We start from the raw sequence: 115,343 nt of genomic DNA on the forward strand, positions 1-115,343 counted from the left end.
GAGCGCATCGGCGAGGCGCATTTCGCCGACGCCCGCGACCTCGACCGGCGCATTGCGATCGAATTTACCGAGCCCGATCACTTCATCGACGAGTTCCGGACAGTTGGTCGGCCACACGCCGAGCGCATCGCCCACTTCGTAATCGAGGCCGGAGTCACCGGTCGCCAGCGACACATACCGCGTGTCCTTGGTCGCGCCGCTCTGGTTCAGCCGCAGATTCTTCACGAGTCGCGACGCCGCCGGATTCGCCTTGGTCGGCAACGTGCCGGGCAGCACCGCCGGAATCATTCCATCGGCCGCGACCACGCGCAGCGCCGCATCGTCGTCCTTGATACGCGCGACGATCCGGTCGAGCCACGCGTTCGCCGCCGGTTGAAACCCGGTATCGCAATCGACGCGATCCAGCATCCGCGTCGCGCCCTGCTCCGCGAGGCGCGCATCGAGCCTGCGACCGTGTCCGCAAAACTGATCGTAGTTGCGGTCGCCGAATCCGAGCACGGCGAAGCGCACGCCGTCGAGTCGCGGCGCGTCGGGCGCGCTCAACGCGTTCCAGAAATCCGCGCCGTTATCGGGCGCGTCGCCGTCGCCGAACGTGCTCGACATCAGCAACACGTATTGCGCGTTCGCCAGCGTGGACAGTTGATAGTCGGCCATGCACGCGGTGCGGATCTCGAAACCCGCTTCCATCAACCGGGTCGCATAGTCTTCCGTCAACGACTCGATATTGCCGGTCTGCGATGCCCACAACAACGTGACTTTGGGCCGTGCTCCGACGATCCGCACAGTCGCCGCGGACTCCGGCGCAGCCGGATCGGACGCACCGCTTTCTGATGTGGACGGCACGCTGTCGGCCCAACCGAACAGACCGTCCAGCGCGCCGCCGAGCCACAGTCTGGCGTTGGCCGACAGCGGTGCGCCCGACGGCACGACCGGCACGCGACCCGGGTTCGCGGCCGCGCCCTGACGCAATCCGCTGACGTAGCCGGATAGATAAAGCCGCTCGCTGTCGCTCAACGAAGGTGGCGCGTCGCTGCTCAGTTTGAGCAACGCGGCGAGTGCATCGATACGGGACATATCCTTATCCTGGTGTTGCGGCGTGGCATGGGAAGGATCGCGCGCGGGCGCGCTCGCGACGCGCGTCAGCGACACCGCGCAAAATTTCAGTTCGGGCTGCTGCGAGATCGCATCGATTGCGTCGCTGGTGACCGCGTTCACGCACAACTCCTCGCCGAATACGTCGTTCCAGTGCATCGGCGCAAAGCAGTTGCCCGCGCGCACGCGATCCGTGACGACCGCAGGCAACACCGCGCGTCCGCGACGCGAGCGGATCTCGACGCTGTCTTTGGCCGCAATACCGAGCGCGCTCGCATCTTCCGGATGAATCTCGACGAACGGACCCGGGTTCAGCTTGTTGAGCATCGGCACCTTGCCGGTCTTGGTCATCGTGTGCCATTGATGTTGCAGACGGCCGGTGTTGAACACGATCGGAAACGTGTTGTCCGGCATTTCGGCGGGCGACGTATGCGGCCGCGCAAAGAAAACCGCCTTGCCGTGCGCGGTCGGAAACACGAGGCGCGGACGATGACCGTCATCGCGTTCGAGCAGCGTCTGGCTCACGCCATCGTTCAGATAGCGGACCGGGTTGCGGTCGTTCGTGCTGCCCGCGGCAACCGGCCATTGCAGCGGCGTATCGCGAAGCCTTGCGTGACTCGCGCCGCGCAGGTCGTAGCCGGTTTTCGGATTCTGGAAGCGCGTGATTTCCGCAAACACGTCCTCCGCCGACGCGTAGTCGAACGCGTCGGCGAATCCCATTTCACAAGCGACGCGCGCGATGATCTGCCAGTCGGGCAACGCTTCGCCGGGCGGATCGATCGCCTTCTGCATCAGCGTCAGGTTGCGCTCGGAGTTGATCATCACGCCTTCGGCTTCGGCCCACAGCGCGCCCGGCAGCAGGATATCGGCGTAGCGGTTGGTTTCGGTGTCGAGAAACGCGTCCTGCGCGATCACCAGTTCCGCGTTCTGCAACGCGGCCACCACCGTCTGACGATTGGCGACGCTCGCCACCGGATTCGTGCAAACGATCCAGCAGGCCTTGATCTCGCCCGCAGCCATCCGCGAGAACATGTCCACCGTGCCCTGCCCGACCGACGTCGTCAACGTACCCTCGGGAACGCCCCAGATCGCCTCTACGAAGGCCCGGTCGCTCTCGACCAATACCGAGCGCTGTCCGGGCAAGCCCGGCCCCATGTAGCCCATTTCACGACCGCCCATCGCATTCGGCTGGCCCGTCAGTGAAAACGGTCCGCTGCCCGGTTTGCAGATTGCGCCGGTCGCGAGATGCAGGTTGCAGATTGCGTTGGTGTTCCACGTGCCGTGCGTGCTCTGGTTCAGGCCCATCGTCCAGCAACTGATCCAGTTCGGCGCATCGCCGATCCACCGCGCGGCCTCGCGGATTTGCGCTTCGGGAATGCCGGTGATCGCCGACACGTTCTCCGGCGTGTAGCCGGCGAGAAACGCGGGCATCGCGTCCCAGCCTTTGGTGAATTCAGCGATGAACGCGGCGTCGGTCTTGCCGTTTTCGTACAGCAGATGCAGCAGTCCGTTCAGCAACGCGAGATCGGTGCCGGGCGCGATCTGCATGAACAGGCCGGCTTTTTCAGCCGTGGTGTTGCGGCGCGGATCGACGACGATCAGTTTCGCGCCCGCCTTCACGCGGTCCATCATCCGCAGATACAGGATCGGATGACAGTCGGCCATGTTCGCGCCGATCACGAAAAACAGATCGGCTTTATCGAAGTCTTCGTACGATCCTGGCGGGCCGTCCGCGCCGAGCGACAGCTTGTAGCCGCTGCCCGCGCTCGCCATGCACAGCCGCGAATTCGACTCGATATTGTTGGTACCGACGAAGCCCTTCGCGAGCTTGTTGATCAGGTACTGCGCCTCGATCGACATCTGGCCCGACACGTAGAACGACACGGCATCCGGACCGTGCGTATCGAGCGTCGCGCGCAGACGGCGGGCGGCATCGGTAATGGCCTGATCGACCGGCACCGGCGACGGGTCCTGATTGCGCGCGCCGCGCACGAACGCGCGCTCCAGCCGACCCGACTTGCGCAGCGCCACATGCGCCGACGAACCTTTGGTGCACAGCCGTCCGAAGTTGGTCGGATGCTCCTTGTCGCCGGCGATCTTCACGACCTGACCGTTTTCGACGTGCAGCGTCATCCCGCAGCCGACGCCGCAATAAGGACAAACCGTGTTGACGCTTTTCCCGGACATAGTCGAATTCGCTTTAACCGGCGCTCAAGCCGCCGCGACCCACACTTCGCCGTTTTCGACGCGCGCCGCGAACGCATTCACCGAATGCTGCGGCTCTTCGAGGCACTCGCCGGTCGTCAGATCGAAGTGATGCTTGTAGATCGGCGATGCGACGACGATCCGGTCGCCGAGATTGCCGACCAGTCCCCGCGACAACACCGCCGCCTGCGAAGTCGGATCGAAGTTGTGGATCGCGAATACCCGTTCGGTGCCGTCGTCGACGTGGAAGATCGCGACCTGCTCACCGTTGACGAGTGCGCACACGCCCGTATTCGGCACGATGTCGTCGAGGCGGCACACCGGCACCCAGATCTGCTGATTGCTGTCGTTGCTCATGGCGCTCTCCTGGTTGATTCGCTGTTTGCTCACACCGCTTCCGCCACGACCGGCACCGGAAACGGCTTGACCTGCTGCCGTTCCTCGGGCGTCGCCGGACGGATCTGACCGCGCTCCTCGACGAAGGTCACGTTGCTGTCGCGCTCGTCGCTGTTCACGAAATGGCGGAAACGGCGGCGCGTCGCCGGATCGTTGACCGCCTTCTTCCATTCGCATTCGTAGGTATCGACCACCAGCTGCATTTCCGATTCGAGCTCGGCCGCGATCTGCAGCGAGTCGTTCACGACGACATCGACCAGATACTCGAGCCCGCCTTCGAGGTTGTCGCGCCACACGCTGGTACGCTGCAGACGGTCTGCCGTGCGGATATAGAACATCAGGAAACGGTCGATATAGCGGATCAGCGTGGCCTTATCGAGGTCCGACGCAATCAGTTCCGCGTGACGCGGCTTCATCCCGCCATTGCCGCAGACGTAGAGATTCCAGCCCTTTTCCGTCGCGATGATGCCGATATCCTTGCCCTGCGCTTCCGCGCATTCGCGGGTGCAGCCCGATACGCCGAACTTGATCTTGTGCGGCGTGCGCAAGCCCTTGTAGCGGTTCTCCACTTCGACCGCGAGACCGACGGAATCGCCGACGCCATAACGGCACCACGTCGAACCGACACACGATTTCACCGTGCGCACCGACTTGCCGTACGCGTGACCCGACTCGAAACCGGCCGCGATCAGTTCTTCCCAGATGGACGGCAACTGTTCGACGCGCGCACCGAACAGATCAACGCGCTGACCGCCGGTGATCTTCGTGTAGAGGCCGTACTTCTTTGCGACCTGGCCGACCGCGATCAATCCTTCCGGCGTGACTTCGCCGCCCGGCATGCGCGGCACGACGGAATACGTGCCGTCGCGCTGGATATTGCCAAGGAAGTAGTCGTTCGAATCCTGCAGGCTCGCGTGTTCTTTTTTCAGCACGAACTCATTCCAGCACGACGCGAGAATGCCGGCGACAGCCGGTTTGCAGATGTCGCAACCCATCCCGTGACCGTGCTTCGCGAGCAGTTCGCCGAAGGTCTTGACGCCTTCGACACGCACGATGTGATACAGCGCCTGACGCGAATAGTGAAAGTGTTCGCACAGGTGATTGTTGACCGCGAGACCTTGCTTCTTCATCTCGGCTTTCATCACCTGCGTGACGAGTGCGACGCAACCGCCGCAGGACGTTCCCGCGCAGGTGGCGCTTTTCACCGCGCCGATGGTCGTCGCGCCCGCGCAGACCGCATTGCAGATCTGCTCTTTCGACACGCTGTTGCACGAACAGATTTGCGCGCTCGCCGGCAATGCCTCGACGCCGAGACCCGGCTTCGACTTGCCGTCCGCCTGCGGCAGAATCAGGAATTCCGGCGACGCCGGCAGTTCGATCCGGTTCAGCATCATTTGCAGCAACGTGCCGTACTCCGCCGCGTCGCCCACCATCACCGCGCCGAGCAGATACTTGCCGCAATCCGACACCACCAGCTTCTTGTAGACCTGTTTGCGCTCGTCGCTGAACTGATAGGTGCGGCTGCCTTCGGCCTTGCCGTGCGCATCGCCGATACTCGCGACATCCACGCCCATCAGCTTCAGCTTGGTGCTCATATCCGCGCCGCCGAATGCCGCTTCGTCGCCGAGCAACTGCTTCGCCGTCACGCGCGCCATGTCGTATCCCGGCGCGACCAGACCGAAAATCTGCCCTTTCCACAGTGCGCATTCGCCGATTGCGTAGATGTCGGGATCGCTGGTGCGGCAGGCATCGTCGATCACGATGCCGCCGCGCGAACCGGTTTCGAGTCCGCACGCGCGCGCGATGTCGTCGCGCGGGCGAATGCCGGCCGAAAACACGATCATGTCGGCGTCAAGATGCGAGCCATCGGCAAATTCCATCCGGTTCACGCTGGTCTCGCCATCGACGATGGCTGTCGTGTTCTTCTGCGTATGCACGGTCACGCCGAGTTCTTCGATCTTCGCGCGCAACACGCGGCCGCCGCCGTCGTCGACCTGCACCGCCATCAGGCGCGGCGCGAACTCGACCACGTGCGTTTCGAGGCCCAGGTCGCGCAACGCTTTCGCGCACTCCAGACCGAGCAGACCGCCGCCGATCACCACGCCCGTCTTCGACTGCGCGCCCGCCGCCTGCATCGCTTCGAGGTCTTCGATGGTCCGGTAGACGAAGCAGTTCTTGCGGTCGTTGCCCGCGATCGGCGGCACGAATGGTGTCGAGCCGGTGGCCAGCACGAGCTTGTCGTAAGACAGCGTTTCGCCGGTCGAAATCGTCACCGTATGCGCCGCGCGATCGATCGACACCGCCTTCGCATTCAGGCGCAGCAGCACGTTGTCGCGATCGAAGAAGCCCGGCGCAACCAGCGAAAGATCGTCCGCGCTCTTGCCCGAAAAGAATTCGGACAGATGCACGCGATCGTAGGCCGGGCGCGGCTCCTCGCACAACACGGTAACGTGCAGCGCATGCGTTTCGCTCGCCGCGAGGGTTTCGAGCAACTTGTGGCCGACCATCCCGTGGCCGATGACGATGACGTTCATGGTGGAGACCTCATCCGTTGCGAGTGTGGAGTGCATCTTTTCCGTCCGGCAAATAAAAAAGCGTCCCGAGAACCCGGCCATAGACCAGGTTCAGGGGACGCCATTGTCCAGAATGCTGTAGGGGAAACCGTTGATGCTGCCATGCGGTGATCTGCACGGCATCCGGACCGTCGTTGGCCCGCTTGATCTATCTAATGCAAGGGCTGTGCCACTCTGCCGGAAAGCACGAAAACACCTATACGTACGGCGTTTCCGCGATTCCGCTCAGCTCGCGCTTGCAGACTTGCGATGCATGGCGAGGCATCGCGGCACAACGGTGGTGCGACGCAGCACTACGTGCGTGCACCAGATGGTTGAATCGTGCGGCGCCTCACGCGCGGCCATCGGCGCGCACGGTTGCGCCTTGCAACGCTTCGCGCGGCATCGACACTTCATTGGGCAGCGCCCATTCGAGCCAACGCGTGCGATGCAGGACCACCAGCACGAATGCCACTGCAGCGATGCCGCCGAAAGTCGCGAAGCCCATCTGGTAACTGCCGGTCGATTCCTTCGCCATGCCCATGATCACCGGCAGATAGAAGCCGCCGATCCCGCCCGCCGCGCCGACGATGCCCGACATCAGCCCGGTCTTGCCCTTCCAGCGTTGCGGCACGAGCTGAAACGTCGCGCCGTTGCCGAGACCGAAGCACAGATACGTAAACACCAGCAGCGCGATCCCGCCGCCGAGCGGCGGCATCCATGCGGCGAACGCGAAGTCGGCGACCGAGATCGCGGCCAGGAGGATCACCAGCGCACGCACGCCGGAGATGCGATCCGCGACCAGACCGCCGATCGGACGCACCAGCGCGCCGATAAACGCGAGCAGCGACATGAACAGACCCGCTTCGAGCTTCGGCATCTGATACAGCGACACCAGCAGCGTCGTCACATACGACGACATGCCGACGAAGCCGCCGAACGTGATGCTGTACACCAGCATGACCACCCATGTGTCGCGCTCCGCCAGCACCGAGCGATAGTGACGCGGCAACACGGCGATCGCGAGCAACGCGCCGAGCAGCGGCAGCAGCAGCACGCCCGTCTTGCCCGCGCCGAACACGCCCGCATGCACGGCGAGCACGAGCGCCAGCAAGCCCACCAGCGTCACGACGAAGCTGCGTAATGCAGCCGGCGCGCTACCGGATTTAGTGCCGAGGTCTTTTGCCCAGAAGAAGATCGCAACGGCCGCGAGTGCGAGCAACGGCAACGCCGCGCCCGCCGCTTTCGCCCAGCCGAACGAATTGGCGAGACCGGGGAACATAAAGCCGTCGAGCACCGCACCGATGTTGCCCGCAGCCGCGAGGCCGAGCACCAGACCTTGCACCTTCGGCGGATAGTTGCTGCCCGCCATCGGCAATGCGACCGCGAAGCTCGCGCCGCCGACACCGAGAAATACGCCGAGCACGAGCAGCATCGTGTACGACGGCGTCGACGGCAACAGCAGCAGCACGATCGACGGCAACGCCGACAGCGCAACGCCCAGCAGCGCCACGCGCCGGCCGTCATACGCCTGATACAGATTGCCGAGCGTCACGCGCAGAATCGCCGCGCCGAGCACCGGAACCGCGACCAGAAAGCCGAGTTCGGCCGGCGACATGTGGATGTCCTTGTTGATGAACGGCGCGAGCGGCCCGAACATCACCCACACCGTGAAGCCGGTATCGAAGTACAGGAAGCACGCGAGTAGCGCGCGCCAGTTACCGCTAGTCAGCGAGTTCAGCAGGTTTTTCATGGGGCACTCTCACAGGTGCGATTGCGATTGAAAACACGTCGGCAAAAAAAAAGCGTCCCGAACATCGTCCGCGCAACCCGCTTGCGCGGATCACGTCGATCGAAGTTCGGGACGCCGTTGTCCCGATGACGCATCCGGCACGCGGACACGTCAAAGTGATGGAATTGCTGCGGCCGTCGTTGGCCGTGGACGAGTCAATGCAATAGCTATGCCATCGTGAATTGACGGTGGAGGATCGAGTTGGAAATCATCGTGCGAAACGATTAGGCGGTGGTCGTTCAGGAACGGCGCGCGCCTTTCCAGACAAGGCGCACGGGGCATCGGAAGATGAGCGCGCCGGACAGTGCGATGCCAGTTTTCAACGGCTTTTTTCAGCGCGGGCGACGCGCGCGATACACGTCCGACGAATCGCGGCTGCGCCCCATTGCGATTCGCGAACGCGATTTTCTGGTGCGTCGCACCACGCCTGTGCCTCGCTGGCGTCGCTGTGCGTTGGCTGTCCGGCGAGACGGATCAGCGCGACCGGCTTCCGGCGACGAGCGCCGCGTCGCTTCGATCGATCGCCGCGATGCAGTCGCGGCCGTTGTCTTTGGCGCGATACAACTGCGTGTCGACGAGGTTGATAAAGCCGACCGGATCTTCCTGCGCGGACGGCACGATGGTGCCGACGCCGAAGCTTGCGGTGACGACTTGCCGGAACGGCGAGCGTTCGTGCGCGATCTCTTCCGACGCGATCAGGTTGCGGCATCGTTCGGCGACGCGCATCGCGGCATCGGCGGTGGTGTTCGGCAACACGAGCACGAATTCCTCGCCGCCGAAGCGTCCGAGAAAATCATCGCGACGCAATGCCGAGCCGAGCACTGTGGCGACGCGTTTCAGACACGTATCGCCCTGAACGTGACCGTAGTAATCGTTATAGGACTTGAAGAAGTCGATGTCGATCATGATCGCCGACAGCGGCCAGCCGCTGTCTTTTCCGGCCTCCCATTCGCGCTGGATCACCGAGTCGACCATCCGGCGATTGCCGACTCCCGTGAGTCCGTCCTTGAACGACAACGCTTCGAGTTCGCGTTGCAGTTGCGCGAGTTTCTCTTCGGTTTTCTTGCGCTCGCTGATGTCGAACATGAAACCGACCAGCGACTCGACGTCGCCGGCTGCATTGCGGACCACGTGCACCACATCGCGCAACCACACGTAGCCGCCGTCGCGGGTCAGCGCGCGATAGTCGGCTTCGTGATCCGTGCCCGCCTTCGATTGCGACACACAGAATTCGACGACCTTGTCGCGATCGTCGGGATGCATTCGCGTCGCCCAGTCTTCGACGGATCGCCACGTAGACGGAGCCCAGCCGAGCAGCGCTTCGATCTGCGGACCGATGTACGTGAACTGCATGGTGGCCCAGTCGATCTTCCACGGGATCGCCTTCGTCGATTCCAGTAGCGTGCGATAGACGTCCGCATCGTGTTCGAGGTAGCGCGCGTCGGTGTCGTCGTGGCGCAGGAATTCCGCGCCGAGCGCGATGGTGTCGTGATCGTCGTGCTTGTTGTGCGTGTCGTGCTTGTCGTGGCTGGTCACTGCGGATCTCCATCCCGTGGTTCACATCACCTCGTCGCGAGAGGAGGTCACACCGTCATTGACGGCCGGGGTGGGGAAAACTTGAGGGAACACGCGAGATTGACATTACATCAACCTTTCATCTATAACACTCGAACATGTTGCGGGCAGCCTTGTCACGCACCATGCCTCAGCCCGCCGGCCGCGCACCGACGGGCTTTTTTTTGCCCAAACTGATTTAAACGCTCCCCTTCAAAAACCTTTCATCGTTAACCCGATCTGGTGAAAACCCCTCGGTCTCTTTCACTTGACTTACTTGATATATCACATATCTTGTAGCCATTGCCGCCGTCGAAAACGCGTCGCGATTCGCGAAGGACACGCGACGAATGCGTCGAACGAAACGGGAAGGCGGCAACCCATCCCTATCAAAACAGCCAACAGCAAAGCCCGTCAAAACGCCAAAGGAGACAGTGATGGAAATGAGTCGTCAAGGAGGCAGGTCGCCTCTCGCATCGCCGTGGGTACAACTCGTGTTCGGTGTCGTCTGCATGGCGATGATCGCGAACATGCAATACGGGTGGACCTTGTTCGTCAACCCGATCGACGACAAGCATCACTGGGGACGTGCGGCGATCCAGGTCGCGTTCACGATCTTCGTCGTGACCGAAACGTGGCTGGTTCCGATCGAAGGTTATCTGGTCGACAAGTACGGTCCGCGTCCGGTGGTGGTGGGCGGCGGCTTGCTCTGCGCGGTCGCGTGGGCACTCAACTCCGTCGCGTCGTCGTTGCCGCTGTTGTACGTGGCGGCGGCCATCGGTGGTGTCGGTGCGGGCGCGGTTTACGGCACCTGCGTCGGCAACGCGCTCAAGTGGTTCCCGAACCGTCGCGGACTCGCGGCCGGGATCACCGCAGCGGGCTTCGGCGCGGGTTCCGCCGCGACCGTCGTGCCGATTGCGCACATGATCAAAAGCAGCGGCTACGAAGCGACGTTCCTGTGGTTCGGGCTCGGCCAGGGCGCGATCGTGTTCCTGCTCGGCATGGCCTTGTACGCACCGCCGACCGAGTTGCTCGCGTCGGTGAAAAACGCGGCGAACAACCTGAAGAACGCCGTCTACAACGCGACGCCGCGCGAGGTCGTCAGCTCGCCGATTTTCTGGGTGATGTACGCGATGTTCGTGATGATGGCCGCCGGCGGCCTGATGGCGACCGCGCAGCTCGGACCGATCGCGAAAGACTTCGGTCTGCACGATTCGCCCGTGTCGCTGCTCGGCCTGACCTTGCCCGCGCTGACCTTCGCGCTGACTATCGACCGCGTGCTCAACGGTCTGACGCGTCCGTTCTTCGGCTGGGTGTCGGACCGGATCGGTCGTGAGAACACGATGTTCATCGCGTTCGGCGTCGAGGCGATCGGCATTCTGCTGCTGTCGAAATACGGTCATACGCCAGTCGCGTTCGTCGTGCTGACGGGCATCGTGTTCTTTGCGTGGGGCGAAATCTACAGCCTGTTTCCCGCGACGTGCGGCGATACGTTCGGCTCGAAATTCGCCGCGACCAACGCCGGTCTGCTGTACACCGCGAAGGGTACGGCGGCGCTACTCGTGCCGTTCAGCAGCGTGATCACCACGATGACCGGAAGCTGGCACGCAGTCTTCATGCTCGCATCGGGAATGGCGGCACTGTCCGCGCTGCTCGCCATCTTCGTGCTGAAACCGATGCGTCAGAAGCATCGTCAGACGCATGCGTCGCCGTCGCCGGTCGAGATACCGTTCGGGCAGATCGTCAAAGAATAAGCCTTTGCTGAAGGCATAAAAAATGCGCCGGTGGCTTGTCGAGCCCACCGGCGCATCGTTTTTTCCGCGTTCCGGATCGCTACCGGAACCCAGAGCGTTGACTGCTCAGTACATTACTGCTGCGCGAGTCGCGCACGTACCTTCGCGACCTGATCGGCCGTCACGGCGACGCCGTGATTGCCCCAGCTGGAACGCACGAACGTCGCGAGTTGCGCCACGTCGTCGTCGCTGTAACGCCATGCGAAACCCGGCATCGCAAGACGCGACGGCGTGCTTTCCGTCGACGGCAAACGTGCGCCGTTCAGGATCACCGCAACCAGCGAATCCGGGTTGTCTTGCGTGACGACCGGATTGTCGACCAGCGAAGGAAACACTCGCGCCGCGCCCTGACCGTTCACACGGTGACACGCCGAACAGCTGTCGAGATACACGCTCGCGCCGCGACCGGTCGCAGTGCCCGCGAGAATCGACGACACGGTCGACGCATCCGCATGGAACGGTGTGCCGGCCGGTGCACCGAGACTCTTCAGATACACCGCGATCGAAGCGAGATCGGCGTCGCTCATGTACTGCGTGCTGTTCTCGACCACTTCGCCCATCGGACCCGACACTGCCGAATGCGGATTGCGACCCGTCTTCAGCGTGGCGACGATGTCGTCGTGCGACCAGTTGACGAGACCCGCGCCCGCTGCCGAACGCAGATCGATCGGCGCCGTGCGATCCAGCGACGAACCCGACAGATACTTGTCGGTCTTGCCGCTCAGATCCACTTCTTCCATCCCGACGCCGCGCGCCGTGTGACACGTACCGCAGTGCGCGAGACCTTGCACCAGATACGCGCCGCGATTCCACTCGACGCTCTTCGACGGATCGTTGACGAAACGCGTGTCGTCATGGAACGCGCGGCTCCAGTACGCCAGCGGCCAGCGAATGCTCAACGGCCACACGATGCCCGATGCATGCTCCGGTTGATCCGAAGCCGGCACCTGCGTCGTGAAATACGCGTACAGGTCGCGCAAATCCGCATCCGATACCTTCGCGTACGACGTGAACGGCATGGCCGGATACAGACGCTTGCCGCCCTTCGCGACGCCTTCGCGCATCGTCAGCACGAACTCCTCGAACGTATATCCGCCGATCCCATGCTCGCGATCCGACGTGATATTGGTCGAATAGACCGTACCGACCGGCGTATTGAACGGCACGCCACCCGCGAACGGCGCACCGCCCTTCGCGGTATGACACGCCACGCAATCGCCGACCTTCGCGAGATACGCGCCATGCACCGCGTCGCCGGCCCGGCTTGCAACCGCCGGATCGATCGACACCGTCGGGCTCACCGAAGCAAACGCCCATGCCGCGCCCACGACCACCACTGCGGCGGCCACTACACCCGTAATGATTTTCCTCATGTCTTATCGCTCGCTCAGACCTGCACCATCGCGGCGCCGGGGTTCTTCAGATACTGCGAGACGACATTCTTCGCCGCCCAGTATGCGAGACCGCCCACGAGACCCGTCGGGTTGTAGCCGATGCCGTGCGTGAACACGTTCGCGCCGAGCACGAACAGGTTCGGCACATCCCAGCTCTGCAGATATTTGTTGACCACGCTGGTTTTCGGATCCGCGCCCATCGCCGTGCCGCCGCTGATGTGCGTGCTCTGATACGCGCGCGTGTCCCAGTGCGTGCCGGGCTTCAGAATCCGGCCGGAAATCGACTTCGGATTCATCTTCTGGCCGATCTCCATCATCTTGCCCGCGACGTATTCCGACGCCCGCAGATCGTTGTCCTGCCAGTCGAGCGTCAGACGCAGCAGCGGCGAACCGTATGCATCCTTGTAGTTCGGATCCAGATCCAGGAAGTTCGCGCGATACGCCATGTTGCTGCACTGCGATTCGATGCGGCCGGTGTGCAGGAAGTTGTCCTTCACCGCCTGCTTCCACTCGGTGCCCCACTTCGGCGTGCCCTTGGGCAACGGAATGCCGCGAACCGGACCATTGCCCGTCTGACGACCCCAGATGATCCCGCCGCCGATAAAGCCGAGCTTGCTGTGATCGAAGTTGTCCGCGTTGAATTCCTCGATGGCCTGACCGCCGCCGCCCGCACCCATGAACTGGTTGATGTACGTGTCCTTGTCCCAGAACATGTTCACGCTGTTCAGCAACTGGTAGCAGAAGTTGCGGCCCACGGTGCCTTCGTTGGTATCCGGGTTGTACGGCGTGCCGATCTTCGACAGCAGCATCAGATGCACGTTGTGCAACTGGAACGCCGCGAGCACGACCATCTCCGCCGGTTGCTCGACCTCGTTGCCTTCCGCGTCGATGTAGGTGACGCCCGTCGCGCGCTTGCCGGTCGAATCCATATTGACCTTGACGACGTGCGAATTCACCCGCAATTCGAAGTTCTTCTTGCGCATCAGCGCCGGAATGACCGCAGTATTCGGCGACGCTTTCGAGTAGTTCAGGCAACCGTAATCGCTGCAGAAACCGCAGAAATTGCACGGGCCCAACTGGCAGCCGTATTCGTTCGTGTACGGACCCGACGCGTTACCCGCGGGCAGCGCGAACGGCTTGTAGCCGAGTTCCGTCGCGGCTTTCGCAAACATCTTGCCGGTCGGATGGTCGGCCAGCGGCGGCAGCGGATACGGGTTCGAGCGACGGCCTTCGAACGGATTGCCGCCTTCGAGCGGCTTGCCGTCGATATTGCCCGCCTTGCCCGACGTGCCGCACACGCGTTCAAAACGATCGAAGCTCGATTCGAGTTCGTCGTAGGTCACGCCCCAGTCCTGAAGATTCATCCCTTCCGGAATGAACTTCGCGCCGTAGCGCTCGGTGATGTGGCTCTGCAGACGCAACTCGTCCGGCATCACGCGCGACTGCACGCCCGACCAGTGCGAACCCGCGCCGCCCACCCCTTCACCCGGTTTGAACGAACCGATCTGACGATACGGCACCGCCGTGTCGTTCTTCGTGTGGCGGTTCGTGACCGTGGTTTTGGCCAGGTTCTGCAACAGCGCCTGCCGTGCCGAGTATTTGATCTCATCGACGATCTGCGGATACGCGAAATCGGGGATCGTGTCGCGCGCGTCGCCGCGTTCGAGCGCGACCACGTTCAGACCTGCGTTGGCCAGTTCGATCGCCATGATCGAGCCGGTCCAGCCGAAGCCGACGATAACCGCGTCGACCGGCTTTTTCTTGATGGTTGCCACGTCTTATCCTCGCTTGCCGTACAGGCTGACCGGTGCATACGGATAAGGCTTGGCCTCACCCACGAACTCCAGATAGTCGGCGCGCACGCCGGGATAGCCGATCATCTTCCACGCGGCCATGTCCTTGTTGCCACCGTAAGACGGGTCGCAAAAGTAGCCTTCGTAGGTGAGTTTCAGCAGAAAGCCGCTGAAGAACGTTTTGAGCTTGAAGCCTTCCACGGTCAGCTTGCCGGACTCGACCTGCTTGAAGAAATCGGTCTGCTGCGCGGTCGTCAGTTCGGCGAAGGTCTTGTTGCCGAAGTGCTCGCGGCAATACGCGTTGATCGTGCGAATACCGATCCGGAACTGCTCTTTCGGCGTCAGCTTCGACTGGTAGCCGAATTCCGCTTCGGCGGGCAGGAACGGGCCCTGCATGTACCAGCGCGTCGCGTCGCCATACGGCGTTTGCATCTGACGGTCGATGTATTGCGGCACGCCGAGTTCGACGGCGCCCGGACCGACGTTGTCTTTCGGAATCAGCACATCGGTTGCGGCGACCACGAACGCCCACTCTTCCGGCGTGAAATAGCCGGGCGTGTATTTGTCGACGGTGGGAATGTCCGGCGGCGGCGAACTGAGCGGCGGCTGCGCGCCGGGTTGCGCACCCGACTGTGCTACTACAGCGCCCGAGATGCCGACCACGGCTATCGGTGCAATCACCAGCGAGCCTTTCAGAAAGCTCCGGCGACCACGATCGTTAGGTAAGGTCATATCTTGCGAGAGGTCGTTGTGGGGAAATCGTTGTTTGCCGGTTTCGTTCGGGGTTCAGGCCAGCTTGAACACTTCGACGAAACTGTGCAGGCTGCTCGATTGCTCGCTCAGCGCCTGTGCCGCTGCGGTTGCCTGTTCGACCAGCGCAGCGTTCTGCTGCGTGATCGAGTCCATCTGGCTGACCGCCGTATCGACCTGTTCGATGCCCGCGCGCTGCTCTTCGGCAGCCGCGGCGATCTCATTCATGATGTCGGTCACCTGACGCACCGCCATCAACACTTCCTGCATCGTCTTGCCCGCATCGGCGACCAGTTCGGTGCCGACCGTCACGGTGTTGACCGAGTCCGCGATCAGATCCTTGATCTCCTTCGCGGCCGTCGACGACCGTTGCGCGAGGCTGCGCACTTCGCTTGCGACCACCGCGAAGCCACGTCCCTGTTCGCCTGCGCGCGCCGCTTCGACGGCTGCATTCAGCGCCAGGATATTGGTCTGGAACGCGATGCCTTCGATGATGCCGGTGATGTCCGCAATCTTGCGCGAGCTGGCGTCGATGCCGCCCATCGTGCCGACCACGCGTTCGACCACGTCGTTGCCGCGCGTCGCGACCAGCGATGCGTTGTCGGCGAGCGAACTCGCGGTGCGCGCGCTCTCGGCGTTCTGCTTCACGGTCGCGGTCAACTGGCTCATGCTGGCCGCCGTCTCTTCGAGCGACGCCGCCTGCTCTTCCGTTCGCGACGACAGATCCATCGTGCCGGACGCGATTTCGCGCGTGGCCGTCGCAATCGATTCGCTGCTGTTACGCACCGAGCGCACCGTTTTCGCGAGACTGTCCTGCATCTTGCCGACACCGCGCAGCAGCGTGCCCATTTCGTCTTCGTTGACCACCACGATGCGGCGATTCAGGTCGCCCGCGGCAATCGCGTCGAAATGTTCGAGTGCCTGGTTCAGCGGATTCATGATCGCGCGACGCAGTGCGAGCCAGCTCAACCCCGCCGCGATCACGCCGATCGAGATCATGCCGATCGACAGCCAGAACGACGTGTTGAAGCTCGATTGCGCCGCGTCGTAGTTGTTCTTCGCGTTGGTGTACAGCGCGGTCTTGACCTTCTCGTTCGCGGCGCTCATATCGTTGTACAGCGCGCTGAGTTGCGTCATCGCGATCTTGTCGACGTCTTCACGATTGTTCGCCTTGATCGCGTCGATGAATGCGGACACCGCGCCGCGCATCGCCTGACGGCGCTGCGTCGCATCGCCGATCAGTTCGGCTTCGTTTTCCTCATGCTGCTGATCGACGAACTGCTTCCACCATTCGTCCGACTTCGCGAAGAAGCCCACCGCGCGATCGATCTGCTCGCCCGACTTCGGATCGTCCGGATGAAGCGCCACGCGATCGAGCACGAGACGGGTGCGCGCAATGTAAATCTCCGCGTTACCGATATTCGTCGCAGCGGTCAGCTTATTTTCGTACGTATCGCGATTGGCGCGGTTCGCGCGGCTCGCGCCAAGCAAACCAAGCACACCGATCGCCACCATCAGCACAGCCAGAAAACCCATCGTCAGCGCAATCCGCGCTTGCAGCGACATCGCTGCCTTACCTGCTCTCATCGTCGATTCTCCCCGGAGACAATTGCTGTGCTCGACACAGTCTCTTGCGTTTACGGCAACTACATAAGAATCTTTAGACAAATAGGAACAATTGCCGATTGACGCGCGCTCTCATGATTTCGCAAACGATTGGCACGTAACAATCGCCGCTAATCACCGACGTTAGGCCTTCAGAGCCGGTCGTCCGGGGATGTTGACGCAATGTAGTCGGAAGCGCGGCGGACCTTTTCTGCTACTACATGAAAGCCGCTGTAAGGCTGCGCCGCACGATTCAGGGCGCCGGTTCCGCCGCGGCAATCGCCAGATCGACACCGGCTTCGCGAATCCCGGCGGCCGCAGCCGACGCGAGACCTTCGTCGGTGACGACCAGATCGAACTGTTCCAGTCCCGCAACCTTGTACAAGCCGAACGTGCCGTATTTCGAGCTCGTCGCGACCAGCACCGTTTGCGATGCGGCGTCCATTGCCGCGCATTTCACTTCGACCTTCGGCGCCGACGGCGTGGTCACGCCGCGTCGCAAGTCCCACGAACTCGCCGACATGAACGCGACGTCGATCGACACATGGCGCAACGTCGCCGCCGCCAGCCCGCCGACGCTCGACAGATTTGCGTGGTCGAGCAGCCCGCCCGTGTGAATCACGTTGACCGGCGATTCCGCCAGCGCCTGGACGATCGCGAAGTCGTTGGTCACGACCGTCATGCCCGACAGCGCGACGATGTGCGGCACCATCGACAGCGTGGTCGTACCGGCGTCGAGATAGGCGGTCATGCCCGGCCGCAGCAACTGCGACGCGCGGCGCGCGATGCCGTGCTTCTGCGGCTGCTCGATGGTCGCTTTCGACTGATGGCTCGGCTCGGTATTCAGTTCGCTCGCGATCCGCACACCGCCCGGCACCGAATACACCAGACCGCCCTGCTCCAGCGCCGCGATATCGCGGCGCACCGTCATATGCGAGCAGTTGAAAATCTCCATCAGCTGATGGACGCTCAGCACCTTGTGGCGGCGCAACTGACGCAACATCGATTCGCGCCGCTGATCCGGGATCATCGGCGCATCGACCGCGGCGGGCGGATCGCTCACGTCGGCGTCGGGCGTGACGCCTGCGGTCTGGATGGCCTGATTGACGCGGTCGGCGGGGTCGGTTCGGGTGGAATTTGGCATGAGTGGGTCCTTGGGATGCGCGCGCGCAATGCGCCGTCATCTTATCGGATCGGTTTCGCGGGTCAGCTTCGGATCACCGCTTCGATCAGCAGCACGCCGGCCAGCCCGACGAACGACTGCAAGCTCAGCATCAGCGTCCACGTCCGCAACGTCTGCGAAACGGTCAACTGGAAATACTCCTTGAACAGCCAGAAACCCGAATCGTTCACATGCGACAGCATCACCGCGCCCGACGCCGTGGCGAGCACCATCAGTTCCGGCGACACGCCGGGATGCGCGAGAATCAGCGGCGCAACGATGCCGCTCGCGGCGACCGTCGCAACCGTCGCCGAGCCGACGCAAATTCGCAGCAACGCGGCGATCGCCCACGCGAGGATCAACGGATTCACCGGCCAGCCCGCCGTGTGATGCACGATGATCGTATCCAGATGGATCGAGCTCAGCATCTGCTTGAAGCCGCCGCCCGCGCCGAGAATCAGCAGGATCACGCCGAGCGGTGCCAGACCTTTGGCGGTCATCTTCTGCATCTGGTCGAGCGAGAAACCATGCCGCACGCCGAGCGCGAAAAACGCAAACAGCACGGCCGCGAGCAGCGACAGGATCGGATCGTTGACGGCCTGAAACACGATGAACGCCGTCGTGCCTTTGACCGTGTTCGCCATGCCGAGCGTGCCGATCAACATCAGTCCCGGCGGAATCAGCACCGAAATCACGGCCGCAACCAGCGAAACCGGCGGACGCGTGGTATCGACCTGAAGCGCGGCCACCGGGCCGCCGTCGAGATTCGGCGAAGGACCGAAACTGCGCTGCATCACACGCGTGAACAACGGACCGCAAATCACCGCCGTGGGAATCGCGATCAGCAAGCCGTAGAACAGCGTCAGGCCGGTATTCGCGTGATACGCGACCACGGCCAGCATCGGCGCCGGATGCGGCGGCAACAAACCGTGCGACACATACAGACCCGCCGCGAGCGGCAAGCCGATAAACAGCAGATGACTGCCGGTGCGTCGTGCGACCGTATAGACCAGCGGCGCCAGCATGATGAAGCTGACATCGAACAGATGCGGCATGCCGATCAGCAACGCCGCCGCGCACACGGTCCACGGCGCGTATTGCACCGGCCGCTTGCCGATGAACGCGTTCGCGATGCGATCGGCGCCGCCGGTGCCGATCAGAATCCCGCCGAGCAATGCGCCGAGCCCGACCACCGGCCCGGTGCGCGCCAGCGCGCCGCCGAAGCCCTTCGCAAAACTGTCGATCGTATGTTCGGGCGTGACGCCCGCGACGATGCCCAAACCGATCGCCGTCAAGGTCAGCGCGAGAAACGGACTCAACCGGAACCGCGCGATCATGACGATCAGAACGACGATCGCACCGACCGCCATCGCAATAGTGACTGCTTCGCCCTGCATGTGTCGTCTCCCCTCTTATATGTCTTTGATGTCTTTGCTAGTCGATCTCGATGTAACTGACGTGGGCCGGACCGTCAGGCCGCGTAGCCGTCGCGCCATGCGGCGAGCAGCTCGGGATCGTGGCCTTGCAGGTCGTCGAGCGTCAGCAGGTCGCCGGCCTTGACGTCGCGCGCGAGCGTCGCATGCGCGGCGAGATAGAGCGGTGCGATATCGCGCGGTGCGGTTTTTCCGGCCACCAGCACCGCTTGTACACCGGTCACATCGTGATGATGACCGCCCATTTTCAGCACCGTGCCGGCCGGCAGATCGACGTTCGCGCGACCGCCGAGGATCGTGCATTGCGTCGGCGTTTCGGCGCCGGAAGGACGGCCGTGCACCACCGCGTCGAGCAGCGTGATCGGCGTTTCGACGCCCATGAAGTGGTACGGCAGATACATGCACGCATAGCGGCCGTTGCGGCTCACCACGTGGCCTTTCTGCTGAAGCAGTGCCCACGTCGGTGCATCGTGCGTACGCACCACGACGAATACGCCGCCCGCGAAACTCGCTTCTTCCGGCAGACGCAGCATATTGAAGACGTCGATCACGCCGCTCGTGTTCAGCACGCCGCCGTCCTCGCGCATCGCGTAGACGTCCGCGAGTTCGGTGGTGCGCGCGACCGGGTAATGCAGCAGTTCGACATCCGGCACGAAGCCGATATTGGTCGCCACCACCGACATCTCGCAGTAATCGGCGGTGGCCGACGTCTTGCGTCCGTTCAGCGCGGCGCGGCGTGCCGCGAGCGTTGCCGGAATGTCGTCGCCGAGTTGCATCAACGACGCAAGACCGGGCGCGGCGAACGATTCGTCGAGTTGCGTGACGTTGCCGGTTTTCGGATCGAACACGAGGTCGTATTCGCTCGACTTGCCGGCCGCGACCACGTCGAGACCGAGCGTGCGCGCCCACGTCACCCAACCGATCAGGTTCGACGGCTGGTCGCCGTCGGCGGTCGTGTACACCACGCGTTGACGCGCGGCGAGTTGCGACAGCGAAATCCCCGCGACCGCATCGACTTCCTTGCTGACCATCGCGACGTGACGCCCTTCGTTCAACGCGCGACGCGCGGCGCGATAGCCGATCGACGGATTGCCGGTCGCTTCGACGAGGATGTCGTAACGCGACGGATCGAGCAGCGCGACATCGGCGATCAGCCCGATCGCGTCGGCGGGCAGCGCGGCGACAGCCGCCGCATCCGCGCACACCACCAGCGATTGCGCGTCGAAGCCAAGCTCCAGGCACAGCGCGCGCAGACCGCCGAGGTCGAGGTCGCACAATAGTGTCGCCGCGAGACGCGGCATCAGGCGCGTTTGCGCGAGCAGCGTGCGGGAGAAACCGCCCTTCGCGCCGGTCAGCGCATAACGGACCGGCTGAACCGGTGCGGACGATGCAGCTGCGTCGGCAGACTGCGTGCGAAACAGCAACTCGAAATTCATGGAGCGTCCCTAAAGGCCTGCGCCGCTCACAGCGCAATGCCAGCAACCTTAACTTTTATTATCACAACCGTCAAATAATTTAACATCGATTCACACCGACACGCGGAACGTCGCTACAATCGTCGTCAAAGGAGGCTCTCATGTCCCAAACCCTTAACGCTTCGGCGCGCGCGAACGCGCGGCCGCTGCTCGGCTGCATCGCCGACGATTTCACCGGCGCGACCGACCTCGCGAACATGCTGGTGCGCGGCGGCATGCGCACGGTTCAAACCATCGGCGTGCCTGCTTCCGCCGATCAGCTGGAAGCCGACGCACTGGTCGTCGCGCTGAAATCGCGCACCATCGGCGCGGCGGATGCGGTCGCGCAATCGCGTGCCGCGCTCGACTGGCTGCGCGCGCAAGGCTGCCGCCAGTTCTTCTTCAAATACTGCTCGACCTTCGACTCCACCGACGCGGGCAATATCGGCCCCGTCGCGGACGCATTGCTCGATGCGCTCGACACGTCGGCGTCGGGCATTTCGAACGCGGATTCACACGGATTCACAATCGCCTGCCCGGCATTTCCCGAGAACGGCCGCACCGTGTATCGCGGCCATCTGTTCGTCGGCGATACCTTGCTGAGCGAATCGGGGATGGAAAACCATCCGTTGACGCCGATGACCGATCCGAATCTGGTGCGCGTGCTGCAACGTCAAACCGCGTCGAAAGTCGGGCTGATCCGTTACGACACGATCGCGCGCGGCGTCGACGCCGTGCGCGACGCGATTGCGGGATTGCGCGCCGACGGCGTGCGGATCGCGATTGCGGACGCGTTGACCGACGCCGATCTGCACACGCTCGGCGCGGCCTGCGCGGACTTGCCGTTGATCACCGGCGGCTCGGGCGTCGCGCTCGGCTTGCCGGACAATTTCCAGCGCGCCGGCCTGATCGACGCGAACGATACGGCGGGCAAGCTCGGTGCAATCGACGGCGCGTCGGTCGTGCTGGCGGGCAGCGCATCGAAAGCGACCAATGCGCAGGTCGCCGAATGGTTGAAGCAGCGTCCCGGCTTCCGGATCGATCCGCTTGCGCTCGCGCGCGGCGAACCGGTCGTCGAACGGGCGCTCGCGTTCTTTGCCGAACACGCGGACACCGCACCCGGCATCGCGCCGCAGACCGTGCTGATCTATGCGACCGCCACGCCCGATGAAGTGAAAGCGGTGCAACGCGAACTCGGCGTGGCCGCCGCGGGACAACTGGTGGAAGACGCGCTGGCGTCGGTCGCGCGGCAGTTGCGCGAACGCGGCGTGCGCCGGTTCGTGGTCGCGGGCGGCGAGACGTCAGGTGCGGTCGTCCAGGCGCTCGACGTGAAAATGCTGCGGATCGGCGCGCAGATCGATCCGGGCGTTCCCGCGACGGCGAGTGTCGGCGACACACCGCTCGCGCTCGCATTGAAATCGGGCAACTTCGGCACCGTCGATTTCTTCGACAAGGCTTTGCGTCATCTAGCTGGAGGCGCGCAATGAGCGGCAACCTGTCTGCGTCGATTCACGGCAGCGCCGAAAGCAGCTTGCGCGAAGAAATCTGCGTGGTCGGCGCGAACCTCTATTCGCGCGGCTACACGGTCGGCAGCGCGGGCAATATCAGCGCGCGTCTCGACGACGGCTGGCTGATCACGCCGACCGACGCGTGTCTGGGCCGGCTCGATCCGGCCGACATCGCGAAAGTCGGTCTGGACGGACAACCGGTATCGGGCGGCAAGCCTTCGAAGACGCTCGAACTGCATCGCGGCATTTACGCGGCGAACAGCGAAGCACGCGGCATCGTCCATACGCATTCCACACATCTGGTCGCGTTGACGCTGGCAGGCGTCTGGAAAGAGGACGACATCCTGCCGCCGATCACGCCTTACTATGTGATGAAAGTGGGACACGTCCCGCTGATTCGCTATCGACGCCCCGGCGATCCGCAAGCGGCCGCGCAGATCGCCGCACTCGCCGCCGACGTGCGCGCGGTGTTGCTCGAACGGCTTGGGCCGGTGACGTGGGAGCGTTCGGTGTCGCACGCGTCGTACGTGCTCGAAGAACTGGAAGAGACCGCGCGGCTATGGTTGATGACGACGCCGCGTCCCGATCCGCTGGATGAAGCCGCGATCGAAGAATTGCGGCAGACGTTTCGCGCGCGCTGGTAGCGTGCGATAGCACGGTCAGCCGCGATCTCGCGCTGACGCCGTGCCCAGCCACACGCCGATGCTTCGTGCTACCTGAGCAGTCGGCGCGAAGCATCGGTTTTTGTTTTTTGCGCTAACGGGTGCCCGTTTTCACACCGGCGCAGGCGGTGATGGCCAGCGGACCGACCACCGTGCCGACCGGCACCGGAATCGTCCAGTGCGTGCGGTTTCGCGTGGTCGTCGCGGTCAATGCGGCGCTGTCGCTGCCGTTCAGCATCAGCAGATACGATGCGTCGCTCGACATCGGCCGCCAGAACGCTTCGTAGCCGCTGCCGAAGCGTTCGAGCGCGAGCGTGCCGAACGTCCGGCCGCCGTGCGCGTCGTATAGCGCAATCGCTTCGCCGTCGTTCAGCGCGAACGCGCCTTCGCGAAAACTTGCCGCGTTGTTCGGCACGGTCGTCGCGCCGTGCCCTTTCAGCATCCCGCAGCCACCGGCCGGCGCGGCCGGAAGCACCGGCGTGATCGTGGCCGCATACGCCGACGATGCAATCGCAAGCGACGCGACGACGCAAGCGGTACGAGCGACACATGCCGCGATTGCGTGCGCTGTCGCGCCTCCTTGGCGGCGGATTGCGGCGTGCCGGCCGCCGCGCGTGATAACTGTCATGCCCTTCGTTCCTTGCTGTTGTTCATCGTGCCGCGATACGTGACGTCGTGGATCGCGGTGTGCTGCGGACAGGCATTTTGTCCGTCTGGACCGGGCTGCGTGAACCCTGCATGTATACTTTTGTCTCTCTATGCTGTCATCAACGAACCGCTCAAGGCGGCTGCACTCGCGAATGAAGGTTATCACCGCTGTATCCGCTCTCCTGCTGATCTGCTGGACCTGCCACCAGGCCTACGCCGATCCCCAGACCGACATGCCCGACGAATACGACTATCTGCGACGCATGCATGTGCCCGACGCAGTCGCGAACTGCGTGGCCGCGTTCGACCGTTGGGTCAGAACCGCATCGCGCTACGACTCGTTCATGGTGCCCGACCGCAGCGCGCTCAATGCGACCACCGTGGCCGGCTCGACACCGGGCACCGCACCCGTGATCGCACTCGCCGACGCCGATACGTCGTCGCCGGTCGACAAGACCGTGGGCTTGCGCGCATTCGCGAAGGTACGCGACAAGTACCGCTGGGTGCCCGTGCGCGCAACCTGCGGAATTGCCGATAGCGAAGTGGTTTCCGTGAGTCTGCAACCGGAAGAGATCGTGCGCTGACGATGCGGCGTGGAACGGAATCCGCATGCAAATGCAAGTCCCACGCCCATTGACCGGAATCGCAACAGCTATTTGCGGATTCCGAAAGAATCCCCGATAAAACTCTAAAAGCGGCGATTTAAACCGCCTATATATTACAAGGCATTCCCGTTGCAATAAATTGGAATGACCTGAAATGCGCGTGCGATTGTCCGGGTGAATGGTGCGTGATACGCTTCGCGCACTTGATGACTCCGAGAAAGGCTTGAAATCAGGTACTTGGGGCGTGCTCGCGAGAGGAGCACGCCCCATTTCGTTTGTGACGACGGCGCATCGCGGCAACAATAATAAATCGAAAGTTAAATGCGTGTGTCGTAGCAAAAATGCAACGTCAAGTCCTATATCAACACAATGCGCGGACTCCTCAGATATTCTCCGCAACTCGTTAGCATTCGCTTTCGTGTACGGAGAGAAATAAATGAAAAAGATCGCACTGTCGAGCCTCTCGCTCGCACTCCTTGGCGCCGCAGGTGTAGCACACGCACAAAGCTCGGTCACGCTGTACGGCCTGATCGACACGGGCCTGACCTACTCGAGCAACTCGACGGGTCATAGCAACTTCCAGCAAGCCAGCGGCATTCTGAACGGTAACCGTTTTGGTCTGCGCGGCTCGGAAGATCTGGGCAACGGTCTGAAGGCAGTCTTCGTGCTGGAAAACGGCTTCAACCTGTCGAACGGCAAGCTGGGTCAAAACAGCCGCATGTTCGGTCGTCAGGCATTTGTCGGTCTGTCGAGCAACCAGTTCGGTACGGTCACGATGGGTCGTCAATACGACTCGCTGGTGGACAATGTGGCACCGCTGTCGCTGAACGGCACGCAAAACGGTGGCACGCTGGCATCGCACCCGTACGACAACGACAACCTGAACAACTCGGTTCGTATCAACAACGCTGTCAAGTTCCAAAGCGTGAACTATGACGGCTTCAAGTTCGGCGCGTTGTACGGCTTCTCGAACGCAGCTGGCAGCTTTGCTGACAGCCGCGCATACAGCCTGGGCGCTTCGTACCAGTTCGGCGGCCTGAAGGTTGCTGCAGGTTACCTGCAACTGAACGGCGCAGGCTCGACGACGAACACGAGCGGCGCAGTGGCGACCAGCTCGGATTCGACGTTCACGGCAGCACGTCAACGTTCGTACGGCGCAGGCATCAACTACGCTTTCGGCGCAGCTAACGTCGGCCTGGTGGTCACGCAAACGCAACTGAACGGCGCATCGTCGATCAACTCGTCGAACGCATCGGTCGGTGGCGCACTGGCAATCAACAGCGGCAGCGCTCGCTTCACGAACTACGAAGTCAACGGCCACTACGCGATGACGCCGGCATGGACGCTGTCGGGCGCTTACACGTTCACGGACGCAAGCCTGAACGGCGCGAGCCCGAAGTACCATCAAGTCACGCTGCAATCGGACTACGCGCTGTCGAAGCGTACCGACGTCTATGCTGAAGCTGCATACCAGCACGTGACGGGCACGGGCAACTCGGGCGTGACGGCTGAGATCGTCGGCGTGAGCGCATCGTCGACCGACTCGCAGATCGTCGGCACGGTTGGTATCCGTCACCGCTTCTAAGCGGCTGGCAGTACCGAGTACCGAGCATGAAGAAAAAAGCCCGCGAAAGCGGGCTTTTTTTGTTGGGGGGGGGTCGGCTCGACGTCGGGTTGCAAGCGTTTGCGTTTCTGCTGCGATCACGTCACGTGCTACGTCACGATTGTTTTCTTGAGGCTGACGTCTCTTCCTCTTCGATGCGGCGCTCGACCCTTTCGACGTCCGCAATATTGTCCAGCACGTACTGCCGGTAAGCCTGAGCGGCTGCATGGATTTGCGTCCATTGATCGATCAATAACATCGTGGGCGTGGCGGATTCGAAGATCGTAAACACAAGGGTTGTATCCTCGTGCATGCCCAATCGCATGAACGGCGAATATCGATCGACGGAATACACCTCTCCAGCCGGCACCCGGTAGACGAACACATACGGATGCGGCACCGTTATATCAATGACATCCTCGAAGTAGAGCGTTTCCATCATTGCTTTCGAAGTCCTGTGAATGCGCCCGTGAACACCCGCCTGTTGAGACTCCAACCGGTTTGCGCAAAGTTCGATTCCACGCCAGATCAAAGATCTATCGCAGTCGAGTCACTGACACAGACCCATGCGGAACGCTGCGCGCTCGTCTCAGCCTTATCGCCCGGCTTGCATTGCTTTCCTGATTTCAATCAGCGCCTCGATCAGTTCATCTAGCGGAACCGTGCGCGCCATCCTTCCGTCGTCCTCCGGTCCGCCAAGTTCGGCGAGCAGATTTTCGACGCCGTTTTCCTGATTCACTCTCACAACCGGAAAGCGGTCCAACAGAATTTCCAACGTCGGCTTTTCGTATTCGTTCATTGCCGATGACCAGGCAATTTCGAGTTTGCTCGTCTTCATGGCTTCGTAACCTAGTTGCTCGGCCGAGGGTTGAGGACACCGCTGAATTGACCGGCTTTGTGATCCCCCTGTTCCGTTCGGCGCCCGAAAGTCTACTCCGCCTCTTCCCGACTCCGTTCTGACCAGGCGCAACGACGTACCATACCGCCCCCTTACATTTACATAAAGGAATCCCCCCAACCTGCCGTTAATGCGCATACGGGAGCACATGTCCCGTTGTCGCCAAAACTCGTGCCCTATCGACCGTGGTGCGAAATCAGGCACTGTGCGTCAGCACCGGCAAGTAACCAAGAGCATTCGAAGTCGAGTCATGGATCAAGCAAACACCAGGCAAACCGCGCCACGCGGCCCAAAGGAAGACCTCGCCCGTATCGCCCGCAACGGCGATCTGGTGATGTATGTGACGCTAGTGGCGGCATTCGCGGCCTGCATTGCGCTAGGTCTGGTCTACGACGATCTCGCGCTCGGACTCCCCTATGCCTGCGCGGTCCTCGTGATCGGCAGCGGCTTCTACTTCATGGGTCGCGGCACCGTCTGGGGTTGGGCAGGACTGGTGAGCTGCAACGTCGCCGCCGTGACCTTGCACATGCAACTCAGCCGTGGACTCACCGAATTGCACTTCGGCGTATTCGTGCTGCTGGGCCTGATGCTGGTCTATCGCGACTGGCGCCCGATCGTGCTGGGCGCAACCCTGTTCGCGGTTCAGCACATCGCCCTCGATCGCATGATGGCGCTGCACTTCGGGGTCTACTGCACCGCCGAAGCAAACTTCCCGAGAATCCTGCTGCACGCGGCGTATGTGATCGTGCAAACCTCGATCGAGGTGTATCTCGCGATCGGACTGCGCTCGTCCTCGATCGAGGCGTCCGAGCTCGCCGGTCTGGTGCGTCACGTGAACCGGCGTTCGGCGATCTGCCTCGATGTGTCGTCGGTCGCGGTGAACTCCGCTCTGGCCTGCTCGCTGAAAGATTCGCTGACCCGGGTGCAGCACGCGATGGCCGAAGTCAGCCAGGCCGCCGACGCCGTGAAGCAGTCGTCCGCCGAGATCGCGTCCGGCACGCTCGATCTGAGCCAACGCACCGAACGTCAGGCGATCAGCCTGCAACAGACCGCCGCATCGATCGAACAGATCAACGGCGGCGTGCGCGAAACCGCCGACACGACCAGCCAGACCGGCACGCTAGCCGTTTCGGCATCGACTGCGGCAAGCAGCGGCAGCGAAGCGATGAACCGCGTGGTCGAGACGATGTCGAGCATCGACGAGTCGTCCACCCGCATCAACGACATCACGTCCGTGATCGATTCGATCGCGTTTCAGACCAACCTTCTCGCGCTCAATGCCGCCGTCGAAGCGGCGCGAGCGGGTGAAGCGGGACGGAGTTTCGCGGTGGTCGCGGGAGAAGTACGCTCGCTCGCGCAACGATCGGCGTCAGCCGCGCGCGAGATCAAGCAGTTGCTTGCGGAAAGCATGTCGCGCGTGAAAATGGGCAACGCGCTGGTCGGCAAGGCGGGAGGCGTCATGACGGGCATCGTCGTTCAGACGTCGCGCGTGAGCCAGTTGATCGGCCAGATGATGAACTCGGCCGAACGGCAGTCGGCCGGTATTGGTCGGGTTTCCGACGCGGTTTCGCAACTCGATTCCGTCACGCAGCAAAATGCGGCGCTGGTCGAAGAAAGCGCGGCGGCCGCCAGCAGTCTCGCGGCACAGGCCGACCGTCTGCATCGCGTGGTGCAGCAGTTCTCGCTGACAGACGACGACGTGCCGGTCCGCATGGCCCGACGCGGCCGCGCACGCTAACGCCGCGACCGACTATGGCGGGAGCCGGATTCGACTCCCGTTACTTTCTTACTGCGCGGCGGTCTTTTCCGCCGCCTCCGACGGCTGCCAGCCGCCACCCAACGCCTTCACCAGCAACACCGCATCCTGAAGCGCCTGGCCGCTGTAATCGAGCGACAGTTTCCGGTCCTGCATCTCCGTCAACTGCGTATCCAGCACGTCCATCCGGCTGGACGTTCCCGCGTCGAAGCCGCGCAACTGGCTCGCCGACAACTCGCCGCTACGCACGGCCACCGCCTGCGCCGCCACCGCCTGTTGCGACGTGATCTGGACTGCGCTCAGATAGTCCTCGACATCCTGGAACGCGCTCAACACCGTCTGACGATACGACGCCACCTGCTGATCGTAATTCGCGCGTGCCTGATCGACTGCGGCACTGGTTGCGCCTGCATCGAAAATCGTCTGCGCGACGTTCAGGCCGAGCGACCAGAAACGCGTCGGTAGCGACACCAGATGCGCGAGCGACGTGCCGCTGTAGCCGCCGTCGGCCGACAGCGTCAGCGTCGGAAAGTAGCCCGCTTTCGCCACGCCGATCTTCGCGTTGTACTCGGCCACCGTGCGCTCCGCCTGCACCACGTCCGGACGACGCTGCAACAGCAGCGACGGCACCGTCGCGGGCAATACCGGCAACTCGAAACGGTAATCGTCCTGCACCGGCAACGAGAACGTCGCGGGCGCTTCGCCGACCAGCACCGCAATCGCATGCTCGTACTGACGACGCGTCAGTTGCGCGGTCGCGATGCTTTCGTCGATCGCCTGCATCGTGTTGTGCGCCGTGCGCACATCGTCGTAAGACGACACGCCGTTCCTGAATTTCGCTTCCGTCAGCGCGAGCAGTTCGGCATCGATCCGGCGTTGCCCGACGAGCAGCGCCAGGTCCGCATCGGCGAGACGCAAGGTGAAATAATCGACCGTCAGCGTCGCGAGGATGCTCAGGCGCTCGCCGGCGAGTTGCGCGTCGGACGCGTCGGCGGCGGCCCGGCTCGATTCGACCGAACGACGCACACTGCCCCACAGGTCCGGCTCCCAGCTCGCTTCGAGCTCACCCGTCACGTTTTTGGTCGTGTAACTACTGACGCTGCCCGACGAACTCGAATACGTGGACGACGACGATGCACCGCCGCCCGAACGCGTGCCCGATCCCGCGAACGATACCGTCGGGAACAGGCTCGCGCGACTCGCCGCCACCTGCGCGCGCGCCGAACGGTACGCGGCTTCGTATTCGGCGATCGTCTGGTTCGCTTTGAGCGCGCGCTCGCACAACGCATTCAGCGTGTCGTCATGGAACAGCGTCCACCAGCGGCTGTCGATCGCGCCGGCCGGGTCCGGCGTCGCCTGCTGCCACAATCCCGAAGCGGTCTGTTCCTTGTACGTCGCCGGAACGGTCATCGCCGGACGCACATAGTCGGGTCCGATCGTGCAGGCGGCGCACAGCGTCGCGAGCGCGATCGTCGATACGCGTCGCACATGGCGGATCGCGCGAGGCACCGGTGTTAACTTCATCGTGCAACTCCATTCTGGCGCTTACGGTTGCGCCCGTTGAACCGGTCGAGCCAGAGATAGATCACCGGCGTCGTGTAGAGCGTAATCATCTGGCTGACCACGAGGCCGCCAAGAATCGCCACGCCGAGCGGGTGGCGGAATTCATGGCCATATCCGGTACTGACGATCAACGGCACTGCGCCGAGCAACGCGGCGAGCGTGGTCATCGTGATCGGACGGAAGCGCGTCAGACACGCCTGATAGATCGACTCTTCCGCGCTCGCATCGTGTTGCCGTTCGTAGGTGATCGCGAAATCGACCATCATGATGGCGTTTTTCTTGACGATGCCGATCAGCAGCACGATCCCGATCAACGCGATGATGGACAGTTCGAAACCGGATACATACAGCGCCAGCAACGCACCGAGTCCCGCCGACGGCAGCGTCGAGAGAATCGTCAACGGATGAATCAGGTTCTCGTACAGGATGCCGAGCGCGATATACACAGCGATCAGCGCGCCGATCACCAGCAGCAATTCGCTGCCGCCGCTCTGCCCCATCTGCGCGCCCGCGCCCGCAAACGAAGGCACGATCGAATTCGGCAGATGTAGCGATGCCACCGCCGCGCTGATGGCCGCATTCGCGTCGCTCATCGCCACGCCGTCCACCAGGTTGTACGACAGCGTAACCGCCGGAAACTGGTTGGCGTGCGCAATCGTCACCGGCGCACGCGTGAGCGCGCGCGTGGCCAATGCGGACAACGGCACGAGTGTCGCGCCCGACGTGCTATCGGTGCTGGACGACGTCGAAGTCGACGTCGTCGTGGACGAAGACGACGTGCCTGCCGTGGCCGGAACGTACAAGGTGTCGAGCGTTTTCGGATCCTGCCAGTACTCGGGCGCGACTTCCATCACGACGTGATACTGGTTCACCGGGCCGTAAATCGTCGCGACCTGACGCTGACTGAACGCATCGTTCAAGGTGTCGTCGATCGATGAAAACGGCACCGACAAACGCGCCGCCGCATCGCGATTCACCTGCAATTTCATCGCGAGACTGGCGCTCTGCACGTCGGTATTCACGTCGCGCAACTGCGGCAACGCACGCAGCTTCGCCTCGATGCGCGGCAACCAGGTATCGAGCGTGGTTTGATCTTCGGCGGTCACCGTGTACTGGAACTGCGCCGCACTTTGCCGCGCACCGAACATCAGATCCTGCGCGGACATCATCAACAGACGCGTGCCCGGAATATCCGCGGTGCGCCGGCTCAGATCGGCAATCACCTGGTCGGCGCTATGTTTGCGTTCACCGAGCGGCTTCAGCGTAATGAACATCATGCTGTCGCTGACGGCATTGCGTCCGCCCACATAGCCGGACACGCTTTCGACTTCGTTGTTTTGCAGGATGCGCCGGTTGATTTCGTCGAACTTCGCCTTCATCGCCTGAAACGAAATGCTTTGCGTGGCCTGGATGCGTCCCATCAACCGGCCGGTGTCTTCGAGCGGGAAAAACGTCTTCGGCATTGCAATGATCAACCCGACGTTCGCGAACAGCAGCAGCACCGTGACGGCGAGCATCGAACGCGGATGGCGCAGCGCCCAGCGCAAGCTGCGCGCGTAACGGCTCACCACTTTTTCTTCGAAGCCGTCTTTCTTGTGCGCGTCGCCTTCGGGGCGGCCTTTCAGCAACAGACGACCGAGCGTCGGCGCGAGCGTGAGCGACACCACCATCGAAATCATGATCGCGATCGCCAGCGACACCGAGAACTCGCGGAATAACCTGCCGACGATCCCGCTCATCAGGATCAGCGGCAAAAACACCACGACCAGCGATGCGCTGATGGTCAGCACCGTGAAGCCGACTTCGCGCGTGCCGTCGAGCGCGGCGGCGAGCGGCGACTTGCCGGAATCGAGATGTCGCATGATGTTTTCGACGACCACGATCGCATCGTCGACGACGAAGCCGGTCGAGATGGTCAGCGCCATCAGCGACAGATTGTTCAGGCTGTAGCCGAGGAAATACATCGCGGCGAACGTGCCCGCCAGCGCGAGCGGCACGGTGATGGCCGGAATCAGCGTGCTGCGCCAGTCGCGGAAAAACGCATACGTGACGATCGTGACGAGCAGCACGGCCGCGAGCAACGACATTTCGACGTCGAACACCGACGCGCGAATCGTCTGCGTACCGTCGAGCACGACGCCGAGATTGACGGTCGAAGGCAAGCTCGCCGACAAACCCGGCAACGCGGCGCGGATCGCATCGACGGTCTTGATCACGTTCGCATTCGGCTCTTTCGATACGATCAGCAACACCGCCGGCTTGCCGTTCGACAACCCGTAATTGCGCAGGTCTTCGGTGGATTGCACGACACGTCCCACATCGGACACGCGCACCACCGTGCCGTTGCTTTGACGGATCACCAGCGGCTCGTAGTCTTTCGGCGTGTGCAACTGATCGTTCGCGCCGACCACATAGTGTTCGCCGCCCGCGCTTACCGCGCCCTTCGGATTGTCGACGGTCGCATCGGCGATGGCCGTGCGCACGGTTTCGAGCGACACGCCGTAGTGGCTCAACTGGTCCGGATTCAGTTCGACGCGCACAGCCGGCAGCGAGCCGCCGCCGACCGATACATCGCCGACGCCCGACACCTGCAACAGCTTTTGCTGCAATACCGACGACGCGTAGTCGTACATCTGCGCGACGCCGACCGTGTCCGATGTCAGACCGAGAATCAGCACGGGCGCGGCAGCCGGATTCATTTTCCGGTACGACGGCGTTTGTGTGAGCGTGGTCGGCAGGTTGCTGCGTGCGGCGTTGATCGCCGCTTGCACGTCACGCGCGGCACCGTCGATGTCGCGATCGAGATCGAACTGCAACACGATCTGCGACGACCCCGACGAGCTTTGCGAGGTCATCTGCGACAAGCCGGAGATCGAGCCGAACGCGCGTTCGAGCGGTGCGGTGACGGTCTTCGCGATCGTGTCGGGGTCGCCGCCCGACAACGTCGCGCTGACCATCACGACCGGAAAATCCACCGACGGCAACGCCGCGACCGGCAACAGCCGGAACGCCATCGCGCCGAAAAGCGCGAGGCCGATTGCCAGCAGTACCGTGCCGATCGGACGGCGGATGAAAATCGCAGACAGGTTCATCCGTTGCCTCAGCCTTGCGCGTTGCCGGACGCACGCGGCCCGAACCGGCGTGACACGCGCGCGGCGAGACCATGCAGCGCGAGATAGATCACCGGCGTGGAGAACAGCGTCAGCAACTGGCTGACCACCAGCCCGCCGATGATCGCGATGCCGAGCGGTTGACGCAATTCATGGCCCATACCGCTGCCCAACGCGAGCGGCAATGCGCCGAACAGCGACGCGCAGGTCGTCATCAGGATCGGGCGGAAGCGCAGTTCGCACGCGCGACGGATCGCGTCGCGGGCAATCAGACGCTGTTCGCGTTCCTGTTCGAGCGCGAAGTCGACCATCATGATCGCGTTCTTCATCACGATGCCGATCAGCAATACGATGCCGATCAAACCGATGATGTCCAGCTGGTCGCCGCACAGCATCAACGCGCCGAGCGCACCGAATGCCGCCGACGGCAGCGTCGACAGAATCGTCAACGGGTGCAGCAGGCTTTCATACAGGATGCCGAGCAGGATATAGACGGCCACCAGCGCGCCGATCAGCAACAACGCTTCATTGCCGAGCGACGAACTGTAGAGTTGCGCGGCACCTTCGAGATTCACCTGGACGTCGGCGGGTAGATCGAGCGACGCTTCGATCTTCTCCAGATGACTGATCGCCGTGCCGAGCGTCACGCCCGACGCCACGTTGAACGACACGTCGGCATACGGGAATTGCGCCTGACGCTGGATCGTCAGCGGCGCGGACGTCAGCGAAGCGGTCGCGATGCTGGAGAACGGCGCGAGCGAGCTCGTCGTGCTGCTCGAACTGCTGCTCGATGTCGAGCTGCTGCTCGTGGTGCTCGACGAACTGCTGCCCGACGTGCTCGATGTGCTCGACGTAGTCGATGTGCTGCTCGTACTGGTGGCCGGTACGAACAGACCGTCGAGCATCGCCAGCGGCGAATCGCCGACCAGTCGCGGATCGGCGCCCAGCGTCACGTGATATTGATTGACGTGGGTGTAGATGGTCGAAATCTGACGGTCGCCGAACGCGTCGTACAACACGTTATCCATGTCGGTCGCGGTAATGCCGAGCCGCGATGCGGTGGCGCGATCGAAATCGAACTTCAGCACGTTGCCCTGCTGCTGCGCCTGACTCTGCACATCGGTGAACAGCGGATCGGCGCGCAATGCAACCAGCAACCGGTTGGTCCACTCGGCGAGTTCCGCGCGATCCATCGCCTGCACGCCGACGCGATACGTGTTCGCGTTGATCTGGTCGTCGAGCGTCAGGTCCTGCACCGGATGCAGATACAACTGCATGCCCGCGTGCCCGTCGGTGGCGTGTTTCAGCCGGTCGATCACGTCGCGGCTCGCGGCCGCGCCGCTCTTCAGCGTGATCAGCATGCGGCCGGTGTTCATCGTCGAATTGTTCTGATCGATCCCGACGAACGACGACACGCTCGCCACCCCCGGATCCTGCGCGACCAGTTTGCCCAAAGCCTGCTGCTGCGTCGCCATCCGTTCGAACGAAATACGCGGCGAGCCTTGCGAGATCCCTTCGATCAGGCCGGTATCCTGCTCGGGAAAGAAGCCTTTCGGCATTGCGGCGAATAGCGCGAAGGTCAGCGCCGACGTCACCGCGACCACGATCAGCACGATCGCGCGATGTTCGAAGGCCCAGTCGAGACCGTCGAGATAACGGCGATTCACGCGGTCGAGAAAGCCGTTTTTCGCGCTTTCGTTCGACGTATCCGCGTGATCCGCGCGCAGCATGCGCGCCGCCATCATCGGTGTCAGCGTCAGCGACACCCACGCGGAAATCACGATGGCAATAGCGAGCGTCAACGCGAATTCGCGGAACAGCCGCCCGATCACATCAGGCATGAAGAACAGCGGAATCAGCACCGCGACCAGCGCGACCGAAATCGACAGGATCGTGAAGCCGATCTGCCGCGCGCCTTTCAACGCGGCGTCGAGCGGCGTCTCGCCGCTTTCGATGTGACGCATCACGTTTTCGAGCATCACGATCGCATCGTCGACGACGAAACCGGTCGCCACCGTCAGCGCCATTAAGGTCAGATTATTGATGCTGAAGCCGAGCGCGTAGATGCCCGCGACCGTGCCGATCAATGCAAACGGCACCGTCACCGCCGGAATCACGGTGAATTCGATGCGCCGCAGAAACACGAAAATCACCATCACGACGAGCGCAATCGCCGCCGCGAGTTCGAGCATCACGTCATGCACCGACGCTCGAATGGTCTGCGTGCGGTCGCTCAGCACCGCGATCTTCACGGTGGCGGGCATCGTCGCGCGCAATTGCGGCAACTGCGCCTCGATGCGATCCACCACGTCGATCACGTTCGCACCCGGCTGACGCTGCACGTTGATGATGATCGCGGGCGATGCGCCGCTCCATGCCGCCTGACGCGGATTTTCAGCCGTCTCCGACAAGGTCGCGACATCGGACAAACGCACCGGCGCGCCGTTCTTGTACGCGAGCACGAGATCCGCATAATCTTGCGGCGACGTGAGCTGATCGTTCGCATCGATGGTGAACGCCTGCTTCGGCCCGTCGATCGTGCCCTTCGCGCTGTTCACGTTGGCATCGCTCACCGCCGTGCGAATATCTTCGAGCGACAGGCCTTTCGCATTCAGCGCGCGCGAATCGGTCTGCACCCGCACCGACGGCCGCGCGCCGCCCGACAGCGTGACGAGACCCACACCCGATACCTGCGACAACTTCTGCGCGAGGCGCGTGTCCGTCAGGTCTTCGACACGCGTGAGCGGCAACGCATCGGACGTGACGGCGAGCGTCAGGATCGCGGTGTCGGCGGGATTGACCTTGCTATAGACAGGCGGATACGGCAACGACGAAGGTAGCGTGCTGTTCGCGCTGTTGATCGCCGCCTGCACTTCCTGCTCGGCTTCGTCGAGCCCGGTCGAGGTCTGGAATTGCAGCGTCACCAGCGACACGCCGAGCGAACTCGTCGAATTCATCCGCTTCAGTCCCGCCATCTGACCGAAGTATTTTTCGAGCGGCGCGGTGACCGACGTGCTGATCACATCGGGCGATGCGCCCGGATACTGCGTGTAGACCTGGATCGTCGGATAGTCCACTTCGGGCAACGCGGAAACCGGCATCAGCCGGTACGCGATCAGCCCGATCAGCAGAAAGGCGAGGGTCATCAACCCCGTCGCGATCGGGCGACGGATAAACGGGCGCGAAATATCCATGCTGAACGTATGCGCCTGTTATGACTTGACGATCTTGACGGCGCTGCCGTCGTCGAGTTTGTCCGCGCCATCGACGATCACCGTGTCGCCCTTGCGCAGATCGCCGCTCTGGATCACGGTGACACTGCCGTAAGCCACGCCCGCCGTCACGTGACGCAGCGTCACTCTGCCCGCGCCCTTTTGCGCGTCGCTGGCGGCGATGGTCAACACGAAATCGCCGTTCGCGCCGTGCTGGATCGCGACGGTCGGTACGGTCAGCGCATCGTGCAAGGTGCCGACGGTCATCCGCACATTGACGAAGCGGTTCGGAAACAGGCGGCCGTCGTGGTTCGGCGCGAGCGCCTTCAGCTTGACGGTGCCGGTGCTGGTATCGGCGAGATTGTCGATTGCCTTCAGCGTGGCGTGATCGAGCAAGGTGGTCTTGTCGCGCGCGAGGATATCGACGGCGAGTGCGCCGCTCGTGCGGAATGCGTCCACGACGTCGCCGATCTTGTCTTCGGGCACGGCATAGACGATATCGGTCGGTGCTTCGGTGGTGATGGTCGCGATCCCGGTGGAGTCGCTGGTGGTCACGTAGTTGCCCGCATCGACCGACAACAGCCCGATCCGGCCGTCCATCGGCGCGACGATGTCGCAATAGCCCACCTGCACCTGCAGATTCGCGACGCTGCCCTGATCGGCCTTCACGGTGCCTGCGTACTGGCGCATCGTCGAGCGCTGCGTGTCGAGCGTCTGACGCGAAATCGAGCCGCCCTCGATCAGGCTTTGGTACCGTTGAAGATCGGCCTGTGCGTTCGCGAGCAGCGCCTGATCGTGTTCGAGCGTGCCTTGCGCTTCGAGCAGTTGCGCGCGCAGCGCCCGCGCATCGATCCGCGCAATCACCTGACCGGCCTTGACCTGCTGGCCTTCGTTGACGAGCACCGCATCGAGCGTGCCGTTGACCTGGGTTTTGACCGTGACGGTGGCGCGCGGCGTGACGGTGCCGAGCGCGTCGAGTTGCAGTGGAATGTCCGCGTTCGAAGCGGTGCCGATCGTGACCGGCGTATCCGGTTGCGGCGGCCGCGGCCGTTTATGCATCGCGGCAAAAGCCTGCCATACGATGACGCCAGCGATCACGATGGCGACGATTATCAGAAGGCGACGGGGCGAACGATTGAGTTTCACGCGCTGAACGGGGCAGGTATCGAAGCAGATGACACAGCGCGGACGCGCTGCAAAAAGAATGGCGGCACGTCATCACAACGTGCCGCCACCGCTTGACCCTAATGTATCAACGCCTGTCGAAGCGTTGGTTTCGTACCGTTATTGCCCGTTTCGAAACATTACAGTGTGAAAACAACGGTGAATCTCAAGCCGCCGGTTTGGTCGTCGCGACCGCGCCGGATGCCGCGTTCGCAGCGGCCGGCGCGTCATACAACGGTGCATCGGCCGGACGCGGCTGGTCGCCGGTATGCTCGACCCAACCGCCGCCGAGATACTGGTACAGATCCACGAGGTTCGTCAGACGCGCCAGCGACGCGGTAATCAGCGACTGCTGCGCCGAGTACAGATCCGTTTGCGCGGTCAGCACCGACAGATAGCTGTCCACGCCGTTCTTGTAACGGAGATTGGACAGATCGTAGCGACGCTGTTGCGAGCCCGTATAGGCCTGCAACGACGAGATCTGGCGATCGTACGTGCCGCGCGCCGCCAGTCCGTCCGCGACTTCGCGGAAGGCCGTCTGGATCGCCTTTTCGTACTGCGCGATCGCGACGTTCTTTTCGAGGTGCGCGAGATCGAGGTTCGCACGGTTTTCACCGCCCGCGAAGATCGGCACCGAGATCGACGGTCCCCAGCTCCATGCCAGTTGACCCGGCTTGAACAGCTGGCCGAGACTCGCGCTCGCATAACCCATGTTGCCGGTCAGTGAGATGCTCGGGAAGAACGCTGCACGCGCCGCGCCGATGTTCGCATTCGCGCCTCTCAGCGTCGCTTCGGCTTCGATGATGTCCGGCCGGCGTGTCAGCAGATCGGACGGCAAACCGGCCGGAACATCGACCAGCAGCCCTTGATCGCCGAGCGGCAAACCGGCCGGCAGATCGTCGGGCAACGGCTCGCCCACCAGCAGCACCAGTGCGTTTTCAGCTTGCGCGCGCGAGCGCTGATAGCTCTCGTAGTTCGCCTGCGCCTGCTGCATCACACCGGCCGCTTCACGCAGATCCAGTTCCGAACCGGTGCCGGTATCGAACTGCAGCTTGGTCAGCTTGTACGAATTGGTCGCGGTATCGAGCGTGTTCTTCGTGACGGCCAGCATCTCGTCGTATGCCACCATCGTCAGATACTGGTCCGCCACTTGCGAGACCAGCGCGATTTCCGCGGCCTTGCGCGCCTGCGCGGTGGACAGATACGTGTCCAACGCCTTCTGCGACAGGCTCTGAACCTTGCCGAAGAAGTCCAGTTCCCACGATGCGCTGCCGGCCACCTGGTAGTCGCTGCCCACGGTCGAGCGACCCACGTACGACAGGTCGGCCGGCGTGCGGGTACGCGTGCCGGTGCCGGTCGCGCTCAGCGTCGGCATCAGTTCGGCGCGTTGCACGCGATACTGCGCGCGCGCTTCCGCGACGTTCAGCACCGACACACGCAAGTCGCGATTGTTGTGCAACGCGAGTTCGATCACGCGCTTCAGACGCGGATCGGCGAAGAACTCGTCCCAGCCGATATCGGTCGCGGCGCGGCCTTTCGCGCTGCGCGCGGCCTCGCCCGACGCCGGTTGCGTCTCGTAGACGCCGCCTTTCGGAAAGCTCGCGGTGACCGGCGCGTCCGGACGCTGGTACTTCGGCGCGAGCGTACAACCGCTCGCGAGTGCCGCAACCGCAAGCACGATCAGTGCATGTTTCTGCATGTCAATGTCCTTCGTGCTGCGCGTCGTCCACCTTCGGCGCATCGTCACGGGTGAATCGGGAACGGATCACGACGTAGAACATCGGGATCAGGAAAATAGCGAAGAACGTCGCGGTCAACATGCCGCCGATCACACCGGTGCCGATTGCGTGCTGGCTGGCCGAACCCGCGCCGTTGCTGATCGCGAGCGGCATCACGCCGAGAATGAACGCGAGCGACGTCATCAGGATCGGACGCAGGCGCAGACGCGCAGCTTCCACCGCCGCTTCCATCGCCGACATGCCCTGATCGCGTTGCAGCTCACGGGCGAACTCGACGATCAGAATCGCGTTCTTCGCGGACAGACCCACCGTGGTCAACAGACCGACCTGGAAGAACACGTCGTTCTCCAGACCGCGCATCGTCACCGCGAGCAGTGCGCCGATCACGCCGAGCGGCACCACCATGATCACCGCGAACGGAATCGACCAGCTTTCGTACAGTGCCGCGAGACACAGGAACACGACGAGGATCGAGATGCCGTACAGAATCGGCGCCTGCGAACCCGACTGGCGCTCCTGGAACGACAGACCGGTCCATTCGTAGCCAATTCCCTTCGGCAGTTTCGCGACCAGCTTCTGCATCGCGTCCATCGCCTGGCCGGTACTCTTGCCCGCTGCCGCCTGACCCTGGATTTCGATTGCCGAAATACCGTTGTAGCGTTCGAGCTTCGGCGAACCGTACGTCCACTCGGTCGATGCGACGGCCGAGAACGGCACCATCGTTCCGCTCGATCCGCGCACATACCATTTCGCGATGTCTTCCGGATTCATCCGGAACTGCGGCTCGGCCTGCACGTACACCTTCTTGATCCGGCCGTCGGTGTCGAGGAAGTTGTTTACGTACGCCGATGCCCACGCAATCGAGAACGTCTGATCGACATCGGCGACGGTCACGCCCAGCGACTCCGCTTTCTCGCGATCGACGACCACCTTGAACTGCGGCGTGTCGCTCAGGCCGTTCGGACGCACGAGTGCGAGCGACGGATCTTTCGCGGCCATGCCGAGCAGCTGGTTACGCGCATTCATCAATGCTTCGTGACCCATCGCCGCGTTGTCGGTCAACTCGAAGTCGAAGCCCGACGCCGTACCCAGTTCCGGAATCGACGGCGGATTCACCGGAATCACCATCGCGTCCTTGTAGCCCGCGTAGTGCCCGAACACACGGCCCACCAGCGCCTGAACCTTCTGGTTCGAATGCTGACGCTGGCTGTAGTCCTTCAGCCGCACGAACACGAGACCCGAGTTCTGACCGCGACCGGCAAAGCTGAAGCCGTTCACCGTGAACACGGAATCGACCACGTCCTTCTCGTCGTTCAGCAGGTAATCCGACACGTTCTTCAGCGTGCGCGCGGTGGTTTCCTGCGTGGAACCCGGCGGCGTCTGAACGATCACGAACATCGTGCCCTGATCTTCATCCGGCAGGAACGACTTCGGCAGCTTCACGAACAGCACGCCCACCGCGACGATCACCGCCAGATAGATCACCAGCCAGCGACCGGCACGCCGGATCACGTGCTGCACGCCGCTGTGATATTTGTCGCGGCTCTTGTCGAAGCTGCGATTGAACCAGCCGAAGAAACCCTTCTTCTCGTCGTGATGACCTTGCGGAATCGGCTTCAGGATGGTCGCGCACAGCGCCGGCGTCAGGACCAGCGCGCACAGCACGGAGAGCACCATGGCTGCGACGATGGTCAGCGAGAACTGACGGTAGATCGCGCCGACCGAGCCGCCCGAGAATGCCACCGGCACGAACACCGCCGACAGCACCAGCGCCACGCCGACCAGCGCGCCGGTAATCTGGTCCATTGCCTTGCGGGTCGCCTCGCGTGGCGACAGGCCTTCTTCGGCCATCACCCGCTCGACGTTTTCAACCACCACGATCGCATCGTCGACCAGCAAGCCGATCGCCAGCACGAGACCGAACATCGACAGCGTATTGATCGAGAAACCCGCCGCCGACATGATCGCGAACGTGCCGAGCAGCACCACCGGCACCGCGATCGTCGGGATCAGCGTGGCACGCAGGTTTTGCAGGAACAGGTACATCACGAGGAACACCAGCACGATGCCTTCGATCAGCGTCTTCACGACTTCTTCGATCGACTGCTTCACGAACGGCGTCGTGTCGTACGGGTAATTCACCTTCAGCCCGTGCGGGAAGTTCTGCGACAGCGAATCGATCTTCGCGCGCACCAGTTGCGCGGTTTGCAGCGCATTCGCGCCGGTCGCCAGCTGGATACCGAAGCCGGCTGTCGGCTGACCGTTGAACTTGGTGTCGAAGTTATAGTTTTCGCCACCGAGTTCGACCCGCGCCACATCGCGGATGCGAACCTGCGAACCATCCTGATTCACCTTCAGCAGCACGTTCTCGAACTGCTCGGGCGTCTGCAGCAAGGTTGCCTGCGTGATGGTCGCCTGCAACGCCTGGCCCGGCACCGACGGCGTGCCGCCGAGCGAACCTGCGGCCACCTGGACGTTCTGGTTGGTCAGCGCGGTCTGCACATCGACCGGCGTCAGGCTGTACTTGTTCAACTTGTTCGCATCGAGCCACACGCGCATCGCGAACTGCGTGCCGAACAGCTGCACCGTGCCCACGCCATCGACCCGGCTGACCGGATCTTCGACATGCGACGCGACGTAGTTGGCGAGGTCGTAGCGGTCCATGCTGCCGTCGGTGGACACGAAGGCCATCACCATCAGGAAGCTGCTGCTCGACTTCGTCACCTTGGTGCCCTGCTGCTGCACCGCTTCCGGCAACAGCGGCGTCGCCAGTTGCAGTTTGTTCTGCACCTGAACCTGCGCGATGTCCGGATTGGTGCCGGCGGCGAACGTCAGCGTAATGGTCGCGCTGCCCGAGTCATCGGACGTGGACGACAGATACAGCAAGTGGTCGAGACCGCTCATCTGCTGTTCGATCACCTGCGTGACGGTGTTTTCCACCGTCTTCGCCGATGCGCCCGGATACGTGGCGCTGATCTGCACGGCCGGCGGCGCGATGGTCGGATACTGCGCGACCGGCAGATTGAAAATGGACGCGACCCCCGCAAGCATCAGGATGATCGCGATCACCCATGCAAAGATCGGGCGGTCGATAAAGAATTTTGCCATCAGGCGCTCCGCTTATTGCGCGCTGGACGCGCTGGCTGCACCCGATGCAGGCGTCGCCGGCAACTGTGCGTCGACCGTCTTCACCGTCATGCCGGGTTGCACTTTGCTGGTGCCCTGAACGATCACGCGGTCGCCTTCCTTCAGGCCGCTTTCGACGATCCAGTTCGCGTCCTGCGTGCCGGACGTCACCAGCGTGCGCAATGCGACCTTGTCGTCGGCACCGACCACGAGCGCCGTCGGGTTGCCCTTCTGGTCATGCGTCACGCCGACCTGCGGCACGACGATCGCCTGTTCGTTGATGCCTTCCTCGATGCGCGCACGCACGAACATGCCCGGCAGCAGCACGCGTTTGTCGTTCTTGAAGGTGGCGCGCACCGTCACCGAGCCGGTCGTCTGATCGACGGTGACATCGGAGAATTCGAGCTTGCCCGGTTCGCTGTACGGCTGGCCGTCTTCGAGAATCAGCGTGACCTTCGCGGCATTCGGGCCGCTCAGTTTCAGACGGCCTTCCTGCGCGTCGCGGCGCAGTTTCAGACCGGCGAGGCTCGATTGCGTCAGATCGACGTAGACCGGATCGAGCTGCTGCACGGTGGCGAGCAAGGTTGCGGCGCTCGACTGCACGTATGCGCCTTCCGTCACCGACGACTTGCCGATCTGGCCGCTGATCGGCGAGGTCACGCTGGTGTAACCGAGGTTGATCTGCGCGGTATCGACCGCCGCCTTGCCGGCTTGCACGTCGGCGGCGTCCTGCCCTTCGGTGGCCACGGCGTTGTCGTAATCCTGCTTCGAGATCGCGTTGGCCGCGACCAGCACCTTGTAGCGCTCTGCTTCCGCATGCGCCGACACCAGCGTCGCCTGCGCCTTCGCGAGCGTCGCCTTCGCGCTGTTCAACGACGCGATGTACGGCGCCGGATCGATCTGATACAGACGCTGGCCGCTTTCACCTGGCTGCCTTCCGTGAACTCGCGCTTCAGGACGATGCCGTCCGCACGCGCACGGACTTCCGCCACCAGAAACGCGTTGACGCGACCCGGCAGTTCAGTCACGACAGGCACGCTGGTCGGTTTAACGGTGACGATTCCGACTTCGGGAATCTGCGGCGCTTGAGACGCCTGTTTTTCGCCGCACGCAGCGACGAACGACAGCGCGGCGAGTGCCGCGATCAGGCGATAAGGAAGCGGATGTGAGGGCCTTGGCATGGACGACCTGAACGAAAATTGGACGGGAGCCTCAGCGCACAAATTAAAATTTATTGCACGCCGACACACTAAGCCGCCGACGATAGTAGAGATCACGCACGCGAGGGTTACCGCCACCAATCAACAGTAAGACTCGTTAAGCAACCGCTTAGATCACCGCTCTAAGATCGGCCCGTTATCAAGTCAGCGGTATCGCGAGAGTCCTCTCGTCGCACGCCGCTGAAGGATGGAAGCAAGGATGAGACGGACACGGCAGCAGGCGCTCGACACACGCGCAAGAATCATCGACGCGGCCGAGCGGGCGTTCTTCTCGCGCGGCGCGACCCGCACGTCGCTCGACGACATTGCCCGGGAAGCGGGCGTCACACGTGGCGCGGTATATGGCCACTTCAAGAACAAAGAGGCGGTGTTTCTGGCGATGTTCGAATGCTCGGACCTGCCGCTCGATCCCTTCGCGATCGCGCCGACGAGCGACGAAAACGACGCAAGCGATCCGCTGCAATGCCTGCGCGCGGATCTGCATCGACGCCTGCGCGAGGCGCTCCACGCGGGCAAGGCGCGGCGTCTGTACAGCATTGCGTTCACCAAATGCGAGAGCGCACCGGAGACCGCCGACTTCTGCGAGCGGATTCACATGGCGGGCATGCGCGCGGAAGCGCAGATCGAAGCCGTGTTGCAACGCGCGGTCGCGCTGGGTCAGTTGCCCGCCGATCTCGACGCGCGGCAGTCCGCGAATTTCATTCACGCGGTACTCACCGGCTTCTTTAGAAAGCGACTGATGATGCCGGCACAAGCGCGCGCCGATCTCGATGCCGATCAGATCGTCTCCACCGCGTTCCGCTGTCTCGCCGAAACGCGGGCTGCCCCGGCAGCGCAAGCCGTAATAAACTGTAAGGGCGCCTAAGACGCCGGAAGCGCTTCCGCCCCGTCTTACGCTACATTTCGTGGAGCCTACGCCGTGCGGCGCAACATCGTCGTGCGGGCTTTCGTGAGCGCTACTTGTCCGCCCCCAACTCCGGCCGCCCAATCATGTCCGACACGCCTATCCAGGTCCTTCTGGTCGACGACGACGAAGCTCTTCGCGATCTGTTGCGAACGTTCTTCCAGCAACGCGGCGTCGAAATCTCCGTCCTGCACGACGCGACGCATCTCGCGCGCCGTCTCGAACGCGAACGCCCTTCGATCATCGTGCTAGACCTGATGATGCCCGGCGTGGACGGCCTGACCGCATTGCGTCAATTGCGCTCGAGCGGCGACACGATTCCCGTGATCATGCTGACCGCGCGTGCGGACGGCGTGGATCGCGTGATCGGTCTCGAACTCGGCGCCGACGATTACCTCGGCAAGCCGTTCATGCCGCAAGAACTGCTCGCGCGGATTCATGCGGTGTTACGCCGTCATGCGGCGTTGCCGGCTGCTGTCCCCGCCGAAAAGCGCGACGCGATCCGTTTCGGCCGCTTCCGCCTCGACTTCGCCACGCGCACGCTGTTCCGCGACGAAGAACCGCTCAAGCTCAAGGGCAGCGAATATGCGCTGCTCGAAGTGCTCGCGACCCATCCGATGGAAACGCTGTCGCGCGCCAAGCTCGTGGATCTGCTGCACGGTCCCGGCGCCGACGTGACCGAGCGCGGCATCGACGTGCCGGTGTGGCGTCTGCGCCGCCTGCTCGAAGACGATCCCGCCAACCCGCGCCGCATCCAGACGATGCGCGGCGTGGGCTACATGTTCGTCCCTGGCGACAGTGACGAAGAAGAACCTGCTTGATGAAAAACCCCCTCAATACGCTGTTTGGCCGTCTTGCCCTGATGATGGTCGGTCTGATCGTCATCGTTCACCTGACCTCGATGTTCGTGGTCGACAACGAGCGCGGCGCGGTCGATGCGAGCCATGTCAGGCGCAACGTCGAAGTCGCAGTCAAGGCGGAGCACGCCGGCGTGCTCGACGCGGAACATATCCGCAAGATCCTCGACGTGACGATCGTGCCGGCCTCGCAGCGCATCGCCGAAGGTTGCCCCGCGCCCTGCATCAACACGACCGGTCCGTTCGACCGCGATCTGCGCAACGCGCTGCCGCCCGGCAGCAATGTCGTGATCGACGGAGAGCACGGGCGGATCTGGATCCGCTACGGCGCCGAATCCACCTGGCTCAGGCTCGATAGCGCGGCGCTCACGCCACGGCGCTTTCTGAGCGCGTCGGCGTTGATGCTTGTGTTCGCGGTGATGATCGCGCTGTTCGGCGCGTGGCAGATTCAACGGCCGATGCACCGGCTTGCAATGGCCGCGCGCGAGTTTCGCGTCGGCCATCGCGCGCCGGTCGTCAGAGCGAGCGGTCCACGCGAGCTGAAAGAACTGATCGTCGACTTCAACCAGATGGTCCACGATCTCGCGCAGGCCGATCAGGAGCGCGCGGTGATGCTTGCCGGTGTCGCACACGATCTGCGCGCGCCGATCACGCGGATGCAGGTCCGCGCCGATCTGCTGCCCGACGAAGCGACCCGTCGCGGCTTTCTGCGCGATTCGGAATCGCTGTCGCGGATCGTCACGCAGTTTCTCGACTTCGCGCGCGAAACCGCCGACGCGTCGCCGCACGCCAGCGTCGATGCGCATTGCAAGCGCAATTACGGCGATACGCTCGATGAAGACCCGCTGGTGGAACTCGATCTGCACGCGGGTGACGGCTTCCGGCTGCCGCTCGTCGATCTCGACCGCATTCTGTCGAACCTGATCGAGAACGCGCTGACCTACGGCGACCCCACCGTCGACATCTCCACCTTCAAGCGCGAAGGCAACTTCGTGCTGGTGGTGCGCGATCACGGCGCGGGTATTCCGCCCGACCAGCTCGATCGTGCATTGCAACCGTTTGTACGACTCGATCAGGCGCGCAGCGGCGACGCGCATTGCGGCCTCGGACTCGCCATCGTGCGTCGTCTGGTGCGCTATAACGGCGGCTCGTTCAAGGCGGAAAACGCGGAAGGCGGTGGCTTCAAGGTGTCGATGACGTTTCCGGCGAGCAACGGCGGCACGCGCAACGGCAACTGAAACACGCGCAACGTGCGCGGACTTTTCGCCGCGCGACCCGGTTCGAGCGGCGGTTTGTCGATACAGAATGTCGAGGCCAGTAAGCGCCTGTAAGCACGGCATTGCGCCAGATGCGGTTCAATGAATCTTTACCCGTTTGGAGAGATTCGATGACCCATAAACGAACTGCTATTGCCGTGCTGATCGCTATGCTCGGCGCGGTGTCGATTCCCACTTTCGCGCAGGAAGGCCCTGGCGGCCCGGACGGTCATGGCGGTCCCGGTGATGAACCGATGCGTCACGCGCAACATGGCCCGGACGACGGCCCGCGCGGCGGCGATCCGATTCCGCATCGCGACTGGCATCGCGGCGACCGTCTGCCGCCCGACTATCGCGGCCGCAACTACGTCGTCGACGACTGGCGCGATCAAGGTCTGCAACCGCCGCCGCGTGGCTATCAATGGGTGGGCGTGAACGGCGACTACGTGCTCGCCGCAGTCGCGACCGGCGTGATCGCGAACATCCTGCTGTCGCCGCATCGTTAAGCTGAATGACGGGCTGAATTGCCCGTTTAGCATGACCTCTGCATGCACGGATGCGCTGGACGCATGCGTGCATGCATGATCTGTTTTCGCATGACGTACACGCATGCGCGCATGCAGCGATAACACGAATGTATTGAAGCGAGTTGGGTAGTGTCGCGCCGGACGGCGCAGATGAACAACGAAGAAAACAACTGAAGACGCGAAACCCGACGAAGCAACGAATGACGAAAATGGCGGCCCTTGAAGCGAATACGGCGACCACTTCCGTCTACGTCGAGTCTGCTTGACTACTACTACTTGTTCGTTGGTAGGCTCGATTGGATTCGAACCAACGACCCCCACCATGTCAAGGTGGTGCTCTAACCAACTGAGCTACGAGCCTACTGAGGACGCGAATTATAGAGACTTCGTAGCGGCCGCACAAGTGCTAATGCACGTTGAATAAAAAGTCGCGTGAGATCGGCCGGAATCGCGATTGCGGCGCTCGCCGCATCGACGCCTTCGGTTCGAATCTCGACCCATGCCCGACACGGCACGACATGCTGTTCGCCTTCGTTCAGCGTGATCGCGACGTACGGCGCGTCACCCGCCAGCCAGTCGAGCGACGCATCGCGATACCGGATCCGCAGTGCGCCTTCCAGCACGACGAGTTGCGTGCCTTGCGCGAAGCTTCGCGCACTCACCTGTCCTGACACATAGCGACGTCTGATCGTATTCATCGTGGATTCCTCACTCGGGTTCGATGCATGCGCTACACGCATGCGACCCATCCAGCGTACGGATCGACGCCGCGAGGCGACAGACTCAGCGCGGTAGAATCTGTTGCGTAACAGCGCACGGTTTCGCGCATCTGTTCCGGCCGGAATTCCGTGCGTCTGTATCTGGCGCGTCGCGCGTCGAACCGGCACCATCCACGCAATGCTTCCTTCTTCCGACACTTCCCGCGCAAGCCTGCCGATGTCCGGCGAACCGCTCTACGAACGCCTCGCCGAACACTATCGGCGCGTGATCGTCGCCGGTACGCTCGCGCCGGGCGACCGCATGCCGTCGGTGCGCGCGTTCATGTCCCGGCATCAGGTGAGCCTGTCCACCGCGCTCCAGACGTTCCGGCATCTCGAAGACGCGGGCTGGTTGCTTGCGAAGCCGCGCTCCGGCTATTTCGTGCGCCGTCCTCCGGTCGCCAGGCTCGCGACCGTGCACGAACCCGAGATCGCATCGCGGCCGAACGAAGCGCAGTACGTCGGTCTGCATGAGCGCATCTCGCGCGTGCTCGAACGTGCGCACGCGTATCCCGATGTGTTGAATCTGGGCGGTGCGACCGCCGCTGCCGCGCTCTATCCGACCACGCGCCTGCAGACGCTCGGCGTCAGGTTGCTGCGTCATCGGCCGACGCTGTTGACCGAGGTGGGTACCGAAGGCGGATCGCCCGAATTCCGGCAAGCAGTGGCGCGTCGTGCGCTGTCGAGCGGCGTCACGCTGTCGATCGACGACGTGATGGTGACGAGCGGCGGCGTCGATGCAGTGAACCTCGCGCTGCGCGCCGTCGCGCAGCCGGGCGACACCATCGCGATCGAATCGCCGGCGTTTTTCGGGCTGCTGCAAATCCTCGAAAGTCTCGGCTTGCGCGCGCTCGAAATTCCCGCAAGCCCAACCACGGGTCTGTCGCTCGAAGCGCTCGATATCGCGCTGGACGCATACGACAACGTAAAGGCGCTGGTGGTCGTGCCGAACCTGCAAAATCCGCTCGGCTGCATCATGCCCGACGACCGCAAGGCCGAACTCGTCGCGATGTGCGCGCGGCGCGGCGTCGCCATCATCGAAGACGATCCCTATCGCGAACTGATCGCCGGCGACGTGTGTGCGCGTCCGCTGAAGGCCTGGGATCGCGACGGCGGCGTGATCTATTGTCCGTCGCTGAACAAGGTGCTGGCGCCCGGCATGCGGCTTGGCTGGATGTCCGCGGGTCGATGGCATGCACGGGTGCGCATGCTGAAGTTCGCGCAAAGCCGGCTCAACGAATCGTTGCCGCAAGTGATCGCCGCCGAGTTTATCGGCTCCGGCGCGTTCGACCGCCATCTGCATCAACTGAGGGAACGCCTCGCGATTCAACGCGACGCAATGTCCGACGCGATTGCGCGTTACTTCCCGAGCGGCACGCGTCTGAGTCCGCCGCCAGGCGGGATGCTGCTGTGGATCGCACTGCCCGACGGCTGCGACGCCGAGAAGCTGTTCGAGGCCGCGTTACCGCACGGCATCCGTATCGCGCCGGGGTCGATCTTTTCGAATTCGAGCCGCTTCAGCGGGTTCATCCGGCTGAGTTGTCCGAAGCCGTACGATCAGGAGATGGAACACGCACTGCGTCAGTTAGGGCAGCTCGCAAGCGGGCTCGCAATCTGACCAGCGCCCGGCCGATGCCGCGTTATCATTGAACGCACAATCGAACGCCTGACAACCGCGACGACCGCCATGTCCCTTCAAAACTACTGGCTGTTTCTTCCCGCATGCTTCGCCATCAATATGGCGTTCGGGCCGAACAACGTGCTGTCGCTGTCGAACGGCGCGAAGAATGGTGCGCGCTATTCGATTCTCGCGGCGCTTGGACGCATCGTCGCGTTCGCGATCATGATCGCGATTGCCGGGTTCGGACTCGGCGCATTGCTGCTCGCCTCCAGGACCTTGTTTACTGCACTGAAATTCGCGGGAGCCGCGTATCTGGTGTGGATCGGCATCAAGCTGTTTCGCGCCGGACCGGTCGCGTTGTCGCGCGACGCAGGCAGTCCGCCGTCGCTCGACCCGCGCGCGAAACTGTCGCGGCTGATGCGCCAGGAGTTTCTCGTCGCAGCAGGCAATCCGAAGGCAATCCTCGTTTTCACCGCGTTTTTCCCGCAATTCGTCGACCGCGCGCATTACGCGGCGAGCTTCACGCTGCTGGGCGGCACCTTCCTGCTGCTGGAACTGGTGGCTGTCGTGATTTACGCGGCGATCGGCACGCGCCTCGGCTCGATGACCGCGAATGCTCGCGGCTTCCAGTGGTTCAATCGTGTCAGCGGCACGCTAATGGTGGCGTTTGGCTTGCTGCTCGCCTTCGTGCGACGTCCGGCGACCTGAAATCGACCGGGCGTCGGTCCACGCATGCAAGAAACGCATGCATGCGCTACACGCATGCGAAGCCGTATTTGGGTCAGGTCGTGAGGTTGCCGTCGGCGCCGATGGCGGCACCCGCGTCGCCATCCAGCAGACGCTTTACCGCCGCAATCAGCATCGCGGGCGAAAGCGGCTTGTCGAGCACGGCCGCGAACAGATCCGTGTGACGACGCGCAATCGAGCCTTGCGCGGCACTCGCCAGAATGATTGGGATCGATTTGAGTTCGTCGTGCGTCTTCAGCGCCTGCGCGAGTTCGAGGCCGGACATCGTCGGCATCATGAAATCGGTAATCACCAGCGCAGGTCCGACGGAAGCGATCACGTCGAGCGCTTTCCTGCCGTTTTGCGCGGTGAAGACGGTATAGCCTTCCTGCTCGAGCAGGAACGACAGCACGTCGGTCGTGAGCGCCTCATCGTCGACCACTACGATGGTAGTCATGCCGCGCCACCCACCTAGGCCGGTGCGTCGCCGGCGAGGCTATCGCCGGCCGGAACTGCGGTTGCACCCGCCGAACGCAAGATGCCGACAACCGTCATGCCCTCACCCGGCACGATCCGCACCTCGTGAACCGACGATTTGAAATCGCTGTCGCGCACCTTGATCACCGACAGCGCACGGCGCAGCTCGCCGTCGATCTCGACCTGACGCAACACCGCCAGGTTGTCCATCAGACTCAGAATGACCGGCGACAGATCGGTAGGCGGCAAACCGCCCGCATCGCGGGTTTCCCAGGTGGCCACGGTGGTGACGCCGGTCGCGCGCAACTCGTTGGTCAACGCCGCAAAAAATGCCGTGATGCGCGACCGATCCAGCGACGACCGCTCGAAGCCCGCCAGCCCGTCGAGAAACAGACGCCGCACGCGCAGCTCGCGAACGGCATGCAGCAACTGATGCGCAAGACCATCGACGAGGTTTTCGGTAGGCGGATTCCAGAGAATATGCAGCGCGCCCGACTCGACCAGCGCCGCGATGTCGATGCCGAGCGTGCGCGCCTTCAACGCGAGGCGCGCGGGCGTTTCGAAGAAACCGAAATGCAGCGCGGGCGCCTCCGGAGTGGCGAGCCGCAGATAGTTCAGGCCGAAGGTGGTCTTGCCGCTGCCCGCCGGCCCGGCGAGCACGGTGATCGACGCCTCCGGCAAACCGCCGTGCACGACTTCGTCGAATGCGCGCACGCCCGACGGAAAACGTCGGCTATCGAGGCTTTCGGGCTCCGACGGCCGGTTGAACTCAGCTTCCAGGCGCGGATAGATGACGATACCGTCATCGCCGATTTCGTACTGATGCGTGCCGCCGAGCGCGCTGCTGCCACGCGATTTCGCGACCCGCATATTGCGCACCGTGCGCACGCCCATCAACTCTTCCTGCAGCTCGATCACGCCATCGACCATCGTATGTTCGGGACTCGAGTCGTCGATCCGCGCGCTGGTCAGAAACAGCACGGTGCAGCCGGTAAACGCCGCATGCGCCTGCAATTCCGCAACGAACGCCTTCACATCCAGATTGGTCGAGCCGCTTTCGCGCGCGTTCAGCAGTCCGTCCAGCACCAGCAACGACGACCCCTGACGCAGCAGTTCCTGACGCAGCGTTCTCACCAATGCGGACAGCCCTTCCTCGCGCAATGTGCGAAACAGGCTCAGATACGTGAGTTCGTGCCCGAGCCGCGACGCGTCGTAGTAACTGAGCGTGGACAGCGATTGAAACAGACGGTCGTGCGATTCCGCGAGCAGCGTGATGTACAGGACACGGCGACCCTGACGCGCATGCGCGAACGCGATCTGATTGGCGAGGATGGTCTTCCCGGCACCGGGACGGCCCTGGATGATGTACGACGATCCATCGACGAGGCCGCCGCCCAGGATGGTATCGAGGCCGGGAACCTCGCTTCGCAAACGCGCCAACTTCATGGTCATTGGATGAGGAGCAGGGAAAAGGACAAAAGACGATACGGACGGATGCGCGGCACCGCCGACAACCGGAAAAAAAACGCAGGGCCGTCGCAACGCAATTCGACCGGCACAGGATACTACCGGAAAGCGCGCGCGGTCGAGCACGGGTCATACGCCGGTGCGGTATCCTTTCCGGCTTCGTCACGTCAACAGCACACACCATGCCTTCTTCCCAGTTCCCCTTCGACGCCGTGATCTTCGATTGCGACGGCGTGCTGGTCGATTCCGAACCCATCACGAACCGGCTGCTTGCGACAATGCTCGGTGAACTCGGCTGGCCGATCAGCATCGAGGAGACGATGCGCGTGTTCGTCGGCAAGGCCGTCAAGGACGAAGCCGCGTTGATCGAAGCGAAGACCGGCTTCGCCATCACGGACGACTGGCTGATGCAGTTTCGCGCGCGTCGCAACGAAGCGCTTGATCGCGAACTGGTCGAAATCGCCGGAGCGCCGGATGCAGTACGCGAATTGCACGCGCTGCTCGACGGGCGGATCGCGGTGGCGTCGGGTGCGGACCGGCGCAAGGTGGAGTTGCAGCTGGAGAAAGTCGGTTTGCTCGACTGCTTCGAAGGACGCATTTTCAGCGGCCATGAAATGCCGCGCAGCAAGCCGTATCCGGATGTGTATCTGGCCGCGATGAACGCGCTCGGCGTCGAGCCGCGACAATGCGCCGTGGTCGAAGATACGGTAACGGGCGCGACCGCGGGTGTCGCTGCGGGCGCGACGGTGTTCGGCTACAGCCCGGCGGAAGCGGGGCACAGCGGCCCGCAGGCACTGCGCGCGGTGGGCGTTGCGCAGGTGTTCCAGAGCATGGGCGACCTGCCCGCGCTGCTCGCGCGCTGGAAGCTCGACGCGGCCTGATCCTCTGCCGGCGCTCCAGCCGGATCAGGCATCGCGACCAGACCAGTCAACCCTTCGTCGCGCCGAACGTCAGACCCGCGATGAAGTGTTTCTGCATCGCGAAGAACATCGCCACCGACGGCAGCGCCGCCAGAATCGACCCCGCCGACACGAGATTCCATGCGGTCGTCCACTGCCCTTTCAACGCCGCGACACCCACTGTGATCGGCGCGGCGTCGTCGCCTTGCGTCAGGCATAAGGCCCAGAAATAATCGTTCCAGACGAAGGTGAACACCAGAATGCCGAGCGCGGCCAGTGCCGGACGGATCAGCGGCAACACGATCCTGAAGAACACCGTCCACTCGTTCGCGCCTTCGATGCGCGCCGCCTCGACCAGTTCGAACGGCAACTGTTTGATGAAGTTGCGCAGGAACAGCGCGCAAAAACCGGTCTGAAATGCCACATGAAACAGGATCAGCGCGCTGACGGTATTGAACAGACCGAGTTGCAACGACAGATCGCGCACCGGAATCATTAGCACCTGCACCGGCACGAAATTGCCGGCTACGAACGTCGCGAATAACGACGTGTTGCCGCGAAAACGGTAGACCGCCAGCGCGAAACCCGCCATCGCCGCGAGCGCGATCGAGCCGACTACCGCAGGCACGGTAATCAGCACGCTGTTCCAGAAGTAATGCAGCATCGGCGAGGTGGTCAGCGCGTCGCGATAGTTGTCGAACATCGCGAAGTGCTTCGGCCATCCCCAGTAGTTGCCCTCGCTCAATTCGTCTGACGAGCGCACCGACGTGACCAGCACGGCGATTATCGGCAGCAGCCAGATCAGCAGCGCGACCGGCAGCGTCATCTTGTACAGACGGCGCGACACCGGCTTCCATTTGTCGATCGGCATCGGATACATGGCGGCTCCTTTATTGCTCTGCGCGCAGCATGCGGCGCAGGTGATAGACGATGTAGACCAGCATGATCGCGAACAGCACCACCGCCACCGACGCGGAATACCCGATCCGGTAGTACTTGATCGCCTGGTCGTACATGTAATACGCGAGCACGGTCGAGCTTTCGAACGGACCGCCGCCCGTCATCACCGAGATCAGGTCGAAGCTGCGCAATGCGCCGATTACCGTAACGACGATCGCCATGAAGGTCGTGGGCCGCAGTTGCGGCAACACCACGTGCCACAGCATCGACCAGCCGTGCGCGCCTTCCATCCGCGCGGCTTCGATCTGCTCCGAGTTCAGCGACGTCAACCCGGTCAGATACAGAATCATGCAATACGCGGTCTGCGGCCAGAGCGCGGCGAACACGATGCCGAAGGTCGCGTAGTGCGGGTCGCCGAGCACCGGCACGCCGTGTCCGACAATCAGTTTCAGCAGGCCGAAGGTCGGGTCGTAGAACCACGAAAAGATCAGGCCGACCACCACGCCCGACAGCACGAAAGGCGCGAAAAACAGCGATTTCACGAGACGGATGCCGGTCACCGCCTGGTTCAGGTACAGCGCGACCGCGAGACCCATCGGCGGGGCGAGCAGGAACATGAACAGCCAGATCAGGTTGTTCTTCAGCGCGGTATAGAACGCCGCCGTATGGAACAGTTCGACGTAGTTGGCGAGACCCACGAAGCTCGGGTCGGTCATGCCGTCCCAGTTGAAAAAGCTCAGCCGGATCGTCGACAGGATCGGCCAGATCACGTAGATCGCCACCATCACGCAGGCAGGCGCGAGAAACAGGAACGCGGCGCGCTGCTGACGGCGCGAGGCCGGCGACGAGCGCCGCCGCTTGCCGGGATGACGTGCCGCGCCCGGCGTTGCATTCGAGCGCGATGCGCCGTCCGCTGCACCCGGCCCGGCGGGGTGATCGATCGACTGGCGGCTGACGGTATGACTGACAGTACGAGACAAGACTATTCTCCCGGTCGAACGAGGCGGTTTCGGCACGTCCGGACGATCACGTTCGGCACGCGCCGGCCGCCTCCTCGCTTACTTCTTGTAGATCCGCTTGCGGGTCTGCTCGAGTTGCGCGAGTACATCGTCGATCTTCGACGGATCGGAGATGAACTGCTGCATCCCCTTCATCCCTTCGTCGGCCATTTCCTTCGTCATGTCGCGATCGTAGAACTGCGCAATGCCGCCCTTCGTATTCGCGAGAATGTTGAAGCCGATCTTCGAAATCGGATCTTCCGGTTCCGGCGATTTGCTGTTCGCCGACAACGAGCCGAGACCCTTCGCGAGTTGCGCGCCGATGTCCGGCGTTTCGACGAAAGCGAGGAACGTATGCGCGTCGGCCTTGTTCTTCGCCTTCGACGGAATATGCAGCGATTCGACCGGTCCGTCTTCGGCGGTCGGCACCTTCGCGTCGATGATCGGGAACTGGAAGTAGCCCATTTCCGGCTTCACGCTGGCCGGGAACCCGCTGGTGATGAATGTGCCCATCAGCATCATCGCGGCCTTGCCCTGGAACAGGAACGGTTGCGCGGAATCCAGATCGTACGACAGCGAGTTGTCGATGAAATAGCCGCTATCGATCAACTGCTTCCACGTCGTGTATACCTTCTTCACGCGCGCGTCGGTGTACGGCACTTCGCCCGCCATCAGCTTCTGATGGAATGCATTGCCGTTCAGACGCAGGTCGAGATAATCGAACCAGCCTGCCAGCGTCCACGCATCGCGGCCCGCCACGGCGATCGGCGTAATGCCGGCCGCTTTCAGCTTCTTGCAGTCGTCGAGAAACTCGTCCCAGGTCTTCGGCTCGGCGCCGATACCCGCCTTCGTGAACAGGTCCTTGCGATAGAACATGCCCCACGAGTAGTAGACGGTCGGTGCGGCGTACTGCTTGCCGTTATACGACGACGCTTCCTTCGTCGATGCGTAGGTGGTGTTCCAGCCGTTCTTCGACCAGTCGCCGCTCAGGTCTTCGAACAGGCCGCGCTTCGCGTAATACGCCATGCGCTCGCCGTTGTGCCAGTTCACCACGTCAGGCGCGACCGTCGTCAGCCAGCCCGGCAGTTGCACCTTGTACGCTTCTTCATCGACGAACGACGGCTTCACGTCCACGTCCGGATGCGCTTTCTTGAACTCGTCGATCACCTGCTGCCACACCGCGCGCTGGCTCGCGCCCTTGAACGCGATATTGATCGTCAACGTGCCGGCCTGCGCGCTGCCCGCAAGCGCCGTCATCGCACCGGCGGTAGCCAGCGTGGCGGCGAGCACTATCTTCCGAAGCTTGAATGTCATGCGTGTCTCCTTGGTTTTACGTCGTTTTAGTGCTTCATTTAGGCTCTATTTTGTGCGGTATGCGGCGACGCCTTGCGGCTCGATGGTTCGCGATCCGATCACGAACGCGTCGTCGGACAGGCCTTCGAGCGTGTGATCGGCGTTGCCGTAATTGAACACGTAAGTCAACGCGCCGCGCCGGCTGATCCGGATGCTGTCGCCGACCGGCGTGAACGCGATCTTCGCTTCGGCGGCGACGCGCGCAAACAGTTTTTCCGTCAACGCATCGTCGAACAGGCTGGCGAAATAATGGAACGCGCCGCTTTGCAGATGAGCCGGTTGGCCGTCGCCGAAGCGCGCGTGAACATGTGTGCCGCTCGCGCTGCCTTCCGCCTCGACGAAGTCGCGCCAGTGACGCGCAACGCCTGCAACGCCCGCATCACCGTCGTTCAGATGCACGCTTTCGGTCACGCCCGGCCGCATCGATTCGACGCGCCAGACCCGCAACGGCAATACCGGCTTCAACGCGCCCGGCGGCAGATCGGCCGGGATTTGCAGGTCTTGGGTCTTCGATCCGGTGCGCGGCCCGAACACCACCTGCGCGCCCGACGCGGCGAGCCGCGCGGCGAAATCATCCGGTACGACCGGCAACGGCGGCACGACGATCATCGCGTAGCCGTCGAGCGGTGCATCGACAGGCACGATATCCACGTCCAGACCGAGCGCGCGCAGCGCCGAGTAATACTCGAACGCGAAACGCGGGTAGTGGAAATCCGCGCCTTGCGGCTGCACTTCGAACAGCCACTTCGCTTCGTAGTCGTAGACCAGCGCGACCGACGATCGAACGTCCGCGTTGGCATTCGCGTTCGACGCCAGCACGTCGCGAATCTCGTGCGCGACACGCTCCGCTTCGCTACCGCCGATGTCCAGCCGGTTGTCCGGCGTGTTCAGGCCGGCATGCATCTGTTCCTGCGCAAACGGCGCCTGACGCCACCGGAAGTACGACACACAGCCAGCGCCGTGCGCGAACGCTTCCCAGCTCCACAGACGCACCATGCCGGGCAGCGGTGCCGGGTTCCAGTGCGCCCAGTTGACGGGACCGGGTTGCTGCTCCATCACCCAGAACGGCAGCTTCGACATACCGCGATACACGTCGTGATTGAACGACGCGAAATCCGGATGACCGGTGCGCAGCCAGCGCGCCTTGATGTCCGGCGAAAACCACTGTTCTTCCAGCGCGCCGAGTGGATAGCTGTCCCACGTGGCGACGTCGAGATCGGCGGCGACCTTGTAGTGGTCGAACTCGTTGAACAGCTGCATGAAGTTATGCGCAACCGGACGACCCGGCGAATGCGCGCGGATGATGTCGACCTGCATCCGGTTATAGCGCACCAGTTCGTCGGAGGCGAAACGGCGATAGTCGAGACGGTGCGACGGATGCGCTTCCGTGACCGTGCCGACCGGCGCATCGATCTCGTCGAAACTGCGGTATTCCATGCTCCAGAACACCGTGCCCCACGCACGGTTCAACGCGTCGACGGTTTGATAGCGCGCCTTCAGCCACTCGCGAAACCGCGTCAGCGCGGCCGGCGAATAACTGACCACGGTGTTGTGGCAGCCGTATTCGTTGTCGGTTTGCCAGTAGGCGACCGCCGGGTGCTGACCGTAACGCTGCGCGACGGCCTTGCAGATTTTCTCCGACGCGTCGAAGTACGACGGCGACGAGAAATCGTAATGACGACGCGAGCCGAACGTCCGCACGCGGCCATCCGCGCCGACCGGCAAAATGTCAGGATGACGATCGATCAGCCACTTCGGCGGGGTCGCGGTCGGCGTGCACATCACCACTTGCAAGCCGGCTGCGCCGAGCACGTCGATCGACCGGTCGAGCCAGCCCCAATCGTATTCGCCGGGCGACGGTTCGATCCGGCTCCACGCGAATTCCGCGATCCGCACCTGCTCGATGCCGAGCGCTTTCATCCGGCGGGCATCGTCTTCCCACATCGATTCCGGCCAGTGTTCCGGGTAATAGCAGACTCCAAGGCGCATCCGATTGTCCTTTACGCGTAGTGTTCGACGGGTTCGACGGGATTGAGCGAAGCGACGGCGAAGCCGTCGTCGGTAAACAGATGACACGCAGCCGACGGCGCGATGAAGCGCGCGGACTCGCCCTGTTTCAGGCGCGTATTGCCGGGCGCTTTCGCAATCAGGCCCGTGCCGCCGGGCTGATCCAGATGGACGTAGCTGTGCTCGCCGAGTTGCTCGACAAGCGAAACGGTGCGGGTGATATCCGGTTCCGGCGTGTCCGACGGGTTCGTGCTGTCGAGTCCGGGCGCGACGAACTGAAGATGTTCGGGACGCACGCCGAAGGTGACGGCCTGGCCGGTCTGAAGCGCCGTACCATCGACGGCGGCACGCATCGTTTCGCCGGTGCCGTCGAGGGTGACGGTGACGCCGCCTGCATCGGTCGACGTCACGCGCGCCGCCATAAAATTCATCTGCGGCGAGCCGATGAATCCCGCGACGAAGCGGCTGTTCGGGCGGTGATACAGCGTCAGCGGCGCGCCCACTTGCGCGATGCTGCCGTAACGTTCGGTATCTTTTCCGGCGTGCAGCAACACGATCTTGTCGGCGAGCGTCATCGCTTCGACCTGATCGTGCGTGACGTACACGACGCTCGCTTTCGCGAACTGCTTGTGCAGCCGCGCAATTTCGATTCGCGTCTGACCGCGCAAGGTCGCATCGAGATTCGACAAGGGCTCGTCGAACAGAAACACGCCGGGTTCACGCACAATCGCGCGGCCGATCGCGACGCGCTGTCGCTGACCGCCGGACAAGGCTTTCGGATGACGGTCGAGCAGCGGTTCGAGCTGAAGAATGCGGGCCGCTTCACGGACCTTGCGGTCGATTTCGGCTTTGGGGGTTTTGGCGAGCTTCAGGCCGAACGCCATGTTCTCGAACACGGTCATATGCGGGAACAGCGCGTAGCTCTGAAACACCATCGCGACGCCGCGTTGCGCGGCGGGTACATCGGTGACCGAACGACCGCCGATCGACAGTTCGCCGTCCGACAGATCTTCGAGACCCGCGATCATTCGCAGCAAGGTGGATTTGCCGCACCCGGACGGGCCGAGGAACACGCAAAACTCGTTCTCCCCGATCTCCAGATCGACATCGCGAATGACCGGCGCGCCGTTGCCATACGCTTTCTGCACGCCCTTCAAGGAAATGCTCGCCATCGTCTCGACTCCATGATGTAATCAGCACGAAGGCGGAGATTAAGCGCTTAAGCAGGTGACTGAAAAAATCGACCGCATCGCGATCGTCAGTCTGCTTCGTCTCCGGATTCGTTCTTTCTGTGCCGCAAATAGTGCCGTGTGTGTTTTCGAGACGCAAATCCTGAACACGCATCCCAAATAATGAACACATCATGCCCACACTTACCGAAGTCGCCCGCCATGCCGGCGTGACGCCGGCCACCGTGTCGAACGTGCTGCGCAATCGCGGCCGGGTCGGCGAGGCGACGCGGCAACGTGTGCTCGAAGCCGTCGACGCGCTCGGATATCGTCCCCATCTTGCCGCACGCGCGCTTGCCGAAGGCCGCGCGCCGACCATCGCGTTGATGGTGTCGAGCATCGCGAATCCGTTCTATCCGGAGTTCGCATTGGCCGTCGAGCGCGCGGCGAGCAGCAGCGGTCACTTCGTGATCATCTGCAATACGAACGGTGATCCGCATGCGGGACGCGCGTACCTCGACCAGATTGCGGGCACGCTTTCCGAAGGCGTGCTCGTGATGAACGCCAACCTCGATTTCGCGGATCTGCACAAGACCGAAGCGCGCGGCGCGCCAGTCGTGTTGTGCATGTGGGAACGCCCCGACGAACCGCCCGGTTTGCCGTGCGTTGCGGTGGATTTCCGGCTGGCGGGCGAACTCGCCGCGCAGCATTTGCTGGATTTGGGGCACCGGCGAATTGGCGCCGTGGTGGGCAGCAAATTATCGGGGATTCACGCGGTACGTTACGAAGGTTTCGTCAATGCGTTGCGCGAAGCCGGACTCGATACGCCCGAATCGAACGTGCGCCTGGTCGCGGACACGACGCAAGGCGGGTATCAGGCCGCGCGCTCGATGCTCGAAGCCGATCCATCGCTGACGGCAATCTTCGCCACCAACGATCTGCCCGCGCTCGGCGCGATGCATGCCGCCGCCGATCTCGGGCTGCACGTGCCCGACGATCTGTCCGTGATCGGCATCACCGACATTCAACTCGCGAGCGAATCGCGGCCCGCGTTGACCACGGTTGCCGTGCCGACGGTCGAAGCCGCGGAACTCGCGGTGTCGTTGCTGCGCGAACTGGTCGAACGCGGCCAGCGCGAGCCGCTGCGCGACAGCGCCGACCCGACCGTCACCACCGAAGCGCAGCCCACGCCACGCATGTGTATTGCGTCGCCGCCGAAGCTCGTGGTGCGCAGTTCCACCAAAATCGCACGCACGCGTTAGCGCTTTTAGCGTTCCGGTCACACCGCGTTGGCTGGCGTGATACGCCGCATCGTCACACGAGACTGAACACCGCCACCTGCGCCTTCATCTGCGACGCCTGCGTGTCGAGCGACGCCGCGGCCGCCGCCGCTTCCTCTACGAGCGCCGCGTTCTGCTGCGTAACCTGATCCATCTGCGCAATCGCAATGTTGACCTGTTCGATGCCGACTGTCTGCTGCTCCGACGCCGACGCGATCTCACGCATGATGTCCGTCACACGCGCAACCGCGACGATGATTTCATTCATCGCGCGACCCGCATCCTGCACGAGCGTCGCGCCTGCACCAACCCGCTCGACCGATGTGCCGATCAACGTGCGAATCTCTTTTGCCGCGCTCGCCGAGCGTTGCGCGAGCGCGCGCACCTCGCTAGCGACGACGGCGAAGCCGCGTCCCTGCTCGCCCGCGCGCGCCGCTTCGACCGCTGCGTTCAGCGCGAGAATATTGGTCTGAAACGCGATGCTCTCGATCACGCCGATGATCTCGGCCATCTGCCGCGAACTCTCGTTGATGCCGTCCATTGTCGTGACGACTTGCGCGACCACCGCGCCGCCATGATTCGCCGTGGTCGAGGCCGCCTGCGCGAGTCCGCTAGCCTGGCGCGCGTTGTCCGCGTTGTGGCGTACCGTGCCCGTCAATTCCTCGACGCTCGCCGACGTCTGTTCGAGCGCTGCTGCCTGTTGTTCGGTGCGTTGCGACAGGTCCGTATTGCCGGCCGCGATTTCGCGCGTGCCGAGCGCCATCTGATCCGTACCGTCGCGCACACCGCTGACGATCGCGCCCAGGCCGTGCTGCATCTTCGCGAGTCCGTCGATCAGGCTGCCGATTTCGTCGTGACGACGCACAATCAGCGGCGTGGTCAGATCGCCGGCGGCGATCCGCGTGCAAGCCGTCACGGCCGCTTTCAACGGTTCGATCACGATGCGCATCACCGCGACGCGCGCGAACACCGCGAGCAAGAGGCCGAGCGTCAGCAGCACGCCCGAAATCCAGGTGACGGTTTGCGTGCGCCGTTGCGATGCATCGAAACGCGCCTGTCCGTTATCGAACTCCATTTTCACGAGCGGCTGTAACGCGGTGTCGTACGCGCTGAAATCGTCCTTGATCTGCGTGCCGTTGAACTCGCGCACATCGTTGATCTGCTGCGTTTCGAGTGCATCGACTGCGGGCAATAGCGACCGTTCGACGAGTTGCGTGCGCGCGGCCACTGCCTTGCGCATCTGCGCTTCGTCCACCTTACCGGCCGTCAACGTGACGAATGCGCGCCACGCATCGTTCGCGCCGTTGATCGCGCCGCGTGCGTCTTTCAGCAGCGCGCCGGATTCCGCCGCGCCCGCGCGCGTGTCGTAGTCCTGCAATGCCGTGCGCGCGATCAGCAGACGGATCGTGTCTTTCGCGAGGAGATCGAGACCGCGCGTGTCTTCGGTATAGAGCGCGCGCATCGACGCATCGGCCGATCGTGCTGCGTAGATGCCGTAGCCGCCCGTGACGGCCAGCATCACCGCGAACGCGACCACCAGTATGCCGAGCCACGCCTTCACGCTTATCGTTGCTTTCATCCAGTTCTCCATACGCATGATGCGCGCGCGTCGCACGCGCACGCAGAGCCGTCGCGCGCATGACGACGGCTCGAATAACGGTGGGGTGATATGCCGGATAACGCGAAAAAAGCGTCAACGTGAAGGACGTTGATAACGGACGACGACGCTCGCTCCTGCACACGGCGAGCGATTGTCATACGCCGATATTGAGGAAAAGATGCGCGACGCGAATGTTAGGTATACGGCCGCAAGCGCTCAAAAAATGTGCATCCGATTTTTGAGCGCTTGCGCGTTTTTTTGTTTCTACGGCGGGTGCCGTCAACCGGACGTTACTTCACGCGCTGAAAGCCCGGTGGCGTCCAGTCACCGTTCAATGCGATCGCACGCGGCGCGTAGACGCGCAAGGTCGGCCCCAACTGACCGGACGCGGGCGTCGGTACCCAGTTCGCTTCCTTGTCCGCGCCCGGCGAGTCGTGCTGCACGTAAAGATCGAGCGAACCATCCGGGTTGTATTTGAGTGGATCGACACTGCCGAGCGAAAAACGGTTCAGCGGGTTCGGCACCTGGAAGCCCTGATTGTCGTACATCGTCAGCGACCAGAACGCGTTGGCCGGTGGCAATCTGTCTTTGTCGAAGTGCAGCACGTAGCGATTTTCGCCGTTCAGCAGCGTGTTGTCCGCGTCGCGAAACGCGGTGGGATAGATCGAATCGGCGGGAAGATTCGCACCGAGTCCGCCCAGCGCGATCACCGCGCGATGCCGGTACGACGTGCCGTATGTACCGGTATCGTCGACCAGAATCGACCATCCGTCGATGTGACGGCCAACCGTCTTGATCGCCTTCACCATGTCGTCGTGCGCGTCTTTCGCACCCGCGTCGATCGCGTCGCGCGTGGCGCTATCGACGCTCGCCGCGTTCCACTCGCGACTCGGTTCGAAACCGAGCGCGCGGGCGCGCAGCAGGATCGGATAGTCGTTGACGTGGGCCGGAAAGCGCTTCATCAACGTCGCGAGTCGCGTCAGCATCTCGACGCCGCTGAGTTTTCCGGCCTGCACCAGCGGCGGCGTGACATTGTCGACGGTGGGATCGACAGGCGTCGCCGACACAGCCGTTTGCGCCGACGCCGGTTTTCCCCACTGCGTCAATGGCGTGAGCGTCAAACCGTCCTGGATGTGATGCACGCTATCGTAGTCGGCCGCACCGTTGGTCTGCGTGCGACCCATGATCCACAACGTCGAGGTTGGCGCGTCGATCCGCTGCACGCCGGCAGGCAATACGCCGCGCCAGCCCGGCGCGACATACGCATACAGACCGGCATGCGTGCCCGTCGTGCGCGAGCCGACCGAGGCGAATACATCCGTCCACATATCGAGCGACGGCACCAGGTAATAGCGTCCCTGCGTATCCGGCACGGTGAGGATCACCGGTTCCTTGCTCAGATCGAGCCACGCGAGCGAGTACAAGGTGTCGAAGTTAAAGCGCACCACGCTTTTCGCGGACGCGTCGGGAAACGCCCTGAAATGCGCGAACTGATTGACGGGCGCACGCATCGGCGCCGACACGGAATCGGGCACATTGGTGGCCTGCTTCATCGTGATGTCCATCAGCACGATCGGATACGCGTAGTAGTAAAGATCGCGCGCCAGAGAGCGCATTTCATCCGGCGACAGCTGCACCGATTGCACGCGGCTTTCCGGCGCGGGCGATGTCGCGGCATTCGCCGGCACAGCAAGATTCGACACGATTGCCGCTGCCAGCAGCGTGGTCGTGAACATGAAGCGTCGAGCCATACGTATTCCAGTCTGAGAAGAATTGAACGGAGAATTGCGTTCCGGCGAATGCGCTGAGCGCACCGTCATTCGAGCTTGACCGGCGGCCAGTGCGATTGATGATCGTTGCCCGGCGAACCAGCCTGTACGTATATGTCCAGCGAGCCGTCGGGGTCGAACTTCGTCGTATCGCTTGCGACGACATTTGCGACGTCACTCGCGGCCATCGCTGTGGATACCCAACTACCGATAGACATGCCCACAACCGCCGTCGCGCCCAGCATTTTCAAGCGGCGTGCAGTAGATCCCCATACGCTCATGTGGCTCCTCATATAGTCATTTTCACGCGGTGTCCTACCGGTTTCCCGCGATTGCGTTCCGGCAGTTTCGGTCTAAACTTGCGCACCGGACAAATGCATTGTTTTCATCGGGAGCTTGCAGGCTGTGCATGAATTGAGTATGCGTCGTTTGAGTCACGTCGTTGCGCTTGCCGAAGAAGGCAGCTTTGCGCGCGCGGCGGAACGGGTGCATTTGAGTCAGCCCGCCCTCAGCCGCAGCATTCAGACCATCGAAGACGAACTCGGCGTGCGCCTGTTCGATCGTGCAGCGCGCGGTGTCGCGGTAACGCAGGTCGGGAAGCTGATCGTCGAACGCGCGCGGCGCGTGCTGTTCGAATCGAGTTGTCTGCTGCGCGACGTCGAATTGCTGAAGACGCATGAAGCGGGCGAAGTGCGGATCGGCCTCGGTCCGTATCCGGCGGTGGTCTTGCTGCCCGATATGCTGATCGAATTTTCGCGGCGTCATCCGAAAGTCGAGATCAAGCTCGAACTGAATCACTCGCGCGACATGATCGAGCGCCTGCTCGCGGACAAACTGGATTTTCTCGTGATCGACCGGCGCGTGTTGCCCGATAACCCGGCGCTCGCCGTGCAGTCGCTGCGTCGTCACGACGGCGGCTGGTATGTGCGGAACGGTCATCCGCTTCTGTCGCGCGAATCCGTTGCCGTGGATGAATTACGCGCGTTTCCGTTCGTGTCGGTGCCGCTGCCGCCGTTCATGCGCAGCGCGCTGCATCGTCTGCTGGCGGTTCGCTCGCATGAAAAGATTCCGGTGCAATTGCAATGCAGCGACGTGCGCACGCTGAAATCCTACGTTGAACACACCGACGCGCTGCTGTTCGCAACGCACTCCAGCGTTCACAACGAACTCGCTGCGGGCACGCTCAAACCGCTCGCGGTCCAGAACGGACCGCGCATGTGCCTCGAACTCGCGCTCGTTTCGCTTGCCGAGCGCAGCGTCTCGCCGGCAGGCGAGGCCGCGCTCGCGCTTGCCGAGCAACTGCTGAACGATGCAAACGTGCGGGCCGTCACCCCGTCCTCCGCCGTCGTGCGCTGAGCGCTTGTCGCTTCCCGCGCAGTCATGCGCGTTCTGCACGCTTCCCATGAAAAGATTGCAATGGCTTCGCAGCCTGACTTGACCTCAAATTAGCACGCTCATGCGTTTTCGAGACGATCCGGAAAACGCAGTGGTGCAAAACCATCCGTGGAAAACGGAAACGATAATGAGGAGACAGGCATGCGGTGGATCAGTCGAGGCATCGTTGGGAGCACACTCGCGCTAGCAGCCGGCAGCGCGGCTGCGACGGACGGAAGCGTCACGCTGTACGGCGTCGCCGACACGTTCGTGCAATACCTCGATAACGGCGGCACGCATTCGTATTCGGGCCGCAGCGGCGGTTCGACCGGCTCGCTATTCGGTCTGAAAGGCGAAGAGAATCTCGGCAACGGATTGACCGCCAAATTCGATGTCGAAACCGGCTTCAACACCAATAACGGCACACTCTTTGTCGATTCCGACGCGTTGTTCTACCGGCAGGCGTGGCTTGGATTGAGTCATTCGACCTACGGCACGCTGTCCTTCGGACGGCAGTACGAACCGAGTTTCCGCGTCATCTATCCGTCCGACCCGTTTCGCGCGAATGAAATCATGTCGCCGTTTTCCGCGACCGTGCTCGCGGTGGATCGCAACACACTGTCCACGCAATACGACGGCGGCCGCGCGAGCAATTCGATTCTCTATCAATCGCCGAACCTGAAAGGGCTCCAGTTCTACGGCATGTATGCGTTTTCGGCGACCGTATCGCATCCGGTGCCTTCGACGACCGGCAATATGCTCAATGTCGCGGCAACCTACACCGGCTACAACCTGTACGCCGGTTTCGCGTACGTCAACCAGCATGCCGGGCAATCCGTCATTCCGGGGCTGCCCGGCCCGCTCGACCTGCTCCCCACCGAGCACTTCATCGGCGCGCTGGCGTACCGGATCGGCATCGTCAATTTACAGCTCAATTATTCGTTTCAGCATGCCGCGGATACGCGCGCGAATTCGCTCGCGGCACGACTCGGTTCCGCGCATTCGCTCAGCACGACGGAACTCGGCGCGACCGTTCAGGTGACGCCCGCCGATACCGTCGAAGTGGCCGGCGTGCTGCGCAATGTGCGCGGCACGCATGACAATACCGTGGGCATTCAGTTGGGCGCGGATCACTCGCTATCCAAGCGCACCAGCGTGTATTTGCGCGCGGGCTATCTGAAGAACAACGGCAGCGCGACGGTCAGCTGGCCGGGCGTGTCTGTCGGCGAACCCGGCACAAAGCAGATTCTGACGGCGCTGGGCATCTCGCACCGGTTTTAACGCCGGGCATCGCGCCCGACGGTTTATGCCACCCGCTTCAGGAAATCCAGCAATGCGTCGTTGAAAAGCGCGGGTCTTTGCAACGGCGCAAAATGACTGACACCCGGCAGCGTGACCAGACTCGCGCCACGAATACTTTGCGCGAGATAGGCAGCATGCTCGGGCTTGATGAATTCGTCGTGTTCGCTTTGCACGATGAGCACCGGCACGCGAATCGCGGCGAGGTCGCTTGCCGAGTAATCCGGTTGCGTGCGCATCATTTCGCTGACGGCGGCCACGAACGCATCGAAGTCGTCAGGTGTAGCGGACAGTCGCGCATAGTCTTTGCGATGACGCGCAAAACAGCGATCGATAACCGGCGTAGGCACGAATGGCTTCGTACCATCGGGGTCCATATTGCAGCCGAAGAAAAACACGCCCGCGACACGTTCCGGCGCGGTCGCACCGACAATCAGCGCGGTGCATGCGCCGTCGCTCCACCCCGCGAGCGCTGCACGTTCGATCCCCGCCGCATCCATCACCGCGAGCACATCGGTGGCCATCAACGCATAGCTGAACGGCTGCGTATCGCGTGTGCTGCGGCCGTGTCCGCGGCTGTCGATCAACAGGACGCGATAACCTGCATCCATCAGCGCGCCAAGCTGGTTGCCCCAGTTGCCGCTATGTCCGAGACCGCCGTGTAGCAGGATGACCGGCGAGCCCGTGCCATAACTCGCATAGTGGATCCGCGCGCCGCGATTGTCGACGTCACCGCTTTCGTCTGCGGCGGGCAACGGCATCGCGCCTTGCGCTTCGAAGTTCGTCAGATCGTCGTCGTTTGCGCGCATCGGGTTCGTCTCCGTTCAATCGCGTGTCGAGTGCAGAAACTATACCTCCGCGGGTCGCGTGCCGAGTATCCAGACCATCGCGGCAATCGATACGGCGAGACACCCCGCCACCGCGAGCGATGCGCCGAAGCCGCTCGCAAAGCTCTCGCTGGCGACGCGCGCGAGTGCGCTGCGAAGCGGCTCGGGCAATGCGCCGGTCGCTTGCGCCGCATCGCCGGACAACACGCGGGAAATGAAATCCGCGTTCACGTGCTGGCGCACGGCGGGCAACACGCCGAGGTCCGCTTGCAGCGCGCTTCGCGTTCGTGCTGCCAGCACCGCGCCCAACACGCCGACCGACATCACGATCGCGGTGAAACGCGTGGTCGTGCTGATGCCGGATGCCATGCCGGTTCGATTCGACGGCACGCACGCCATGATCGCTTTTTGCGTGTCGCCGTTCAGTACGCCCGCGCCGCAACCGGTCACGATCATGCCGATTCCGACCATCGCATACGGCGCATGGAACGCCGCGAGGCAGGCCGTCAGCAGATTTCCCGCGCCGACCATCGACAGCCCGAGCACCAGCAACGCGGTAGCGGAAAGCCGCGCCGACAGCGCCGCACCGATTCGCGGCCCAGCGATCATCGCGATCGCGAACGGCAACATGCCGACGCCCGCCGCCACCGCCGACATACCGAACGCATTCTGCAAATACAGCGGCAAGAACGTCATCATCACTTGCGCGCATGCCGCGTAGCCGAACATCGCCAGCACGGCCGCGACGAAGCGCGCCTGTCTGAACAGCGAAAGATCGACCATCGCGTGGTCGCGGTGCCGTTGCTGCCGGATAAACGCGGCCATCAGGACCGCACTGACGGCCAGCTTCCCGAGCGTCGCGACGCTGACCCAACCGTCCGCCTGCGCGCCGATCAGCGCCCAGATTCCGACCGCGAGCGCCACGCCGAACAACGCACTGCCGGACAGATCGAGCGGCCCGGCATCGGGATTGCGCGACTCTCGCACCGAGCGCAATACGCACGCCGCGAGCACCGCGCAAACCGGCAGGTTCAGCAGAAACACCCAGCGCCATCCGAACCACTGCGTAATCACACCGCCGACCAGCGGCGCCACCGTCGTCGCGAGCCCCATGCAGGTGCCCCAGACGGCCCACGCGCGGACGCGGGCCGGTCCGGCATCGAAGGTATTGGCGATCACCGCGAGCGCCGCTGTGAGCAGCATCGCCGCGCCGCCGCCCTTGACGGCGCGCGCGATGTTCAGCAGCGCGGCAGACGGCGCGAGACCGCATCCGAGCGACGCCACGAAAAATACCGCGAGCCCGGCAAGCCACATTTTCCGGCGGCCGACGCGATCGGCGAGCGCGCCGCACGGCAACAGCAACGATGCGAACGCAACCATATACGCGCTGACGACCCATTCGACGTCGGCGAAACCGGCGTGGAAACTACGCGCGATCGACGGCAACGATACGGCGACGACATTCGTGTCCAGCACGATCAGCGCACACGTAGCGGACGCGGTGCCGAGCACGAAATTCGCGGATGACGCGCGCGACAGGCCGGCATTCGATACGGTTCGCGGCGCGAATTCCTGGGTTCCGGACATGGGGCGGGCGGACGATGCCGCGTAATAGGAAAACCGAAATCCTATCCAGCGGGTAATTGTCTGTCATTCGCATACAATCGCAAGATAATTGCCGATTCTGTGAATACTATGTCTACCCTCGAATTGCGGCATGTCCGCTGCTTTCTCGCGGTCGCGAGGCACCTGCATTTCGCGCGCGCCGCCGACGAACTCGGCGTGCCGCCGCCCTCCGTCACGCGTCAGATTCAGGAAGCGGAAAGCCTGCTCGGCGCGCGGCTGTTTCACCGCACCAAGCGTTCGGTTTCGCTGACGGCAGCGGGCGTCGCTTATCAGACCCATGCGCTGGCCGCGCTCGACCAGCTCGCGCGCGGCGAAACGGCGGCCCATGCGGCGGAGCGGGGCGAAATCGGGCGCATCGAGATCGGTTATGTCGCGTCGGCGGCTTATACGGGCGTGCTGCAAAACACGGTGCGCGCGTTTCGCGAGCGTCATCCGCGCGTCGAAATCGGCGCGAAAGAAATCGTGATGGATCAGGTGTTCGATCTGCTCGAAACCGGCGCGGTGAACGTCGCATTCGTGCGTCCGCCGATGCAGTTGCCCGACGGCATCGAAACCGCCACGGTGTTTCGCGATGCGTTCGTGCTGGCGTTGCCGTCGGAATCCGCGCTGTGCGAGTTGGCATCCGTGGCGTCGAAACAGTTGCGCGACGAAACCTTCGTGTTGCCGGAGCAGGAGTTCGGCACGCTCGAAGTCGCTCGGCGCGGCCGCTTCACACCGAATCTCGGACCCCGGCCGGGTACGCTGGCCGCCGTGCTGGCGGTCGTGTCGATGGGCGGACGCGTCGCAGCGATCGTGCCGCAGTCGCTGATGGAGTGCGTGACGGTTCCCGGTGTCGAATACCGGATGCTGGCGGGAAAACCGGTGTTATCGGAAGTGGCGATGCTTTATCGGCGGCACGAACGCGCGCCTGCGGTGCGCGAATTCCTCGCGCAAGCGCTGTCGCCGGCGCGCGGCGATCGCTGAGTTAACGGCCGGGGCGGCTGGTGGGACGCGGCTCGTCCTTCATCGGCTTCCACGCATCGAGCAACACGCGAAACGCGACGGCTGCGATCACCGGCACCGTCATCACCAGCGGAATCGCGAACATCGGCACGCCGTTGCCTTCCGAGATTTCGGAGTAGATATAACCGCCGCCAGCGGCAAGCGCGACGAACCCCGCCGCCACGCTCAGCAGATTGCGAACCACCAGCGTGAGCTTTTCGGGCTTCGCCGCCGGATCGGCGACCGGCGAAGAGGAGTTGGAATGCGGCGTCTCGGTCATTTATGTCACTGCTGAAGAGAAGCCGAACCGGCTTCCGGTTGGAAATACTTCAACTATAGATCAATAGTTTACGCCTGCCGCGAGCGTCGTCGCCGCGTTCATCAGCGCGTCGATTTTCTGCGCGGTGCCGGTGGACGGCGCGGGCGTATAGACCATGATGCGCATGCCGGGCGAGTCCGGCACTTCGAGCGACAACGCGTCGAGTTCCAGCGTGCCCGCCAACGGATGCTCGACGCGCTTACGCCAGTCGCTGCGCTTCAGCACTTCATGCTCGGCCCACCAGCGACAAAAATCCGCATCGGAATCGAGCAGTTCATCGACCAGATCGCGCAAGAAAACTTCGCCCGGCGGACGCAGGATATAGTCGCCGCGAAACTGCGCGAGCACGCATTTCGCGTAGCTGTCCCAGTCGCGAAACAACCCGCGCGCACCGTCGTGCTGAAACGTAAACCAGAGCAGATTGCGCCGCGCGACCGGCATCTTGCGGAAGTCGGCAAACACGCGAATCGCCGCGTCGTTCCAGGCCACGTAATTCCAGTTTCCATCCACCACGTAGGCCGGCATGTTGCCGAGTTGATCGAGCATCCGGCGCACGGTGTCCGTGACGTTTTGCTCAACCGGATACGGATCGGGCGGCGTGTAGTGATTCGCGAGTTCGAACAGATGCGTGCGTTCGGGCGGTGTCAGTTTCAATGCATTCGCGAGACTTTCCACCGTCTTAAACGACACGTTGACTTCGCGGCCCTGCTCGAGCCACGCGTACCACGTCACGCTGATGCCCGCGCGCTCGGCCACTTCTTCGCGCCGCAAACCCGGCGTCTTGCGACGCGGTCCCGATGGAAAATCGATGTCTGCGGGGCGTAGGCGCGCGCGCCGCGTCCTTAAAAAATCAGCCAGTTCGTCCAGCCGCTGCTGCTTGTCCATACGCGCCCCTGAAACCCTTCCCTGTTACTGCCATTACTAGTAATAGCAATTGCTAGATGCCCGATGCGTTTGCTGCCATATTTCAGGCATCGGCGATGCGTGTGGATCATGCATGCGGCCCGCCGTGGTGCCGATTATAAAGCGCCCGGCTCGCACGCCGCGGCTCCCACTCGGCTTCAGCCGGATTCTCTTACCTGATCATTCCCCATGAAAAAACACGCTCTCATCATTGGTGCAAGCGGCATCGTCGGCAGCAATCTGGCGGCGCAACTGCTGTCGGACGACTGGACCGTGTCGGGCCTGTCGCGCGGCCGTACTGCCGTTTTGCCGGACATCGACGCGATCACCGCGGATCTCACCTCGCGCGAATCGATCGACCGTGCGTTGAATGGCAAGACCTTCAGCCACGTCTTTTTTACCGCGTGGTCGCGTCAGGCCAACGAAAAGGACAACATCCGCGTGAACGGCGGCATGGTGCGCGACGTCCTCGCGGCACTCGGGTCGTCGGCGGGAATTCAGCATGCGGCGCTCGTCACGGGACTCAAGCACTATCTCGGACCGTTCGAAGCCTATGCAACCGGCGCCGTGCCGATCACGCCGTTTCGCGAGGAACAGGGCCGCCAGGACGTCGACAATTTCTACTACGAGCAGGAAGACCGGTTGTTCGAGGCCGCGCAACGTGACGGCTTTAGCTGGAGCGTGCATCGGCCGCATACGATCATCGGATTTGCGGTCGGCAATGCGATGAACATGGGCGTCACGCTCGCCGTCTATGCAACGCTGTGCAAGCAGACCGGTCAGCCGTTCGTGTTCCCCGGTTCCGAAGCGCAGTGGGAATGTCTGACCGATATGACGGACGCGCGACTGCTCGCGCGTCACCTCGAATGGGCCGCGACCTCGCCGGATGCGCGTGACCAGGCGTTCAACGTCGTCAATGGCGACGTGTTCCGCTGGAAGTGGATGTGGACGCGCATCGCCGCTTACTTCGGCATCGAGGCCGTGCCTTTCGACGGCGTGGTCCGTCCGCTCGAAAGCCGCATGCAAAACGCGCCGCAACACTGGGCGGCGATCGCGGCGAAGTTCGGTTTGCAGGAAAGCGACGTGAACCGGCTGGCGTCGTGGTGGCACACCGACGCCGATCTCGGGCGTCCGATGGAAGTGCTGACGGACATGACGAAGAGCCGTCAGGCCGGCTTCCTCGACTATCAGGCGACACCCGATGCGTTCTTCGCGCTGTTCGACAGACTGAAGGCCGAGCGGATCATTCCCGCGTGATCGACCGTGGGTGCAGCAAGGTAAACTAGCGCCATCTGACAACGGTCACCTGACGAACATTACCGATGCTGCACTTCGAGAATCTGGCAAAACGCTACGGCGATCACGTGGTTTTTAGCGGACTGACGCATCGCTTCGGTCCCGGCTGCGTGTCGCTGCAAGCGCCGAACGGCAGCGGCAAATCGACGTTGATCGATATGCTCGCCGGCGCCACGCCCGCCGACAGCGGCGTCATTTCAATCGACGGTCACACCTGCGGCACACCGCAAGCCGCGCAAAAACTCGCCTACGTGCCCGACGATTGCATGACGCACCCGTCGCTCAGCGGACGCGCGCTGTTCGAACGCGTCGCATCGGTGATGGGCACGCGCGTCGAAAGTCCTACCTACGATCTCGCCGAACGCTTCGGTCTGACGTCGCGTCTCGACATGCGTTTCGATCAGATGTCGTTGGGGACGCGCAAGAAAATGTATCTGGCTGCGATCTCGATCGGCAATCCGACTGTGATTCTCGCCGATGAGCCGAGTAACGGACTCGACGCGGCCGCGCGTCGCGTGCTGGTCGAACTATTCAGGGAACTGGGCCACACACGCGTGGTGCTGTTTTCAACGCACGATCCGGATTTCGCCGATGCCTGCGATGCACGGGTCGTCGATTTCTCCGCTCTGCAAGCACTCGCTTAAGTGTGTGATCCGATGCACTGACATCATCCGGAAACACAGACCGGGAACGAAGCCGAAGAATTAAAAACGCGCTGCAAACGCACCGCAAATAAAGGCTTCAACTCTGCTTCACGCGCTTTTCAAAAAGCCTTCAAACAATACATTCCTAACGCCTTAAGCGTACCTTAAGCGCGCTTCACCGATAGTGTGACGCGCGTCAGCGTTCGAGCATGTAGAAAGCGGTGCGGCTGAACTGAAGATGCAGCACGACCAGTTCGCGCAACGGGCAATCCGGCGAAACGGCAACGGGAAATGCATGTGGTGCGGCACCGGTTGCATGGCGGGTCAGGACGGCCCGGCTATAGGCGACACCCGCGACACGGCGCGTGGCCCACACCGCACCCGCCACCAGCATCAACACCAGCGCGCGAAACTGCACTGTGGCGAACACCGCGTCGTCCACGCCGAGAACGAACGATGCAAACAGCGCAACGACCTGAATGCACATTGCTGCGATGCACGCGGCCAGCAGATGCGCGCGCAGCATGTTCAAGGTGGACGGATTCATGGCAAGACCCTACGACGTTGCGGTCATCGTACCGGGCCAATCTGAAGAAGACATTAAGCACACGCGATGACCCGAACCCCCGTTGCACCCCAACGCAATCCCATGCAATTTGAACGGAGCCCGGTCCATGCGCGTACTTCTGGTTGAAGACGACGACCTCATTGGCTATGGCGTGGAAGCAGGTTTGCGTCAGGCCGGATTCACCGTCGATTGGGCGCGCGACGGCCAGTCCGCCGAACTCGCCATCACCACCACCGACTACGCACTGCTCGTGCTCGATCTCGGCTTGCCGAAACTGCCGGGCACCGAGTTGCTAAGACGGTTGCGCGCCGCCGGCGAATACGTGCCTGTCCTCGTGCTGACCGCACGCGCCACGGTCGCCGACCGGATCGACGGACTCGAAGCCGGTGCCGACGATTACGTCAGCAAGCCATTCGATCTGGCAGAACTGATCGCACGATGCAGGGCGCTGGTGCGTCGCTCGCAAGGGCGCGGTATCGACGTGATCCGGCATCGCAACCTCACCGTCAATCCGGTCGAGCAACGCGTATCGCTGAGCGATGTGCCCGTGCCGTTGACATCACGCGAACTCGCGATCCTGCTGCAACTGGTCACGCATATCGGCATTCCGCAATCGCGCTCGCGTCTGGAAGAAAGCCTGTACGGCTGGCAGAGCGAAATCGAGAGCAATGCGATCGAAGTCCACATCTCCAATCTGCGCAAGAAGCTCGGACCCAGCTTGATCCGGACCGTGCGCGGGATCGGCTACGTCGTCGAGAAAGCATGAAGCCGGAATCGATCCGGCATCGGTTGATGCTACTGATTTTCGTCAGTATTTCGCTGGTGTGGGCGATTGCGCTCGCGTCGAGTTATCGTCAGGCGACGCGTGAAGTGAGCGAATGGGAAGATGCGCGACTGGCCGAGCTCGCGCAGATTCTCGCGTTACTCGATCAAGCCGATCTGATCACGCTCGCGAATGCGCGCATCGACGTGAGAGAAGAAGAGAAAGGCGGCGATCCCGGCGCAAGTCCCGATGACGACGACGACACGTTGCCGCGCGACGCGCTATTTCAGGTGCGCGACGAAAACGATCGCGTGCTGGCCGGCAGTCCGCAACTGGTCGCGCTCAATGCGTGGGATTTGCCGCTGCCGACGGAAAGCGGCGCGCAGGACATGACGCTCGGCGGCCAGTCGTGGCATACCTTCACCTTGCGCAACACCGCGCTCAAGCATGATGTGCGCGTGTTCGAACCCGCGAATACGCGCAGCGATCTCGTCAGCGGCGTGGCCAGCCGGATTGCACGTCCTACCGTGATTGCGTTGCCGATTCTCGCGCTGCTCGTGTGGATCAGCATCGGCTTTAGTCTCGCCCCGCTGCGCACGTTATCGAATGCGATCCGTGCGCGTCATATTCACCGGCTCGATCCGATCGAGATCGAACGCGCGCCGACCGAAGTGCGACCGCTCGTCGATGCGATCAATCACGTGCTGTCGCGTTTGCAGCACTCGTTCGAGCGCGAGCGCGCATTCACAGCCGACGCCGCACACGAACTGCGAACGCCGCTCGCGGCCATCAAGGTGCAGGCGCAAGTGGCACTGGCGGAAACGGACGTCTCGTTGCAGCGTCTTGCGATGCAGCGTGTCGTACAGGGCGTGGATCGCAGCGCAAGACTCGCTGCGCAGCTCCTGCTGCTTGCGCGACTCGACACCCACGAAACGATTTCGGCCGTGCGCCTCGTCGCGGCGTCGATTGCGAACGATGCGGTTGCGGCCAATGAACACAGCGCGCGTCAGAAAAACATGCGGGTCGCCGTCACCGGCGACATGCACGCGGAGATCGTCGCGGAGCCCGTCTTGACCGGGATTCTGCTCGACAATCTGATCGACAATGCGATCAAGTACGGCATGGACGGCGGACGGATCGACGTGGCAATCGAGCACACGATCGAGCACGTATTGCTGATTGTGCGCGACGACGGTCCAGGCGTCGCCGCCGCCGATCTCACGCGCCTGACGCATCGCTTCTTTCGCGCGACAGGTAACGACGCGAGCGGAAGCGGCCTTGGCCTGTCGATCGTCGCGCGGATCGCCGAGCATTTCGGCGCGCATCTGTCACTTGGCGTGGGTATCGACGGTTGCGGCCTCGCGGTGCAGATCGCGTTTCGTCACGCGACCGGCCTCTCCCCGACCCACTCGGTCATCGGCACGCCCGCCGACGCGTGACGACTCCGCGTACTGCCAGGCCAGCAAGCCCGGCACGAAGATCAGCAGATCGCGGATGCGTCGCGCGCCGGCAAGCGCGAGACAGGTCGCAGGATCGAGCCCCAGCGCGCCGCCGATCACGATAAAGCCGCCCTCCTGCACGCCGAGTCCGCCCGGCACGAAGAACGCCGCGCTGCTCAGCGCCTGAATCAGCGAATCGATCACGACCGCGTCGACGAAGCTCACCGGCGCGTGCAGAAAATACAGCGCGAGCCATATTTCGAGCGACAAAGCGAGACACTGCAACGGCTGCCAGACAAACAGATAGCGCAACACGACCGCGCGTTTCCGCCAGATCTCTTTGATGGCTTGATCGATCTGTGCGGATTCGCCGACCAGAGCCGCGAGCTTGCCGCTCGTGACGCGATTCAGTGCCCGCGTGATGCGTTCGAATGGACTCGCATGCTGGACCAGCGCAAACAGCATTAACAAAGGCGTCAACACGACGACGCCCCATGCGAGATCGCGTGCGACACGCAAGCTCACCGACTCTGCATGCGCGAACAGAAAGCCGATGCCGATCATCGTGAACAGCAACTGGCTGATCACCGTCAATTGCATATCGACGATCAGACTCGCCACAGCCGGCGACGCACCGACGCCCCACTTCCGCATCAACCTGAACGACACGAGTTCACCGCCGACACGCGCGACCGGCAACATGCTGTTGACCGACTCGCGAATCCATGCAAGTTGCACCATGCGCGCGAGAGAAGGCCTGACCGTTCCGCAAACGAGACTCTGCCAGTCGCGGCCGTTCGCGAGCATCGACAACACATGCGCGAGACTCGCGATCACGAGGCCCGCACCCGCCGTGCGCAGTAGCGCGAATACCGACGCGGGATGTTCGCGCCACACCAGCCAGCACGCGATGACGAGTCCCACCAATGCCGCAATGCGTCCAAGATGCTTCAACATGGACGGCTCGCTTCCCGCGGTGTGTTCATCGCGGCTCGTCCTGCACCGGCGACAGCATGCCGTCGCCATCCACATTGAACGTGAAGCCGCGCCAGATCACGCGTGACGAGAAAAAGCTGGCCACGAAGATCGCAAACGCGACGACGTCCCACAGCGGCAATAGCCATAAATCGCGAAGCGGTTGATCCAACGCGCGATCGGTCAGCAACTTCAGCGCGACGCGCGCGCCGACTGCGGCCAGCACCAGCGAGCACGCCCAGATCGCGCCATGCGACAGCGCGGCGGCCATCGATGCGAACGGCACCGGATGCGTCAGCGCAGAGCCGAAATGTCCCAGCGGGTCGATGCGCCGGATCGTGCGCGACCAGCGCAACTCATGCGCGAACAGCTTCCGCGCACTCGTCTCCACGCACGCATGCGCGACCGCGAACGGCGGCACGACGACCTTCTCGCCCAGCATACGCACGGCCTCGCCGATCGCGTGATCTTCGGCCAGATGATGCACGAACGGCATCAATCCGCCGATCCGGTCGAGCGTATCGCGTCGCATCGCAATCGTCTGTCCGAAGCATGGACGCGCGAGACCCAGTGCGAGTCCCGTCACGACGCCCGGCAGGAAGTGATAGTTGGTGGCCTTGGCGGAGAGTCGCGGCCAGAAGCCGGGATCGGGCGCACCGCGATAGAGACAGGTGACGAGTCCGACATCCGGCGTCTGCAATGCACCGATCACGTTGCGCAGATAGTCCGGCTTCACGCAGACGTCGCTATCGGCAAAGACCAGTATCTCGTGCCGCGCATGCGGCAGCATGTTCAGGATATTGCTGATCTTGCGATTCGGGCCGTAGAGCCGCGCATCGACGATCACCGAGATGCTCGCGGCCGGATGAAGCCGGCGCAAGTCGTCGACGGCGGACAATGCGGCGTCTGCGGAGTCGTGAACGCCGAATAGAAATTGCACGGCGCCCGGATAGTTCTGCTCGCAGAAGCTCGACAGATTGTCGAGCAGACTGCGTTCGCTACCATGTAGCGGCTTGACGATGGTGACAGGCGGAAAGCTGACCGGCTGCGCGGCGCCACGCGAAAAGAAGCGCCCCACCATCACGCCGGACGACAACGCATAGCCGATTCCGAAACACGCCGCCGCCCCGCACAGCCAGGCGAGCGCGGCGATCACGCTTCGTGCGCGCGCAGGAACCGGAAGAATTCGACGCCTTCACGCAAGCGCCGTTTCATCATGTCCCAACTCATCAGCATTTCGCGGACGATTTCCCAGATCTTCGACGGCCGGAAATAGAAGCGCTTATAGAAACGTTCGAGGTTGTGATAGATCTCTTCGCGCGACAGATGCGGATAACCGATCGCGGCCAGTTGCACGCCTTTCGCGCTGACCAGATTGATCACCTTGTTCTCTTCGAGCCAGCCGTTATCGATCGCCTGCTTGTATAGCGTCGTGCCGGGATACGGCGCGGCCAGCGAAACCTGAATCGTGTGCGGATTGATTTCCTTCGCGTACTCGATGGTTTTCTCGATGGTCGCTTGCGTTTCGCCCGGCAAGCCGAGAATAAACGTGCCGTGAATCTTGATGCCGAGCTTGCGGCAATCTTCGCTAAAGCGACGCGCAATGTCGGTACGCAAACCCTTCTTGATGTTCAGCAAAATCTGGTCGTCGCCGGATTCATAGCCGACCAGCAGCAGACGCAGACCGTTTTCCTTCATGATCTTGAGCGTCGAATAAGGCACGTTGGCTTTCGCATTGCACGACCAGGTCACGCCAAGCTGACCGAGTCCGCGTGCGATTTCTTCGACGCGCGGCTTGAAGTCGGTGAACGTGTCGTCGTCGAACATGATCTCCTTGACCTCGGGCATGTTGTCGCGAATCCACTTCACTTCCGCCAGCACGTTGTCCACCGAGCGCGTGCGGTATCGATGCCCGCCGACCGTCTGCGGCCACAGGCAGAACGTGCATTTCGAGCGGCAACCGCGTCCCGTATAAATCGACACGTACGGGTGCTTCAGATAGCCGATGAAATAGTTGTCGATCTTCAGATCGCGCTGGTAGATCGGCGCGACGAACGGCAACGCGTCCATGTCTTCGAGAACCGGACGTGCTTCGTTATGTTCGATTTCGCCTGCGGCCGTGCGATAGCTGAGGCCTTTGATCTCGGCGAATGGCTTGCCTTGCGCGATCTCCTGGCACGTGAAGTCGAACTCTTCGCGACAGACGAAATCGATCGCTTGGGAGGCGATCAGCGAATTGTGCGGATCGACCGCTACTTTCGCGCCTACCATGCCGACCAGCACCGACGGATGACGCGCCTTGAGGTCTTCCGCGAACATCGCGTCGGTGGGAAACGACGGCGTGCTCGTGTGGATGATCACCAGCGCGTAGTGCTGCGCGATGTCGAGTGTCGCATCGACCGACAGGCCGTCCGCAGGCGCGTCGAGAACGCGGCTGTCGGGCACCAATGCGGCGGGCTGCGCGAGCCAGGTCGGATACCAGAAAGAGCGCACTTCGCGCTTCGCCTGATAGCGCGAACCCGCGCCGCCATCGAAACCGTCGTACGACGGCGCCTGCAAAAACAGTGTCTTCATGGAATCTCCAGCAAGCGACCTTCCCGCGATTGGGGCGAAAAGATCGTACCGGCGATACCTGAAGGAAATCTTAAGCAATGCGTTACGCACTTAATGTCGTTAAGCGTGACTTAAGCGCGTCGCCAGCAGAATCGGCCCCTATTCATTCGGCATGCGACGCGATCACCGCGAGTGCATGCCGTTCTCACTGAGGAGGCCGCACCTTGCCCGCTTTTCATGCCGCTTGTCGCGCGACCGTGCGCGCCATTGCGCCTGCGTGTGCGTTGCTCGCCGGTGCGCTGCTGACGGCCGGCTGCACCTGGTATCACCGCGAGCCGCTGGCGCCACGCGATACCGCGACGTCGTTGCACGCGCTCGATCGCATCACGATCGATCCGGCGACGATGCCGCTACCGTCGCTGGCCGCGCATCGCTTCGATCCGTCCGACGGACTCGATATCGAAGAGGTCGCGATGCTTGCGGTCGCGAATAACCCCGATCTGAAGCTGACGCGCGACGATCTCGGCATCGCGCGTGCGCAAGCGTTTTCCGCCGGCCTGTTGCCCGATCCGCAGTTGAGCGTGTCGAGCGATTACTCCGGCATGCAAGGCACGACGCGCGCATTCAACTACGGTTTGAGTATCGACCTGATGGCGATCGTCACGCGCGGCGCGAACAGCCGTTCCGCCGATGCGAGCGCCGCGAAAACGGATCTCGGTTTGCTGTGGCAGGAATGGCAGACCGTCGCCCAGGCCAGACAGCTGTTTATCAAGGCCCGCTTTCAGGAAGACACGCTGCCGTTGCTGCAACGGCAACTCGATCTGTCACGCACGCGCTATCGACGGATGGCCGACGCACAACGCGACGGCAATCTGACCGAGGACGCATCGACCGCTGCGCTCACCGCCTATAACGATGCGCGCAAGCAGTTCACCGACGCGCAGCGCGCCGCCGAACAGACGCATCACGATCTGAATGCGCTGCTTGGCCTCGCGCCCGACGTGCAATTGCAATTGACCGGTCATGAAGACGACACAGCGTCGTCACTCGATGATGCCGCGATCGATCAGGCGTTAGCAACATTGCCGCGACGTCGCCCCGATCTGCTTGCACTCGAAGCCGGCTATGAAGCGCAGGAACAGAAGTACCGCGCCGCCGTGCTGAACCAGTTTCCGGCATTGAGCGTGGGCTTCGTGCGCGCACGCGATACGTCGAATATCTATACCAGCGGCTTCCAGATCAATCTGAATCTGCCGGTCTTCAACCGCAATCGCGGCAACGTCGCAATCGAACAGACCAGCCGTCAACGCTTGCGCGACGAATATCAGAACCGCTTGAATCAGGCGTATGCCGATGTCGCGCATCTGCGCACCGACAACGGCATTCTCGTCAGCCAGGTCGAACAGACCGAATCGGCACTACCGGATCTCGATCTCGCCGCTCGCCATGCAAGCGACGCCTACGCCGAACACAACCTCGCACTCGGCGCGTACACGGATGCACAAAGCGCCGCGCTGACCCGGCGGATCGACGTGGCGACGTTGCGCGAATCGCTTGCCGAACAACGCGTCGGCTTGCAGGCGCTGCTCGGCAGCGCGATTCCCGACGCCTTCTCCGCAGACCAGACTGATACGGAATCCCATGCCAGATAACCGACTTTCGATGCTCGCCCGTCGCGCCGCACGCTTCGTCGTGACATCAGCCGCGTTCACGGCAGTGACGAGCCCTATCGCTTTTGCGGACGATCCCGCTGTCGTCGCCGTGCAAACCACGCGGGTCGAACGCGCGATCATTGCGCAACCGGTGCGTGCCTACGGCATCGTTGCCGCGTCGGCATCGAACGTAACGACGATCAACCTGCCCTACGCCGCACGCATCGTGCAGATGCGCGTGCAGGCCGGACAAACCGTCACGCGCGGCATGCCGCTGTTCGTCGTGCAGGCCGATCCCGCCGCCGTCGTCGCGGCCGGTCAGGCACGCAGCGCCGCGACGCTCGCGCAAGGCGAACTGGCGCGCACGCAGTCGCTGTTCGACAAGGAACTCGCCACGCAAACGCAACTCGCCACCGCCAGAAAGGCGGCGCTCGATGCGCAGCAGGCGCTCGCCGCGCAAGATCAGATGGGCGTTACGACCGGCACCCGAACGGTCCTCGCACCGATCGACGGCGTCGTGCTGCAATTGAGCGCGGCGCAAGGCGATCAGGTGCAGCCCGGCGCGCCACTGCTGCAACTCGCAGCCGCCAATAGCGGCCGCGACATGCGCGCAAACGTGATGCTCGGCGTCGAACCCGCCGACGTCGCGGCGTTGAAGGTCGGCGACACGCTGACCATGCATGGACTGTCGACGTCGCTCGCCAGAAGCGCGATCGACGGTCGCGTCGTGATGGTCGGCGCGTCGGTGGATGCGCAAAGTCAGCTCGTGAATATCGGCGCGAACGTGCCGCTCGGACAGACCGCGTTCATTCCTGGCACGCGCGTAAGCGCCGACATCGCCACGCATGCGGGCACGCACTGGATCGTCCCGCGCGACGCCGTGCTGAAAGACGAAAAAGGCGCGTACGTGTTCCAGATCGCGGCGGGACAACGCGCCCATCGCGTCGCCGTCTCGACCCAGGTGGAGGACGGCGATCGCTATGGCGTAGACGGATCGCTGGATGCGGCGCTACCGCTCGTCGTCAGCGGCAATTACGAGCTGAAAGATGGCATGGCCGTGCGCACAGGCGGGAGCACGGGACAATGAATTTCGGTCAATGGATGCAGGCGCACCGGCGCTCGCTGCTGTTCGTGATTGCGTTGCTCGCCATCGCGGGCGCACTGACCGCGTTTCGGCTGCCGATCTCACTGTTTCCGAATGTCGCGTTTCCGCGCGCGGTGGTGTCGCTCGATGCGGGCGATCGTCCCGCCGAGCAGATGGCGACGCTCGTGACGATGCCTGTCGAGGAAGCGTTGCGGCGGGTGCCGAACGTGCGCGACGTCGAGTCGAAAACGAGCCGCGGTTCGGCGGAAATCTCGATCAATTTCGATTGGGGCACCGACATGGCGCAAGCCACGTTGCAGGCACAATCGGCGATCAGCGAAATCCTGTCGACGTTGCCGCAGGGCACGTCGATGCAGGTGCGCCGGATGGACCCGACCGTGTTCCCGGTTCTCGCGTATAGCCTGACGTCGAACCGGCAATCGCTGTCGGCACTGCACGATCTGGCGCAATTCCAGATGCGGCCGATGTTGTCGTCGGTGGAAGGCGTGGCGCGCGTCGATGTGACGGGCGGCGCACAGGACGAGTTCGAAGTCGCGGTCGATCCCGCACGGCTTGCCGCGTACAAGCTGTCGCTGGCCGATGTGTCGAAGGCGATCGGCGCGAGCAATGTGCTGATGGCCAACGGCCGTATCGAAGATCACTACAAGCTGTATCTGGTGATCGCGAACACCACCATCACGCAGATCGCGCACCTGAAAAACGTCGTCGTCTCGACCAACGGCGCGACGCCAATCCGTCTGGGCGACATCGCGACCGTCGGTCAAGGCGTCATGCCGCAATGGATGCGCGTCACTGCCGACGGCCAGGACGCCGTGCTGCTGAATGTCTATCAGCAACCCGGCGCGAACAGCGTCGCGATGGCGAAAGCGATTCGCGCGAAACTGGCTGCATTTCAGCCGCAAATGCCGGCGGGCGTGCGGCTCGCGAACTGGTACGACCAGAGCGAACTGGTGATTGCGTCCGCCACCAGCGTGCGCGACGCGATCATGATCGGCGTCGTGCTGGCGGCGTTGACGCTGTTCGTGTTTCTGCGGAACTGGAAGATCACCGCAATCGCGGTCGCGCTGGTGCCGGTCGTGATGGCGGCGACCATTCTGCTGCTCGATGTATTCGGCATGGGCTTCAACATCATGACGCTCGGCGGGATGGCGGCGGCGGTCGGACTTGTGATCGACGACGCGATCGTGATGATCGAGCATATCGTGCGGCGCATGCGCGAAGCGGGATCGAAAGCGTTTCATGGCCGCGTGATGAGTGCCGCACTCGAATTCACGCGTCCGTTGGCGGGATCGTCGGCGGCGACGCTGATTATTTTCGTGCCGCTCGCGTTTCTTTCGGGTGTAACGGGTGCCTTTTTCAAGGCACTTTCGTTGACCATGGCCAGCGCGTTGCTGATTTCGTTTCTCGTCACGTGGCTCGCCGTGCCGATTCTCTGCGACCGCTGGCTGAAGCCGAAAGACGCGGAAGCGCATCAGGAGACGCGACTCGCGGCGTGGATGAACCACCGGTATGCGTGGCTGGTCGAGCGCGTGAGTGCGCGCCCGGTTCTCGTTACGCTCGGCGTCGTGCCGCTCGTGATCGTCGCGGCATTCGCTTTCACGCGAGTCGGCAGCGGCTTTATGCCGACCATGGACGAAGGCGGTTTCGTGCTCGACTATCACACGGAACCGGGTACGTCGATTACCGAAACCGACCGGCTGATGAAACAGGTCGAGGCGATCATTCGCGCCAATCCGAACGTTTCCACGTATTCGCGGCGCACGGGCGCAGGACTCGGCGGCGATCTGAACGAACCGAACAAAGGCGATTTCTTCGTGCGGCTGAAGTCGGGCAACCGCGAGTCGATCGACGTGGTGATGGAGGAAATCCGCTCGAAGGTCGAGACCACCGTACCGGGCGTCAGCGTCGAGCTTGCGCAGTTGATGGAGGATCTGATCGGCGATCTGACCGCCGTTCCGCAGCCGGTGCAGATCAAGATCTACTCCGACGACCAGACCGTGCTCGACGATACCGCGCACAAGGTCGCCGCGCAAATCGGCAAGATCAACGGCATCGTCGATGTCAACGACGGCATCAATCCGGCCGGCGATGCGCTCGAACTGCATATCCGTCCCGACGCGGCAGCCGCCGAAGGCATGGACCCGCAATCGATCGCGCAAGCGGTGTCGGATATGCTCGAGGGTAATGTGGCGACGCAGTTTCAGACGGGACCGAAGATGGTCGGCGTGCGGGTTCACGTCGCAGGCGCACTGAAGCTGACCGATACGCAACTGGGACGCTTACAGATTCGCGCACCCGATGGCCATCTGTTCGCACTCGATCGGGTCGCCGATCGCGTCACGGTGACGGGTCAACCGGAAATCAGCCGCGACAACCTGAAACGGATGGTGGCGGTGACGGCGCGGATCGATGGGCGCGATCTCGGCTCGACGATTGGCGATGTGCAAAAAGCACTGGCCGCGCCGAATCTTCTGCCGAAGGGCGTGTACTACGAACTGGGCGGTTTGTACCAGCAACAGCAGATCGCGTTCAAGGGCTTGCTGACGGTATTCGGTGCGGCGGTCGCGCTCGTATTCGGTCTGCTGCTGTTCCTGTACGAACGTTTCCGCATCGCACTCGCAGTGATGGCGATGCCCTTGCTCGCGACTGGCGCGGTCTTTATCGGACTGTGGGTCACCGGCATCGAACTCAATATTTCCGCGATGATGGGCATGACGATGATCATCGGGATCGTCACGGAAGTCGCTATTTTCTATGTATCCGAATTGCAGGGGCTGGTGCGCGACGAAGGCATGCCGTTCGAACGCGCGCTGATCGAAGCGGGCCGCAATCGCTTGCGGCCGATCGCCATGACCACCATCGCCGCGATCCTCGCGCTATTGCCGCTGGCGTTCGCATTGGGCCAGGGTTCGGCGATGCAGCAACCGCTGGCCATTGCGATTATTTCAGGGCTGATCGTGCAGTTGCCGCTGGTGCTGCTGGTGTTGCCCGTCCTGCTGCAACTGCTGATGCGATCGCAGCCCACGCACGCGGATTAAACGCCTATTGGCTGGTGATGTCTTTTAGCAGCACGCGTCCGTTCATCATCGGTTTTGCGAGCGTGAGCGCGTAGTCGGCGCGAATCGTCGAGATGACCGGACGCTTCAGATTGGCGTCGTGCGTCGCGTCCGTGGTCCAGCGTTCCAGTTGCACCATCTGGTTCGGGTCGTCGGCATTCTGGTAGATGTCGAAGCTGATATTGCCGGGCGCGGCACGAAAGGTCGGCGTGACGGCGGCGATGTCCGAATGGAATTGCGCGGACGCGTCCGGTTTGACGCTCAGAAACACCAGCACGTTGCTGGTTTGCGCGGCGCCATCCACCTGCTTGGGCTGGAAGCCGTCTCCCGGCGTGGCGGACACGATCCGCATATGACTGATCGGGCCGTCGAGGTCGGCTTTCGCGGCCTCGTGCATCGCGAGCAACGCGGGCTGCGCCATATGCACGTTGTACGCCGCCGCATCCTTCCATTGCTCCAGCACATACAAGGTGTCCGGCGCGGAGCGCGACTGGAAAATGGTGAACGAGATATTGCCCGGCGCGTGTCTCGCGTCCGTCGCATTACGACGCAACGCCTGCTCGAACGACGCCAGTTCCGCATGCTTCACGTGCAGTGTCGCAAGATTCTCGAACGGCGCGACGGGTTGCGATGTATCCGCAGCGGTCGCGACTGTCGCGGCGTGCGCCGTCAGACCAGCAACAACGGCCGTTGCGATGGCGGCAAACGTCCATGTTTTCCTGACGACACTGCTGCGTGCGGCCGGTTCTTTCAAGCGCATCGTGAATCCTCTCTTTAATGAATCGTGACGGGTCGATAGGTCCCTGGGATGCTGCCAGAATCGACACCCACGTCACGTGAAGAAAGTTTCATGTTGCGTTCATCGCCGGGGCAAAAATATCCTTCGGAACCGCGCGGCGTGTCACGGGAGACCCGTCGATTGCCCAACTATTGAACTTCGCAGGAAGATTCTTCTCGTCACACGCGGAATCGGCGTCCAAAAGAATAAATTCCGCCTGGGGATAACCCTGACACTGTGTGCCTCGACCAAGGCACACCATGCATCCATTTGAGTTCACCGTTCTGCTCGTCGCCGGTCTGTGCGGCGGCGTCATCAACGCCGTCGCGGGCGGCGGCAGTTTCGTCACCTTGCCTGCGTTGATGTTCTTCAACGTGCCGCCCACCATCGCCAATGCGACCAGCGCGATTGCCGCGTGGCCCGGCCTGATGACCGCCGCGTACGGCTATCGGCGCAAGCTGCTCGGCGATCCGCGCGCGACCTTGCGCTATGCGATTGCGAGTTTGATCGGCGGTGTGACGGGCGGCAGTCTGTTACTGCTGACGCCCGCTTCCGTGTTCGCGCGGGCGATTCCCGTGCTGATGTTGATCGCCACGACGCTGTTCTATCTCGCGCCGCGCCTGGTCGGTGCCGCGCGCCGACATAGCGCCGACGCACATGGAACGGACGCTGGCGCAACACGCGGCCGCACGTTGATCCAGTTGTGCGCAAGCATCATGGTCGGTTACTTCAATGCGGGCAGCGGCATCATCGTGATGGCGGCGCTGAGTCTGTGCGGCATGCGCGAAACGCAATTGCTCAACGGCTTCAAGAACCTGCTTGGCGCAGTCGCCGCCGGCGCGTCGATTGCGGCGCTGGCGCTCGGTGGACAGGTTGCGTGGACCGCGGCGGCGTTGATGATGGCGGGATCGCTCGCGGGCGGTCTGGTCGGCGCCCGCGTCGCGCAGAAGATAGACGCACGCGTGTTGCGCATCATGATCCTCAGCTTCAGCCTGCTGATGACCGCGTATTTCTTCTGGAAGTTCTGGCTTTAATGCGCCCCGCCGCGTCGCTCACCCGTCACCGACCCGGCGCGGCTTCGTAGTTGACCGGCACCCAGTCGTAGGTCCGGCCGTTCTGGCGGATGTGTCCCAGACCCGGATACGCGATATGCGCTGCGCCGACCAGATACTGGTGGCTCGCCGCCAGCTTCAACGCGAAGCGCCGCGAGCGTTGCGCGGCTTGCGCATCGGTGTCGTATTCGACGGAAGCCTTCGGGTTCTGCAACTGGATCGCCGCGACGTGGACGATATCGCCCCACACCAGCAGGTCTTTCGCTCCACTCTCGACAAGATACGCGGTATGTCCCGGCGTATGGCCCGGCACCGCGATCGCGCGGATGCCCGGTTCGAGTTCGACGTCGCCGCTGAACGGCTTGAAGCGCCCCGCCGCGACATACGGCGCAACCGACGCAATCGCCGAATCGAAAAACGTGCTCAGAAAAGCGGGCGCGGTCTTTTTGTTATCGGCGTTGAGCCAGTAGTCGGCTTCGATCTGACTGGTCCTGACCACGGCATTCGGAAACATCATCTGGCCGTCGGTGGCGATCACGCCGCCGACGTGATCCTTGTGCAGATGCGTGAGCAGCACTTCATCGACCTGCTCCGGTCGATAACCGGCCGCGCGTAAATTCGCGAGCACCTGTCCGCAGCATTTTCCGTAGAGCACGCCTGCACCCGAGTCGATCAGGATCAGCTTCGTGCCGGTGTTGACCAGGAAAGCGTTGATCGATCCCTGCACCGGCGCATGCAGAAAATCGCGCGTGAGATCGCGGCCAATTTCCTGCTTCGATACGCCTTCGACGACCGTATCGATCGGAAACGGATGCGTGCCGTCCGACAATGCGGTCACTTCGAAATCACCCACCATTACGCGATAAAAGCCGGGTGCCTGAGTCTTCACCTGCGGCGCGGCCGCGTATGCGGCGTTCGCCATAAAACCGCTCGCCAATGTCATCAGACACCACGCAACCAGCCTCGACGACCGGCTGAAACGCTCACTCCAACTACGCGGGTTCATGCTGTTTTTTCCTCGCTGACAAGCGGTTCGACCGCATTCATATGGCTGAGATACGCGTGAATCTGACTGACGACCGCGGCGCCGTCGCCGACTGCTGCCGCGACGCGTTTCGCCGATTCGGACCGCACGTCGCCGACCGCGAACATGCCGGGCACGCTGGTTTCCAGCGGATAGTGGACACGCGGCAAACGCGACACGCGAGACGAAGTCGCGTCGTCGCGGTCTCGGCCGTGTTGCGTAAAACCAGTCATCACGAAACCGCGATTGTCGAGTTCGACGCCGCTCATCGACAGCCAGTCGGTTTTCGGATCTGCGCCGATAAACAGAAACAGATGCCGCGTCGGGAGTCGTTCGTCCGCGCTCTCGCCTTCGCGCCGGATGCGCACGTGCGTGAGTCCGGCGTCGTCGCCTTCCAGCGATTGCAGCTTGCACAGATTGCATAACGACACGTTCGGCAACGAGCCGATCCGGTCGATCAGATACTTCGACATACTCGCGCTCAGGTCCGCGCCGCGAATCAGCACGCGAATACTGCGCGCGAAATTCGCGAGGAACACCACCGCCTGACCGGCCGAATTGCCGCCGCCGATCAGCACGATGTCCTGTCCTTTGACCAGCTTCGCTTCGATCGTGGACGCCCAGTAAAAGGTGCCGCGCGACTCGAAACGCTCGAAGCCCGGCACCACCGGTTTGCGGTACGCGGCACCGCTCGCGATCACCACGGTGCGCGCGTTGATGCGCTGCCCGTCGAACAGGGTGAGCGCGAAGATGCCATCGTGCCGGCGCACTTCCGTCACCTTGCCGGGAATCGCCAGATGCGCGCCGAATTTCAACGCCTGCTGAAACGCGCGCGCCGCCAGTGCCTGGCCTGAAATGCCGGTCGGAAAGCCCAGATAGTTTTCGATCCGTGAACTCGCGCCCGCCTGACCGCCCGGCGCGCGCTGATCGAACACCGCCACCGACAGACCTTCGGTCGCGGCGTAAACCGACGCCGCCAGTCCGGCCGGACCCGCGCCGACAATCGCGACGTCGTACACATGCGACGGCTCGAACTTCGGCACGAGTCCGAGACACGACGCCAGTTGCACTTCATCCGGCGCGCGCAGCACGTTGCCGCTCGGACAGAACACCAGCGGAAAATCGTCCGGTCCGGCGGTCATGCCGGACAGCAGCGAAATCGCCTCGGGATCGGTACGCGCGTCGATCACCGTCGCGGGGTAAGCGTTGCGGCGCAAGAAGCCTTGCAACGCGATCAGGCGCGCATCGTCGCCATTGCCGACGATGATCGGGCCGAGTCCCTGCTCGATCAGACCGAGCCGCCGCAAAATCAGCGCACGCATGATGTGCTCGCCGAGTTGCGCATCGGCGACGATCAACGCGCGCAGCTTCTCCGGCTCGATCACCAGCGTTTGCGCATCGGTCAATGCAATGCCGTCGATCAGCGCGGGCTTGCCGGACAGTTGCGCCATCTCCGCCATGAAATGACCGTCTTCGTGTTCGGTGATCAAGGTCGAGCGTCCGAAACTGTCGCGCGAATAGATGCGCACGCGTCCGCGCAACAACACGAACAGGCCGAGCGCGACCCGGCCGGTTTCGAAGATCAGTTCGCCGGCCTTGAACGACATCGGCGTCGCAAAGCGCCGCAAGCTCTCGATCTCCGCGGCGGACAGCTGGGGAAACATCTGATGCTGCCGGAATTCCAGCGACGAATAAGGCAATTCGAGTTCCGACGGCATTCTGACGCCGGAAGATTGATCCGGGATATTCATCGTTCGACCTCGTCTAACGCGTCACCGGAGTGACGATCTGCTGATCCGCGCGCAATGCGTGCTACCAGCTGAATTTCAGTTCGGCACCGATGTAATCGGCATTCGCGGCACCGACTTCGCGCAACGAATCGCCGACCTGAAAATGCACCGCTTCCAGCGCGGCCGCGACGTTCGCGTTCACCGCGTAATCGGCGCGCAACTGCGTGTAAAAACCGGTCCAGCGACCGCCGTGTCCCGCCGTGCCCGGCACCACCGACGAGCCTTGTCCATACACCGCGTCGGCCGTGGTTTCGCGCCATTGCAGACCGACGCCTGCCAGCAGCGTGAGCTTGCTGGTCGGCTTGATGATCAGCGACGGCTTCACGTGGATCACGTTGGTGTAGCCGGTGTATCCGGCCAGCGCGAAGTAGTAGCCATTCGGAAACAGCGGATTGAAGGTCGCGACGCGGCCATCGCCGGGATGACTGTCGCCGGACGCGGCGTCGATCTGGACACCGATGCGCGGCGTCCACGGCACGGCCGCGAGCGTATAGCCGGCCAGCGAGCCGACCGCCCACGCGCCGATGGTCTTGTTGCCGACACGCCCCGACTGATACATCGCTTCGACGTCCCAGTCGAAATTCGCGGCCTTGCCGGCATAACGCGCATCGAACACATCGCGATGCTCGTCGCCGGACGCGTCGAGAAAGCGCGCGTTGCTGCGGTTATAGCGCGAGTAATACGCGGACAGGTCGCCCGGACCCACGCCCTGGCGCTCGACCCGCACGCCGCTAAACGTCAGATGACGGTTCGACACGTCGTCGAATTGCGTGTCGTCGCGATACTGGACCGGCTGCGTCGCGTACGCGATCCAGCGCCACGGACCGGTTTCGTAATCGGCCCAGATGGCGTCGAACGCCTGCCGCACGTTCGGACCGTCTCGCACCGAAATAAACCGCTGCAAGTCGAATGCCATTTCCTGACGCCCGACCCGGAACTTGAACGTGCCGGGACCGACCGGCTCCGTGATCGCCACGAACGCCTGGCGCAGATCGAGCGGGTTTTTATCGACCACGCCGACGTTGTCCTTGCCGTACGGCCGCGCATCTTCGAACTGCGTGAAGAACTGCACGTGCGGCCCGAGCCGGACGTCCGCATGCACTTCGAGCCGTTGCAGCACATACGTGTCGTCGCGGCCGGTGCCGAGCCCGAACAACGGCGCGTCGTTCATTTCCAGCCGCTCGCGCAACACCATGCCGAGCGAAATATAGGCATCGGGATTGCCGAACAGCGGGATGTACTTCAGCGAGTCGAACGGCCGTTTCGGCACGCAGGGATTCGCCAGCGCCGACCAGTTTTCCTGCCAGCGGTTGAACATGACCGTGGGACGCGCGCACGACGCGCCGCTCCCGGCCGACGCTGCAGTCGTGGTGTCGTCCGCGCTACCGAGCGCGGTGTCGGCGGCGAACGCGGGCCACGCGGCGGCGAGGCCCGTGGTGACTACCAGTGCGCGCGCGGCCTTCAGCGATACGCATTGCCGCAACGCCCCGCGCACCTTCACGACCGGCACTTTGATCGACGCCTTACTTGCCATCGTGAACTTCAGCGATATAGCCGCCGGGGAATTCGAGCACTGCGGTCTTGCCCGACGCCGTGCTGTACGCGGGGTACAGCACTTTCGCGCCGGCCGCCTGCGCCTTGTCGAGCGTCTCGCCGAGATTCGCGACGCCGTAGCCGGTCGTTTCGCGGCCGAACGGGAACGGCAGCTTGCCGTCGGTGACGAACACGACCATGCGGCCAAAGCCGGATTCGATGCGGATCTCGCGCATCGTCTGACCCGAACGGCCGATCGCACCTGCGTCCGCGTGACGGTTGTCGGACACGACCTTGCCATGCGAGAAATGCACCCAGCGACGCACGAAGTTATCCGCTTCGAAGCGCGACACGTACACGCGATTGTCCGGCACGCTTTGCAGCGGCGCGTAGTTCGGCGCCTTGGTGTGCCAGTAAAGCTGCATCGTCAGGCCGCCCGGCCACTGGATGATCGCGTCCTTGCCGATCGGATCGTCGAACGAATCGACCAGAATATCGGCGCCTGCCGCGCGCGCGGCCTTGATCGCCTGATCGATGTCCGTCACCAGATAGCCGGTGCGTTCATTGCCGAACGGATACGGCACCGGCGTTTCGAAGCCGAACACCGACAGCATGCCCACCGGCGTCTGCACGTATTGCGACGCGGTCTTGCTCGGCGTCGGCGTCACGGTGAACACCGCGCGCGGCGAAGCCTTGCCGCCGAAGGTCGCGAGAAAGCTGCTGACGAACGCGTCGAGATCGGCGGACGCGACATAGACGTGCGTCGTATCGTATTGCGGACCGACCGACACATCCGCCAGTTTCGTCGCATGCGCGACTGTGCCATGCGCAATCTCCGACGGACCTTCGGAGTCGGCATAAGCCGACGACAGCGGCGTCAGGCCGATAAGCACCGCAGCGGACAGCAGTGCGACTGAACGGAATCGATTGAGCGACGTGAGCATCGTGTTACCTGATAGTGTTAGCAAAAATTGAATCGGCATGCGATGGATGAATCATTCGCTGCGAGCCGCACCTTGCGCGACCGCGCGGCTCTTCCATGCAAGCACGAGCAGCACCGCAACCGGCAATGAAATCGCAATGAACGAAAACCGGACGTAGGCCATCGCGCCGCAGATCGCGCCGATCGCGAAACCGCCCATTGCGGCAAGCGTCGATTTGAGGCGTCCCATGACCTGCTGGCCGTGTCCGCCGCCCGTGCCGCGATGAATCAGTTCGATCAGATCGAGCACGGTCTGCGTGACATTGCCCGTCATCACCGTGTTGGGCAGTCCGACGGTTTGCAGCAGACGGCCGCGCGCGTTTTGCACGCCCATCGCCATCGTTCCCAGCACGCCGCACAGCAGCACGATCGACGCGCTCGAATCCTGGATCGGCGTAGCGATCACGCCGGTCACCAGAAACGAGATCAGCAACACGGCCTGAAGCACATACAGACCGCTCGGCGCATGCATCGCATAGCGGCGTTCCATAAACTTGAACATCACGCTGGACAGCGCAATGCCCGCGATAAACGACGGAAACGCGAGCAGCTTCAGCAGCACGCCTTGCCCGACGCCCGCCGCTTCCGCGCCGATCAGCACGAAGTTGCCAGTCACGTGCGCGGTGAACAGGCCGAACAGCGCGATAAAGCCCAAGGTATCGACGTAGCCGGCAACCCATGCCAGCACCGAGTCTTCATGTTCGATCACAACGCGTCCCTCCCGATCGTTCGATGCAACGGCGCATCAGCCGCCTCCATTGGCGGATTTCCCGGCCGGCGGCCGGACGGTGGGCGTGGGGTTTTGTGCAGGGTCTTGCGCGGCGACCTGAACCGTCGTGGACTGCGCGAAAAACTGCGCCTTGACCACCGGGATCGCGTGCTCGCCCAGCACCATGCCGAGCAGACCGGCCAATGCGATCAGCGGCGGCGCCGGCGACTGCACCTTGAGTAACCAGTAAAGCAGGCCGACGCCGAACCCCACTGACAATGAAATGACGTAGCCCATGCTGCGTTTCCTTTTGATTGCCGGGCGGGACCGCACCGACGTCGCATCGCGCGACGTCAGGTCGGCCATGCCGAGCCAAGCACGAGTCCGCAAAAATTCATGCGGAGATAATTCGGATCCCAACGATCGAGCACGTCGGCATTCACCGTGCCGAACGTCGTCTCCGGGCGCGACTGCATGCCGAGCGCATAGGACTCGATCAGCGCTTCCTTGAAGCCGCGTTCGCGCGGATAGGCCTGCACGATTTCATCGCGTTGATGCGCGGTGAAATCGTCGTAGCGCGCGCCGCGCACGTCCATCTGCACACCGGCGCTCATCAACGCGACGAGCGCCGGCATATGCTCGGAAATGCCCGGCGTCGTGTGCAACGCGATCGCTTCCCAGACTTCGCGGGTTGCAACATCGGGCACGTTGTAGCGACTCAGGAAGTCGCGTGCGGCGTTCGCGCTGTCCACCTCGAAACGGTTCGGCGAATGCCGGTACTGCGGATGCAATCCGACGTTGTGGAACAGCGCGCCGACATACAGCAGGTCCGCATCGAACGCGGTGCGTTCGCGCTGTCCGGTCAGCGCGCCAAACAGAAAAGATCTGATCGAGTGATGAAGCATCGACTCAGACTCCATACCCCGGATCAGCATGGTTGCATCCTGAGCCATCGCACTGTCGGGAAGGTCGATTCCCGCAATGGTTTTCTTCATCTGAACTTCTCCGTGTCAGACCTGCGTCCCCGTCGCACTGCCGGCATTCGTCAGAACGCGAAGCAGCTACAGCCCAATGCACCCCAGAAGCCGTTCGAATCGCTGACCGGCACGTTCTTGCGCCATGCCCAGCCGTGCGCATGCGCATGAACGCCGCACAGATTCGCGCAACCGTCGGCGCAGGCGACTGCTGTCGGCTTGTAGCGGCTGTAGCCGCCGAATTCCGCCACCGGCGACCATGCCGGACTCACCGGCAGATCGGGCGGTGCGAGCGGCTTGAATTCCGCATCCGCGTAGACCACTTTCCCGCCGACCACCGTCATCACCGAATCGAGGAATTTGATGCGGTCTTCGTCGATCGTGAAATAGTCTTCGCTCAGCACCGCGAAATCGGCGAACTGGCCGGGCACGAGTGCGCCCTTGCGGTCGTCTTCATTCGAAAACCACGCGCTGCCGACCGTATAGCGGCGCAGCGCTTCCATCCGGTCGAGGCGATTCACGCTCGAATACATCGACGTGCCGCCCACCGTCTTGCCCGACACCATCCAGTACAGCGACACGAACGGGTTGAAACTCGCGACGCGTGTCGCATCGGTGCCTGCGCCGACCGGCAATCCGGCGTCGAGCATCTTGCGGATCGGCGGCGTATGTTTGACGGCTTCCTCGCCGTAGCGATGAATGAAGTATTCGCCCTGAAACGCCATCCGGTGCTGGATCGCGATCCCGCCGCCCAGCGCGCGCACGCGCTCGATATTCTTCTGCGTGATGGTCTCGCAATGGTCGAAGAACCAGCGCAATCCGTTGAACGGAATGTCCGCGTTCACGCGTTCGAACACGTTGAGGAAGCGGTCGATCGATTCGTCGTAGGTGGCATGCAGACGGAACGGCCAGCGGTTCGCGACCAGCAGGCGCACCACCGCTTCCAGTTCTTCTTCCAGCGAGTCCGGCAGGTCCGGGCGCGGTTCGAGAAAGTCTTCGAAGTCGGCGGCGGAAAACACCAGCATTTCGCCTGCGCCGTTGACGCGCAGGAAATCGTCGCCCTCGCCCGGCTTCGTCATCTTCACCCACTTCGCGAAGTCGTCGATTTCCTTTTTCGCGTTTTGCGTGAACAGGTTGTAGGCGATGCGCACCGTCAGTTCGTTATGCTTCGCGAGATCCATGATGATCGCGTAGTCGTCCGGATACGCCTGGTAGCCGCCGCCTGCGTCGATCGCGCTCGTCACGCCGAGGCGGTTCAGTTCACGCATGAAATGACGCGTCGAATTGCGCTGGTCTTCGGGCGCGAGCTTCGGGCCTTTGGCGAGCGTCGCGTACAACAGGCCGGCGTTCGGGCGTGCGATCAGCATGCCGGTCGGATTGCCGCGCCGGTCGCGCTGGATCTCGCCGCCGGCGGGATCGGGCGTGTCCTTCGTATAACCGACCGCGCGCAACGCGGCGGCATTCAGCAACGCGCTGTCGTACAGATGCAGGATAAACACCGGCGTGTCCGGTGCAATCGCGTTGATCTCTTCGAGTGTCGGACCGCGACGCTCGGCAAACTGGAATTCGTTCCATCCACCGACCACGCGCACCCATTGCGGCGCAGGCGTTCTCGCCACCTGCTTGCGCAACATCTCGAGCGCGTCCGCCAGCGACGGCACGCCGTCCCAGCGCAATTCCATATTGAAGTTCAGACCGCCACGAATCACGTGAAGATGCGAGTCGTTCAGGCCGGGAATGACCGTGCGGCCCTGAAGGTCGATCTGACGGGTACGCTGATTCACATGACGCATCACGACATCACGCGAACCCGAAGCGACGACGCGGCCGTCCGTCACCGCCAGCGCATCGACGAACGAGCGCCTGTCGTCCTGCGTGGCGATCTTGCCGTTGAAGAACACGACATCGGCGGACGTCGTTTCGGGAGTACTGGTGTTCATGGCGATCCTCTTAATGCGCGCTTCGCGTTGCAGGCGCGAAGCCGGTCACGGGAGCCACGCAGCGAGCGCGCACTCCCCGTCAAACAGTCGTCTGTGCGATACGTATCGACTCGACGCGTCGAGCCGGACGCTTAGCCCGCTTCGCTCGCGTGCTCGCCGAGAATCGACTTCGCGTAACGCACACCGATGCCGTATGCGCTGTGCGCCTTCAGGATGTCCATGCAACCTTCGTAGGTTTCGCTGCGTGCCCAGTCGCGTTGCAGTTCGAACATGTACTGGAACGAGGTCATCGGCACGGCGCCGGCCTGGATGATCCGCTGCACGGCGCGTTCGTGCGCTTCCGTGCTGACGTCGCCGCATGCGTCGGTCGGGACGTAGATTTCGTAGCCTTCGTTGATCATCTGGATGGTCGGGAACGACACGCAGACTTCGGTCCACAGACCGGCGATCACGATCTTCTTGCGGCCAGTCGCTTCGATGGCCTTGCGGAAGTTGACGTCTTCCCACGAGTTCATCGACGTGCGGTCGATCGGCGTGTACTCGGGAAACACCGATTGCACTTCCGGCACCATGTCGCCGCTAAACGACCTGGCGGCAACCGTCGTCAGGATGGTCGGCACCTTGAACAGCTTCGACGCTTTAGCGAGTGCCTGCACGTTATGCAGAATCGAAGTCCGCTCATGCGACATCGTTCCGAAGAACATTTGCGGCTGATAGTCGATCAGGGCGACGGCGCAGGTATCGGGGGTCAACAGTTCTTTCGGCATTGCAGGCTCCGTGTGGAATAGATCAAGCAGTCGTGGGCAGAGATGCCGCACTCGCCCGGTCGGCGATGAAAACTGAAGGCCATTCTATCGACGGGATTTCGCTCAGTCCTTGGCTAAAGCGCTTAATAGTTCTTAAAAAAAATCGGTGCGATCAACCACCCGAATCTGAACCGTATGCCGATACATCACCGCGTCTTTTCAGAACAATTCATGTTTTCTGCAGGACTTTAGATGCGATGCGTTTCTACACTGGAATCCGTCATCTCTAATAGATCCTTAAGGAACGACCATGAGCGAAGTATTGAATGCGGTTGCGCATCGCGCAGCGCCGCTAAAGACACCGACCCGATTGTCGGAAGACGCTACGCGCGACCTCTCCGCGGCGCTGACCGCGTTGCTGGCCGATATGTTCGCGCTTTATATGAAGACCAAGAATTTCCACTGGCATATGTCGGGGCCGTCGTTTCGCGACTATCACCTGTTGCTCGACGACCAGTCGGAACAGATCTTCGCGATCACCGATCCGCTCGCCGAACGCGTGCGCAAGATAGGCGGCAAGACGCTGCGCTCGACGGGTCACATCAAGCGCCTGCAACGCCTGCTCGACAACGACGCCGACTATGTGACGCCGGACGACATGCTCGCCGAACTGCGTGAAGACAACCTGACGATCGACGGTTATATGCGCGAAGCGCATGCGTTGTGCGACGAATACGGCGATGTCGCGACTGCCAGCCTGCTCGAAGAGTGGATCGATCAGGCCGAGCAGCGCGTGTGGTTCCTGTTCGAAGCCGGCCGCCGCTAAAGAAACGTTAACAACAATTAAGCATTCTGAAGTTCAGCCGCGACAGCGCGCGTCGTTACGATCCGCTCGCGCGGTGCCCGAGATGCGCTGCGCCGCCATATCACACGTCTACATCACACGAATGGAGCATCACTTGACTACCGATTCCGGAATTCCGTCGGCGAACCGCCGTCAATTGCTGGTTGCCGGCGCAGGCGCGGCAGGTGCCGCAATCGCCGCGATGGCTGCCCCTGGCGTCGCCATGGCAGCGGCGTCGTCCAACGACGCCGCGCATGGCGGCAAGCATCCGCATGGCACGCGCCACGCGATGAACAGCGTGACGACCAAAGACGGCACGCGGATTTTCTTCAAGGACTGGGGCACCGGCAAGCCGGTGGTGTTCTCGCACGGCTGGCCGCTCGACGCCGACGCGTGGGACGCGCAGATGCTGTTCCTCGTGCAGAAGGGCTATCGGGTGATTGCGCATGACCGTCGCGGTCATGGCCGCTCGGATCAACCGTCGTACGGCAACGACATGGATACCTACGCCGACGACCTCGCCACCGTGATCGACGCGCTCGACCTGAAGGGCGCGACGCTGGTCGGCCATTCGACGGGCGGCGGCGAAGTCGCGCATTACATCGGCCGTCATGGCAGCGCGCGGGTGGCGAAGGCCGTGCTGATCGGCGCGGTGCCGCCGATCATGCTGAAGACCGAGAGCAACCCGGGCGGCCTGCCGATGTCGGTGTTCGACGGCATTCGCGCGGGTGTGGCGAACAACCGCTCGCAGTTCTTCAAGGATCTGGCGATGCCGTTCTACGGCTTCAACCGTCCGAACGCGAAAGTCTCGCAAGGCACGATCGACGAATTCTGGCGCGAAGGCATGCTCGGATCGATCCTCGGACAATACGAGTGCATCAAGCAGTTTTCGGAAGTGGACTACACCGCCGACCTGAAGAAGATCGACGTGCCGACGCTGATCCTGCACGGCGACGACGACCAGATCGTGCCGATCGACGACGCGGGCCGACTGTCGGCCAAGCTGGTGAAAAACGCCACGCTGAAGGTCTATCCGGGCGCACCGCACGGCATGTGCACGACCGAAGCCGACAAGGTCAACGCCGACCTGCTGGCATTCCTGCAAAGCTGATGCTTCGCCTGCCGGCGCCCGGGTCATGCCCGTCGCGCCAGGCAGGCGTCGGACAAGACAAAATCCGATGCCCGATTCTGGGGCGAATTTTCCTGATCCAACGGCTTATCAGCGAGTTCATCCCGGCGAATTAAGCGAGTGCAGTGAAAACCGGTCAAATGCGCGTCGCTCACGGTCGGGCAATCTTCGGTAAGATAGCCTACGATCTGACTCACGCGTTGACCCGGAGGCTGCCAATCATGTTGAACGACACGGACACGCCGGCCGCCGGGACAGTACGTCCGCAAGACTCGTTGGGGTGTCTGTCCAACAAGCTCCATAAAGACCAGGAACTGCATACCGGCGAGTTCCGGTTTTATCGCAAATGCACGCATAACGACCGCTTGAGTGCGGTGGCAACCCCGGCTTCCGACCGTGGCGTGCTGGTGGGTGTTTCGCTTGCCGCAGGGCATCGCCGCCGCATCGTGAGCGGTCACCGTTCGCAAGCGCATCAATTCGAACGCGACTCGGTCTACGTCCGCGATTTCTCCGACGACTATAAAGCCGACATGCACGGCGCATTCGATTTCATCCTGATCGAAATGTCGCGCGCATTTATCGCCAATACCCGTTACGAACGTAGCAGCGCTCAATCCGGCGGGTTTTCTGCAACCACCGGACACAAAGACATGGTGCTCGGCCATTTTGCGCAAGTACTCGCGTTGACGCTGGAACACCAGCGCGAGGCGAGTCCGCTATTTGTCGAGCAGTTGGGCGTGACCATCGGCACGCATATCATCGATCAATACGGCGGCGTCACGTCACAGGCCGACGGAAAAACCCGTCGGCTGTCCAGCCTCCAGGAATCGCGCGCGAAAGACATGCTGATCGGCAACACGCAACGCGCGCTGAGCATCGGTGAGATCGCCGCCGCATGCAATCTGTCGCGCAGCTACTTTATCCGCGCATTTCGCGAGACAACCCACCGCACGCCGCATCGGTGGTTGCTCGAACAGCGGATCGAAAGCGCGCGCGAACTGCTCAAGCATTCGGACCGTTCGCTGGCCGACATCGCCATGACGTGCGGCTTCTCCGATCAAAGCCATTTCTCCCGCACGTTCTCGCAAATCGTCGGGACACCGCCCGGCATCTGGCGACGCGCGATTCGCGGCTGATTCACGCCGCTCCTTGCGTATTAAAAAAGCCGTGCCGGTCATCGGCACGGCTTTTTTTACTTGACGGAGAACTTCGACGACGCGATCAGTCGCGGGCGATAGCGCGCTCGACGGTCATATGCGTCGGCATCATGTTCTGGTTGGCGTTGTGCATCACCCACAACGACAGCCCGACGATCACCGCAATCAGAAACGCGGTGCAGATAAAGATGCCGGTATTCGCGCGTTGATCGCGCGACGCACCAATGTGCAGGAAGAACACCAGTTGCACGACCAGTTGCGTCACGCACAGCACGACGATCACCGCCAGCCCGTAACCGCGCGGCACGAGATCGGTCATCACCGCGCCGAACGACGCCAACGTCAGTATCAGCGACAACACCACGCCGACCACATAACTTTTCAGGCTGCCGTGCGCAGCATCGGATTGAGAAGACTTGCTCATACAAACTCGCGCAGATAGACAAAGGTGAACACGCAGATCCAGATCAGATCCAGGAAGTGCCAGAACAGACTGAGACACGCCAGCCGGCGACGTGTCACGCCCGTCAGTCCGAACGTGTAGACCTGATGCATCATCACGGCGATCCACAGCAAGCCGCATGTGACGTGAATGCCGTGTGTGCCGACCAGTACGAAATACGACGACAGAAACGCGCTGACGTGCGGCCCCGCGCCCTCTTCGATCAGCTTCGCGAACTCCACCAGTTCCATCGCGATGAAGCCCGCGCCGAACACGAAGGTCACGGCCAGCCAGCCGATCACCTGCGCCTGGCGACGCGCCTGCATCGCCAGCATCGCCACGCCGAACGTGAAGCTGCTGATCAGCAGCAACAGCGTTTCGCCGAGCACGTACGGCAGCTCGAACAGTCCTTTGCCGGTCGGTCCATCGACCGTGGCATTCGCCAGCACGCCGAAGGTCGCGAACAGCGTCGCGAAGATCAGGCAGTCGCTCATCAGGTAGATCCAGAACCCGAACGTGGTTTTGGCGCCGTCGTCGTGTTCGTGGTGTGAGTCGTGAGGCCCGGCGGCATCGCCGTGGCCGTGATGCGTTGCAAGTTGGGTCATGGTCAGGCGACCTCGCTCATCTGCGCGTAGCGCGCGCTTTCGATCCGGGCGACTTCAGCCGCCGGCACGTAGTAGTCCACATCCTGGTTGTAGCTGCGAACGATGAACGTCGCGATCATGCCGACGAGGCCGACCGCCGCGAACAGCCACATGTGCCACACCAGCGAGAAGCACAGCAGCAGGCTGAACGCCGAGATGATCACGCCCGCGCCGGTGTTGCGCGGCATATGGATGTCTTCGTAGCTGTCCGGGTCGGGCGCGACGTATGCGCGGCCCGCTTCCTTGTCGTCCCAATGCTGTTCGAGCGACGAGATCACCGGCACATGCGCGAAGTTGTAGAACGGCGCCGGCGATGCAGTCGACCATTCGAGGCTGCGGCCATTCCACGGGTCGCCGGTCACGTCGCGATTGGCGTCGCGATTGCGGATGCTGACGACGAACTGGATGATCATCGCGGCGATACCCGCTGCGATGAACAGCGCGCCGATCAACGCGATCACCAGCCACTTGTGCCATTCCGGCACCGCGTAGTGATTCATGCGACGCGTCATCCCTTCGAAACCGAGGATATACAGCGGCGTGAACGCGAGCCAGTAGCCCACCAGCCAGCACCAGAACGACACCTTCCCCCAGAATTCGTCGAGCGTGAAACCGAACACTTTCGGGAACCAGAAACTGATGCCCGCGAGACAGCCGAACACCACGCCGCCGATGATCACGTTGTGGAAGTGCGCGACCAGAAACAGGCTGTTATGCAGCACGAAATCCGCGCCCGGCACGGCCAGCAACACGCCCGTCATACCGCCCACCGCAAACGTGACCATAAAGCCGATCGTCCACAGCGTGGACGTGTGATAACGGATGCGGCCACGGAACATCGTGAACAGCCAGTTGAACAGCTTTACGCCGGTCGGGATCGCGATGATCGACGTCATGATCCCGAAGAACGCGTTGACGTTCGCGCCCGAACCCATCGTGAAGAAGTGATGCAGCCACACGAAGAACGACAGAATGCCGATCGACGCCGTTGCATACACCATCGACTTGTAGCCGAACAAGGGCTTGCCGGAGAACGTCGAGATGATCTCGGAGAACGCGCCGAAACACGGCAGGATCAGGATGTACACCTCAGGATGGCCCCACACCCAGATCAGGTTGATGTACATCATCGCGTTGCCGCCCAGCTCGTTCGTGAAGAAGTGCATGCCGAGATAGCGGTCTGCGGCGAGCAGCGCGAGCGTGCCGGTCAACACCGGGAACACGGCGACGATCAGGATATTGGTGATCAGCGCAGTCCACACGAACACCGGCATCTTCATCAGCGTCAAACCGGGCGCACGCATGCGCAGGATCGTCACGATGAAGTTGATACCGGTCAGCGTAGTGCCGAGCCCGGATATCTGCAGCGACCATATGTAGTAATCGACGCCGACAGTCGGGCTATAACCGAGCTCCGACAACGGCGGATACGCGACCCAGCCGGTCGCGGCGAAATCGCCGACGAACATCGACATCATCACCAGCACCGCGCCGACGGCCGCCATCCAGAAGCTCAGCGAATTGACGAACGGATAGGCGACGTCGCGCGCGCCGATCTGCAACGGCACGACCACGTTCATCAGTCCGAGAATCAGCGGTGTGGCGACGAAGAAGATCATGATCACGCCGTGTGCGGTGAAGATCTGATCGTAGTGATGCGGCGGCAGATAGCCGGCCGCGTCGTTGTAGGCGAGCGCCTGTTGCGCGCGCATCATGATCGCGTCGGCAAAGCCGCGCAGCAGCATCACGAGTGCGAGCAGGATGTACATCATGCCGATGCGTTTGTGATCCACCGACGTGAACCATTCGCGCCACAGATAAGGCCATTTGCCCGCGTACGTCACCGCCGCCAGCAGCGCGGCGCCGAACACGACGACCACCGCCAGCGTGCCCATGATGATCGGTTCGTGGTACGGGACCGCGTCCAGGTTAAGTTTTCCAAACATGATGACTACTCCACAGCCTTGACGGCTGGCGATTGGGCTCCGGTACGTTCGATGGCAACGGCGGCGGTCGCGGCGGTCCCGCAGATCGGGGCGCGCGCCGCGCCGTGCATGTACTGACCGACGATGTCGTCGAACAGACCCGGCGAGACGTGCGCGTAGCGCGTCACCGGATCTTTCTGACTGGGTTTTTCAAGCGACGAATAGGTGGCTGTGTCGAGCGACAGCGGCGACTGCTTCGCGCTCGCGATCCATGCGTCGAAATCGGCGCGGCTGGTGGCAAGCGTGTCGAAGTGCATGTCCGAGAAACCCGGTCCGCTATACGCCGACGATCGGCCTTCGTAGACGCCGGGTACGTTGGCGATCAGGTTCAGTTGTGTCTTCATGCCCGACATCGCGTAGATCTGTCCGCCGAGTTGCGGGATGAAAAACGAATTCATCAGCGATTCGGCGGTGATGTCGAACACGACGGGCGTGTCCACGGGAATCGCGAGCTGGTTGACCGACGCGACGCCGTAGTCCGGATAGATGAACAGCCACTTCCAGTTCAGCGCGACGACTTCGACGTGCAGCGGCTTGTTCTGCGACTCGATGGGTTGCGACGGATCGAGGCTATGCGTGGTGCGCCAGATCACGGCGGCGAGAATCGCCACGATCACGCACGGAATCACCCACACCACGATTTCGATCGCCGTGGAATGCGACCACTTCGGCGCGTAGGTGGCGTTCGTGTTCGACGCGCGATACCGCCACGCGAAGTAAAGCGTCAGCAGGATCACCGGCACCACGACCAGCAGCATCAGCCCCAATGCCAGCAGGATCAGGTCCTTTTCCTGCGCGCCGATGTCGCCCTTCGGATTGAACAGCGTCATGCTGCAACCGCCGAGCAGACTGGCCGCCCCGATCGTCAGCACGCGCGCCGCGCGCTGGCCGCGTGTCGGCAGGGTCGCGAAAGTGGCAGGGGAAGACGGAGGACGGGTGAGCCCGTCTGGCCCGTTGGCGGGCGTTCTTCTACTTAAAGATGGATTCCGCATGTCATGTACCTTGGTTGCCGGTCACACAATCCATGCACCCATTCCTTTCGCGAGCATCAGGACGCGCCGCCAGACCCGGAAAGCGGCTTTGGACGCGGTTCTCCCCAATCTACCTACAAGAGTACAATGTATGGATTTACGTACCGTTTCGGGTATCGTATACAAAGACAATATCCATACAACTGCGACAGAATGCCGCGAAGTGGAAGCAAAATGACAGCCATACACGATCCATACAACGCGCCGGATTGGGTCAGCGGATTCGTCGCAGGCGGCGGTCCGCGCTATCTTCAGATCGTGAAATTTCTCGAAACGGCGATCGCCACCGGCAGCTTGCGGCCGGGCGACCGCTTGCCGGCGCAGCGCCAGTTGGCCGATGCGCTCGGCATCGACCTGACCACGGTGACGCGCGGCTTTACCGAGGCGCGCCGCCGTCAGCTGATCGAAGCGCGCGGCACGCTCGGCACGTTTATCGCCGCGCCGAAGGTGGAACTGACGCAGAGCGTCGATCTGAGCATGAATATTCCGCCGCCGCCGGATGGTGTGGAGATGGAGACGTTGCTGCGGCAAGGCATGTCGCAAGTGCTGATGCGCACCAACATCGACCTGTTGATGACGTATCACCTCGGCGGCGGCAGTCGCGCGGATCGCGACGCGGGTGCGCAATGGCTGACGCCGATGCTCGGGCGCGTCGATCGCGAGCGCGTGGTCGCGACGCCGGGCGCGCAGGCCGCGCTCGCCGCGCTGATCCTCGCAACCACGCAACCCGGCGACGTGATCCTGATGGAGCCGCTCGGTTATCCGGGTTTGCCGATGGCCGCCGAGCAACTGGGCAGGCGGATCGAAACCGTCGCGGTCGATGCGGACGGCATGCGCCCCGATGCACTCGACGACGCGTGCCGCCGCTTCGACGCGCGGCTGATCTATCTGAATCCGACGCTGCAAAATCCGACCACGTCCACGATGCCGGCGCAGCGGCGCGCGGCTATCGTCGAAACGGCGGCGCGTTGCAACGTGAAGATCGTCGAAGACGATCCGTACTGGCTATTTCCTGCCGACGCGCCGCCGCCGCTTGCCCGCTTGATGCCGTCGCAGGTGTATTACCTGTCGACGCTATCGAAATGTCTGTCACCGGGTCTGCGGACGGCGTTTCTGGTCGCGCCCGACGGCGAACGGGCGGACGCGTTTCTGGCGGCGCTGCGGACCTTTTCGCTGACGTCGCCGCTGACGACGGCACTCGTCACGCAATGGATCAACGACGGATCGGCGGCGCAGTTGCTGGCCGGCGTGCAGGCGGAATCACGGGTGCGTCAGCGGATGGCGACCGGCACGTTGTCGGGCGCGACGCGCGCGGCCGCGAGCGAGGGCATTCACGTGTGGCACACGCTGCCGAGTTACTGGCGCGCGCAGGATCTGTCGGCGGCGGCACGGGCGGAAGGGTTGGTGGTGACGCCGTCCACCGCGTTTCACACTGGCGCAAATCCGCCGAACGCGATCCGGATTTCACTGGGCGGGTGTCCGAGCCGCGGGCAGCTGGACGCGGCGTTGCGCAAGCTGTCGAATCTGCTGGCGCAGAAACCGGCGTTGGCGCGGGAGATGGTGATTTAGGGGGCGTAACGCGGCGCACCGCAGCCCGCTTTCATGACATCGGACCAGCGAGGCATGTTATCAGCTCATTTTTGAGTTGATAACAATCATGATAGGTTATAGACTCACATTTGAGCTTATAACGTGCCACATGATTGCAAACTACAAAGCTCCATTCCGGTCGTTTCTTAAGAAGCAATCGTTGCCGTTGCGCATCGCTATTGAAGATGTCGTCGAAGACATCTGCAACGACCCGCAAATAGGCGAGCGAAAAACGGGCGATCTTGCGGGTTTCCGGGTGCTCAAGTTCACGTTTCGGCGCCAGCAATATCTGATCGCTTATCGTCCGCCCGAGCCAGACATGCGCAAGAAAACAGGCTTCGATATCGAATTTCTCGTGATCGATTTCTATCAGGCCGGGACGCACGAAAACTTTTACGAAGCCCTCAAGCACTACCTGAAATCGTGAGAACACCATGAGCCTGCCTACTGCCGAAGCCGTCTACGGTGACTTCCGGAAACTGCCGACCGAAGAGCGCATCAAGTTCTTCTCGCTGCTGAGCGAAGCCACGGTCAATAACGACAATTTCACGCATGAAGAAGTGTTTGGTGATCTCGCCGATGCCGAACTGACGTCGGCGGAAGCCGCGGAATATCTCGAAGTGTCGATGTCGACATTCCGGCGCTATGTCGGCGCAGGAAAACTCGCCGCATCGAGTGAAATGGGTCGAAACCAGTTGTTCGCGTCAAAAGCGCTGAAAGCGTTCAAGCGCGCGTTGCGGGACGTAAAAGGCGATACGAAACGAGACCACAAGGGCGGCTGATCGCCGCGTCGTCTGCCCGGACACCCACTCAACCGGCGCGCGCACCCCGCGCACGCCGCCTAAGCCATCGCCAACTCCAGCATCCCGCCTGCGCGTGCAAGCCGGTATGCCTCTTCGCCATCCGCGCGAGCCGCCGCTTCGGAATCGAACACATCCTGATTGAAAGCGATGACCTTGCTGCCGTTTCCGTTTGCTCTGGAGATCGTCAATCCCCAGTGCCAACCGGCATCCTGTTCGAATACATGAAGCGTCAGATCGGGCAAGCATCGCGTATCCGCCATAAATGCCTCCGTAGGTCCAGAACCGGCGCGCCAACAGGCGCCAGTTCGTTCCAGTCCGTTTTTAGAATAGACGTAGCGATATTGCATTGCAACATCGGGTTTGTGCCCATTCAGCCGAAAGCCCGCGCCAGCACGCGCTCGCTAGGATGCTGTCTCATTTACGCCAAAAATCAGGCAGCGATCGTGCAAAAATCAGCATTATCCGACACGCTTGATTCGCAAAACAGCGAGGTAAAATTGTCAAATCCCTACAACTAAAAAGGAAAAATCGTGAGTACCTACAAGGAATTGCTGGAGCAAAAGCGCGCACTCGAGGAACAGATCGCCCAAGCGGAGTCGGTCGAACGGACTGCGGCGCTGGAGCAGGTCCGTCAGGCGGTCGCGGATTTCAATTTCACCGCCGACGACATCTTCGGCAAGCGCCGCTCGACCAGCGACCGCCGCACCGGTCCGCAAGCACCGAAGTTTCGCGATCCGGCCACGGGCGCGACATGGAGCGGTCGCGGCAAGCGTCCGCGCTGGCTGAGCGACGAAAACCTCGAACAATTCCGCATCGCAGACTAGCCACGCCAATTCGCCCGCGCGCGACGCACGCCACACGCGTGATACGCGCGGCCGTCGAGGGTGATTTTCTTCAATACGCGTGACACGGGATTGCCTACCTTCACGCTTCGATCATTTTCGAAGCACGAAGGCATCCCATGACACCGCTCCTCTCGATGGCCGCGTTCGCGCTGGCCAGTTCCATCACGCCGGGCCCCGTCAACGTGGTCGCATTGAGCACCGGCGCGCGACGCGGCCTGGGCGTCGCGATGCGCCACGTCAGCGGCGCAACGTTCGGCTTCACGCTCCTGCTGTTGCTGACCGGTTTGGGCTTGCACAAGATCCTCGCCCGCTGGCCGGGTCTCACGCACGGCATCCAGTGGGCGGGCGTCGCATTTCTGTTCTACATGGCATGGCAACTCGCCAGCGACGATGGCGCGCCCCGCCCCGAAAAAAGCCGTCGCCCGCCTTCGTTCCTGTCCGGCGCGGCAATGCAGTGGCTCAACCCGAAAGCGTGGCTGGCATCGATTGCGGGGATGGGCGTGTATGCGTCGAACGGCGACACGCTGCTGGTGTGGCGCTTCACCGCGCTCTACTTCGTGATCTGTTACGCGTCGCTGTCGTGCTGGGCGGTTGCGGGAACCCTGCTGCGCGGACATCTGAACGAACCGTCCCGGATGCGGCTATTCAACCGGACGATGGCCACGCTACTCGCTGCGAGCGCGTTGTATCTGCTGGAAAGTTGACGGTTGCAAACGGCCCGCACACCGCGTCCGGCCGCTGCATTCAACCGCGGTATTGGCCCGGCGTCGCCGCGACGCGTTGAAGAAACGCGCGTTGCAAATGCGCCTGATCGGCAAAGCCGGCATCGGCGGCGACTGCCGCAATCGGCCGGCCGCGCTTCAGTTGCGCACGGCTGAATTCGACCCGGCAATTGACGACGAACGCATGCGGCGTCATCCCGTAACGTGCATTGAATGCGCGAATCAGATACGACGCCGACAACCCCGCCGCCGCGCAGATATCGTCGAGCTTGAGCGGCTGCGTGCAGTGCGCGCGGATAAAGTCCGCCGCGCGCGCGAGCTTGTAATTCGCCTCGGTGGGCTGCGTGGGCGCCGGATTGAGCAAACGATGCGCATGCTCGAACAGTTCGACGATCGCGCTGTGCTTGTACAACGTATCGATGCGCGCGTCGTCGAGCGTGTCGTACAGCTGGTCGAGTTGCGCGAACAGCGCGGCATCGCGGCTTGCCGCCGTCGAAAACGCGCGGAAGCCCTGATTCCTGCTGAAACCGAGTTCATGCTGAAGCGCAGTCAGCCACGCAGTGTCGAGATAGAACATCCGGTACGACCACGGCTGATCGTCGAGCGGATTGCAGGCGTGGACGTCATGCGGATTCATCAGCACGACCGCGCCGCGCCCGACGCGCTGACGCACGCGGCCGTTCACGTAAACACTTTCGCCGCCCGTCACCGCGCCGATCGAAAACGTCTCGTGCGCATGCGATGCGTAACTGATCTTGCGACCGTCGTCGATCGCGCGCGCTTCGATGAACGGCAGCGCGTCATCGCGCCAGAAACGTGGCGTCGCCAGCGACGTGGACGGCGTGCTCATCGCGCGCGCTCAGTCGAAAACCGGCCGGAAGAAGCTGCGTTCATAGCTGATGATGCAACCGGTTTCTTCCGCGTAACGAAACGCCGCCTGACACTCGGGATCGGTCAGCGAATCGGTGCGATACGTTTCGTAGGCGGCGAGACCTGGAAACGAAAACAGCGCCAGCGCAACGTTGTTTGCGCCTTCGCCCGGCAGAAAATAACCATGATGTGTGCCGCCGAATCGCTCGACGAGTGGAATCCACATCTTGCCGTACGCTTCGAATTCCTTCAGCTTGCGGGCGTCGATGATGTAGCGCAGATAGCAGGTGATCATGGTGTCGGGCGACCGGAAGAGACAGCCATTCTAGCTGGCTCTTTCCGACCGCGCAGTGCCTGCGCATCGCGACGCCGGACCCAGCGCTCACGCCGCCTCTCACGCAATACGTCGGCCTTCGACCGGATAGCCGGGATCGGTGTAACCAGGCGTCGATGCGTGACCGGGCGGCACGAGACTATCGACGAGCTTTTCGTCGTCGGGGCCGAGTTGCAGACTCAACGCGTCGATATAACTGTCCCATTGCGCCTCGGTGCGCGGACCGGCAATCGCCGAACTGACGAAACGGTTGTTCAACACCCACGCCAGCGCGAACGCAATCGACGTCGTGCCGCGCGCTTTCGCGTGTCCGGCAATCGTCTGCGCGATCTTCAGCGACTCGGGACGCCACTCGGTCTGCTGGATCCGCTTGTCGCCGCGAGCGACGCGCGAATCGGCGGGCGGCGGCGCATCGACCGCATACTTGCCGCTCAGCACGCCACGCGCCAACGGGCTGTAGGGCACCGCGCCCAAGCCGTAATGCGCGGCGGCCGGCAGTTGCTCGACTTCCGCCGTGCGATCGACGATGTTGTACAGCGGTTCGCTCGCCACCGGCCGGTCGATGCCCATCTGATCGGCGAGTCGCACGATCTCGGCGATGCGCCAGCCCTTGAAATTCGACACGCCGAAGTAACGGACCTTACCTTGACGGATCAGGTCGCCGATCGCGCGAACCGCTTCTTCGAGCGGCGCATCGGTGATCGCGCGATGGAAATACAGCACGTCGATATAGTCGGTGCCGAGCCGCTTCAGGCTCGCCTCGACCGATTGCATGATCCACTTCCGCGACTGTCCCTGATGATTCGGACCTTGCCCGCCCGAGCCGGGATAACCGAACTTGGTCGCGATGACCCAGTCGTCGCGATGCGCGGCAATCGCACGTCCGACGATTTCTTCGGAACGGCCCGCGTGATAGACGTCGGCGGTGTCGATGAAATTGACGCCCTGATCGTAGGCTTTCGCGATGATCCGCTGCGAGGTCGCTTCGTCGGTTTCACCGCCGAACATCATCGCGCCAAGGCACAACGGCGACACTTTGAGGGCGCTGCCGCCCAGATACCGATAATCCATTTTCTGCTCTCCGTATTCGACGCGCGCAAGCGTTGCGTCCACTTCGCCTAATGTACTGAGCATGGCGTTAGGTGACTAGACGGTAGAATCGGCAAACACCCATGAGCAGAATTCATCAATGGCACGCGAAAATCTGAACGACCTTCTCGCCTTTCTGGCGGTCGCGCGCGAACGCAGTTTCACGCGGGCGGCGGCGCAACTCGGCGTGTCGCAATCGGCGCTCAGTCATACGATCCGTGCGCTGGAAACACGGCTCGGCCTGCGTCTGCTGACCCGCACCACGCGCAGCGTGTCGCCGACGCCTGCGGGCGACCGGCTGCTCGCGACCATCGGTCCGCGTCTGGATGAAATCGACGAAGCACTCGCGGCCCTCGGCGAGCTTCGCGACAAGCCCGCGGGCACGATCCGCATCACCACCGACGAGCACGCGGCCAGTTCGATTCTCCAGCCGAAACTCGCGCAACTGCTGCCCGAGTATCCGGACATCAAGGTCGAACTGGTGATCGATTTCGGATTGACGGATATCGTCGCGCAGCAATACGACGTCGGCGTGCGGCTCGGCGATCAGGTCGCGAAAGACATGATCGCCGTGCGTATCGCGCCGGATATGCGAATGACCGTGGTCGGCGCGCCATCGTATTTCGCCGGTCGCAAGCGGCCCAAAAAGCCGCAGGATCTGACCGATCACAACTGCATCAATCTGCGGCTGCCGACCTATGGCGGTCTGTATGCATGGGAATTCGAAAAGGCCGGTCATGAGTTGCGCGTGCGGGTCGAAGGACAACTGGTGTTCAACGGCACGAACCAGATGCTGACCGCCGCGCTGTCCGGCTGCGGACTCGCGTACGTACCGGAAGATCTGGCGTTGCCGCATATCGCGGAGGGACGGCTGAAAGCGGTGCTCAAGGACTGGTGCCCGACGTTTCCCGGCTATCACCTGTACTACCCGAGCCGCCGGCAGTCGTCGCGCGCGCTGGCGGTGCTGATCGACGCGTTGCGTTATCGAAGCTAACGCGTCGCCGTTACCCTCGCCGGAAAACCCCGCACCACGATGGTGCCGCGAGCGCGCATCGTGTTCCGATGGTATGGTCCGCGAACGATGCGCTGCGGCGCAACATTACGCGTTTCGCGCGCCCCCGCGCGCGAGCGCGGCCTCACTTTTGCCCTTTCATTCGACCTTATGCTGACCGAAAACCCCTCCCCGCAAACCGGCGACCTGCTGGACGACGACACTGCGTCGTCCACGCGTCAGTGGCTGGCCGTGGCTGCCGTGACGATCGGCGCGTTCGCGTTCGTTACGACGGAATTCCTGCCGGTCGGACTGCTGCCGCATGTCGCGCGCGAACTGGGAGTATCGCCGGGCACCGCCGGGCTGATGGTCACGACACCGGGCGTCATCGCGGCCATTTCCGCGCCTGGACTGATGCTCGGCGCCGGCCGCATGGATCGGCGGCTGGTGTTCCTGCTGCTGACGGCGCTGCTGCTCGGCTCGAATCTGCTGTCCGCGTTCGCGCCGAATTTCACGGTCATGCTGATCGGCCGCGCGTTGCTCGGCGCGGCGTTGGGCGGTTTCTGGACGCTCGCGACGTCGGCCGCGAAACGCCTCGTCGAACCGCGCGACGCCGCCAGAGCGATGGCGATGATCCTCACCGGCGTCACCTGCGCGACCGTGATCGGCGTGCCGTTGGGCACGTTTATCGCCAGTTTCGCGTCGTGGCGGGTGTCGTTCATGGCCACCGGCGGACTGGTTGCCGTGGCGCTGGCGGCACAACTGTTTTTCGTGCCGTCGTTGCCGTCCGCGGCGGCGTTGCGCCCGTCGGATTTCGTGACGCTGCTGCGCCAGTCCCATTCGCGCCGAAGTCTGGTGATGGTCGCGCTGGTGTTCGGCGCGCATTTCTCATGCTTCACCTACGTGACGCCGTTCCTGCTCGGCGACGCACAACTCGATATGAGCGTCATCACGTGGCTGCTGCTCGGCTTCGGGATCATCGGCTTCTTCTCGAACTTCGTCGCATCGGCGACGGTCGTGAAAAACCTGAAACTAACGACGGCGGCAATGGTGTCGCTGCTGATGTTCGCGCTGCTGCTGATGCCTATCCTGCGACATGTTCCGCTCGGCGTGACTGCGGTTCTGCTGATCTGGGGCGTCGCGTTCGGCGCGCTGCCGCTGTGCTTCAGCGTATGGATCCAGCGCGCGACGCCGGATCAGCCGGAAGCCGGATCGGCGCTGTTCGTCAGCATCATTCAGGTGGCGATTGCGGCGGGGTCGCTGGTGGGCGGAACGGTCGTCGATCGGGTCGGCATCCGGGCCGATTTCCTGCTCGGCGCGTCGCTTGCGCTGCTCGGACTGGCGGCGCTGGTGAGCGTCGGCGCGCGCGCCGACGTCCGCGAAATGGCCGACGCGACGCAGGTGCCATGCGAGGCGACGCTCGACTGACGCGCGCGCGTGGCGCACCAGCAAATAAAAACGGCGCGCACCGAAGTGCGCGCCGTCGCATTCAAGCCGATACCCGGCGATACGCCGGGCCATCGTCATCAGAACACGTTACGCATACCGATTGCGACACCGGTCTGGTTGTTGCGACCCGGGAAGTCCGCGGTTGCCGCGCCCGTGCCGTGGATGAAGTCGACCGTGCCGTACACTTCCGTGCGCTTGGACAGCGAGTATTCGGCCAGCAACACGCCCGAGTAACGGACGCCGCGACCCAGCGTCGTGCCGTCTGCGTTCAACGCGTTACGCGAGTGGTCGTAGTACGCCGCAGCCGTCAGCATCAACGGCGCCGTCACTTGCCACGTCGAACCGACGTAGAAACCGTCGTCGATGCGGTTGGTGTTGGTGACCGGCGTGCCCCAGCTTGCCGCCGGCGAGCTCGTCGCCGCCATGTACTCGTCGACCATGCCGGTGTTGTCCTGCGCGTGCATCCAGCCCGCGAACGCCTTGACCGTGCTGAACGCGTAGACCGCGCTGACGTTGGCAACGCGGAATTTGCGGTTTTGCGAGTCGCTGTTCTGCTGGTAGCCAGCGTCGAGCGACACCGGGCCGTACGTGTACGACGCCGTCAGGCCGTACATGCTGCTCGCGCCGGTGCTGCCCGCGACGCCGCCAAAGCTGTACATGCCTTCGACGTTCAGGCCGCCGAACTGGCCGTTGTACTTGACCGAGTTGTTCTGGCGCAGACCGTAGCCGAGCGCGCCCGGCATCCAGCCGTCCTGATCGTAGTTGCCGACCGTCAGCGGGTCATAGAGGTTGCCGAGCTGATCGAACAGCGGCGTGTTCTGACGACCGAACGTGACCGTACCGTACTGGTTGCTCGACAGACCGACATACGCCATCCGGTTGAACAGCGTGCCGCTGCTTGCCAGCGCGCCGTTCCACAGGTTGAAGCCGTTTTCGAGGCGGAACACCGTCGACAGGCCGCCGCCCAGGTCTTCGCTGCCCTTCAGGCCCCAACGGCTGCCCGTGATCGGGCCGACGCCCATCGCCACCTGGCTGTCGTTGTTCGCGTTCGCGTTCGTGAGATAACGCACGCTCGTGTCGACGATGCCGTACAGCGTGACCGAGCTTTGTGCAAATGCGGACTGCGCGGCAATCGCGAGCAGTGCGCCGCCAAGGGCGGAAATGGTTTTTTTCATCGAGAACTCCCCGTTTCTATTTATCCAGGCGAAACGCTCGCAATCCGGAGACAGCGGCGATTCATGCTCAAAATTTGTAACGGGTGCGATCATATTTCCGACAAATTAAATCGCGACCTATTTTCTGCAGGGCTGTCGCCCGTTTACAACATCCATTTGACATTCGTATCGCGGGTTACGCCTCATATCCAGATCGGTTGACGTTTGCTGAAATGTCTTAACAAGCGGTTGAGTCGATCGGGCTAGAGCGAGGAGACGCGCTCGACCGGTCGTCCGGTCCCCCGGTCGGAGTCTATAAGGAGCCTGCAATGGCGCGCACCGAGCTGGCGGTACTCATCGGCGTCGGATTGCTCGCGCTGACCTGCCTGGTCGTGTGCGGCGTCTACGTGTACTGGTGCAGCGACGGCTACCGTGCACGCAAGCGCCGGACCGACGCACAGCCGGACGGCGCGCGACAGCCCCGGCGCAATCACCCACCGTTTTCGGAAACGGAGGCCATCATGGGCACCCAACTTAGCCACCGCTGCAAGACCTCGTTGTATCGCGTGATGTTCGGCCATTCGCACGAAGAAAGCATCGTGTTCCTGATGGCTGCCAGCCGCGAAGCCGCGCAAAAACGCGCGACCGATGCGTTGTCGGTGATTCACGGCATCGCGACCGAAGAGGTCTATCTGTACAACCTGTCGTCGTTTCGCGAGCTGATCGAGAACGGCGTCAGCGAGGACGAAGATACGCGGATCTTCGAGCTAGCCTGGAAAGGCCCGAACGTGAGCGCATGGGCCGAACATCCACTGTTCCTGACCGACGACCCGAGCCTGATGGGCAAATGGGCCGAACTCTACGCCGACCTCGCGCGCGAACTGGCGACCATCGCGATCAACCGCGCGCGCGGCTGATGCGAAACACGAAATCCCTACGCTTTCCTCTCTATTTTTCGCCTTCCCGAATCTAGCGATCCGTGCGCCGCTCGATGCGGCG

General features: G+C 62.7%; 95 protein-coding genes, 1 tRNA gene and 1 pseudogene (1 of these 97 cut by a window edge). 36 read left to right on the forward strand and 61 right to left on the reverse strand.

Annotation, left to right across the window (positions count from 1 at the left end; genetic code table 11):
• From PW947_RS04845 to PW947_RS04865, 5 genes are all read right to left on the reverse strand, one after another.
• A protein-coding gene (locus tag PW947_RS04845; protein WP_299629938.1) for a bifunctional nitrate reductase/sulfite reductase flavoprotein subunit alpha crosses the window boundary here: on the reverse strand, window positions 1-3,279 show its 5' portion. 858 nt of this gene lie to the left of the window's left edge; the window shows 3,279 of its 4,137 coding nt (coding positions 1-3,279); its start codon is at window positions 3,277-3,279; the stop codon falls past the left edge of the window.
• A 24-nt stretch (window positions 3,280-3,303) separates the two neighbouring features.
• Window positions 3,304-3,654: a nitrite reductase small subunit NirD gene (gene nirD, locus PW947_RS04850; RefSeq protein WP_299629939.1), complete on the reverse strand. Its 351-nt coding sequence runs from the start codon at window positions 3,652-3,654 to the stop codon at window positions 3,304-3,306.
• A gap of 29 nt (window positions 3,655-3,683) precedes the next feature.
• Window positions 3,684-6,227 carry a nitrite reductase large subunit NirB gene (nirB, locus tag PW947_RS04855; RefSeq protein WP_299629940.1) on the reverse strand — a complete coding sequence of 848 codons (2,544 nt, stop codon included), beginning with the start codon at window positions 6,225-6,227 and terminating at the stop codon, window positions 3,684-3,686.
• 370 nt (window positions 6,228-6,597) lie between these two features.
• On the reverse strand, window positions 6,598-7,998 hold the full coding sequence (locus tag PW947_RS04860) for an MFS transporter (RefSeq protein ID WP_299629941.1): 1,401 nt from the start codon (window positions 7,996-7,998) through the stop codon (window positions 6,598-6,600).
• Between the two features lie 513 nt (window positions 7,999-8,511).
• On the reverse strand, window positions 8,512-9,519 hold the full coding sequence (locus PW947_RS04865) for a sensor domain-containing diguanylate cyclase (RefSeq protein ID WP_299630579.1): 1,008 nt from the start codon (window positions 9,517-9,519) through the stop codon (window positions 8,512-8,514).
• 509 nt (window positions 9,520-10,028) lie between these two features.
• Here PW947_RS04865 and oxlT point away from each other — a divergent pair.
• On the forward strand, window positions 10,029-11,345 hold the full coding sequence (gene oxlT, locus PW947_RS04870; protein ID WP_299629942.1) for an oxalate/formate MFS antiporter: 1,317 nt from the start codon (window positions 10,029-10,031) through the stop codon (window positions 11,343-11,345).
• 113 nt (window positions 11,346-11,458) lie between these two features.
• On the opposite strand, the gene PW947_RS04875 is transcribed toward oxlT, so the two are convergent.
• From PW947_RS04875 to PW947_RS04905, 7 genes are all read right to left on the reverse strand, one after another.
• On the reverse strand, window positions 11,459-12,757 hold the full coding sequence (locus tag PW947_RS04875) for a cytochrome c (RefSeq protein WP_299629943.1): 1,299 nt from the start codon (window positions 12,755-12,757) through the stop codon (window positions 11,459-11,461).
• Between the two features lie 14 nt (window positions 12,758-12,771).
• Complete coding sequence (locus tag PW947_RS04880; RefSeq protein ID WP_299629944.1) at window positions 12,772-14,553, reverse strand: GMC family oxidoreductase; 1,782 nt, start codon at window positions 14,551-14,553, stop codon at window positions 12,772-12,774.
• 3 nt (window positions 14,554-14,556) lie between these two features.
• The gene (locus PW947_RS04885; protein WP_299629945.1) at window positions 14,557-15,303 is read right to left on the reverse strand and encodes a gluconate 2-dehydrogenase subunit 3 family protein; all 747 of its coding nucleotides are present in this window, start codon (window positions 15,301-15,303) and stop codon (window positions 14,557-14,559) included.
• Between the two features lie 54 nt (window positions 15,304-15,357).
• Window positions 15,358-16,908, reverse strand: coding sequence for a methyl-accepting chemotaxis protein (locus PW947_RS04890; protein ID WP_299629946.1), 1,551 nt, complete (start codon window positions 16,906-16,908; stop codon window positions 15,358-15,360).
• A 271-nt stretch (window positions 16,909-17,179) separates the two neighbouring features.
• Entirely contained in the window at window positions 17,180-18,070 is an 891-nt protein-coding gene (locus tag PW947_RS04895; protein WP_299629947.1) for a DeoR/GlpR family DNA-binding transcription regulator, read from the reverse strand.
• Between the two features lie 62 nt (window positions 18,071-18,132).
• On the reverse strand, window positions 18,133-19,485 hold the full coding sequence (locus tag PW947_RS04900) for a gluconate:H+ symporter (protein ID WP_299629948.1): 1,353 nt from the start codon (window positions 19,483-19,485) through the stop codon (window positions 18,133-18,135).
• A gap of 74 nt (window positions 19,486-19,559) precedes the next feature.
• The gene (locus tag PW947_RS04905) at window positions 19,560-20,957 is read right to left on the reverse strand and encodes a homoserine dehydrogenase (RefSeq protein ID WP_299629949.1); all 1,398 of its coding nucleotides are present in this window, start codon (window positions 20,955-20,957) and stop codon (window positions 19,560-19,562) included.
• Window positions 20,958-21,097: 140 nt separating this feature from the next.
• On the opposite strand from PW947_RS04905, the gene otnK reads away from it, so the two are divergent.
• Both otnK and PW947_RS04915 read left to right on the forward strand, forming a co-directional pair.
• Window positions 21,098-22,462 (forward strand): 3-oxo-tetronate kinase, encoded by a 1,365-nt coding sequence (gene otnK / locus PW947_RS04910; RefSeq protein WP_299629950.1) that lies wholly within the window; start codon window positions 21,098-21,100, stop codon window positions 22,460-22,462.
• A complete protein-coding gene (locus PW947_RS04915) occupies window positions 22,459-23,127 on the forward strand; it encodes an aldolase (protein ID WP_299629951.1) in 669 nt (222 codons plus the stop codon). Before otnK ends, PW947_RS04915 begins: the two co-directional genes overlap by 4 nt.
• Before the next feature lie 112 nt (window positions 23,128-23,239).
• Here PW947_RS04915 and PW947_RS04920 read toward each other — a convergent pair whose 3' ends face one another.
• Window positions 23,240-23,773: a hypothetical protein gene (locus PW947_RS04920; RefSeq protein WP_299629952.1), complete on the reverse strand. Its 534-nt coding sequence runs from the start codon at window positions 23,771-23,773 to the stop codon at window positions 23,240-23,242.
• Window positions 23,774-23,945: 172 nt separating this feature from the next.
• On the opposite strand from PW947_RS04920, the gene PW947_RS04925 reads away from it, so the two are divergent.
• Together PW947_RS04925 and PW947_RS04930 are read left to right on the forward strand one after the other, a co-directional pair.
• Window positions 23,946-24,377 carry a hypothetical protein gene (locus PW947_RS04925; protein WP_299629953.1) on the forward strand — a complete coding sequence of 144 codons (432 nt, stop codon included), beginning with the start codon at window positions 23,946-23,948 and terminating at the stop codon, window positions 24,375-24,377.
• Window positions 24,378-24,834: 457 nt separating this feature from the next.
• A complete protein-coding gene (locus PW947_RS04930) occupies window positions 24,835-25,983 on the forward strand; it encodes a porin (RefSeq protein WP_299629954.1) in 1,149 nt (382 codons plus the stop codon).
• A gap of 133 nt (window positions 25,984-26,116) precedes the next feature.
• Here the strand turns inward: PW947_RS04930 and PW947_RS04935 are convergent, their stop codons facing one another.
• The gene (locus PW947_RS04935) at window positions 26,117-26,443 is read right to left on the reverse strand and encodes a hypothetical protein (protein ID WP_299629955.1); all 327 of its coding nucleotides are present in this window, start codon (window positions 26,441-26,443) and stop codon (window positions 26,117-26,119) included.
• Window positions 26,444-26,596: 153 nt separating this feature from the next.
• Window positions 26,597-26,839, reverse strand: a complete 243-nt coding sequence (locus PW947_RS04940; protein WP_299629956.1) for a hypothetical protein — start codon at window positions 26,837-26,839, stop codon at window positions 26,597-26,599.
• Window positions 26,840-27,149: 310 nt separating this feature from the next.
• Between PW947_RS04940 and PW947_RS04945 the strand changes: the two genes are divergently transcribed.
• Window positions 27,150-28,637 carry a methyl-accepting chemotaxis protein gene (locus tag PW947_RS04945; protein ID WP_299629957.1) on the forward strand — a complete coding sequence of 496 codons (1,488 nt, stop codon included), beginning with the start codon at window positions 27,150-27,152 and terminating at the stop codon, window positions 28,635-28,637.
• Window positions 28,638-28,685: 48 nt separating this feature from the next.
• Here the strand turns inward: PW947_RS04945 and PW947_RS04950 are convergent, their stop codons facing one another.
• The 7 genes and pseudogenes from PW947_RS04950 to PW947_RS04980 all read right to left on the reverse strand — a co-directional run bounded on the left by PW947_RS04950 (window position 28,686) and on the right by PW947_RS04980 (window position 43,750).
• The gene (locus tag PW947_RS04950) at window positions 28,686-30,179 is read right to left on the reverse strand and encodes an efflux transporter outer membrane subunit (protein ID WP_299629958.1); all 1,494 of its coding nucleotides are present in this window, start codon (window positions 30,177-30,179) and stop codon (window positions 28,686-28,688) included.
• On the reverse strand, window positions 30,176-33,310 hold the full coding sequence (locus PW947_RS04955) for an efflux RND transporter permease subunit (protein ID WP_299629959.1): 3,135 nt from the start codon (window positions 33,308-33,310) through the stop codon (window positions 30,176-30,178). Before PW947_RS04955 ends, PW947_RS04950 begins: the two co-directional genes overlap by 4 nt.
• An 8-nt stretch (window positions 33,311-33,318) precedes the next feature.
• Window positions 33,319-36,522 carry an efflux RND transporter permease subunit gene (locus PW947_RS04960; RefSeq protein ID WP_299629960.1) on the reverse strand — a complete coding sequence of 1,068 codons (3,204 nt, stop codon included), beginning with the start codon at window positions 36,520-36,522 and terminating at the stop codon, window positions 33,319-33,321.
• 18 nt (window positions 36,523-36,540) lie between these two features.
• Window positions 36,541-37,599, reverse strand: a complete 1,059-nt coding sequence (locus PW947_RS04965) for an efflux RND transporter periplasmic adaptor subunit (protein ID WP_299629961.1) — start codon at window positions 37,597-37,599, stop codon at window positions 36,541-36,543.
• A gap of 271 nt (window positions 37,600-37,870) precedes the next feature.
• On the reverse strand, window positions 37,871-39,403 hold the full coding sequence (locus PW947_RS04970; RefSeq protein ID WP_299629962.1) for an efflux transporter outer membrane subunit: 1,533 nt from the start codon (window positions 39,401-39,403) through the stop codon (window positions 37,871-37,873).
• 1 nt (window position 39,404) lies between these two features.
• Window positions 39,405-42,551 carry an efflux RND transporter permease subunit gene (locus tag PW947_RS04975; protein ID WP_299629963.1) on the reverse strand — a complete coding sequence of 1,049 codons (3,147 nt, stop codon included), beginning with the start codon at window positions 42,549-42,551 and terminating at the stop codon, window positions 39,405-39,407.
• Between the two features lie 12 nt (window positions 42,552-42,563).
• Window positions 42,564-43,750 (reverse strand): annotated as a pseudogene (locus PW947_RS04980) (efflux RND transporter periplasmic adaptor subunit).
• Window positions 43,751-43,988: 238 nt separating this feature from the next.
• Here PW947_RS04980 and PW947_RS04985 point away from each other — a divergent pair.
• The 4 genes from PW947_RS04985 to PW947_RS05000 all read left to right on the forward strand — a co-directional run bounded on the left by PW947_RS04985 (window position 43,989) and on the right by PW947_RS05000 (window position 47,312).
• Window positions 43,989-44,654 (forward strand): TetR family transcriptional regulator, encoded by a 666-nt coding sequence (locus PW947_RS04985; protein ID WP_299629964.1) that lies wholly within the window; start codon window positions 43,989-43,991, stop codon window positions 44,652-44,654.
• A 125-nt stretch (window positions 44,655-44,779) separates the two neighbouring features.
• Window positions 44,780-45,514 (forward strand): response regulator, encoded by a 735-nt coding sequence (locus PW947_RS04990; protein ID WP_299629965.1) that lies wholly within the window; start codon window positions 44,780-44,782, stop codon window positions 45,512-45,514.
• Window positions 45,514-46,788 (forward strand): ATP-binding protein, encoded by a 1,275-nt coding sequence (locus tag PW947_RS04995; protein WP_299629966.1) that lies wholly within the window; start codon window positions 45,514-45,516, stop codon window positions 46,786-46,788. The genes PW947_RS04990 and PW947_RS04995 overlap by 1 nt, the downstream gene beginning before the upstream one ends.
• 149 nt (window positions 46,789-46,937) lie before the next feature.
• Window positions 46,938-47,312, forward strand: coding sequence for an RcnB family protein (locus PW947_RS05000; RefSeq protein WP_299629967.1), 375 nt, complete (start codon window positions 46,938-46,940; stop codon window positions 47,310-47,312).
• 305 nt (window positions 47,313-47,617) lie between these two features.
• Here the strand turns inward: PW947_RS05000 and PW947_RS05005 are convergent.
• Window positions 47,618-47,694, reverse strand: a tRNA-Val gene (locus tag PW947_RS05005).
• Window positions 47,693-48,031 carry a hypothetical protein gene (locus tag PW947_RS05010; protein WP_299629968.1) on the reverse strand — a complete coding sequence of 113 codons (339 nt, stop codon included), beginning with the start codon at window positions 48,029-48,031 and terminating at the stop codon, window positions 47,693-47,695. Before PW947_RS05010 ends, PW947_RS05005 begins: the two co-directional genes overlap by 2 nt.
• A gap of 199 nt (window positions 48,032-48,230) precedes the next feature.
• Between PW947_RS05010 and PW947_RS05015 the strand changes: the two genes are divergently transcribed.
• Window positions 48,231-49,709 carry a PLP-dependent aminotransferase family protein gene (locus tag PW947_RS05015; protein ID WP_299629969.1) on the forward strand — a complete coding sequence of 493 codons (1,479 nt, stop codon included), beginning with the start codon at window positions 48,231-48,233 and terminating at the stop codon, window positions 49,707-49,709.
• Between the two features lie 69 nt (window positions 49,710-49,778).
• Window positions 49,779-50,420 (forward strand): LysE family translocator, encoded by a 642-nt coding sequence (locus tag PW947_RS05020; protein WP_299629970.1) that lies wholly within the window; start codon window positions 49,779-49,781, stop codon window positions 50,418-50,420.
• A 73-nt stretch (window positions 50,421-50,493) separates the two neighbouring features.
• On the opposite strand, the gene PW947_RS05025 is transcribed toward PW947_RS05020, so the two are convergent.
• Window positions 50,494-50,895 (reverse strand): response regulator, encoded by a 402-nt coding sequence (locus PW947_RS05025; RefSeq protein WP_299629971.1) that lies wholly within the window; start codon window positions 50,893-50,895, stop codon window positions 50,494-50,496.
• A gap of 14 nt (window positions 50,896-50,909) precedes the next feature.
• On the reverse strand, window positions 50,910-52,361 hold the full coding sequence (locus tag PW947_RS05030; RefSeq protein ID WP_299629972.1) for an ATPase domain-containing protein: 1,452 nt from the start codon (window positions 52,359-52,361) through the stop codon (window positions 50,910-50,912).
• 203 nt (window positions 52,362-52,564) lie between these two features.
• Between PW947_RS05030 and PW947_RS05035 the strand changes: the two genes are divergently transcribed.
• Entirely contained in the window at window positions 52,565-53,263 is a 699-nt protein-coding gene (locus tag PW947_RS05035) for an HAD family phosphatase (protein ID WP_299629973.1), read from the forward strand.
• Between the two features lie 46 nt (window positions 53,264-53,309).
• Here PW947_RS05035 and PW947_RS05040 read toward each other — a convergent pair whose 3' ends face one another.
• The 5 genes from PW947_RS05040 to ugpC all read right to left on the reverse strand — a co-directional run bounded on the left by PW947_RS05040 (window position 53,310) and on the right by ugpC (window position 59,711).
• Window positions 53,310-54,161, reverse strand: a complete 852-nt coding sequence (locus tag PW947_RS05040; protein WP_299629974.1) for a carbohydrate ABC transporter permease — start codon at window positions 54,159-54,161, stop codon at window positions 53,310-53,312.
• A 10-nt stretch (window positions 54,162-54,171) separates the two neighbouring features.
• Window positions 54,172-55,161 (reverse strand): sugar ABC transporter permease, encoded by a 990-nt coding sequence (locus PW947_RS05045; RefSeq protein ID WP_299629975.1) that lies wholly within the window; start codon window positions 55,159-55,161, stop codon window positions 54,172-54,174.
• 78 nt (window positions 55,162-55,239) lie between these two features.
• Window positions 55,240-56,493, reverse strand: a complete 1,254-nt coding sequence (locus PW947_RS05050; RefSeq protein ID WP_299629976.1) for an extracellular solute-binding protein — start codon at window positions 56,491-56,493, stop codon at window positions 55,240-55,242.
• A gap of 45 nt (window positions 56,494-56,538) precedes the next feature.
• Entirely contained in the window at window positions 56,539-58,521 is a 1,983-nt protein-coding gene (locus PW947_RS05055; RefSeq protein WP_299629977.1) for a beta-galactosidase, read from the reverse strand.
• A gap of 11 nt (window positions 58,522-58,532) precedes the next feature.
• Window positions 58,533-59,711: a sn-glycerol-3-phosphate ABC transporter ATP-binding protein UgpC gene (gene ugpC / locus PW947_RS05060; RefSeq protein WP_299629978.1), complete on the reverse strand. Its 1,179-nt coding sequence runs from the start codon at window positions 59,709-59,711 to the stop codon at window positions 58,533-58,535.
• A 191-nt stretch (window positions 59,712-59,902) separates the two neighbouring features.
• Here ugpC and PW947_RS05065 point away from each other — a divergent pair, with 191 nt between their 5' ends.
• Window positions 59,903-60,970, forward strand: coding sequence for a LacI family DNA-binding transcriptional regulator (locus PW947_RS05065; RefSeq protein WP_299629979.1), 1,068 nt, complete (start codon window positions 59,903-59,905; stop codon window positions 60,968-60,970).
• 52 nt (window positions 60,971-61,022) lie between these two features.
• On the opposite strand, the gene PW947_RS05070 is transcribed toward PW947_RS05065, so the two are convergent.
• The 3 genes from PW947_RS05070 to PW947_RS05080 all read right to left on the reverse strand — a co-directional run bounded on the left by PW947_RS05070 (window position 61,023) and on the right by PW947_RS05080 (window position 64,575).
• Window positions 61,023-62,567: a methyl-accepting chemotaxis protein gene (locus tag PW947_RS05070; protein WP_299629980.1), complete on the reverse strand. Its 1,545-nt coding sequence runs from the start codon at window positions 62,565-62,567 to the stop codon at window positions 61,023-61,025.
• Window positions 62,568-62,878: 311 nt separating this feature from the next.
• Complete coding sequence (locus tag PW947_RS05075) at window positions 62,879-64,339, reverse strand: DUF1254 domain-containing protein (RefSeq protein WP_299629981.1); 1,461 nt, start codon at window positions 64,337-64,339, stop codon at window positions 62,879-62,881.
• Window positions 64,340-64,404: 65 nt separating this feature from the next.
• Window positions 64,405-64,575: a hypothetical protein gene (locus PW947_RS05080; protein ID WP_299629982.1), complete on the reverse strand. Its 171-nt coding sequence runs from the start codon at window positions 64,573-64,575 to the stop codon at window positions 64,405-64,407.
• Window positions 64,576-64,786: 211 nt separating this feature from the next.
• Between PW947_RS05080 and PW947_RS05085 the strand changes: the two genes are divergently transcribed.
• Window positions 64,787-65,713: a LysR family transcriptional regulator gene (locus PW947_RS05085; RefSeq protein ID WP_299629983.1), complete on the forward strand. Its 927-nt coding sequence runs from the start codon at window positions 64,787-64,789 to the stop codon at window positions 65,711-65,713.
• A 180-nt stretch (window positions 65,714-65,893) separates the two neighbouring features.
• Window positions 65,894-67,012: a porin gene (locus PW947_RS05090; protein ID WP_299629984.1), complete on the forward strand. Its 1,119-nt coding sequence runs from the start codon at window positions 65,894-65,896 to the stop codon at window positions 67,010-67,012.
• Window positions 67,013-67,035: 23 nt separating this feature from the next.
• Here the strand turns inward: PW947_RS05090 and PW947_RS05095 are convergent, their stop codons facing one another.
• Both PW947_RS05095 and PW947_RS05100 read right to left on the reverse strand, forming a co-directional pair.
• A complete protein-coding gene (locus PW947_RS05095) occupies window positions 67,036-67,839 on the reverse strand; it encodes an alpha/beta hydrolase (RefSeq protein WP_299629985.1) in 804 nt (267 codons plus the stop codon).
• Window positions 67,840-67,878: 39 nt separating this feature from the next.
• Window positions 67,879-69,444 carry an MFS transporter gene (locus tag PW947_RS05100; protein ID WP_299629986.1) on the reverse strand — a complete coding sequence of 522 codons (1,566 nt, stop codon included), beginning with the start codon at window positions 69,442-69,444 and terminating at the stop codon, window positions 67,879-67,881.
• Window positions 69,445-69,552: 108 nt separating this feature from the next.
• On the opposite strand from PW947_RS05100, the gene PW947_RS05105 reads away from it, so the two are divergent.
• Window positions 69,553-70,446 carry a LysR family transcriptional regulator gene (locus tag PW947_RS05105; RefSeq protein WP_299629987.1) on the forward strand — a complete coding sequence of 298 codons (894 nt, stop codon included), beginning with the start codon at window positions 69,553-69,555 and terminating at the stop codon, window positions 70,444-70,446.
• Window position 70,447: 1 nt separating this feature from the next.
• Here the strand turns inward: PW947_RS05105 and PW947_RS05110 are convergent, their stop codons facing one another.
• Window positions 70,448-70,744 (reverse strand): hypothetical protein, encoded by a 297-nt coding sequence (locus PW947_RS05110; protein ID WP_299629988.1) that lies wholly within the window; start codon window positions 70,742-70,744, stop codon window positions 70,448-70,450.
• Between the two features lie 60 nt (window positions 70,745-70,804).
• Window positions 70,805-71,668: a helix-turn-helix transcriptional regulator gene (locus PW947_RS05115; protein ID WP_299629989.1), complete on the reverse strand. Its 864-nt coding sequence runs from the start codon at window positions 71,666-71,668 to the stop codon at window positions 70,805-70,807.
• A gap of 207 nt (window positions 71,669-71,875) precedes the next feature.
• On the opposite strand from PW947_RS05115, the gene PW947_RS05120 reads away from it, so the two are divergent.
• Both PW947_RS05120 and PW947_RS05125 read left to right on the forward strand, forming a co-directional pair.
• On the forward strand, window positions 71,876-72,943 hold the full coding sequence (locus PW947_RS05120) for an SDR family oxidoreductase (protein ID WP_299629990.1): 1,068 nt from the start codon (window positions 71,876-71,878) through the stop codon (window positions 72,941-72,943).
• Between the two features lie 65 nt (window positions 72,944-73,008).
• Window positions 73,009-73,626, forward strand: a complete 618-nt coding sequence (locus tag PW947_RS05125) for an ABC transporter ATP-binding protein (protein ID WP_299629991.1) — start codon at window positions 73,009-73,011, stop codon at window positions 73,624-73,626.
• A 196-nt stretch (window positions 73,627-73,822) separates the two neighbouring features.
• On the opposite strand, the gene PW947_RS05130 is transcribed toward PW947_RS05125, so the two are convergent.
• Window positions 73,823-74,173 (reverse strand): hypothetical protein, encoded by a 351-nt coding sequence (locus tag PW947_RS05130; RefSeq protein ID WP_299629992.1) that lies wholly within the window; start codon window positions 74,171-74,173, stop codon window positions 73,823-73,825.
• 127 nt (window positions 74,174-74,300) lie between these two features.
• On the opposite strand from PW947_RS05130, the gene PW947_RS05135 reads away from it, so the two are divergent.
• Window positions 74,301-74,960, forward strand: a complete 660-nt coding sequence (locus PW947_RS05135) for a response regulator (protein ID WP_299629993.1) — start codon at window positions 74,301-74,303, stop codon at window positions 74,958-74,960.
• On the forward strand, window positions 74,957-76,396 hold the full coding sequence (locus PW947_RS05140; protein ID WP_299629994.1) for an ATP-binding protein: 1,440 nt from the start codon (window positions 74,957-74,959) through the stop codon (window positions 76,394-76,396). Before PW947_RS05135 ends, PW947_RS05140 begins: the two co-directional genes overlap by 4 nt.
• Here the strand turns inward: PW947_RS05140 and PW947_RS05145 are convergent.
• The 3 genes from PW947_RS05145 to hpnJ are packed head-to-tail and all read right to left on the reverse strand — an operon-like array spanning window position 76,286 to window position 79,945.
• Entirely contained in the window at window positions 76,286-77,353 is a 1,068-nt protein-coding gene (locus tag PW947_RS05145) for a lysylphosphatidylglycerol synthase domain-containing protein (protein WP_299629995.1), read from the reverse strand. The genes PW947_RS05140 and PW947_RS05145 overlap by 111 nt on opposite strands.
• A 25-nt stretch (window positions 77,354-77,378) precedes the next feature.
• On the reverse strand, window positions 77,379-78,557 hold the full coding sequence (gene hpnI / locus PW947_RS05150) for a bacteriohopanetetrol glucosamine biosynthesis glycosyltransferase HpnI (protein WP_299630581.1): 1,179 nt from the start codon (window positions 78,555-78,557) through the stop codon (window positions 77,379-77,381).
• Window positions 78,524-79,945: a hopanoid biosynthesis associated radical SAM protein HpnJ gene (hpnJ, locus tag PW947_RS05155; RefSeq protein ID WP_299629996.1), complete on the reverse strand. Its 1,422-nt coding sequence runs from the start codon at window positions 79,943-79,945 to the stop codon at window positions 78,524-78,526. The genes hpnI and hpnJ overlap by 34 nt, the downstream gene beginning before the upstream one ends.
• Window positions 79,946-80,148: 203 nt before the next feature.
• Between hpnJ and PW947_RS05160 the strand changes: the two genes are divergently transcribed.
• Genes PW947_RS05160 through PW947_RS05170 form a run of 3 tightly spaced genes read left to right on the forward strand, consistent with a single transcriptional unit; the run spans window position 80,149 to window position 85,719 of the window.
• On the forward strand, window positions 80,149-81,576 hold the full coding sequence (locus tag PW947_RS05160) for a TolC family protein (protein ID WP_299629997.1): 1,428 nt from the start codon (window positions 80,149-80,151) through the stop codon (window positions 81,574-81,576).
• Window positions 81,566-82,663 (forward strand): efflux RND transporter periplasmic adaptor subunit, encoded by a 1,098-nt coding sequence (locus tag PW947_RS05165; RefSeq protein WP_299629998.1) that lies wholly within the window; start codon window positions 81,566-81,568, stop codon window positions 82,661-82,663. Before PW947_RS05160 ends, PW947_RS05165 begins: the two co-directional genes overlap by 11 nt.
• Entirely contained in the window at window positions 82,660-85,719 is a 3,060-nt protein-coding gene (locus tag PW947_RS05170; RefSeq protein WP_299629999.1) for an efflux RND transporter permease subunit, read from the forward strand. The genes PW947_RS05165 and PW947_RS05170 overlap by 4 nt, the downstream gene beginning before the upstream one ends.
• 4 nt (window positions 85,720-85,723) lie before the next feature.
• Here the strand turns inward: PW947_RS05170 and PW947_RS05175 are convergent, their stop codons facing one another.
• Window positions 85,724-86,497, reverse strand: coding sequence for an antibiotic biosynthesis monooxygenase (locus PW947_RS05175; protein WP_299630000.1), 774 nt, complete (start codon window positions 86,495-86,497; stop codon window positions 85,724-85,726).
• A gap of 278 nt (window positions 86,498-86,775) precedes the next feature.
• Between PW947_RS05175 and PW947_RS05180 the strand changes: the two genes are divergently transcribed.
• On the forward strand, window positions 86,776-87,549 hold the full coding sequence (locus tag PW947_RS05180; RefSeq protein WP_299630001.1) for a sulfite exporter TauE/SafE family protein: 774 nt from the start codon (window positions 86,776-86,778) through the stop codon (window positions 87,547-87,549).
• Between the two features lie 25 nt (window positions 87,550-87,574).
• On the opposite strand, the gene PW947_RS05185 is transcribed toward PW947_RS05180, so the two are convergent.
• From PW947_RS05185 to PW947_RS05225, 9 genes are all read right to left on the reverse strand, one after another.
• Window positions 87,575-88,510 (reverse strand): MBL fold metallo-hydrolase, encoded by a 936-nt coding sequence (locus PW947_RS05185; RefSeq protein ID WP_299630582.1) that lies wholly within the window; start codon window positions 88,508-88,510, stop codon window positions 87,575-87,577.
• A gap of 59 nt (window positions 88,511-88,569) precedes the next feature.
• Complete coding sequence (locus PW947_RS05190; protein WP_299630002.1) at window positions 88,570-90,342, reverse strand: FAD-dependent oxidoreductase; 1,773 nt, start codon at window positions 90,340-90,342, stop codon at window positions 88,570-88,572.
• A 61-nt stretch (window positions 90,343-90,403) separates the two neighbouring features.
• Window positions 90,404-91,915 carry an alginate export family protein gene (locus PW947_RS05195; protein ID WP_299630003.1) on the reverse strand — a complete coding sequence of 504 codons (1,512 nt, stop codon included), beginning with the start codon at window positions 91,913-91,915 and terminating at the stop codon, window positions 90,404-90,406.
• Complete coding sequence (locus PW947_RS05200; protein WP_299630004.1) at window positions 91,905-92,858, reverse strand: glyoxalase; 954 nt, start codon at window positions 92,856-92,858, stop codon at window positions 91,905-91,907. The genes PW947_RS05195 and PW947_RS05200 overlap by 11 nt, the downstream gene beginning before the upstream one ends.
• 51 nt (window positions 92,859-92,909) lie before the next feature.
• A complete protein-coding gene (locus PW947_RS05205) occupies window positions 92,910-93,605 on the reverse strand; it encodes a YoaK family protein (RefSeq protein ID WP_366146091.1) in 696 nt (231 codons plus the stop codon).
• A 36-nt stretch (window positions 93,606-93,641) separates the two neighbouring features.
• Window positions 93,642-93,902: a DUF1427 family protein gene (locus PW947_RS05210; RefSeq protein ID WP_299630005.1), complete on the reverse strand. Its 261-nt coding sequence runs from the start codon at window positions 93,900-93,902 to the stop codon at window positions 93,642-93,644.
• 56 nt (window positions 93,903-93,958) lie between these two features.
• Window positions 93,959-94,600 carry an HD domain-containing protein gene (locus tag PW947_RS05215; protein WP_299630006.1) on the reverse strand — a complete coding sequence of 214 codons (642 nt, stop codon included), beginning with the start codon at window positions 94,598-94,600 and terminating at the stop codon, window positions 93,959-93,961.
• 50 nt (window positions 94,601-94,650) lie between these two features.
• Window positions 94,651-96,519 (reverse strand): amidohydrolase, encoded by a 1,869-nt coding sequence (locus PW947_RS05220; RefSeq protein ID WP_299630007.1) that lies wholly within the window; start codon window positions 96,517-96,519, stop codon window positions 94,651-94,653.
• A 131-nt stretch (window positions 96,520-96,650) separates the two neighbouring features.
• On the reverse strand, window positions 96,651-97,286 hold the full coding sequence (locus PW947_RS05225; protein ID WP_299630008.1) for a hydrolase: 636 nt from the start codon (window positions 97,284-97,286) through the stop codon (window positions 96,651-96,653).
• 289 nt (window positions 97,287-97,575) lie between these two features.
• On the opposite strand from PW947_RS05225, the gene PW947_RS05230 reads away from it, so the two are divergent.
• The 3 genes from PW947_RS05230 (at window position 97,576) to PW947_RS05240 (ending at window position 100,374) form a co-directional block, all read left to right on the forward strand.
• Window positions 97,576-98,091 (forward strand): DNA starvation/stationary phase protection protein, encoded by a 516-nt coding sequence (locus tag PW947_RS05230; RefSeq protein WP_299630009.1) that lies wholly within the window; start codon window positions 97,576-97,578, stop codon window positions 98,089-98,091.
• A 307-nt stretch (window positions 98,092-98,398) separates the two neighbouring features.
• Window positions 98,399-99,220: an alpha/beta hydrolase gene (locus PW947_RS05235; protein WP_299630585.1), complete on the forward strand. Its 822-nt coding sequence runs from the start codon at window positions 98,399-98,401 to the stop codon at window positions 99,218-99,220.
• Window positions 99,221-99,459: 239 nt separating this feature from the next.
• Window positions 99,460-100,374, forward strand: coding sequence for an AraC family transcriptional regulator (locus PW947_RS05240; protein WP_299630010.1), 915 nt, complete (start codon window positions 99,460-99,462; stop codon window positions 100,372-100,374).
• An 85-nt stretch (window positions 100,375-100,459) separates the two neighbouring features.
• Here PW947_RS05240 and cyoD read toward each other — a convergent pair whose 3' ends face one another.
• Genes cyoD through cyoA form a run of 4 tightly spaced genes read right to left on the reverse strand, consistent with a single transcriptional unit; the run spans window position 100,460 to window position 104,338 of the window.
• Window positions 100,460-100,819: a cytochrome o ubiquinol oxidase subunit IV gene (cyoD, locus tag PW947_RS05245; RefSeq protein ID WP_299630011.1), complete on the reverse strand. Its 360-nt coding sequence runs from the start codon at window positions 100,817-100,819 to the stop codon at window positions 100,460-100,462.
• Entirely contained in the window at window positions 100,816-101,442 is a 627-nt protein-coding gene (gene cyoC / locus PW947_RS05250; RefSeq protein WP_299630012.1) for a cytochrome o ubiquinol oxidase subunit III, read from the reverse strand. Before cyoC ends, cyoD begins: the two co-directional genes overlap by 4 nt.
• A gap of 2 nt (window positions 101,443-101,444) precedes the next feature.
• Entirely contained in the window at window positions 101,445-103,427 is a 1,983-nt protein-coding gene (gene cyoB / locus PW947_RS05255; protein WP_299630013.1) for a cytochrome o ubiquinol oxidase subunit I, read from the reverse strand.
• 5 nt (window positions 103,428-103,432) lie between these two features.
• Window positions 103,433-104,338 carry a ubiquinol oxidase subunit II gene (cyoA, locus tag PW947_RS05260; RefSeq protein ID WP_299630014.1) on the reverse strand — a complete coding sequence of 302 codons (906 nt, stop codon included), beginning with the start codon at window positions 104,336-104,338 and terminating at the stop codon, window positions 103,433-103,435.
• A 333-nt stretch (window positions 104,339-104,671) separates the two neighbouring features.
• Between cyoA and PW947_RS05265 the strand changes: the two genes are divergently transcribed.
• From PW947_RS05265 to PW947_RS05275, 3 genes are all read left to right on the forward strand, one after another.
• On the forward strand, window positions 104,672-106,066 hold the full coding sequence (locus PW947_RS05265) for a PLP-dependent aminotransferase family protein (RefSeq protein WP_299630015.1): 1,395 nt from the start codon (window positions 104,672-104,674) through the stop codon (window positions 106,064-106,066).
• Between the two features lie 130 nt (window positions 106,067-106,196).
• Window positions 106,197-106,514, forward strand: a complete 318-nt coding sequence (locus PW947_RS05270; RefSeq protein ID WP_299630587.1) for a type II toxin-antitoxin system RelE/ParE family toxin — start codon at window positions 106,197-106,199, stop codon at window positions 106,512-106,514.
• A gap of 7 nt (window positions 106,515-106,521) precedes the next feature.
• The gene (locus PW947_RS05275) at window positions 106,522-106,869 is read left to right on the forward strand and encodes a helix-turn-helix domain-containing protein (protein WP_299630016.1); all 348 of its coding nucleotides are present in this window, start codon (window positions 106,522-106,524) and stop codon (window positions 106,867-106,869) included.
• Window positions 106,870-106,928: 59 nt separating this feature from the next.
• Here the strand turns inward: PW947_RS05275 and PW947_RS05280 are convergent, their stop codons facing one another.
• Window positions 106,929-107,150, reverse strand: a complete 222-nt coding sequence (locus PW947_RS05280) for a hypothetical protein (protein WP_299630017.1) — start codon at window positions 107,148-107,150, stop codon at window positions 106,929-106,931.
• A gap of 270 nt (window positions 107,151-107,420) precedes the next feature.
• Between PW947_RS05280 and PW947_RS05285 the strand changes: the two genes are divergently transcribed.
• Complete coding sequence (locus PW947_RS05285; protein ID WP_366146092.1) at window positions 107,421-107,714, forward strand: H-NS histone family protein; 294 nt, start codon at window positions 107,421-107,423, stop codon at window positions 107,712-107,714.
• A gap of 137 nt (window positions 107,715-107,851) precedes the next feature.
• Window positions 107,852-108,439, forward strand: coding sequence for a LysE family translocator (locus tag PW947_RS05290; protein WP_299630018.1), 588 nt, complete (start codon window positions 107,852-107,854; stop codon window positions 108,437-108,439).
• Window positions 108,440-108,479: 40 nt separating this feature from the next.
• On the opposite strand, the gene PW947_RS05295 is transcribed toward PW947_RS05290, so the two are convergent.
• From PW947_RS05295 to PW947_RS05305, 3 genes are all read right to left on the reverse strand, one after another.
• Window positions 108,480-109,307, reverse strand: a complete 828-nt coding sequence (locus PW947_RS05295) for an AraC family transcriptional regulator (RefSeq protein ID WP_299630019.1) — start codon at window positions 109,305-109,307, stop codon at window positions 108,480-108,482.
• A 9-nt stretch (window positions 109,308-109,316) separates the two neighbouring features.
• Complete coding sequence (locus PW947_RS05300) at window positions 109,317-109,622, reverse strand: NIPSNAP family protein (protein WP_299630020.1); 306 nt, start codon at window positions 109,620-109,622, stop codon at window positions 109,317-109,319.
• A 99-nt stretch (window positions 109,623-109,721) separates the two neighbouring features.
• The gene (locus PW947_RS05305) at window positions 109,722-110,732 is read right to left on the reverse strand and encodes an aldo/keto reductase (protein ID WP_299630589.1); all 1,011 of its coding nucleotides are present in this window, start codon (window positions 110,730-110,732) and stop codon (window positions 109,722-109,724) included.
• Window positions 110,733-110,850: 118 nt separating this feature from the next.
• On the opposite strand from PW947_RS05305, the gene PW947_RS05310 reads away from it, so the two are divergent.
• Complete coding sequence (locus PW947_RS05310; protein WP_299630021.1) at window positions 110,851-111,744, forward strand: LysR family transcriptional regulator; 894 nt, start codon at window positions 110,851-110,853, stop codon at window positions 111,742-111,744.
• 168 nt (window positions 111,745-111,912) lie between these two features.
• A complete protein-coding gene (locus PW947_RS05315; RefSeq protein ID WP_299630022.1) occupies window positions 111,913-113,169 on the forward strand; it encodes an MFS transporter in 1,257 nt (418 codons plus the stop codon).
• A gap of 98 nt (window positions 113,170-113,267) precedes the next feature.
• On the opposite strand, the gene PW947_RS05320 is transcribed toward PW947_RS05315, so the two are convergent.
• Window positions 113,268-114,365, reverse strand: coding sequence for a porin (locus tag PW947_RS05320; protein ID WP_299630023.1), 1,098 nt, complete (start codon window positions 114,363-114,365; stop codon window positions 113,268-113,270).
• 308 nt (window positions 114,366-114,673) lie between these two features.
• On the opposite strand from PW947_RS05320, the gene PW947_RS05325 reads away from it, so the two are divergent.
• Window positions 114,674-115,261 (forward strand): hypothetical protein, encoded by a 588-nt coding sequence (locus PW947_RS05325; protein ID WP_299630024.1) that lies wholly within the window; start codon window positions 114,674-114,676, stop codon window positions 115,259-115,261.
• Window positions 115,262-115,343: the final 82 nt, after the last annotated feature.

The organism is Paraburkholderia sp. (genome assembly GCF_028283785.1).
Classification (GTDB): Bacteria; Pseudomonadota; Gammaproteobacteria; order Burkholderiales; family Burkholderiaceae; genus Paraburkholderia.

Coding starts and splice junctions, on each gene's coding strand:
- PW947_RS05080 (WP_299629982.1), bottom strand. CDS start 64,575: ATGTCTATCGGTAGTTGGGTATCCACAGCGATGGCCGCGAGTGACGTC.
- PW947_RS05075 (WP_299629981.1), bottom strand. CDS start 64,339: ATGGCTCGACGCTTCATGTTCACGACCACGCTGCTGGCAGCGGCAATC.
- PW947_RS05235 (WP_299630585.1), top strand. CDS start 98,399: ATGAACAGCGTGACGACCAAAGACGGCACGCGGATTTTCTTCAAGGAC.
- PW947_RS04950 (WP_299629958.1), bottom strand. CDS start 30,179: ATGAAGTTAACACCGGTGCCTCGCGCGATCCGCCATGTGCGACGCGTA.
- PW947_RS05145 (WP_299629995.1), bottom strand. CDS start 77,353: ATGTTGAAGCATCTTGGACGCATTGCGGCATTGGTGGGACTCGTCATC.
- nirB (WP_299629940.1), bottom strand. CDS start 6,227: ATGAACGTCATCGTCATCGGCCACGGGATGGTCGGCCACAAGTTGCTC.
- PW947_RS05325 (WP_299630024.1), top strand. CDS start 114,674: ATGGCGCGCACCGAGCTGGCGGTACTCATCGGCGTCGGATTGCTCGCG.
- PW947_RS05240 (WP_299630010.1), top strand. CDS start 99,460: ATGTTGAACGACACGGACACGCCGGCCGCCGGGACAGTACGTCCGCAA.
- PW947_RS04885 (WP_299629945.1), bottom strand. CDS start 15,303: ATGACCTTACCTAACGATCGTGGTCGCCGGAGCTTTCTGAAAGGCTCG.
- PW947_RS04985 (WP_299629964.1), top strand. CDS start 43,989: ATGAGACGGACACGGCAGCAGGCGCTCGACACACGCGCAAGAATCATC.
- PW947_RS04935 (WP_299629955.1), bottom strand. CDS start 26,443: ATGATGGAAACGCTCTACTTCGAGGATGTCATTGATATAACGGTGCCG.
- PW947_RS05230 (WP_299630009.1), top strand. CDS start 97,576: ATGAGCGAAGTATTGAATGCGGTTGCGCATCGCGCAGCGCCGCTAAAG.
- PW947_RS05270 (WP_299630587.1), top strand. CDS start 106,197: ATGATTGCAAACTACAAAGCTCCATTCCGGTCGTTTCTTAAGAAGCAA.
- PW947_RS05015 (WP_299629969.1), top strand. CDS start 48,231: ATGCTTCCTTCTTCCGACACTTCCCGCGCAAGCCTGCCGATGTCCGGC.
- PW947_RS05065 (WP_299629979.1), top strand. CDS start 59,903: ATGCCCACACTTACCGAAGTCGCCCGCCATGCCGGCGTGACGCCGGCC.
- PW947_RS05175 (WP_299630000.1), bottom strand. CDS start 86,497: ATGCGCTTGAAAGAACCGGCCGCACGCAGCAGTGTCGTCAGGAAAACA.
- PW947_RS05035 (WP_299629973.1), top strand. CDS start 52,565: ATGCCTTCTTCCCAGTTCCCCTTCGACGCCGTGATCTTCGATTGCGAC.
- PW947_RS05030 (WP_299629972.1), bottom strand. CDS start 52,361: ATGAAGTTGGCGCGTTTGCGAAGCGAGGTTCCCGGCCTCGATACCATC.
- PW947_RS05275 (WP_299630016.1), top strand. CDS start 106,522: ATGAGCCTGCCTACTGCCGAAGCCGTCTACGGTGACTTCCGGAAACTG.
- PW947_RS04915 (WP_299629951.1), top strand. CDS start 22,459: ATGAGCGGCAACCTGTCTGCGTCGATTCACGGCAGCGCCGAAAGCAGC.
- PW947_RS04920 (WP_299629952.1), bottom strand. CDS start 23,773: ATGACAGTTATCACGCGCGGCGGCCGGCACGCCGCAATCCGCCGCCAA.
- ugpC (WP_299629978.1), bottom strand. CDS start 59,711: ATGGCGAGCATTTCCTTGAAGGGCGTGCAGAAAGCGTATGGCAACGGC.
- PW947_RS05010 (WP_299629968.1), bottom strand. CDS start 48,031: ATGAATACGATCAGACGTCGCTATGTGTCAGGACAGGTGAGTGCGCGA.
- PW947_RS05000 (WP_299629967.1), top strand. CDS start 46,938: ATGACCCATAAACGAACTGCTATTGCCGTGCTGATCGCTATGCTCGGC.
- PW947_RS05105 (WP_299629987.1), top strand. CDS start 69,553: ATGTCTACCCTCGAATTGCGGCATGTCCGCTGCTTTCTCGCGGTCGCG.
- cyoD (WP_299630011.1), bottom strand. CDS start 100,819: ATGAGCAAGTCTTCTCAATCCGATGCTGCGCACGGCAGCCTGAAAAGT.
- PW947_RS05115 (WP_299629989.1), bottom strand. CDS start 71,668: ATGGACAAGCAGCAGCGGCTGGACGAACTGGCTGATTTTTTAAGGACG.
- PW947_RS05320 (WP_299630023.1), bottom strand. CDS start 114,365: ATGAAAAAAACCATTTCCGCCCTTGGCGGCGCACTGCTCGCGATTGCC.
- PW947_RS05110 (WP_299629988.1), bottom strand. CDS start 70,744: ATGACCGAGACGCCGCATTCCAACTCCTCTTCGCCGGTCGCCGATCCG.
- PW947_RS05020 (WP_299629970.1), top strand. CDS start 49,779: ATGTCCCTTCAAAACTACTGGCTGTTTCTTCCCGCATGCTTCGCCATC.
- PW947_RS04900 (WP_299629948.1), bottom strand. CDS start 19,485: ATGCAGGGCGAAGCAGTCACTATTGCGATGGCGGTCGGTGCGATCGTC.
- cyoC (WP_299630012.1), bottom strand. CDS start 101,442: ATGACCCAACTTGCAACGCATCACGGCCACGGCGATGCCGCCGGGCCT.
- PW947_RS04930 (WP_299629954.1), top strand. CDS start 24,835: ATGAAAAAGATCGCACTGTCGAGCCTCTCGCTCGCACTCCTTGGCGCC.
- PW947_RS04960 (WP_299629960.1), bottom strand. CDS start 36,522: ATGGATATTTCGCGCCCGTTTATCCGTCGCCCGATCGCGACGGGGTTG.
- PW947_RS04970 (WP_299629962.1), bottom strand. CDS start 39,403: ATGCAGAAACATGCACTGATCGTGCTTGCGGTTGCGGCACTCGCGAGC.
- PW947_RS05210 (WP_299630005.1), bottom strand. CDS start 93,902: ATGGGCTACGTCATTTCATTGTCAGTGGGGTTCGGCGTCGGCCTGCTT.
- cyoB (WP_299630013.1), bottom strand. CDS start 103,427: ATGTTTGGAAAACTTAACCTGGACGCGGTCCCGTACCACGAACCGATC.
- PW947_RS05195 (WP_299630003.1), bottom strand. CDS start 91,915: ATGGCAAGTAAGGCGTCGATCAAAGTGCCGGTCGTGAAGGTGCGCGGG.
- PW947_RS04975 (WP_299629963.1), bottom strand. CDS start 42,551: ATGGCAAAATTCTTTATCGACCGCCCGATCTTTGCATGGGTGATCGCG.
- PW947_RS04875 (WP_299629943.1), bottom strand. CDS start 12,757: ATGAGGAAAATCATTACGGGTGTAGTGGCCGCCGCAGTGGTGGTCGTG.
- PW947_RS05140 (WP_299629994.1), top strand. CDS start 74,957: ATGAAGCCGGAATCGATCCGGCATCGGTTGATGCTACTGATTTTCGTC.
- PW947_RS05290 (WP_299630018.1), top strand. CDS start 107,852: ATGACACCGCTCCTCTCGATGGCCGCGTTCGCGCTGGCCAGTTCCATC.
- PW947_RS04925 (WP_299629953.1), top strand. CDS start 23,946: ATGAAGGTTATCACCGCTGTATCCGCTCTCCTGCTGATCTGCTGGACC.
- PW947_RS05180 (WP_299630001.1), top strand. CDS start 86,776: ATGCATCCATTTGAGTTCACCGTTCTGCTCGTCGCCGGTCTGTGCGGC.
- PW947_RS04995 (WP_299629966.1), top strand. CDS start 45,514: ATGAAAAACCCCCTCAATACGCTGTTTGGCCGTCTTGCCCTGATGATG.
- PW947_RS05215 (WP_299630006.1), bottom strand. CDS start 94,600: ATGAAGAAAACCATTGCGGGAATCGACCTTCCCGACAGTGCGATGGCT.
- PW947_RS05300 (WP_299630020.1), bottom strand. CDS start 109,622: ATGATCACCTGCTATCTGCGCTACATCATCGACGCCCGCAAGCTGAAG.
- PW947_RS04965 (WP_299629961.1), bottom strand. CDS start 37,599: ATGCATAAACGGCCGCGGCCGCCGCAACCGGATACGCCGGTCACGATC.
- PW947_RS05185 (WP_299630582.1), bottom strand. CDS start 88,510: ATGACATTGGCGAGCGGTTTTATGGCGAACGCCGCATACGCGGCCGCG.
- nirD (WP_299629939.1), bottom strand. CDS start 3,654: ATGAGCAACGACAGCAATCAGCAGATCTGGGTGCCGGTGTGCCGCCTC.
- PW947_RS04890 (WP_299629946.1), bottom strand. CDS start 16,908: ATGAGAGCAGGTAAGGCAGCGATGTCGCTGCAAGCGCGGATTGCGCTG.
- PW947_RS05165 (WP_299629998.1), top strand. CDS start 81,566: ATGCCAGATAACCGACTTTCGATGCTCGCCCGTCGCGCCGCACGCTTC.
- PW947_RS05025 (WP_299629971.1), bottom strand. CDS start 50,895: ATGACTACCATCGTAGTGGTCGACGATGAGGCGCTCACGACCGACGTG.
- PW947_RS05295 (WP_299630019.1), bottom strand. CDS start 109,307: ATGAGCACGCCGTCCACGTCGCTGGCGACGCCACGTTTCTGGCGCGAT.
- PW947_RS04905 (WP_299629949.1), bottom strand. CDS start 20,957: ATGAATTTCGAGTTGCTGTTTCGCACGCAGTCTGCCGACGCAGCTGCA.
- PW947_RS05070 (WP_299629980.1), bottom strand. CDS start 62,567: ATGAAAGCAACGATAAGCGTGAAGGCGTGGCTCGGCATACTGGTGGTC.
- PW947_RS05040 (WP_299629974.1), bottom strand. CDS start 54,161: ATGTATCCGATGCCGATCGACAAATGGAAGCCGGTGTCGCGCCGTCTG.
- PW947_RS05190 (WP_299630002.1), bottom strand. CDS start 90,342: ATGAATATCCCGGATCAATCTTCCGGCGTCAGAATGCCGTCGGAACTC.
- PW947_RS05130 (WP_299629992.1), bottom strand. CDS start 74,173: ATGAATCCGTCCACCTTGAACATGCTGCGCGCGCATCTGCTGGCCGCG.
- PW947_RS05050 (WP_299629976.1), bottom strand. CDS start 56,493: ATGACATTCAAGCTTCGGAAGATAGTGCTCGCCGCCACGCTGGCTACC.
- PW947_RS05120 (WP_299629990.1), top strand. CDS start 71,876: ATGAAAAAACACGCTCTCATCATTGGTGCAAGCGGCATCGTCGGCAGC.
- oxlT (WP_299629942.1), top strand. CDS start 10,029: ATGGAAATGAGTCGTCAAGGAGGCAGGTCGCCTCTCGCATCGCCGTGG.
- PW947_RS04990 (WP_299629965.1), top strand. CDS start 44,780: ATGTCCGACACGCCTATCCAGGTCCTTCTGGTCGACGACGACGAAGCT.
- PW947_RS05315 (WP_299630022.1), top strand. CDS start 111,913: ATGCTGACCGAAAACCCCTCCCCGCAAACCGGCGACCTGCTGGACGAC.
- PW947_RS05220 (WP_299630007.1), bottom strand. CDS start 96,519: ATGAACACCAGTACTCCCGAAACGACGTCCGCCGATGTCGTGTTCTTC.
- PW947_RS04860 (WP_299629941.1), bottom strand. CDS start 7,998: ATGAAAAACCTGCTGAACTCGCTGACTAGCGGTAACTGGCGCGCGCTA.
- PW947_RS05305 (WP_299630589.1), bottom strand. CDS start 110,732: ATGGATTATCGGTATCTGGGCGGCAGCGCCCTCAAAGTGTCGCCGTTG.
- PW947_RS04945 (WP_299629957.1), top strand. CDS start 27,150: ATGGATCAAGCAAACACCAGGCAAACCGCGCCACGCGGCCCAAAGGAA.
- PW947_RS04955 (WP_299629959.1), bottom strand. CDS start 33,310: ATGAACCTGTCTGCGATTTTCATCCGCCGTCCGATCGGCACGGTACTG.
- PW947_RS05280 (WP_299630017.1), bottom strand. CDS start 107,150: ATGGCGGATACGCGATGCTTGCCCGATCTGACGCTTCATGTATTCGAA.
- PW947_RS04895 (WP_299629947.1), bottom strand. CDS start 18,070: ATGCCAAATTCCACCCGAACCGACCCCGCCGACCGCGTCAATCAGGCC.
- PW947_RS05135 (WP_299629993.1), top strand. CDS start 74,301: ATGCGCGTACTTCTGGTTGAAGACGACGACCTCATTGGCTATGGCGTG.
- PW947_RS05095 (WP_299629985.1), bottom strand. CDS start 67,839: ATGCGCGCAAACGACGACGATCTGACGAACTTCGAAGCGCAAGGCGCG.
- PW947_RS05265 (WP_299630015.1), top strand. CDS start 104,672: ATGACAGCCATACACGATCCATACAACGCGCCGGATTGGGTCAGCGGA.
- PW947_RS05200 (WP_299630004.1), bottom strand. CDS start 92,858: ATGCTCACGTCGCTCAATCGATTCCGTTCAGTCGCACTGCTGTCCGCT.
- PW947_RS05090 (WP_299629984.1), top strand. CDS start 65,894: ATGCGGTGGATCAGTCGAGGCATCGTTGGGAGCACACTCGCGCTAGCA.
- PW947_RS05125 (WP_299629991.1), top strand. CDS start 73,009: ATGCTGCACTTCGAGAATCTGGCAAAACGCTACGGCGATCACGTGGTT.
- PW947_RS05170 (WP_299629999.1), top strand. CDS start 82,660: ATGAATTTCGGTCAATGGATGCAGGCGCACCGGCGCTCGCTGCTGTTC.
- PW947_RS05310 (WP_299630021.1), top strand. CDS start 110,851: ATGGCACGCGAAAATCTGAACGACCTTCTCGCCTTTCTGGCGGTCGCG.
- PW947_RS04940 (WP_299629956.1), bottom strand. CDS start 26,839: ATGAAGACGAGCAAACTCGAAATTGCCTGGTCATCGGCAATGAACGAA.
- otnK (WP_299629950.1), top strand. CDS start 21,098: ATGTCCCAAACCCTTAACGCTTCGGCGCGCGCGAACGCGCGGCCGCTG.
- hpnJ (WP_299629996.1), bottom strand. CDS start 79,945: ATGAAGACACTGTTTTTGCAGGCGCCGTCGTACGACGGTTTCGATGGC.
- PW947_RS05225 (WP_299630008.1), bottom strand. CDS start 97,286: ATGCCGAAAGAACTGTTGACCCCCGATACCTGCGCCGTCGCCCTGATC.
- PW947_RS05055 (WP_299629977.1), bottom strand. CDS start 58,521: ATGCGCCTTGGAGTCTGCTATTACCCGGAACACTGGCCGGAATCGATG.
- PW947_RS05100 (WP_299629986.1), bottom strand. CDS start 69,444: ATGTCCGGAACCCAGGAATTCGCGCCGCGAACCGTATCGAATGCCGGC.